The sequence below is a fragment of the Dactylosporangium sp. CA-233914 genome (assembly GCF_050942935.1).
GTDB lineage: Bacteria > Actinomycetota > Actinomycetes > Mycobacteriales > Micromonosporaceae > Dactylosporangium.
This window is the reverse complement of sequence record NZ_CP192030.1, coordinates 287,484-400,279: the sequence shown is the minus strand read 5'-3', so window position 1 is coordinate 400,279 and position 112,796 is coordinate 287,484. Positions and strand designations below refer to the sequence as shown.

The window sequence follows — 112,796 nt, the reverse complement described above, 5'->3', positions numbered from 1 at the left end:
GCGCCACCGACCCGCAGGACGTGGACATACGCCGGTAGCAGCGCACAAGCCGCCCGATCCCGCCCGCGATCGGCTTGACCTTCGAGTCAAAGGCCCAAGCCGAACAGGTCCGCTCGATCGACGTCACGCGCGTCGGCCGGCAACTCGGCACACTTCCACCGGCTTTGACGCGTCAACTGAACGAGGCACTCCGGTTACACCTGGACCTTTAGCGGGCGACCAAGTCTGGCTCGTCGCTTCCGGATGGCCGCGAGGGCGGCGCCACCGCCGACTTCTACGCCGCGCCGGCCGCCGACCCGAAGGCTGCCCATGGACACACCCGTACGTGCCGAACTGGACAAATCCATCTGCGCGCAGGGAGCACCCGGGACCGGCGACCCCAACCCCGCGATCCGACACACATTTGCACGACGCCTCGTCCGAGGTACCTGAGGTACCTTAGGTACCCAAGGAGGTGCACCATGCCCACGTCCAGCACGCCACGGCGGCAGGCCCCGCTCAAGGTCGATCCAGCAGTAGACGAACTGATCTCCAGCGGTGCGAACTTCCTAGGCATTACCAAGAAGGATCTGGTCGCCGAGGCGGTCCAGTTCTATCTGGACGCCCGGAGAGAGGAGATGCGGGAGCGCATGCACAGCCTGATGCGCCAACTCGACGGCACCCGCGCCGCCCGGGTCGCTCTGCTGGCCCACCTGAGCCGCGAAGAACTCAACGAGGTCGGCGGAGTTGACGAGAAGGACTGAACGAAGACTCATGCAACACGCCAGACCGACAATGCGCTGCCTACGCTCAAGATCGCCATTCTCTCGACGGACGTACCCCTGGACGAGATCGATCATCCGCTGCTCGCCGAAACTCACGAACAGTTCACCGACCCACGACCCCGCACGAGCGCATTGCCGCGGTCGACGACGAGGTGCTGTTCAAGGTGAAGGTCCAGCGTTGGCGCGGTGCGGTCTGGACCGACGATTCGAATGCTGACGTGCGCGTCTGGCTGGTCGCCGCCGGACGGCAGCAGGACGGCGCGACCACCGACTTCTACGCCGCGCTGGCAGCCGGCGCGAAAGCCGCCCGATCCCGCCACAACGCTGCCCACGCCCGACCTGTCATCTCAGACACGTACACGGCGCCCTTGCTACCCAACGACGCTGACCGAGCACGGTACCGCGCCGAGTCGGCAGCCCGGTTCGAGCGAACACTCGCCACCGCCGTCAGAGATCTGTCCCCCCGGGAGTGGCGTCCCGACGCTGTTGCAACGCGTCCGTTCGGCTACGTGTGGTGTCGCGGCCGCGCTGTGTCTCACCCAGCAGGTCCAGGTAGCCGTGTACCGCGTCCCACAGGTGGTTCTCCGGGTAGATTCCCAATCCACGGTGGGCCGAGCGCCAATCGCGTTCCCAGAAGCCTCCTTCGACCCGGCGCAGGTGGGCAAGACTCGCAGCCAGTTCGGCCGTCAACTGCTCATACCACTCAGCCTCGGTCGGGGCCGGCATGCGCAGGTCTTCTGCCTCACCACGGTCGAGCGCGTCCAACGCGGCGGTGTCCGGCCCGTCGTCGAGCGACCAGACGCGCAGCGGACGACGAATGACATGGTTGGCGACCGGCCACACCGAAGGGCGCCAATACCACTCCACCGGAGCCTTGTCGATCTCCAGCAGACTCGGCAAGCCGACGCATGACTGCGGCTGCGCACACCACGTCAACTCATCGGCGGGCCTGTCCAGCACGAATGCCATCTGCACTACGGGCACATCGGTGCCCGGCTCGAGGACGGCTCCAAAGGCATACACGCCGACCAGGAGCGGGTTGCCACGCGAGAACTCGCTGAACCGCTGACAGCCTTCCACGACCGTTCGCACCCGGCGTACCGCAGTCTGATAACGCACACGGCCATCCTGCCGGGCGATGGCACACCGGTCCCGCCATCGCCCGTCGAGTACAGCAACTATTCGGTAAAACGGACGCTCGGCAGCGAGCCGAGTCGCGCGGGTGTCACCTTGTCACCCGGTTCGCCGTTACCTGGTACGCCGACGGTAGCAACCGCGGTAGGAAGACGGTAAGATCGTCAGTATGAAGGTCAGCGTGAGCCTCCCCGAGGACGACATCGACTTCGTGGATCACTACGCCCGCGACCGTGGCACGACTCGGTCGGCCGTCATGCACGAAGCCGTCCAGATGCTTCGGCGCCGCGACCTTGCCATGGATTACGCGGCAGCCAACGACGAATGGGTAACCAGCGGCGAGGCCGACGTCTGGGACGCCGTTACGGGTGACGGACTGCGGTGAGGCGGGGGGACGTATTCCTCGCCGACCTCAATCCGGTGATCGGATCAGAGACCGACAAACGCCGGCCCGTGATCGTCGTCAGCAATGACGCGGCCAACCGCAGTGCCGTCTCGCGAGGACGTGGTGTCGTCACGATCGTTCCAGTCACCAGCAACACGGCGCATGTGTACCCCTTCCAGGTACGACTGCCGGCAGATCCCGCGATCGGCTTGACCGTCGAGTCAAAGGCCCAAGCCGAACAGGTCCGCTCGATCGACGTCACGCGCGTCGGCCGGCAACTCGGCACACTTCCACCGGCTTTGACGCGTCAACTCAACGAGGCACTCCGGCTGCACCTGGACCTTTAGCGCAAGAGTCTCCCCGACCCGGGCCCAGGCCAGCGGCGCCGCGGCTTGGTGAACTCACCAGCTATCGAGGAGCAGGGCACCAGTTAGATCCTCCTCGACGAAATCGAACGACCCCGCGTCGGACCCTGGCACGACATCGCCGCCACCATCCAACCCGAACAGGACACACTCGTACGCGCCGAACTGGACGAAGTGCTGAGAGCACCCGGGACCGGCAACCCCGACCCCGGATTGTGACCCACTACCGCCGGCCTCCGGGTCAGGCGACCTTGAGCTGCTCGTCGCCGAAGTCGGCGATCAGTTTGAGCGTGCCTCCGAGCGCCTCGATGTATCGCGCGAGCACCTCCTGCGTGGAGACGCTGCCGGCCTCGATCTGCGACACCCGGGCCACCGAGATTCCCATCCGGGATGCGACCTGCTCCTGCGTCATTTCACGCCGTTTCCGCAACTCGGCCAGCCGCCGACCCCGAGCCTCATCGAGCATCGCGCCGACCGTGGTGTCGAACGCTTCGGGGCCGCCTGCGGTATCGACCGCGCGTGCCAGGTGATCGGTATCCCGCCACCGCTTAACGCCGCTCATCCCCGATCTCCTTCTCTCGTTCCTTCAAGTATGTGGCGTAGAGCTGCTCTGCTTCCGGTATGGCCTCTCGATACCACCGGTTCCACTGACCGGACTTGGCGGCCGCGGTGAGGTAGGCACCGCAGCGGACGTCCCCACGCGCCGGGTGCACAACCCCCGGATACGACACGCCCGAGTGGCTCGTCTGAGACGGGAGTGCCACCGCTCTGCTTGGAGCGGTGGCACCTGTTGGTGTGTGGGGTCCGGGCTCGGTGACCCGGGCCCCGCACCTCGGTGATGGGGTGTTGGAGGAGGGTCAGACCCGGATCCGTGGATAGCGGCGGCGTGATTGACGCATATCACTGATGGGCGATGGGTGATGCGGTGTTTCTGCCGGTGGGTATGGTTGTGGCCCGGTGGCGCCGGGTTCGCTGGTCTCGGTGGGGTGTTCGGGCCGGTCGGGCCTGGTGGTCAGGTCCAGATCGGTAGTCGGCGCAGTCGGGGCAGAACTTCGGCGAGGCGTTGTTGGTCTGGGGGTAGTCGCAGGGTGAGCTGCCCGGCGTGGCGGACCAGCCGGGCCGGGACTGTCAGCAGCCGATGCCGCAGGGTGCCCAGATGGGCCCGGCCGCGTCCGTCACCGCCGTCCAGACCGGCCAGTTCCTGCAGCCAGGCGGACAGGTTCACGGCCAGCAGCGCACCCCACATCCACACCGTGTTCGCTGCCCGGCTGGCTGAGGGCAGGTGCCGCAGCGCGGCGCCGTGCTTGGCGTCGCGGATGCGGTCTTCGATGTCGGTGCGCATCCGGTGCCACGCCTCGACCGCGACCGCCCTGGCTGGGGTGGACACGTCCAGGTTGGTGGCGATGAACGAGTACGCGTACACGTGGCCGACGAGGCCGTCCAGAGCCAGGGCGAGTTGGTCCTTGGGGATGGTGCGCCGGCGACGGGCCCGTGGATCGGTCGAGACGTCGGCGGCGCGGACCTTGACCCGCCGCACCACGCACGTGGTGCCCGGTGGCCACCCGGCCGGCGCGTAGTCGCAGACGGCAACCTGGGCACCCTTCATCCGCTTTGCCGTGTGCCACGCCGTGTCCGGGACCGCGGCGGCGGCCCGCCAGACCGCCGGGTTGCGGGTCACCCCCAGGGAGAAGTCGCAACCAGCCGCCACTGCGGCGGCCGCGATGTCCTTGGCGAAGTAGCCCACATCGCCGCGCACCTTCGGCCGCACGCTGACCCCGGCCACGCGCAGGGTGGCCACGCTGCGTTCGATCAGCGATCCCGCCCCCGGGCGCGGGTCCTCGTCCCCTGCGAGCAGGTCCGCCGCGGTGACCAGGCCGGCCTCCGCCCACGTGGCCACGTGCGGACGCCCGGCCCGGGCACCCTTGTAGCTGTAGGCGATCCCTTCCTTCTTGGCCCCGTAGCACTCCACATCGGTGCCGTCCAGGTCGATGGTGGCCCCACCCGTACGCAGCACCGCGCGCCGTCTGGCCGGCAGCAGTCCCACCACCCGGCCCACGATCTCCCCGATGCCTTCCTCTACCCCGGCCACCTGGGCCGGGCCGAACCGGTCAGCAAGCTGCACCGCGGTGGTCGAGGCCGGTGTGGCCACCGCCGACAGCGCCTCCCCGGCCGGATCGGCACGGCGGCGGTCCAGCCCGGTCCAGAACTGCGCACCGCACATCTGCGCCTGCGCCACCGCGACCAGGAATTGCCCCGCGGACAGGCCCCGGTCCCGCTGCTTGATCGCACCGACTGCGTCGTCCAACGCGGCGGTCACGCCCAACCGGCCGACCAACTCGGCCACCGCGACCACACCCGACACCGGCGTCAACGACGCGTCCGGTGCACCGACACGCACCCGACCTGCCAAACCAGGTATCCTCTGCACCGAACGGGTGTCCTTCTCACAGCGACGGATTGGTCCCTAGACAAGTCCAATCATCCCTGCTGACAAGGCATCCGTTCATCTATGCCACGCCGTGTTGTATCCCTATCCACGGATCCGGGTCAGAGGAGGATGCGGGCCAGGAGCACGGTGTCCTGGCCGTCGCGGGCCGTGGTCAGGCCCATGGACTTGATCGGGGCCATGTCGGCGGAGCCGGGCACGTAGATCGCGGCCGTCGGGTTCTGGAGGGCGCCCTGCATCGTCTGCTTGAAGAGCGGGGTGGAGGAGAGGGAGGTCTGGGCGCCGGCGTACTTGGCGGTGCGCAGGACCAGGTGGTCGCCCTGGACGGTGCAGGTGGCCTTGGCGGTGTTCACCACAGCGTCCAGGTCGTTCTTGAGCTGAGTGGCGGCGGCCGCGGTGGGGAGCTGGAGGTCCAGCTGGACCGGGAGGCCGTGGATGTCGGTGTCGGGGCCGGCGACGGTCAGGGTGAGGGACTTGGTGGTGGGGAGGGCCTTGGCCAGGGACTCGCCGCCCTTGAGTGCGGCGGGGTCGCCCATGGAGCCCGCAAGGAGGTCGGTGAAGAGCTCGGGGTGCTCGTTGAGGTACTTCTCGACGGCCTCGTCGTCGTTCGGGTCGATATTCGGCGGAAGCTTGAACGGGGGCTCGTCGGAGGCGGTCGGCTCGGCGGCGCCCATGAGGGCCTCGGGGAACAGGAACGCGGTGAGGGTCATGCCCTCGACGCCGAACGCGGACAGGTCGCCGGAGAGGCTGTCCACCGCGGCGGCCACCCGCGCGTCGGAAGGGAGCGCGCCGAGGTTGGCGATGAGGTCGGCGCCGTTGCCCGTACCGGTGAAGGGGATGTTCTTGGTGTTGATGAACCGGGCGCGCAGTTCGAGCGCGTCGTCGGTGGCCTGCAGGCCGGCGATCAGGGTGCCGGACATCTCGGGCATGGGTGCGGCGCCTGCGGTGTCCGTGAGCTCGCTCGGCCTGCCGAACGGTGCGCCCGGACCGCCGAGGGACTCGGCGAAGACCAGGTCGGAGACGGTGGACTCCAGGGCGGCGGCGCGGCTCAGGTCGGCCCAGGCGAGGCCGGGCTGGTCGGCGGGGAGCTTGGCGAGGGCGGCTGTGAAGGTCGCGTCGGCCGACAGGTGCGGGGCCCTTGCGGCGGCGTCGGCGGCCTGCTGGGAGTCCTTCTTCGCGAAGGCGAGCAGCGCGTAGCCGTCGAGCATGGCGAAGCCGAAGTGGTCCGATCCTTGCTTCTGCTGTACGGCGGCGAGGCTCTTCTTCGCCTTCTCCGAGTCCTTCGCGGCGACCGCGGCGAGCACCGTGGGCTTGCCGGCAGCGTCCGGCCAGACGGCGATGCCGATCCGGTCGTCGAACCAGGCAGCGACGTCATCGTAGGAGATCGGAGCCTGGAGGTCGCCGAACGCCTGGCGCTTGGTCTCGTCGACCGACTTCGGGCCGCTGCCGCCCGTGCGGCGCAGCAGGGCGTCGAACTTGACCCGCTGCCCGATGCCGGGCGCCAGGTCCAGGCGGGCGAACGCGGCGACCGAGGCCGGCATTACCGCCTCGGGGAGGGTGCCGACCGGGCCGTTCCAGTAGCGGACGACGGCGAACGCGCCGCCGGCCACGAGCACCGCGGTGGCGACGCCGGCGGCGGCCAGGATCGTGCCGAGGCGGCGGCGGGGCTTGAGCGGGGCCGGTGCGACGCCGCCCTGGAGCGGGGTTCCGTCCGCGAGCATCACCTCGGCGGACGCGGGGACGCCGGCGAGCAGGGTCGCATCCACCGGCGCCGGACCGTCGCCAAACGCCGGACCGTCGCCGGCCGCTGGAGCTTCGCCGGCCGCTGGAGCTTCGCCGGCCGCTGGAGCTTCGCTGGACGCGGGAGCTTCGCCGGACGCGGGAGCTTCGCCGGACGCGGGAGCTTCGCCGGACGCGGGAGCTTCGCCGGACACTAGACCGAAGGCGGACGCCGGACCGGACGCAGGAGCTGGGGCACCTCCGGGCGACAGGTCGGCGCCAGGAAGGGCCGGGTAGCCGCCCGGCGTCGGGGCCGCGGCGGCCGACGAGGCAGGAGGACCCTCAGAAAATTCGGAACCGGGCATGGACATGCGGCATTGCCTCCCCCGTGGAATGTGATCGGCATCGTAGCGAGGAACCTCCATGTCCGAGGTCCCCCGAACAGTCACGTGTCAGCCGATGACGAGCCGAGCCGACATCACCGTGTCGGCGCCGTCGGGCGTCGCGCTCAGCCCGAACGCCTTGAGCGGGATCCCGAACGCCTCGCCGCCGACGTGGAAGAGCGCGGCCGTCGCCTGCGGGTCGGCGCCGGTCATGGGCCAGCAGGGACCGGCCGGAAGTCGTCAGAGATCGATCAATCGGGGACGTGAACCTGGCGGAAACGCGCTACTGTGCAGGCCGCGCGCCCCGCGATTGGTGACGTGCTCGGACCGGGAAGGCAAACGTGGACACCCCTACCCTGCAGCAGCAGCAAACCTTGCACCTCAAGCAACGCATCACGCTCATGGTCAACCAGTACGAGGTGTTCACCTCGGACGGCAGCGGCAACCCCGATGCCCTCGTAGCCTTCGCCCAGCAGAAGCGGATGGCCCTCAAGGAGCAGGTCACCCTCTACACGGACAGGACAAAGTCGCAGGTCGTGGCCGGATTCAAGGCCCGCCAGGTGATCGATCTCGGCGCCACCTACGACGTCATCGACTCGTCAGGCTCGGCGATCGGCAACTTCCGTAAGGACTTCGCCAAGTCGCTGCTTCAGTCGACGTGGCACCTTGAGCAGCCCTCGGTTGGTGTCATCACCGGCAAGGAGCGCAGCCTGGCCGTGGCGCTGCTGCGCCGCTTCGCACTGAAGTTCCTGCCCTACCACTTTGACTTCGTCCGCAACGGCGCCGTGGCCTTCTCTGTGAACAAGAAGTTCGCGCTCCGGGACCGCTATGTGGTCACCATCAACGACCCGCAGCTCGACCGTCGCCTCGTCATTGCCATGGCAGTCGCGTTGGACGCGCTGCAGGCTCGCTGATCTGGCACCTACGCGGAACTCGATGCGGATCGCCTCTGGTCGGGCGGCGATCCGCCATGAGTGGGACCTGCGCGCAATGATCATGCTCATGATGGCCTGGCGAACCTCAGGTAATTCGGTGGCGGTACCGTCGAGATGTACTTAGGCTCATTGACCGCTTGACGGCCGCGGTGAGGTAGGCACCGCAGCGGACGTCCCACGCGCCGGGCGCATTCCCCGGATACGCGAGCGAGCCGACCGAAACCTCCGTGAGGAATCACCGTGCCCGCACTCGAAACCGAGCTCGCCACCGAGCGAGCCCACCTCGTCGCGTCGCGGCAGGCGCTCAAACGCATGCGCGAGCGGGCCGAAGATCTCTTCGCCACCGGGGATCAGGTGGCTGGGGATCCGTTCGCGGCCGAGACCCTCGGGCGTGCGCTTGCCCGACGGATCGCCGATCTGGCCGACAATCCCGACACGCCGTTGTTTTTCGGGCGGCTTGACATTGACGAGCACCGGTACCACGTCGGGCGGCGGCATGTCACTGACGCGGCCGGGGAGCCGATGGTGCTGGACTGGCGTGCGCCCTTGTCGCGCCGGTTCTACCAGGCCAGCGCGGCCGACCCGCAGGACGTGGACGTGCGCCGGCGGTTCGGGTTCGTCAAGGGTGAGCTCACCAGCTTCGAGGACGAGCACCTCAGCCGGGGCGAGCAGCAGGGCACCAGCCAGATCCTCCTCGACGAGATCGAGCGGCCCCGCGTCGGGCCCATGCGCGACATCGTCGCCACCATCCAGCCCGAACAGGACGCACTCGTGCGCGCCGAGCTGGACGAGTCCATCTGCGTGCAGGGAGCACCCGGGACCGGGAAGACCGCGGTCGGGCTGCACCGGGCCGCGTACCTGCTATACCTGCACCGCGAGCGCCTGCGCCGCGCCGGTGTGCTCATCGTCGGGCCGAACTCGGCGTTTCTGCAGTACATCGCCAGCGTCCTGCCCACCCTCGGGGAGCTGGAGGTCCGGCAGTCCACGATCGAGGGGCTGCTGGGCACGCCCGTGCGCGGCACCGATCCGCCGGCCGCCGCCGAGGTGAAGAACCAGGACAAGATGGCAGTCGTACTGCGACGACGCCTGCTCGCCAAGATCAAGCGGCCCGACGAGCCGCTCACGGTGTCGGACGGCTCCTACCGGTGGCGCATCTCCGTCGAGGCGCTGCGCCGGATCGTGGACGACGTCCGGCGGGAGGCGCCGCCCTACGCGATCGGGCGCGAGCGGGTGCGGGCGCGGATCGTCTCGCTACTCATGCGGCAGTCGGAGGCGCGGCGGGGCGACTCGCCGAGCGAGGGCTGGCAGCGGCGGATGGGCAAGGCCGCGCCGGTGACGGAGGTCCTGGACGGCGTCTGGCCGGCGGTCGCGCCCGAGCAGCTGGTCTTCGAGGTGCTCACGGACCCGGACGACGAATTGCTGGACGAGGACGAGCGCGCCGCGCTGCGGTGGGCCAAGCCGCCCAAGACGGCGAAGTCGGCGAAGTGGAGCCCGGCCGACGCGGTACTCATCGACGAGGCCGCGGGGCTGATCGACCGGGTGCCGTCGTTCGGGCACGTGGTCGTCGACGAGGCGCAGGACCTCTCGCCGATGCAGGCCCGCGTCATCGCGCGGCGCAGCGAGCACGGGTCGATCACGCTGCTCGGGGACCTGGCCCAGGGCACCGCGCCGTGGGCCGCGCGGGACTGGCGGGTGCTGCTCGGGCACCTCGGCAAGCCCGAGGCGCGCGTGGTGCCGCTGACCACCGGGTTCCGGGTGCCCGCGGCCGTGGTCGCGCTCGCGAACCGGCTGCTGCCCGCGCTCGGGGTGGACGTGCCCGAGGCGCGGTCGCTGCGGACGGACGGTGCGCTTTCAGTGGGTACCGTCGCGGAATCCGCAGTTGACGAGGCCGTCGTGAACGCCACCCGGGCGGCGCTCGGCCACGCCGGCTCGGTCGGGGTCATCGCCGCCGACGCGGCCGTCGACGGGCTCGCGGAGGCCCTGCGGGCGGCCGGCGTGGAGCTCGCGGACCCAACCGACACAGACAGTGAGGCCAGGGTTACGGTACTGCCCGCGAGTCTGGCCAAGGGCCTGGAGTACGACCACGTGATCGTGGTCGAGCCGGCCGACATCGTGACGGCCGAGCCACGCGGGCTCAACCGGCTGTTCGTCGTGCTGACCCGTGCCGTTTCCCGCCTCGACGTCCTGCATTCACGACCGCTGCCGGCCGCGCTGGAGGGGCTGTCCTGAGCCCCGGATCGGATGTCACTATCTGCGCTGAGGAGGTACGTGCACATGCGAGTTCGGGGTTACGCGCCCGGCACGCCGTGCTGGGCCGAGCTGGTCAGCCCGGACCCGGCGGCGGCCAGCGAGTTCTACGCGGGGCTGTTCGGGTGGGCCCGCAACAACGACGGGCACTTCACGCTCGGCGGGCGGGCCGCGGCCGGCCTGCGGCAGGGGCGGCCCGGCGGCACCGCGGCCTGGCTGATCTCGATCTCCACCGACGACCCGGCCGGCACCGCGGCGACGGTCGAGCGGGCCGGCGGGGCGGTGCGCGTGCCGCCCGCGAGCGTGCGCGATCTCGGCACCGCCGCCACCTTCGCGGACTCCGGCGGCGCGCTGTTCGGCACCTGGCTGCGCAGCCGGTTCGTCGGCGCCCAGGTCTCGTTCGAGCCGGGGGCGATCTGCTGGTACGAGCTGGCCGCCCGCGACCTGGAGCGCACCGGCGCCTTCTACAAGGAAGTCTTCGGCTGGCACACCGTCGAGGCGAACAGCGAGGGCCAGCCGTACTACGAGCTGCACCACCACAACGACACCGTCGGCGGCCTGGTCCCGATCGACCACCGCTTCCCGGCGGGCGTCCGCGACCACTGGACGGTCTGCTTCATGGTCGAGGACTGCGTCGCGGCGTGCGAACGGGCCACCGAGCTCGGCGGCTCGGTGGCCCGTGGTCCCCAACCGGCCTCGGCCGGCCTCTACGCGCGCCTGGCCGATCCGACCGGCGCGCACTTCGCCGTCATCGAGCTCACCGAGGACTGGATGCTGTAGCGCAGTACTGCTCCTGCTTGCCGATGGCCCGGAACGCGCAGTCGGCGTACTCGGCCAGCATCAGGCTCGCGTCCTTGTTGCGCGCGGTCTGCGCGGCGATGACGCCGGCCGGCGGGTAGAAGCCGCCCTTGGCGGGCGAGTTCGGGTACATCTCGAAGGTGAAGGCCCACACGCCCTGGGCGGCCCAGAGCCAGTCGATGATCGAGCCGTCGGTGATGTACAGGCTGCTGGACTGCTCCGGGGTGTAGCCGTTGCTCCGGGCGAACAACCCGCCGAGCGCGGCGAACGCCTTCTGCTGGTCCGCCCCGAGCCCCGGCGCCGTGGTCATCGTCGTGTATCCGTACGGCCAGAGCACCAGCTCGGAGTACGTGTGGAAATCGATCGCGGCCTTGATCTGCTGCACGCCGCCGATCCGCCGGCTGAGCACGAAGTCGCGCAGCCGGCGGGTCTCGGGTGCGGAGAACGCCGCCGGCCCGTGGTAGGTCTCCGACGACACGACCGGCGAGGAGCCGTCGCAGCAGGCGAACTTGTAGCCCCAGTTCCGGTTGAGGTCGACGCCCTTGTACCCGGCGTTGGTGGGCTGCCGGTTCTTGCGCCAGTTGTGGTAGTAGCCGCCCGCGATGTCGTACTCGCCGCCGTCGGGGTTCATGTCCGGCACGATCCAGATCTCGCGCGTGTTGACGAGCCTGGTGATGCGCGGGTCCTTGCCGTACCCCTCCGTGAACATCCGCACCAGGTAGAGCGCCATCTCGACGGTGAGGTGCTCGCGCGCGTGCTGGTGCGCGTCGTACAGGATCTCGGGCTCGTCCTCGTCCTTCGCCACGTTGTCCGAGATCTTGATGAGCGGCATGTCCCGGCCCTCGTACGACTTGCCGAGGCTGAGCTTGCGCATGATCTGCGGATACGCCTTGGCCGCCTGGTCGAGCTCGGCCTGCATCTCGGCGTAGTCGTGGTATGCGGAGTCCGCGGCCGGGAAGCTCTCGGTCCGCGTGCGGGTGACCCGGTAGCCGAGCCGCTCGATCCGCGCCGCCTCGTCCGGCGTGGCCGTGACGGCCACCGTGCCGTCGCCGACGCTGTCGATGCTGGCACCGGTACTGCCGATGCGGTCACGGTCCGCGGCACCGTGGACGCCCCCGACAACGTACGATGCCGATTTTTGCTGATATTTCGAACTTGTCGGACTCGCCGCTGCCGGGTTGACCGCGAAGAGCGTCACCACCCCGACCACCGCGAGCGCCACCATCGGCACGACCCTGCGACCCATCAAACCCCCTTGGAGTGCCCAAGCGCCATCCAAGGTGTAAATGGGTTTCAGTCCGATTTGGTGGCGCTTTCACCCCCATCATCATCCCCGTTGAGGGCGGCACGCAGGCGTTCACGCTTTTCCGCCCGCCGCTCCGCCATCCCGACAGCCTGGACGGACGCCTCCTCGCGCAGCCCCTTGAGCAGGAAGAAGGCGAGAGCGGCGGAGACGATCACGGCGATCATGAGCTTGAGCGGCACGCTGACGTCGACGGGCACGACGAGGGCGGCGAGCGCCACGAGCCCGAACAGCCCGAGCCGGGCGAGCGAGTACTTCAAGAACGGTGACATGGTGACCTCAGCGTAGCCCCGCCCGGAACCCATCCCCCGACTGAGGTGACGTTCCGAACGTTCGGTCACCTTTCCAACACCCATGAAGCTCTATGTCATACCTCCGGCGTCCGGAAGCATGTAAGGCTTGCCGACTGCTGGAGGCCGGGCACATGGGCAGCAACGTCCTGCGGAAGTTCCTGATCACCCTGGCCTCGGGCGGCCTCGGCTACCTGCTCACCACGTTCGCCAAACAGCCGGTGATCTGGTCCCTGACGATGTCCATCTTCATCGGCGGCGTCTCGCTGGTCGTGCAGTTCCTCGTGGAGGTCGACACCCGCGTCAGCGAGATGGACCGGCGCTTCTACATGATCAACGAGGCGACCGAGCTCTTCGGCCGGGTGGAGGCCGGCGGCCTGCGCACCGAGACGGCGATCGACCTGGTGAAGACGGCGGCGCAGGTCGCCCGGCTGGGCAGCCCCCTGCTGACCCGCTTCGCGGACGATCTGCTGCTCCGCCAGTCCGACGTCCTGCGCCAGCTCGTCCACCAGGGGATAGCCGACTACCCCGGCGACGACCTGGACTGGATGCTGATGCTGACCGCACGCACCAGCACGAGCATCAAGGCGACCACGATGGTTGGCCGGCTGTCGGTGGACGACAAATTCTGGGACAGCCAGCTCGCCGAGACGTACCTTCAGCTGCAGCGCGCGGCCATCCAGCGGCGCGAGGTGAGCGTCCGGCGGCTGTTCATCGTCGGCCCGCACTGGCGGGACGACGATCGGCTTCGCACGATCGTTGGCCGCAACGCCGCCGCGCGCATCGAGGTCCGCATCCTGGATCGGCGCCCGACCAGCGGACTACTCGAGTTCATCGTGTTCGACGACCACGTCTGCCAGGAGTTTCCGCAGCAGCAGGCCGTCAGCGGCGAACCCACCCTGTCGCCGACCACCCAGCTGCGGCTACGCCCCGAGGCCGTGCGCCGCCGGATCGAAGAGTTCGACGACTGGTGGCAGGATGCCCACGAGGTCGACCAGGAGTGGCTCACGCCGATCATTCGATCAACCGAATGATCGGCACCCTTCACTACAATGGGCGATACCCTCGGCCGACGATCGGGTCGGGCCTCGACGCCGATCTGAAGGAGCACTCAACCCCATGTCGATGTCGCCCCCGACACAGGCCCATGGGAACTCGACGATCGAGCCTCCCTGCCTCGGACAAGCCAACGACGAGTTCGCCTGGGACGATTTCGACCCCATCCAGTACATCGACGACAACTACCTGCATCCCTTCGAGGACGACCTCGTCATCCTGCAGAAGGTCCGGGACTTCTTCGTCGAGGTCGGGCCGGCCGGCGGCCGGGGCATCGACGTCGGGGCGGGCGCCAATCTGTATCCGACGCTGGCGATGCTGCCATTCTGCGACGAGATCGAGCTGCACGAGTGGAGCCGATCCAACCGCCAATGGCTGCGCACACAGGTGGAGCGCTACTCCGAGGTCTGGGATCCGTACTGGCACCTGCTGGCACCGCAAGAACCGATCTACAACGACATCTCGCCCAGGGAAACGGTTGCCCGGATGACACGGGTGCGCGTCGGCAACGTCTTCCAGCTGCCTCGCCGGCAATGGGACATCGGCGTGATGTTCTACGTCGCCGAGTCGATCTCCATGCAGGAGCGTGAGTTCAACGCCGCAATCGAGCGGTTCACCGGAGCGCTCCGTCCGGGTGCGCCGTTCGCCGCCGCCTTCATGAAGGAATCGCGGGGATACATGAATGGCCACAACCGATTTCCCGCCGTGCCCGTGACCGAGGCGGACGTCCGTCACGCGCTGGAACGGCACGTTGATGACGTGCACGTCGAAACGATATTCTCGGGCCAGCTCCTCCGCAGTGACTACAAAGGCATGATCCTCGCGCTCGGGCGAGCGGGCCGAGCCAAGCGCTGAGTAACGGGCGGGAGGCCCATGAGGATCCAGCCGAGGCGCCAGCTCATCGAGGCCTGGCGAGCGGTCGCGGAGCACTCGTTACCGAAACAGACCTGGATCTGGGGCGGGCGCGTCGAACGCAATTCGATCTCGGATGCCGAGCAATTGCTGTGCCTTCTCGGCCCCGCGACCGGCGATGACGCGTTCGGGTTCGACCAGCCCGACCGGACCGCGCCGGATCTGGAAAACGCGCTGCGGCGATTCGGCGACAGCATCGAGATCCCCCGGACACTGCTGCGCACGATGCGGGACTACCTCACGACCTACGCCGACGGGGACGGCCGGCCGACCTTCGCCGGCGGCACGTACTTCGCCGGCGCGGAGGACGGCCGGGAACCGCTCCCCGAGCAGCGCCTGCTCGACGTGGTCGACTCCTATGCGATCTCGATCCGGCTCAGCCTGGCGATCATCGGTTTCGTGCGGGTGTATCGCCGCTCGGTCCAGCGCGAGGACCTGCTTGACGAGATCGGCACGGTCGAGGCGCAGGCCAACCGCCGGCTCACGGCCGCGATGGTCGGCCTGCTGCGCGGCTTCGCGATCAATGTCGTCGACTCCGAGCACGACGACGGCCGGCTGCTCATCTCGACGATCAACCAGGGCGACCAGGCGCCGAGCCGGGTGCGCGAGGCGTTCCGCACGCAGCTCGAGGACATCCGGGCCGGTCTGCGCGACATGAGCATCGGCATCGCGATCTCCGACGAGCTGGCCAACCCCAACAAGCTCTTCGAGTGCGGCTGGTCGTGGGGCGTCACCGAGCACGCCCCGCCGGTCGACACCCCGGAGAAGGACTCGATCCTGCAGCCGGCGGGCGTCGCGCAACGGGCGCCGTATCTGTACTTCACGGTTGTCGCTCTGGAAGCCATCCAGCAGCTGTTCTCGCGTCGCACCCGGATGCTCACGCTCCTCGACGAGGAGCAGAACCGGCTGGCCCGGACCCTGCAGGTGCGCTTCGACCTGACGCTGAGCTACTGGTCCCGGCTGGCCCGCTTCGGCGACGGCCGCTGGCCGCTCGAGGACATTCCCTGGGCAATGCCCGACGGCACCGTGTCGGACTATCACAGCCTGCTCGTCGCCGCGATCGTCGTGCTCGATCTGTCCAGCAACCCGGCGGCCGAGGGCGATACGGCCCGGGTCGGGGCGGTGCTTCGCGAGCTGGCTCAGCGGGCCCGGATCACCCGCCGGCCGACCAGCGATACGGACCCGGCGATCCGGCTGCACAGCCCCGGCTACGGCTTCGAGCTGGAGGGCAGCCAGGAGATCGGCGGCGGACCGCGGCTGCGCTGGCTGCTCATCGACTTCTCCACACAGCTGCTGCGCCAGATCCTGTCGGCTGCCGTGCTGGCCCAGACGGTCGAGACCCGCGCGGCGCTCACCGAGCTGGCCGACGACGTCTGGGAGCAGCACCTGCGGCCCCGGCGTCGAAACGGGCTCTGGGATCGACCGGAGGCGATCTATGCCGGCCTGCCCGCGTCGGACCCTCGCCCGTCGTGGTACTACACCGAGCGCGTCGTCAACTGCGTCGTCGCCGCCATCGAGCTGATCCGCAACGACCCGCTGCCGAGCCCCGAACTCATCAAGCAGGCCAGGCACCTGCTCGCGGAGGCCGACCACATCTACGCCCGCGAGCTGATCCGGGTCGTGGACGCCGGGCCGGCCATGCACCAGGAGCTCCAGGACGTGGAGGCGACGCTCCTGCGCGCGAACGAGATGGTCGGGCGCCGGCCCGGCACCGCGAAGTCGCTGGCCGAGCAGGCTCTGGTGAGCCTCGATCGGATCGCGGCCGCCCGTCGTGACGGCGCCGAGGTGTTCTGAGGTGCTGGTCTTCGCCGTCTCCGACAAGGGTGGCACCGGGCGCTCGGTGACCAGCGGCAACATCGTGTACCGCACCGCGCTCACCGGCCGCGACGTCTGCTATCTCGACTTCGACTTCGGGTCCCCGACCGCCGGCACCGTGTTCCAGATCGAGAAGCTGGTCAGCGGCCTGCCCGGCACCGGCCTGCACTCCTATTTGCAGGGCCGCACGCAGACGCCGAACTGCGTGGACGTCTGGGCCGAGTCCGAGGGCGAGACGCTGCGCCGGCAACCGCCGGGATCCGGGCGGCTGGAGCTGTTCCCCGGCGACCGCGACGGCGGCGAGTTCCCGGCGTCCGAGGAGACCGTCGCGCGCTGCGCCGAGCTGTTCCTGTCGCTCGAGGAGCAGTACGACGTGGCGCTGGTCGACCTCAGCGCCGGCCGGTCCTACGCGGTCGAGACCGCGCTCGCCGCGACCTCGGCCGAACAGCTGCGGCACGTGACCGTCCGCTGGCTGGTCTTCCACCGCTGGACGCACCAGCACATCCGGGCCGCGCACGACCTGGTCCACGGCGCGAACGGCATCATCGCCGCAGGCAAGGCCAACTACCACGACGAGGGTGAGCTGCGCCGGTCGATCCGGTTCGTCCGCACCGCTGTGGTGCAGCCCAACTCGCCCTCGCTCGCCGGGCTGCGCCCCGAGCAGGTGGCCTGGCTGGAGAACTGCAACGGCTCGCTGCAGACGCTGGCCGGCCGGCTCGGCCTCGGGCGCACCTCGCTGCTGGGCACCGTGCCGCTCGAGCCGCTGCTGCAGTTCCGGGAGCAGCTGATCTCCGATCACGACGTACGGCAGCGGCGCACCGCCAACCAGGAGACCGTCGACGCATTCGCCTCGCTCGCCGAGAAGCTGCACGACGAGCGGGCCTGGGAGGCCATGTGACGCGGCCCGGGACGGCTTTTTGGGAGGCGGGCGGCGACCCGCGCCCGGCCTCGGTCGCGCTGTCGCACGTCAGCATCGAGCTCGGGCACCTGTACTTCGAGGACTTCCAGGGTGATCCGGCGCGGCTCCCGCAGTACTTCCGCGAGATCCGGCCGTGGGCGGAGGCGGCCCGGACGGCCCTGCTCAGTGAGCTCGGCGATCGCCGGGCGCGCATCAGCACCTGCTTCCTCATGGACGACTACTTCGGCCCCACGCCATCACCGCGCGACGTCCTGCCGCCGGTGCTGGAGGCGGCCGAGCGGGCCGGGCTGACGATCGACTACCTCGCACGCGAGTCGGGCTGCGCGGAGGCGGACGGCGTCCCGCTCGCCGAGCTGGTCCACGAGCGAATCGTGGCCGACCCGCCGCCGGAGACCAACGGCTCGCGGCCGCCGGCCAAGGAGAGCGGCTGGCTGAGCAACGGGCAGCGTGGCGGGGCGAGCGCGGCCCGGGCGGGGGCGGCGATGGCCTCGCTGCGGCAGTGGGAGCCGCCGGTGGAGAACGGGGCGGCGCGGCACTCCGTGTTCATCGACGTCGAGCTGCGCGGCCGGGGCAAGTGGTCGTGCGCGTACCTGGCCTCCGTCTGGCAGCTGCTGCGCCTCGGGGTGCTGCGGCACAACGGCGCGGCGGTCGCCCAGCCGCGGGAGTGGGACGGGCCGCTCCCCGAGGACTGGGCCCAGCTGCCGCCCGTCATGCGGCTCAGCCCGAGGGCGCAGCCGTTCAGCGCCTACCGCACCGTGTCGGTGCTCGGCGAACGGTTCCTGCCCACCGAGCACGCCGTGCGCACGATTCTCGGCCAGATCCTCGTCGATCCCCAGGTCAACGCCGCTATTCTCGACCGCGCCGACGCCGAGGGCCTGCGACTGCCGATCCAGGTCGTCGACCGGCTGCGCTACCTGTTCGTCTGAGCGTCGAGTTCGCGGGCGCACTCCCAGAGATCGCGGAAACGCGCGATCCGGTCGCGGACGCGGCTCGCGCGCAGTTCCAGGCGGGTGTTGACGATCGCCGGCCGGACCGAGCCGTCGATGTTCGCGGCCGGGGTCGTCTCGTAGCTGACGGTGTCGTCGAAGAGGACGAAGTCGAACAGCGAACTGCGCCGGGTGCCCGGGATCGCCGACGTATCCAGAACGCGCACCTCGATGCCGAGACGCTTCTGCAGCTCGCAGACCTCCAGGAACGTCGGATCGCCGGCCAGGCCGGCGCGGTCCATGATGAAGACCCGCCGGACGCGCACGCCGCGCTGGATGGCGTCGCGCTGCACCTCGAGGTATCGCTGACCGAGGTCGCTGCTCCAGAGCCCTCCGTCGACCAGGCCGTCGAGCGTGGTCAGGCTGGTGGCGTCGATGCTGTTGCGGGCGTTACGGGCCAGGGCGAGCATCCAGTCGCGGTCCTCGCCCTCGTACGTCACGTTGCCGCCCTCGCTGAGCTCCTTGAGGAACTCGGAGGTCCGGCCGATCTCGGCCTGTGCGAAGAGGTGCACGAGCGGCGGCGCGTCGGGCGGGATCCGGGTCGCGTGCCGCACCAACTGGGTCATCGCGTCGGTTCGCAGCGCGGATGCCTCGACCAGCCCGAACAGCTCGGTCGCCTCGTTGATCTTCGTAAAGCCCTGCCTGACCTCGTCGCGGATCCGGCTCAGCCCGTCGTCGACCAGCCGCTCGACCATCTCCGCGTGCTCGGCCCCGGCGCGCCCCACCGAGCCGATGCGGCTGTCCATCTCACGCAGGAGCTGGGCCAGGAACACCACCGCGCCGATGAGCAGCGACAGGGCGATGACCCCGATCTGCCTCTGGTTGATGTGGTCGATCCAGACATTCGTTACGAGGTACACGAAGACGCCGATCCCCACCGATACGGCGAGCTTCCTGAACACCCTCGTCATTCGCTTCCCTCCCCCTGCGGACCTGGCCCGGCCCGCCCGGCGAGGTGCGCCAGCATGCCGAGCGTGAGCTGATCTCTGATGCGGTCGACGCAGGAGCGCCACTGCCGGGTCAGTCCCGGGCGGTCCTCCAGGCCCCGCCAGAGCTGTGCCACCGAGTCGGTCAGCCGGGCCCCGGGCATCCACAGGTGCAGCAGATGCTCGACGGCGGGGCGCAGCCGGGCGATGCGCGCCAGGTCGTCCGGGACGGCGTTGCGCCCGTCCTCGACCAGGTGCAGCAGGGTCGCCAGCAGCCAGTCGTGCAGTGCGACGTCGTCGCAGAAATCTCCGACCACCCCGAGGTCGGCGGGCTCGCAGCGGACGATCAGCGTCCGCAGGCCGCCGCGCTCGATCGCGAACCGCACGTCGGTCTCGTCCGCGTCCGCGACCGGCAGCGCGGCCCAGCGCAGGGTTGTGCGGGCCGCCTTCAGAGGCGCCTTGTGGTCGAGATCGTCCGAGCGCTGGACCGCGTTGAGCAGCCGTGCCGCGATCGAGCCCAGGTCCAGCGTCCGCGGCTCGCGCTCGACCGAGATGAACCCGTCGGCCAGGTCGTGCTCGTCGCCCTTGCCGATCAGCTCGACGTGGCCGGGGCGGGCGAGGTAGTGCGACCAGCCGAGGCGCCGGCCTCCCCCGCCGGTCACGACGCGGACCCGTGCGCTGCTCTGCAGCAGGTGGCCGCCGGTGATCGTCACGCGCCCGGCGACGGTGCCGACGCCGCGGCTCTTGGCGCCCGTCCGGGTCGGCAGCCGGCAGTCGATTCCGGTCAGCACGTCGGGCGAGCCGGTGTGCGCGATCGGGCGTTGACGGACGCGGACCTGTTCCCCGCCCGGCTGACCGACAAGACCTTCGGCGAAGCTCAGCGGCACCGCCTGGGAATTCTGCAGCAGGGCGGTGTGCACCTCACCGAGCGCAACGATCGAAACCTTCAAGATCGGTCACCCCTGACCCGACGGTGGAATTCGATTGCATCGCATGGTGATGAGCGGCGCAAGCGGTCGCGGGTGAGGGTGACAGCGCCGGATACCGTCGAAACATGTCTCCGATTCGATCGGTACTCGTGATAGGCGCCGGCGTGTCCGGAATGACCTCGGCCATTCGTTTGGCGGAGTCTGGATTCGCGGTCGAGGTCATCACCCGGGACGACCCGGAACAGACCACCTCGTGCGCCGCCGGCGCTCTATGGGGCCCATATCTCGCCGAGGACCCGCGCATTGCGCCGTGGAGCGAGCGGACCCTCACCGTGCTCGACGAGCTGGCCCGGGAGCCGTCCCTGACCGGGGTCAGCAGCGTCCTGGGCCTGGAGGCGGCCCGGATTCCCGCGCCCGTGCCGGCCTGGGCCACGGCGCTGCGCGGCTTTCGCATCGCGACGCGAGAGGAGCTCGGGGAGTACAGCAACGGGTGGTGGTACGAGGCGCCGCTGGTGGACATGCCGGCCTATCTGAAATTCCTGCGGGCCCGGCTGGACGATCTTCGGATAACGATCACGACCGGCGTGGTCGTCTCCGCGCTCGATCCGCGATTCGCGGCGGGACGGATCATCGTGAACTGCACGGGGATGGGCGCCGCGAAGCTGACCGGGGATACCGAGCTTCATCCGGTCCGCGGCCAGCTGGTGGTCGTACCGAATCCCGGCATTGATCAATTCTTTGCCGAACACGACGAGTCGCCGGACCCGACCTACCTACTGCCGCACGGCGACCTTCTGGTTCTGGGCGGCAGCATTCAGGACGGAATCGCCGACAAATCGGGGGATCCCGGGATCGCGGCGGCCATCCAGGAGCGATGCGCGCGGATCGACCCCCGGGTTCGTGGGCTCGAGGTGATCGAGCACCGCGTCGGCGTCCGCCCGGCCCGGCCGGGGATCCGGCTCGAGCACGAACGGACCCCGGGCGGCGTGGACGTGGTGCACAACTACGGACACGGCGGCGTCGGGGTCACTGTGTCCTGGGGCTGCGCGTACGACGTGGCGGCGCTCGCCATGGCGATCGCGTGAGGTCAGGCCCAGACCTGCTGAGGTTCGCTGCGGCGCTGCGCGAGCGGGGTCGCCTTGTCGTACTCCCGGACGATCTCGTACTTCGTGTTGCGCTCGACCGGCTGGAAGCCCGCGTCCCAGATGAGGTTGAGCAGGTCCTCGCGGTGCATGGTGTTGGGCGTGCCGTAGCTGTCCGCGTCGTGCGTGATCTTGTACTCGACCACGGAGCCGTCCAGGTCGTCGGCGCCGAAGTTCAGCGACAGCTGCGCCACCGACAGGCCGTGCATGACCCAGAAGCACTTCACGTGCGGAACGTTGTCGAAGAGCAGGCGGGAGACGGCGAAGACCTTGAGGCTCTCCGCCGGTGAGGCCATCTTCGTGCGGGCCTGGAGGCGGTTGCGGATCTTGCCGTCGGCCGAGTCGACGAAGTCGTGCTGGTAGCGCAGCGGGATGAACACCTGGAAGCCGCCGGTCTCGTCCTGCAGCTCGCGCAGGCGCAGGACGTGGTCGACGCGGTGGCGCGGCTCCTCGATGTGCCCGTACAGCATCGTGGAGGGCGTCTTGAGCCCCTTGCCGTGGGCCAGGCGGTGGATGCGCGACCAGTCCTCCCAGTGGGTGGCGTGGTCGACGATGTGCTGGCGGACCTCCCAGTCGAAGATCTCGGCACCGCCGCCGGTGAGCGACTCCAGCCCCGCGTCGATGAGCTCGTCGAGGATCTCGTCGGCGGGCAGGCCGGAGATCTTCTCGAACCACTGGATCTCGGTGGCGGTGAACGCCTTGAGATTCACCCCCGGCAGGGCGCCCTTGAGCTCGCGGAGGACCTTCGGGTAGTACTTCCACGGCAGCGTCGGGTGCAGGCCGTTGACGATGTGCAGCTCGGTGAGCTGCTCGCCCTCCATCTCCTTGGCCTTGGCGACGGCCTCGTGGATGCGCATGGTGTATGCGTCCTTCTCGCCCGGCTTGCGCTGGAACGAGCAATACGCGCAGCTCGCGGAGCACACGTTCGTCAGGTTGAGGTGCCGGTTGACGTTGAACATCACCCGGTCGCCATTGCGCTCGGTGCGCACCTGGTGGGCCAGGCCGCCGAGCCAGACGAGGTCGTCGCACTCATACAGAGCGACGCCGTCCTCCCTGCTCAGCCGTTCGCCGGCGGTGACCTTGGCCTCGAGTTCGCGCTTCAAGCCTGCATCCACGCCGCCAGCGTACGTCGGGCCTGCCGTTCCCCCGGCATTCATCTGCCTACGACGAAGCTGACATTGATCGACCCTCGACGCATGTCACCTCCTTGAGGTAAGAAAAAGTGCAGAAAACGCGGTCGGGCGGCAGACCGGCTGATCGATCGACACGATCGACCATTGGCGTGGCGAACCGACTGGGGACGGTGGCGATGAGCGGGCTGATGCTGAGGGCGGCGTTCCCTGTCGAGGAGAACGTGCCACCAGCTGTACAAACTCCGAAGCGTTCGGCGCCGGCCACGCCGCGCCTGAGGCTTCGTCGCGGGCCTGTCGTCGCCGCCGCGGTGGTCTGCACCATGCTCTGCTCGCTGATCACCCGCCCGGCCTACGCTGACCCGGCCGGGGACATTCCGGACACGGGCTCGCGGCCGATCGCCTCCGGGGCGCTCGTGCTGCCCGGCGGCGGCACGACCACCGCGCCGCCGCCCGCGACGACCACCACGCAGCGCGGCCCGAAGGCCGCCGAGCTGGCGCAGCTCGAGCTGACCGTCGCCCAGCTCGGTGAGAAACGCAACCGCGCCTCACAGGATCTGGAAACCGCGCAAAACGCGCAGGCCGACGCCGAGCTCAAGCTCGCCGACGCGACCAAGCGCGTCGAGGACCTCAAGGCCAAGGCCGACTCGGCCGCCGCCGAGGCCTACAAGCGCGCGTTGGGCATGGGGCCCCTGGACGGATACGCCAGCGACCTGCACAAGTTCGGCGTGCTCGCGCCCGGCTTGGGCAGCCAGCCGGGTGGTCAGGAGGCGGCCCGCGACCTGCTGCGCGCCCAGGAGGCCGAGTCGGCCGCCCGCCAGGAGCTGCAGGTCGCGCGGAACGCGCTGCAGACGGCCCAGGGCGCATACACGCCGATCGACACCGAGTTCCAGACGCAGAACGCGGCATACGTCAAGCTGCGCGCCGACAACGACGCGCTGGTCCTGCAGCTCGAGGCCGAGCAGGACGCCGCCGAGCAGTCGCTGAGCCCCAACCTCGTCGACAGCCCCGAGGTCGACGGCATGGTGGCCAACCCCAAGGCGATCCAGGCGCTCAGCTACGCGCTGAGCAAGGTCAACATCGCCTGGTACGTCTGGGGCGACGAGGGCCCCGACACCTTCGACTGCTCCGGGCTGGCCTACTGGGCCTACGGCAAGGTCGGCGTCCGCGTCCCGCGCGTCGCCGCCGACATGTACCACGGCACGCACGCGATCCGGGCGACCAAGAACAACCCCGGCGACCAGCTGCTCCCCGGCGACCTCGTGTATTTCGCCACCGACATGAGCGACTGGCGCACGATCTACCACATGGGCATCTACGTCGGCGGCGGCAAGATGGTCAACGCGCCGACGAGCGGCCAGAAGGTCAAGATCGCCGAGGTCCGCTGGTCGAAGCTCTTCGGCGCGACCCGCATCTTCGACGCCGTGTCGGCCCCCGGCCACACCCAGACGACGACCGCACCCCCGCCCGGTGGCGGCGGGACCACGGGACCGTCCCCGTCGAGCTCGACCTCGGCGAGCCCATCGGCCTCGGCCAGCCCGTCGACCTCGGCCAGCCCCTCGGCATCGCCCACCCCGTCGACCTCGGCGTCCCCGTCGCCCAGCGAATCCCCGTCCTCCTCGCCGTCGCCCTCGAAGGAGCCGTCGAACGAGCCCTCGGCCGCGGCGTCCTCGTCGCAGCCGGCCGCGGTGAAGTCCTCGGAGGCCGGGGCGAGCACCGCGGCCCAGACCTCGGCAGGCGCCGCAGCGAACTGAGCCCACTCCCTCCCCGAGATCACCCGGCGGCTGATCCAGAATCCGACGGACTCAACCCGGCACTGCGTGACTCGATGTGGCACCGTGGACCCGTTGGCTGAGGCTCCGTCGGGCACTCATTGATGCCTGTCAGGGCAACCGGTTCATGGAGGCAACGATGGACGAGCGGGAGACACGGGACGGCACACGCGGCGAGACGGTGCCGGCGGCCCCGTCGGTCGGCGGCCCGGCCCTGGCCAACCCACGGACCGAGCAGCCACAGGACGGCGCTGACCTGCCCCCGCTGCCGCCCCCGCCCCCGGTCGGCGCCGAACTGCTGCCGGAGCCGGTCGACGAGAACCTGCCCGACCAGGCGTTCGAGCCGCCGCCGACCCCGGTGGACGGCGCGCTGTGGCCGGGCGCCAACCCGTTCGAGTCCGCCGCCGCCCAGGAGGAGGACGACCCGGAGCTGGCCGCGATGATGGCCGCCTTCGCCGACACGGCCGACGCACCGTCCCCGGCCGCCGCCCCACCCGCCGCACCGCCTGCCGCGTCGCCGGTCTCGGCGGCCCCGGCCCCGTCGCCGTTCACGGTTCCCACCTCGGAGCCCTTCGCCGGCATGCAGCAGGGTGCTCCGGAGCCGGCGTCCGCTCCCCCGTCCTACTCGCCTCCCCCGTCCTACTCGCCGCCGGCCGCCGTCTCGGCTCCGCCGGTCTCCTCCTCGTCGGATGAGCCCCCGGCCTTCCAGCTCCCGAGCCTGGAGCCGGCCGCCGGTGTGTACGGTCCGCCGCCGACCGACCCGACCCCGATCCCGATCCCGGCCGTCCCCGACCTCCCGAGGGACGAGGACTCGGGCGGCCTGGCCGCGCCGTTCGGCCCGGCCCCGCTGGAGGGCTTCGCCCCGGCCGCAGAGGAACCGGACTCGTCGGATATGTCCGCACCGGTCGCGATCGTCGGTCGCGCCACGGTGTCGTCGATCGCGGCGCCGGAGGGCAGCATCGCGGAGGTACGCCACGAGGCCGGCACCTACCGCGCCGTCGTCCACTCCACCGCGGACGAGGAGGAGTCCTCCTCCACCCCCCTGTCACCCACGGCCTTCCAGCCCCCGCCCCTCGGCGAGCCGTCCGCGGCATTGACGGCGGAGGAGCCCCCACCCGCGCCGTTCCAGCCCGCCGCCGAGGAAGAGCCTCCGCCGCTGCCGAGCCGCGTACGCGCCCCACGCGCCCCGATGGAGTCGTCCTGGGACGCGTTCGCCAAGCCTTGGACCGCCCCGGCGGCCGCCGCGCCCCCGGAGCCACCGGCCCCGGCCGCGCCGGAGGTCCCGCCCCCGGCCGCCTACCCACTGCCGACCACCGACGCCCCGGCGCAGCCCTACGCCTCCCCCGCCTCGTCGTACGGCCCCCCGAGCGCCCCACACACGCCCTACGGCCGTTCCGCAGACTCGACCCCGCCCTACAGCCAGCCCGCGGACCTGGTCTCGCCCTACAGCCAGCCCGCGGACTCGGCCCCGCCCTACGGTCGCCCCGCAGATTCGGCTCCGTCCTACGGCCAGCCCACGGACCCAGCCCCGCCCTACGTTCGTTCCGCAGACTCGGCCCCGTCCTACGACCAGCCCGCGCACTCGGCCCCGCCCTACGGCCAGCCCACGGACCCAGCCCCGCCCTACGGTCGCCCCGCAGATTCGGCTCCGTCCTACGGCCAGCCCACGGACTCGGCTCCGTCCTACAACCCGCCCAGTGAGCCCGCGCCCGCATACGAGCCGCCGGCCTACAGCCCGCCCGGTGAGGCCGCGCCCGCATACGGGCAGTCCGGTGAGCCTGCGCCCGCATACGAGCCGCCGGCCTACTCCCCGTCCGGTGAGCGTGCGCCGGCGTACGGTCCGGCGAGCGAGCCACCGGCGGTCGTACACCCGTTCGCGGTGCAGCGTCCGCCGCAGGCTCCGGTGGCTCCCGCGTTCCCGGCCCCGGCCGAGCCCGCCGCGGTGCCCGAACCGGCGGCCGCGAGCGCCGCCCCGGTCAGCGGCGCCCCCAGCTCGCCCTTCCCGGGCTTCGGCAGCGCGAGCTCCCCGTCCGGCGGCGGTGCGGACGTGCCGTTCCCTGGCGCCGGTAGCGCGAGCGTTCCGTTCCCCGGTGTGGTGGAAGCCGGTGGCGCCGACGCGCCGATCTCAAGTGCGGGCGCGCGGGCCAAGGCCTCCGTCCGGGGCTTGCACACGGTCAGCGCCGAGGAGGCCGCCCAGGCCGCGCGCGGTTCGGCCGCAACGCCCACCGTGTACCGCGGCGGCGCCGTCAATACCGATCAGTCCCTGACCGGCAAACCGTCCGAGCCCTCTGAGCCCTCTGAGCCCTCCGAGCCCATCCCCGGCCCGGAGCCGTCGCCGTTCCCGAGCCCGGAGCCGATCCCACAGCCCGAGCCCAGCCCGTTCCCGCCGGCCCCGACCCCGGAGCCGATCCCGCACCCGTACCCGCCGGCCCCCGAGCCGGAGCCCATCCCCGAGCCGGAGCCGGTTCCGCGGCCCGGCCCCCCGCCGGGCCCCTTCCCCCAGCCCGGCCCGAACCCGTTCCCCGGCCCGGGCCAGCCCGGCCCGTTCCAGGCCCCGCCCCCGTCCTTCGGCCCGCCCCCGCTCCCGGAGACCCCGGCCGCGCCCTCGTTCGGCCCGCCACCCCTCCCGGAGACCCCGTCGTACGGTCCGCCCCCGCTGCCGCAGACCCCGGCCACGCCCTCCTTCGGCCCGCCACCACTCCCCGAGACCCCATCGGCCCCGTCGTACGGCCCGCCGCCACTGCCGCAGACCCCATCGGCCCCGTCGTACGGCCCGCCACCGCTCCCGGAGACCCCGGCCGCGCCCTCGTTCGGCCCGCCGCCACTCCCCGAGCCCTCGTTCGGCCCGCCGCCATTGCCGCAAACCTCGTCGCCCCCGCCGTTCGGCCCGCCACCACTCCCGGAGACCCCGTCGTACGGCCCGCCGCCACTGCCGCAAACCTCGTCGGCCCCGTCGTTCGGCCCGCCACCGCTCCCGGAAACCTCGGCCGCACCGTCCTCCGGCGCGCTCGCGGCCCCGGCGTACGGGGTCCCCGACGCGAACCCGGCCCCGTCCTTCGGCGGCAGCAGCCCGTCGTACGGCATCCCGGACTCGAACCCCGCCCCGTCGTTCGGCCGCGGTGGCGCGGCGGCACCCGCGTCCGGCGCGCCCGCCTACGGCATCCCCGACGCCACCCCGGCCCCGCCGTTCGGTGGCGCCGACTCGACTCCTCCGCCCGTGGAAAGCTCGCCCTTCCTCGTGGCCGAGGAGCCCCCGCCGCTGCCCGAGCCCGACCGGCCCAAGGCCGACCAGGTCAAGGCCGACCAGCCCGAGGAGCAGACGCCGGCGCCCCCGGCGTACACCACGCCGTCGGCCGAGCACCCCTGGGGCCACAACGAGGCGTCGGCCGAGCAGGCGCCGCCGCCGCCCGCCCAGCAGCAGGGCTGGAACCCCCCGCCCGCGCGGCCGGCCGGTTGGGGTGCGCCCCCGCAGGGTCAGCCGGGCTGGGCTCCCCCGCCCAACGCGGGCCAGCAGCCGTGGCAGCAGCCCGGCCAGCCGGGCCAGTACGGGCAGCCGGGGCACCCGGGTCAGCCCGTCCGGGGCCAGCAGCCCCCGCCGCAGGGCTGGAACCCGCCGCCGGCGCAGCAGCCGAACTGGCAGCCGCCGCAGCCGGGCCAGTACGGCCAGCCGCAGCCGGGCTGGGGTCAGCCCCCGGCCTCGGTCCCGCCGGCCCAGAACCAGCCGAACCCGAACTGGAACCAGGGCCAGGGCTGGAACCCGCCCGCCTCGGTGCCCCCGGCGCCGCAGCCGGGCTGGCAGCCGCCGCCCGCCCAGCCGCAGCAGGGCTGGGCCCCACCCGCCTCGGTGCCGCCGGCCCAGCCGGGCTGGCAGCCGCCGCCGGCTCAGCCCGGACAGCCGGGCTATTACCGACAACCACCCCAGTACGGACAACCCGCCCAATACGGACAGCCCGCACAGCCGCCCCAGTACGGGCAGCCCCAGCCGGGCTGGGGACAGCCGCCGACCTCCACGCCCCCGGCTCAGCAGCCGCCCGCCTGGGCGCCGCCGCCGATGCCGGGGCCGGGTGCCGCGCGAACGGAGAACGACGAACATGACGTACAGCAGCAGCATCAGAACTGGCCCGGCAGCGGGGGCTATCCGCCGCCGGCCAACCGGGCCCCGGGCAATGTCTACCCGCCAAACGGAGCGCCCGCGCAGTCCCCGCCGGAGCACCAGCAGCCCCCAGCCATCCCGCCGCCCGACGAGGAGGGCGAACTAGTGGGGGAAGAAGAGTCACCAGCCCCGGTCCGGGTCACTCAACGGGCCTCCGTCGGCACCGTGTACGGCGGGAAGGGCGGCGCATCGCCGACGCCCTTGCCCACCGCCACCGACGAGAGCAGTCCGCTGGAGAACTCGGGGTCGCTCACGGGGCACATCCTGAGCCAGGGAACCGCGGAATCGGACGACGACGAGGCGCCCGCCGCGTCGGGCAACCGCCGAGTGATCATCATCATCGCGATTATGGTGGTTGTACTGCTGGTGGGCGGCTATTTCGCCGTGACGTTCGCGCGCGGCTTCATGGACAACATGGTCGGCGTGGCACCACAGAAGTGAGCCGCAGCACGGCGGCTGGGACCCTTCGGCGGAGATCGGATAGGCTGAGCCGTTCTCCAATCGGAAGGTCCCAGCTCCTTGCTGCTCGCTGACCCCAGCTCGTATCCGTCCCTCTTCGACAAATCCACCGAACCCGATCCCGGTTTCGCGGGCCTCGGGCTCCCCGGCCGCCTGGTGCGGGCGCTGGCCGCAGAGGGCATCACCGAACCCTTCCCGATCCAGTCGGCGACCGTCCCCGACGTGCTCGCCGGCCGTGACGTGCTCGGGCGGGGCCGCACCGGCTCCGGCAAGACACTCGCGTTCGGGCTGCCGCTGCTCGCCCGGCTCGCCGTGTCGGGGCGGTCCCGGCCGCATGCGCCGAAGGCGCTGGTCCTGGTGCCGACCCGCGAGCTCGCGATGCAGGTCAACGACGCGCTGACCCCGCTGGCCAAGGCGCTCGGGCTGTTCTGCAAGACCGCGGTCGGCGGGGTGCCGTACGAGCGGCAGATCTGGTCCCTGGAGCGGGGCGTCGACGTGCTCGTGGCGACGCCGGGCCGGCTCGGTGACCTGATCAAGCGCGGCGCGTGCCGGCTCGACGCGGTGGAGACCACCGTGCTCGACGAGGCCGACCAGATGGCCGACATGGGCTTTCTGCCCGAGGTCACCGAACTGCTGGAGCAGACGCCGGCGTCGGGGCAGCGGCTGCTGTTCTCCGCCACGCTGGACAAGGACGTCGACGCGCTGGTGGCGAAGTTCCTGGTCGACCCGGTGACGCACTCGATCGAGCCGCCGGTGGCCTCGGTCGGGTCGATGGATCACCACGTGCTGCTCGTGCCACCGCACGACAAGGTGGCGATCGCCGCCTCGATCGCGGCGCGCCAGGGCCGCACGATCCTGTTCGTGAAGACCCAGCTGGCCGTGGACGAGCTGGTCGAGCAGTTCGCGCGGGTCGGCGTGCGGGCCGGGGCGCTGCACGGCGGCAAGTCCCAGCGGGTGCGGACCCGCACGCTGGCGGAGTTCCGCGAGGGGACCGTCGACGTCCTGGTCGCGACGGACGTCGCCGCGCGCGGGATTCACATCGACGACGTTTCATTGGTCGTACACGTCGACCTCCCCCGTGACCAGAAGGACTACCTGCACCGGGCGGGCCGCACCGCGCGGGCCGGGGCCGCGGGGACGGTCGTGACGCTGGTGCTGCCGCGGCAGCGGCGGCGGGCGGCCGCGCTGCTGGCCAAGGCCGGCGTCACCCCCAACGAGCTGCGGGTTCGGGCCGGCGACCCGGCGCTGGCCGAAGTCACCGGGGCGCGGCAGCCAAGCGGCGTGCCGGTGCGGATCGCCCAGAGCCCGCCACCCGGGCGGCGGCGGACGAACGATCGGCGGCCGCCCCGGAACCGGTGACGGAGCGTAACGCCCCTCACGCAAAACGACATTGTCCGATACCGTCCGGGGATGACCGTGCTACCCCGGGCGTTCGCCTGGCAGCGGACCGACACCACCGGCGGCGAGTTCGTCACCCTGGACGACCGGCGGGGGCTGCGCGCCAAGGGCGTCGCGTTCGCCGCCGACAACGCGTTATACGTGTGCCGCTATGAGCTGCACACGGACGAGATGTGGGTCAGCACCCGGCTGGAGCTCACCGTCGAGGGCGGCGGCTGGCGGCGCGCCCTGCGGATGGAGCGGGCGGCCGGGCGCTGGCGGGTGACCACCAGCGAGCAGGGCGACCTGGAGCGGGCGCTGCCCACCGCGCCGATGCCGGGCATCGAGGAGCCGGACCGGCTGCACTCGGTGCTCGACGTGGACCTGTACAACTCGCCGCTGACCAACACGCTGCCGGTGCGCCGGCTCGGGCTGCACCGGGCGCCGGCGGGCACGAAGGTCGAGATCGAGGCCGCCTGGGTGCTGCTGCCGAGCCTGGCCGTGCTGCCCTGCACGCAGGCGTACGAGGTGCTGGGGCCGGGGCGGGTGCGCTACCGCTCGGAGAACTTCACCGCCGACATCCAACTCACCGACGACGGCTACGTCGCCGATTATCCGGACCTGGCGACGCTCGCGTGAACCGTTCATCCGGCTGGCCGGATGCGCCCTTCCCATTTGGTGGAAAGCGCAATGGAGGTGCGCGTGCGGGCCACTCCCTGCACCCGGTTCAGATCGACGATGAGCCGTTCCAGATCACCGATGGTTTTCACCCTCGCCTTGCACAGAAACGATTCCTCACCCGCCATGAAGTAGCAAGACTCGATCTCCTGGCGGTCGCGCAGGGCCTCGAGCACCGCGTCGGTGTCGCCGCTGCTGTCCTGGACGATTCCGATGACCGCGGTGAGCGGCAGGCCCAGGGTCTCGGGCTCGACCTCGGCGCGGTATCCCCGAATGACCCCGGAGGATTCGAGCTTGCCGACGCGTTCGTGCACGGCGGGGGCGGAGAGGCCGACCTTCCGGGCCAGCTCGGCATATGGAAGGCGGGCGTTGTCCCGCAACAGGTCGATAAGCTGTCGGTCGATCGTGTCCATCGCGACAAGCCTAACGGTCCGGCTTTTAACACAGCTAATTACCCAGAAGTGCGTTTTCCTCGTTTCCCGGACACGGCACGTGAGCGGTGCTGTAATGGGCGTACATCCCAGGATGACTCGCGCTTTCAGCAGCTTCGCAGCATGGGGGTGCGCGGGCCCGGCGAGCCACCCAGGGTAAAGGAGGGGCCGTGGAGACGGGAGATCGTCTGCTGACGCCCGGTGAGGTCGCAGCCTTGTTTCGCGTCGATCCGAAGACGGTGACGCGTTGGGCCGCGGCCGGCCGCATCAGCAGCATCCGAACCCCGGGTGGACACCGGCGGTTCCGGGAATCCGAGGTGAGGGCGTTGCTCGAAGGGGATGACGCTCTTGATGACACCTCTAACGGGAATGGCCGAGCTCACCCGACCAACGAGTGAACAGGCTGTGCGACACGGCGGCGGCGTCGAGAATTTTGCCGGCGACGAAGTCGACCAGCTCAGCGGCCGTGGCCGCGGCACCGGCGGCATAGAAGCCGGGGCTCGCGGGCAGGATCACCGCACCCGCGTCGTGTAGTGCGATGAGGTGCTCCAGGTGACTGCGCGTCACCGGGGTCTCGCGTGGCACGATCACGAGCGGGCGGCGCTCCTTGAGGTTCACCTCGGCGGCGCGCTGAAGGAGGTCCTTGGACAGTCCGATGGCGATGCCGGCGCACGCCGCCGTGCTCGCCGGCACCACCAGCATGCCCTGGACGGGATACGACCCGCTGCTCGGGCCGGCGGCCAGGTCGCCGGCCGGCCAGTAGGCCAGGTCGGCGCCGTCCAGCGGGCGGCCGAGCCACGCGGCGAGGTCGTCCTTCCAGTGCGCGTCCCGGAAGGGCCCACCGGTCTCGTCGAGGATGGTGAGCCGGGCGGCCCGCGACACGACGAGGTCGACGGCCTCGCCGGCGTCGAACAGTGCCCGGAGCACGGCCGCCGCGTATGGCGTGCCCGACGCCCCGGAGACTCCTACCACCCAAGGCCTGCGCGAATTCACACGACAACTCTGCCACGGTCACACCGGGCGAGGGCGCTGCGGGAAATGTCATACCCGGTTGGCAGGATGCAGGCATGGCTCGCGGATTTCCATATGCAGACCTCAACGAGTTCCTGGCCGCCCTGGACAAGGCCGGGGAGCTGCACCGGGTCGCCGCGCCGGTCGACCCACACCTGGAGATCAGCGAGATCGTCACCCGCACCGTGCGGGCCGGCGGCCCCGCCCTGCTCTTCGACAAGCCGACCCGCGGCGACATGCCGGTCGCCATCAACCTGTTCGGCACCGAGAAACGCACGGCGATGGCGCTGGGCGTCGAGCGCCTCGACGAGGTCGGCGCCCGCATCGGCGAGCTGGTCAAGCCCGAGCTGCCGGTCGGCTGGGCCGGCATCCGCGACGGCATCGGCAAGCTCATGCAGCTCAAGTCGGTCCCGCCCAAGCACGTCAAGACCGCACCCTGCCAGGAGGTCGTCTACAAGGACGACCAGGTCGACCTCAACCGGCTGCCGGGGCTGCAGGTGTGGCCCGACGACGGCGGGATCTACCACAACTTCGGCCTGACCCACACCCGGCACCCGGAGACCGGCAAGCGCAACCTGGGGCTTTACCGGCTGCAGCAGCACAGTCACAACACGATCGGCATGCACTGGCAGATCCACAAGGACTCCACGGCGCACCACGCGGTCGCGGAGCGGCTCGGGCAGCGCCTGCCGGTGGCGGTGGCGATCGGCGCCGACCCGGTGGTCTGCTACACGGCCAGCGCCCCACTGCCGTCCGACATCGACGAATACCTGTTCGCCGGCTTCCTGCGCGGCGAGCGGGTCGAGATGGTCGACTGCCTGACCGTGCCGCTGCAGGTCCCGGCCAACGCCCAGATCGTGCTGGAGGGCTATCTGGAGCCGGGCGAGCGCCTGCCCGAGGGGCCGTTCGGCGACCACACGGGGTTCTACACGCCCGTCGAGCCGTTTCCCGTCCTGCACGTGCAGTGCGTGACCACCCGCCGCCAGCCGATCTACCACTCGATCATCACCTCGAAGCCGCCGCAGGAGGACCACGGCCTCGGCAAGGCGACCGAGCGCATCTTCCTGCCGCTGCTCAAGCTGCTCATCCCGGACATCGTGGACTACGACCTGCCGGCGGCCGGCGTGTTCCACAACTGCGTGATCGTCTCGATCCGCAAGCGCTACCCGAAGCACGCGCAGAAGGTGATGAGCGCGATCTGGGGCGCCCACCTGCTGTCGCTGTCCAAGCTGATCGTGGTCGTCGACGAGGACTGCGACGTCCACGACTACGCCGAGGTGGCGTTCCGCGCCTTCGGCAACGTGGACTACGCCCACGACCTGCTGCTCTCCCAGGGCCCGGTGGACCACCTCGACCACGCGTCCTACCAGCAGTTCTGGGGCGGCAAGGCGGGGCTGGACGCCACGCGGAAGACTCCGGCGGAGGGCTACCATCGCGGCTGGCCGGAAGAGATGGTCATGTCGCCCGACGTCGTGGCGCGGGTCGACAAGCGCTGGAGAGAGTATGGGTTCAAGTGACGATCGCTGAGGCACCCCCGAGCCGGGTCAAGGCGTTCCTGCGGCTGGTCGCGATCGAGCACTCGGTGTTCGCGCTGCCGTTCGCATATCTGGCCGCGCTGACCGTGATGACCATCCAGGACCCCGGTGCGCAGCAGCCCCGGGTCGGCTGGCTCGACCTGCTGCTGGTGACGATCGCCATGGTCGGCGCCCGCACGTTCGCGATGGCGGCCAACCGGATCATCGACCGGCGCATCGACGCGCGAAACCCGCGCACTTCCCGCCGCGAGCTGGTGACCGGCGCGGTGAGCGTGCCCACCGCGTGGACCGGCGCGGCCGTCGCCCTGGTGGTGTTCCTCGGCGCCGCCGCCCTGCTCAACCCGCTCTGCCTGGCGCTGGCGCCGCTCGCGGTGGTGCCGCTGATCGTCTATCCGTATGGCAAGCGCTTCACCAACTGGCCCCACGCGATCCTCGGGCTGGCGCAGCTCGTCGGCCCGGTCGGCGCGTGGCTCGCGGTCACCGGCGACCTGCGCGGCTCGGGCCCGGTCTGGGTGCTCGGCGTCGCGGTCGGGCTGTGGATCGGCGGCTTCGACCTGATCTACGCCTGCCAGGACACCGAGATCGACCGCAAGATCGGCGTGCACTCGGTCCCGGCCCGCTTCGGGGTGCCGTTCGCGCTGCGGCTGTCGAGCATCGCGCACGTCGTCACGTTCGCCCTGTTCGTCTGGTTCGGCGAGCTGGCCGGGCTCGGCTGGCTGTGGTGGATCGGCCTGGCCGTGACCGCGGCCGCCTTCATCTACGAGCACGCGATCGTGCGCCCGGGCGACCTGTCCCGGGTCAACCGGGCGTTCTTCACGGCCAACGGGTTCGTCGGCATCGCGCTGTTCGTCTTCGCACTGCTCGACCTGGTCGTCCGCGGCGGGCTGCGCCCCTGACATGAGCGCCTCTACGATGCCGCAGATGGAGGACCCAGGGGAGCACCCCGCACCGGCCGGTGGCCAGACCGCGACCGAGCCCAGGGCGACCGGCCCGGCCGTGGGCGCCTTGACAGTGAGCGACTCGCCCGTGAGCGCCTCGCCCGTGGACGCATCGGCAACGGCCGACTCGACGGCGGCCGACTCGGCGGCGGGCGGCGGCGGGCGGGGCACCGTGACCGCCGACCGTCCGTGGCGGCGGGCGCTGCTCGGCGGGCTCGGGATCTTCGTCGCGAGCAAGGTCGGTCTGGCCGCGGTCACGGCGTTCTCGTGGATCGGCGAGAAGCGGCCCAACGTCACCGCCTCCTACCTCGCCGCCCAGTGGGCGTCGCAGTGGGACTCGAAGTGGTTCATCGACATCGCGCAGCGCGGCTACTACCCGGAGCCGGAGAAGGCCCCGGCGGCGTTCTTCCCGATGTATCCGATGCTGATCCGCGCGCTCACCCCGATCTGCCTGGGCAAGCCGTGGGTCGCCGCGCTGCTGGTCGCCAACGTGGCGACGTTCGCCGCGCTGGTGGTGCTCTACCGCCTCGCCGAGCACGAGTTCGATCGCGTGGTCGCCGGCCGCACGGTGTTCTACCTGGTGGCGTTCCCGACCGCGCTGTTTCTGACCGCGGCCTACAACGAGGGCCTGTTCATCGGGCTGATGCTCGCCGCGGTCTACTGCCTGCGCCGGCAGCACTGGTGGTGGGCGGGCGCGTTCAGCGGGCTGGCGGTGTTCACGCGCTCCGCCGGGGTGCTGCTGGCCGGGGCGTTCGTGTGGGAATACGTGCGGGTCAACCGGCTGAGGATTCGCCCCAGCGCGCTGGCGGTGCTCTTCGTCCCGCTCGGCGTGGCCGGCGTTGCGGCGTTCTCACTCAACGCCTACGGCGAGCCGTTCGCGTTCCTCAAGGCGCAGCGCTACTGGGGCCGGCACCTTGACTGGCCCTGGATGCCGGTCTGGCGGGGCTTCCAGTCCCTGCACAGCGGGCTCGGCCTGCGCTACGGCTTCAGCGACGTGTGGGTGCACAACCTGCTGGAGCTGGCGACGGCGCTGCTGTGCATCGGGCTGTTGGTGCTCAACTTCGTCGGCCCGTGGAAGATCCGCCGCGACCAGTGGGTCATGCCGCTGATCGGCATCGGGCTGACCCTGCTCATGATCAGCTTCCCGTCGTCGCATCAGCCGTATCCGCTGTACTCGGCCTCCCGCTTCGGCCTCGAGGTCTTCCCGGCGTTCATGATCCTGGCACGCATCGGGGCGCGCCCGGTGGTCGATCGGATCGTGGTCGCCCTCTTCTTCATGCTGCAGGCGATATTGGCCGCTTTCTTCGTGCGGGGCGGCTGGGTCGCGTAATCGTAGGGGTGTGCAGATGCGCAGCGGTGCCTTCTCCGACCGGCCGGGCGCCTCGCCCCCGCCGACGACCCGGCAGTGGCGGGTCTCGCCGGGGTTCACGGCGCTCAAGTGCGGCGTCACGGTGGTCCTGGCCCTCGCCGCCGCGTTCTTCGCCGAGGACCGCCCGGCCCTGAGCGCGGCGGTCGTCGCCGCGCTCGTCGCGGGCGCCTACGCGCTGCGCGACCTGCTGGCCCCGGCCCGTCTGGCCGCCGACGCGGACGGCATCACGGTCGTCACCGGTTACGCCGGCCGCCGCCACGTCCCGTGGCGCGAGGTCGAGCGCATCCGCGTCGAGTCGCGCAGCCGGGCGGGCCTGCGCAGCGACCTGCTGGAGATCGACACCGGCGACACGCTGCACCTGCTCAGCACATATGACCTCAACGCCCGCCCCGCCGACGTGGCCGAGGAGCTCGAGGCCATCCGGGCCGCCCATGGAACCACCGCCTGACCGATCCGCGCGGGCGGTCCTGACGCCCGCGCCGCCGATTTATACGGATGAAGTACGAAATATCCGCTCCGATCGCCGGCCATGGCGGCGGGCCGTCGTCGACGGGGTCGTGGTGTTCGCCGCGAGCCGGGCCGGGCTCGCCGTCGTGTCGATGTTCGCGTGGGTCGGCGATCCGGCGCCACGGCGATCGGTCACGCAGGTCGCACGGCTGTGGGCCGCCCAGTACGACTCGCCGTGGTTCATCGCGATCGCCCAGCACGGATATCAGAAGACTCCGGACGCCTCACCGGCCGCATTCTTTCCGCTCTATCCACTGCTCATCCGGATCGCGACGCCCCTGACGCTCGGACGGCCGTGGGTGGCGGCGCTGCTCGTCGCCAACGCCGCGCTGCTCGGGGCGCTGATCGTGCTCTTCCGGCTCGCCGAGCACGAGCTCGGCCCGGCCGCCGCCGGGCGCACGATCTTCTACCTGGTGGCGTTCCCGACGGGGTTCTTCCTGAGCGCCGCGTACAACGAGGGGCTGTTCATCGCCCTGCTGGCGGCGACCGTGTACTGCCTGCGCAGGCAGCTGTGGTGGCGGGCCGGCCTGCTGGGCGCCCTGGCCGCGGCGACCCGCTCGGCCGGCATTCTCCTGCTGCTGGCGTTCGCGATCGAGCTGCTCCGCGCGCGCCCCGGCTGGCGCGATGCGCTCGCCGCCGGGCTCGTGCCGCTCGGTCTGGGGGCGGTGATGGCGGTGGACCGGCTGGCGTACGGCGATCCGCTGGCCTTCTCGCACACCCAGGCCGCGCACTGGGGCCGCCACCTCGCCCCGCCGTGGCAGGCGCCGATCGACGCCGTCCGGCGGGCCGGGCCGCCGTTCACCGAGATCTGGGTCCACAACGTGCTGGAGCTCGCGAGCGTCCTGGCCCTGGCCGCGCTCCTCGTCCCGTGGCTGCGCAGGACACGGCGGGACCAGGTGGTCTACCCGCTGCTCGGTGCCGCGCTGCTGATCTTCATGATCAGCTTTCCCAGCCGGTACACCGCGGACATCCCGTATCCGCTCTACTCCACGTCACGCATCGGGCTGGAGGTGTTCCCGGCGTTCATGGCGCTCGGGGTCCTCGGACGCCGGCCGTGGCTCGACCGTGCGGTGCTCACCACCTTCCTCTCCGCGCAGGGCCTCCTGGCGGCGCATTTCCTGCACTCGGGCTGGGTGGCGTAGGGGCTCAGGCGTCGTTGCGGACCGCGAAGATGGCGATGTCGTCGCGCGGCGCCTCCAGCGAGAAGCTCAGCGTCCGGGCGCGCAGGCGGGCGGCGACCACGTCGGCCGGGAAGCCGGCCAGGTTGGCGGCCTCGTCGCGCAGGCGGTCGACGCCGAACAGGTCGATGCCGCGGCGGCGCTCGGTGACGCCGTCGGTGAAGAAGATCAGCGTGTCGCCGGGGTCGAGGGAGATCTGGGCGCGCGGGGTGTTGATGGCGTCGAGGAGGCCCAGCGCGGTGCCGCAGGCGCCGACGAGCTCGGTCGTGCCGTCCGCGCGCAGCAGGACGGGCTGGTCGTGCCCGGCGAGGTGGAGCGTCACGTCCAGGCGGCCGTCCTGCCGGCGCAGGATCTGGGCCAGGCAGAGCGTGCAGAAGCGGCCGGCGCCGCGCTCCAGGAGGGTCTCGTTGAGCCGCAGGAGTACCTCGGGCAGCGGCCGCCCGTCGCGCACCAGCACCCGGGTCACGTCGCGAACCAGGCCGGTGACCGTCGCCGCCTGCACGCCCTTGCCGGAGACGTCGCCGACGACGACGAGCCAGCGGCGCCCGGAGAGCGGCACCACGTCGTAGAAGTCGCCGCCGACCTCGACGCCCTCGCCGGTCGGGACGTACTCGGCGCCGAACTCGACCCCGTCGGCCTTCGGCAGCTGGGGTGGCAGCAGCGAGCGCTGGAGGGTCTGGGCGACCCGGCGGCGCTCGGCGTGGATGTTGGCATTGTCGATGGCGAGGGCGGCGCGGCGGGCCACGTCCTCGACGACCGCGACCTCCTCGGCGCGCTGCCAGGTGTCGCGGTTGCCGCCGACGCTCAGGGTGCCGAGGTGCTGGCCGCGGGCGATCAGCGCGACGATGTATCCCTCCAGGGGCGGCCCCAGGGGTACGACGGCATCGGTCCCCATCGCCTCCTTCAGCTGCGGCGTGGCCTGGGCCAGCGCGTCGAGGAGGTCGCCGACGCGGGACTCGTCGGCGTGGGTGGCGGCGGCCAGCCGGAGCTCGCCCCCGGCGTCGGCGGAGTGGATCGCGCACCACTGCCCGAGCCGCGGCACGACCAGCCGCGGGATGAGCGCGAGCGTGAGCTCCACGTCGAGGGACTGGGCGAGCAGTTCGCTCGCCTCGGCGAGGAACGTGAGCCAGGTGCGCCGCTCGGCGTCGGCGCGGCTCAGCCGGTGGTTCTCGACCAGCAGCGTGAGGCGGTCGGCGGCGAGCGCGGTGAGCGGGCGCGCATAGGGGCTGGCGTCGCCGCCGACCACGAGCAGCTCGCCGCGCCACGGGCGGGCGACACGCAGCGGCACGCGGTGGCCGGGGTCGGCGGTGCCGCCGGGGCGCCCGAAGGCCGCGGCGGTGTGCGGGCCGTCGCCCTCGTCGACGGTGAGCGAGGCGCCGTGGGCCCCGGTCGCCCGGCACAGCCGCTCCAGCAGCTCCTCGGCGATCTCCTCCAGCGAGGCGCCGCGGCCGGACCAGGTCAGCGAGTCGATCGCATTCGGCAGATCGAACGTCGGCGGGTCGAACGCGTGCGCCCCCGGCCCGGCCGCCTCGGGCGCGCGGTCGAGGCGGAACCAGACGCCCTTGCCGCCGGCGAAGTGCAGGGTGCCCCAGGCCGTGGCCAGCTGCTCCACGAGGAGCAGGCCGCGGCCGCGCTCGGGCACCTCGCCGGTGGTCTCGGCGAGGCTGCGCCTGATCGGCCCCGGGCTGAAGTCGAGCACCACCACCGTGAGCGATGCGTCACCGGCCGTGATTTCCAGGTCGACCTCGGTGCCGGCGTGGATGACACTGTTGGTGGTGAGTTCGGTGACCAACAGCAGTGCCTCGTCGAGGACCCCGGCGAGGCCCCATTCGTGCGCGATCGTCCGGATCGCCTCGCGGGCCAGACCGGGAGAGCTATGGTCGGCCGGGAGCCTGATCCTCCGGACGGTCTGGGTTGTCACTATCGCAGTCTCCACTGAACGGTGGTAACAATCCAACCTGAAGGACGACGATAGGTGGACACCGCCTGCCCCCGAGACCGGTGGAGACGTCATGACCACAGTCGAAGAAGTCACCCAGAAGAGTCCGGAAACTCTGCTCCTGGAGGAGCTGTCGGTCGCCCTGGACCGGCTCGCGGCCGGTGACCTGAAGATCAGGTTGAGCCGGCGCGACGGGCTGCCGGGCGAGGTGGTCGAGCGCTTCAACCGGCTCACTGAGATGAAGCAGCACCACACCCGCGAGCTGCTGCGGATCAGCCGGGTCGTCGGCCGCGAGGGTCGCATGACCGAGCGGATGGACGAGGAGGGCTTCGAGGGCGCCTGGCTCGACCGCATCCACGCGGTCAACTCGCTCATCGACGACCTGGGGCGCCCGACCACGGAGATCGCCCGCGTGATCGTGGCGGTGGCCGAGGGTGACCTGTCGCAGCAGTTGGCGCTGGAGATCGACGGGCGGCCACTGCGCGGTGAGTTTCTCACCATCGGCCGCACGGTCAACACGATGGTCGACCAGCTCTCCTCGTTCGCCGACGAGGTCACGAGAGTGGCCCGCGAGGTCGGCACGGAGGGCAAGCTGGGCGGTCAGGCCCAGGTCACCGGCGTGGCCGGCACTTGGCGCGACCTCACCGACTCGGTGAACTCGATGGCGGCCAACCTGACGGGGCAGGTGCGGTCGATCTCGACGGCGGCGACGGCGGTGGCCCGCGGTGACCTGTCGCAGAAGATCACGGTGAGCGCGAAGGGCGAGATCGCCGAGCTGTCGGAGACGATCAACTCGCTGGTCGACACACTGCGGATCTTCGCCGAGCAGGTGACCCGGGTGGCCCGCGAGGTCGGCACGGAGGGCAAGCTGGGCGGTCAGGCCCAGGTCACCGGCGTGGCCGGCACCTGGAAGGACCTGACCGACAACGTCAACTCGATGGCGTCCAACCTGACCAGCCAGGTCCGCAACATCGCCCAGGTCTCGACGGCCGTGGCACGGGGCGACCTGTCGCAGAAGATCACGGTGGCGGCGCAGGGCGAGATCCTGGAGCTCAAGGACACCGTCAACACGATGGTGGACCAGCTCTCCTCGTTCGCCGACGAGGTCACGAGAGTGGCCCGCGAGGTCGGCACGGAGGGCAAGCTGGGCGGTCAGGCCCAGGTCACCGGCGTGGCCGGCACCTGGCGCGACCTCACCGACAACGTCAACTTCATGGCGTCCAACCTCACCAGCCAGGTCCGCAACATCGCCCAGGTCTCGACGGCCGTGGCGCGAGGCGACCTGTCGCAGAAGATCACGGTCGACGCGCGCGGCGAGATCCTGGAGCTCAAGAACACCGTCAACACCATGGTCGACCAGCTCTCCTCCTTCGCCGACGAGGTCACCCGCGTGGCCCGCGAAGTCGGCACCGAAGGCAAGCTCGGCGGCCAGGCCCAGGTCCGCGGCGTCGCCGGCACCTGGCGCGACCTCACCGACAACGTCAACTTCATGGCGTCCAACCTCACCAGCCAGGTCCGCAACATCGCCCAGGTGGCCACCGCGGTCGCTCGGGGCGACCTGTCGCAGAAGATCACGGTCGACGCGCGCGGCGAGATCCTGGAGCTCAAGTCGACCGTCAACATCATGGTCGACCAGCTCTCCTCCTTCGCCGACGAGGTCACCCGCGTGGCCCGCGAAGTCGGCACCGAAGGCAAGCTCGGCGGCCAGGCCCAGGTCCGCGGCGTCGCCGGCACCTGGCGCGACCTCACCGACAACGTCAACTTCATGGCGTCCAACCTCACCGCCCAGGTCCGCAACATCTCCCAGGTCGCGACGGCCGTGGCGCGGGGCGACCTGTCCCAGAAGACCACCGTCGACGCCCAGGGCGAGATCCTGGAACTGAAGTCGACCGTCAACACCATGGTCGACCAGCTCTCCTCCTTCGCCGACGAGGTCACCCGCGTGGCCCGCGAAGTCGGCACCGAAGGCAAGCTCGGCGGTCAGGCCCAGGTGAAGGGCGTCTCGGGCACCTGGCGCGACCTCACCGACAACGTCAACTCGATGGCGTCCAACCTCACCAGCCAGGTCCGCAACATCGCCCAGGTGACCACCGCCGTGGCCCGCGGCGACCTGTCCCAGAAGATCACCGTCGACGCGCACGGCGAGATCCTGGAGCTCAAGAACACCGTCAACACCATGGTCGACCAGCTCTCTTCCTTCGCCGACGAGGTCACCCGCGTGGCCCGCGAGGTCGGCTCGGAGGGCAAGCTCGGTGGCCAGGCCCAGGTGCGCGGCGTCTCCGGCACCTGGCGCGACCTGACCGAGAACGTCAACCAGCTCGCCTCGACGCTGACCACCCAGCTGCGCGCCATCTCGCAGGTGTCCACGGCGGTGACCCGCGGCGACCTGACCCAGCGGATCGCGGTCGAGGCGCTCGGCGAGGTCGCCGAGCTCAAGGACAACATCAACCAGATGATCGTCACCCTGCGCGAGACGACGAAGAAGAACGCCGAGCAGGGCTGGCTCGACTCCAACCTGGCCCGCGTCGGCGGCCTTCTGCAGGGCCAGCGCGATCTCGGCGAGGTCTGCCGCATGATCATGGCCGAGGTGACGCCCCTCGTCGACGCGCAGATCGGCGCGTTCTTCCTCTCCGGGACGGACACCGAGAGCGGGCTGCGCCTGCGGCTCGAGGCGTCGTACGGCTACGTCGCCCCCGGCACCGACATCAGCTTCGCCCCCGGCGAGGGCCTCATCGGCCAGGCGTCGCTGTCCCGCCGGGCGATCCGGGTCCAGGCCGCGCCGGAGAGCCGGCTGACGGTCCGCTCCGGGCTGGCCGAGACCCCGCCGGCCGACCTGGTCGTCCTGCCGGTGCTCTTCGAGGGCGAGCCGCTCGGCGTGATCGAGTTCGGCAGCGTCTCACCGTTCAGCGAGCTGCACCTGGCGTTCCTGGACCGGCTCGTGGTCACCATCGGCGTGGCGCTCAAGACGATCCTCGCCAACCGGCGCACCGAGGAGCTGCTGTCGCAGTCGCAGCGGCTGGCCCTGGAGCTGCAGGACCAGTCGGCGGAGCTGCAGCGGACCAATGCCGAGCTGGAGGAGAAGGCGACCCTGCTGTCGGAGCAGAAGGGCAACATCGAGAAGCAGAACCGCGAGATCGAGATGGCCCGGCTCGGCCTGGAGGAGAAGGCGCAGCAGCTCGCGCAGGCGTCGCAGTACAAATCGGAGTTCCTGGCCAACATGAGCCACGAGCTGCGCACACCGCTCAACTCGATGCTGCTGCTGTCCCGCCTGCTCGCGGACAACCCCGACGACAACCTCACCGCGCGGCAGATCGAGTTCGCCGCGACGATCCACAACGCCGGCTCCGACCTGCTGGCGCTCATCGACGACATCCTCGACCTGTCGAAGATCGAGGCCGGCCGGATGGACGTCGAGCCCGGTGAGGTCTCGTTCGAGGAGATCCGGGCGTACGTCGAGCAGGCCTTCGCCCCCCAGGCCGAGGACAAGGGGCTGGACTTCACCGTCGCGCCGGACCCGTCGCTGCCGCCGGCGATCGTCACCGACCCGCAGCGGCTCCAGCAGATCCTGCGCAACCTGGTCTCCAACGCCGTGAAGTTCACCGACCACGGCTCGGTGACGCTGTCCATCGGCATCGCCCCGGCCGAGCTGGACTTCCCGGCGCCGACGCTGGCCGGCGCCCGGCGCGTGATCCAGTTCGCCGTCTCGGACACGGGCATCGGCATCTCCGACGACAAGGTGGCGATCATCTTCGAGGCGTTCCAGCAGGCGGACGGGACCACCAGCCGGAAATACGGCGGCACCGGCCTCGGCCTGTCGATCAGCCGGGAGCTGGCCCGCCTGCTCGGCGGCACGATCGGCGTCACCTCGCAGGTCGGGCATGGTGCGACGTTCACGCTCTACCTGCCCGACGTCATCGCCACCGAGGTCAACCCGGCGATCCACCAGATGGTGCCGGTCCAGCCCATGTCGCTGCCGATGTCCCGCCCGCTGCCCTCGGCCCCGCCGATGCTGCGCTCGCTGCCGTCCGCGGACCGCCGCTCGACCGCCGCGGCCCACCAGCTCGACGGCGCGACGGTCCTCATCGTCGACGACGACGTGCGCAACGTCTTCGCCCTGACCAGCGCCCTGGAGCTGCACGGCATGACGGTGCTTTACGCCGACAACGGCGCCGACGGCGTCCGTATCCTCTCCGAGCACCCGGACGTCGACATCGTGCTGATGGACGCGATGATGCCCGACCTGGACGGCAACGAGACGACCCGGGCGATTCGGCGCAACCGCCGCTTCGCCGAGCTGCCGGTGGTGTTCCTGACCGCCAAGGCGATGCCCGGCGACCGCGAGTCGTCCCTGGCCGCGGGCGCGAGCGACTACATCACCAAGCCGGTCGATCTTGACGAGCTGCTTGAGGTCATGGCCGCCTGGGTAAACGGCGAGGGTCGCGCAGTGTAGGTTCGAGGTGGACAGCGTGAGAGGAGCAGCATCCTTGACTGGACCGGACCGGCCCGCGAAGGTGCTGCTCGTGGACGACCGGCGGGACAACCTGCTCGCCCTGGAGGCGATCCTGCAGGGCCTGCCGGTGCAGACGGTCGGCGCCGACAGCGGCGAGGACGCGCTCAAGCGCCTGCTGATCGACGACTTCGCCCTGATCCTGCTCGACGCCCAGATGCCGACGATGGACGGCTTCGAGACAGCCCGGCACATCAAGCGCCGCGAGCGGACCCGCCACGTGCCGATCATCTTCCTGACCGCCGCCGACCGGGACTCGCACCTGGCCCTGCGCGGCTACGCGGCCGGCGCCGTGGACTATCTCACGAAACCCTTCGATCCGTGGGTGCTCCGCGCGAAGGTATCGGTCTTCGTCGAGCTCTGGACGATGACGCAACAGCTGGCCGCCCAGTCCGAGTTCGTCCGCGCGCGCGACTCCGAGCTACGCGCGGCGGGCGTGGCGGTGGACGAGGCGACGGCGCTGCTGAAGGCGGCGCTGGCGGCGGACGGCGAGCTGGGGCGCGAGCAGGTCGAGAGGGCGATGACCGCCCTGGCCAGGGCCCGCGCCAAGATCTGAGCGGCGCCAAGATTCGGGGGGCTCACGCCTCCTGGATCATCAGGGCGTTGCGCAGGCCGGTGATGTCCAGGACGCGCATCAGGAACGCGCCCACGTTGACCAGGACCAGGTAGCTCTGCGCGAGCGTCGCCTTCCGGCTCAGCACGACCAGGGTCCCGAGCCCCTGCGAGTCGCAGAACGTGACCCCGGCCATGTCCAGCACGACCCGGGCCGGCGGCTCGTTCAGCACGTCGTCGACGGCGGCGGCCAGCCGGGGGACGGTCGACATGTCGATCTCACCGGTCAGCAACACGACGGTTTCGGCCGGCGTGCGGCGCACGGAGACGGAGAGATCGGGGCGATCCACCGGCCCAGCGTATATCTGATCACCCGATGCAGTGGCGTCGGGCACACCGCCGGAAGACCCGCGCGGAGCGACCGCCGAGCGGCTGTCAGAATGGGCAGGCTGTGACCGATTTTGACGCCGCCGGTCTCGGCCCGTACGCGGGTGACGCGCCGGCCTCTCAGGCCCTGTTCGACCGTGCCCAGGCCATCGTGCCGGGTGGGGTGAATTCACCTGTCCGGGCATTCCGGGCAGTCGGGGGCACCCCGCGCTTCATGGTCGGCGGCTCCGGCTGCTGGCTCACCGACGCCGACGGCCGGCGCTACCTGGACCTCGTCTGCTCGTGGGGGCCGCTGATCCACGGCCACGCGCACCCCGAGGTCATCGCCGCCATCACCGCGGCCGCCGCGCGCGGCACCAGCTTCGGCACCCCGACGCCGGGCGAGGTCGACCTGGCCGAGGAGATCGTCGCGCGGACCGCCGCCGACCAGGTGCGCCTGGTCAACTCGGGCACCGAGGCCACGATGAGCGCGCTGCGCCTGGCCCGGGGCTTCACCGGGCGCTCCAAGGTCGTCAAGTTCTCCGGGTGCTACCACGGGCACGTCGACGCGCTGCTGGTCGCGGCCGGGTCCGGGGTCGCCACGCTGGCGCTGCCGGACTCGCCGGGCGTGACCGGGGCGGCGGCGGGGGACACGATCGTCCTGCCGTACAACGACGTCCCCGCGCTCGAGGCGGCCTTCGCCGCGCACGGGGACCAGATCGCGGCGATCATCACCGAGGCGGCGGCCGGCAACATGGGAGTGGTCGCGCCGCGGGACGGGTTCAACACCAAGCTCGCCGAGCTCGCGCACCGCCACGGCGCGCTACTGATCCTCGACGAGGTCATGACCGGGTTCCGGGTGAGCCGGGGCGGCTGGGCCGGGCTGGAGCCGGTCGACGCCGACCTGTACACCTTCGGCAAGGTCATGGGCGGCGGCATGCCGGCCGCGGCGTTCGGCGGCAAGGCCGAGATCATGGCGCGGCTGGCCCCGGCCGGGCCGGTGTACCAGGCCGGCACCCTCTCCGGAAACCCGCTGGCCTGCGCCGCGGGGCTGGCCAGCCTGCGCCTGGCGACCCCGGAGGTCTACGCCCGCCTCGACGCCACGGCGGCGACCGTGTCCAAGCTGGCCTCCGACGCGCTTTCCGCGGCAGGTGTACCCCACGTGCTGTCCACGGCCGGCAACATGTTCTCGATCTTCTTCACGGACCGCCCCGTGCACTGCTTCGCCGAGGCCCAGACGCAGAACGTGAACGCCTTCCGGGCCTTCTTCCACGAGCTGCTCTCCAGGGGCGTCTACCTGCCCCCGAGCGCGTACGAGGCCTGGTTCGTCTCCACCGCGATCGACGACGAGGCCCTCAGTGTCCTCGAGAAGGCGCTGCCCCACGCGGCGGGCAAGGCGGCCCAGGAGTGGGAGTGAAGACGATCGTCCACGTGCTGCGCCACGGCGAGGTGTACAACCCCGAGAAGGTCCTCTACGGCCGCCTCCCCGGCTACCGCCTGTCGGAGCTCGGCGTGCAGATGGCCAAGGCCGCGGCCGAGTCGATGGCCGGCCGCGACATCACGCACCTGGTCGCGAGCCCGCTCGAGCGTGCTCAGCAGACCGCCGCCCCGTTCGCCGAGCTGACAGGGCTGCCGATCGGCGTCGACGACCGGCTGATCGAGAGCGCGAACTTCTTCGAGGGCAAGCGGGTCAGCGTGGGCGACGGCGCGCTGCGCGACCCGCGCAACTGGTGGGTGCTGCGCGACCCGGTGACCCCGTCCTGGGGCGAGGCGTACAACGTGATCGCCGCTCGGATGTACGCGGCGCTGATGGCGGCCCGCGAGGCGGCCGAGGGGCACGAGGCCGTGTGCGTCTCGCACCAGCTGCCGATCTGGACGCTACGGCGGCACGTGGAGAAGAAGCGGCTGTGGCACGACCCGCGCCGCCGCGAGTGCGCGCTGGCCAGCTTCACGAGCTTCCACTTCGAGGACGCGAAGATCGTCGGGATCGCGTATTCGGAGCCCGCCGCCCACCTCATCGCGCTGTCGGCCTCGGCCCGCCAAGCGAAGGGTGCCTGAGATGCGCCGCGTGCTCGCTCTGGTGCTGGCCACCGCCCTGCTCGCCCTCGCGGCGTGCACCAGCAGCGCGCCGAAGAGCGCGCTCGGCAGCCGCAAGATCGCGACCGACCAGCGCGTCGCGGCCCCCGCGGTGAAGGGCGAGCTGATGGGTGGCGGCTCGTTCGACCTGGCCGAGCACAAGGGCCAGGTGGTGGTCGTGAACTTCTGGGCGTCGTACTGCCCGCCCTGCCGCACCGAGGCCCCCGAGTTGGAGAAGGTCCTCGCCGCGACCAAGGCGCAGGGCGTCACCTTCATCGGCGTCAACGTGCACGACCAGCGGGACCCGGCCAACGCCTACCTGGCCGACATCAAGCCGACGTACGGCAGCATCTTCGACCCCTCCGCCTCGCTCGCGCTGGACTTCGACGTGCCGCCCAATGCGATCCCGGCAACGCTCGTGATCGACAAGGCCGGCCGGATCGCCGCGGTCATGCGCTCCGAGGTCGACCAGAAACTGCTCGAACCGGTCGTCCGCGACCTGCTCGCCGAACAGGCCTGACCCGTGAACCTCGCCGACGCCGCAACGGTCGCCGAGAGCGGCCCGCTGCTCGCGGCCGTCGCCGTGGCCGTCCTGGCCGGGCTGGTCAGCTTCCTCTCGCCGTGCATCCTGCCGCTGGTGCCCGGCTACCTCTCCTACGTCACCGGCCTGGCCGGCGCCGACCTCGACTCGGGGCAGCGCCGCGGCCGGATCCTCGCCGGCGTCGGGCTGTTCGTGGCCGGCTTCACCGCGGTGTTCGTCGCGCTGATCGTGCTGGCCACCCGGGCCGCGATGACGATGATGGTGCACCGCCGGACGATCGAGATCGTCATCGGCGCGGCCGTGATCGTGCTCGGCCTGGCCTTCATGGGCCTGGTGCCGGGCCTGGAGCGGCAGTGGCGCATCCAGCGGCTCCCGGCCGCCGGGCTGGTCGGCGCGCCCGTGCTCGGCGTGGTCTTCGCGCTGTCCTGGGCGCCGTGCACCGGTCCGACCCTCGCCGCGATGATCGCGCTCGGCTCGACCAGCGGCTCGCAGGCCCGCGCGGTCACGCTCGCGATCGCGTACTCGCTCGGCATCGGCATCCCGTTCCTCGCCATGGGGCTGGGCTTCCAGCGGCTCATCGGGGTCGTCAAGTTCATCCGCCGCAACAGCCGGTGGGTGACCCGCCTCGGCGGCGCCCTGCTCGTGCTGGTCGGCCTCGCCCTCGTCACCGGCGTCTGGAGCTCTCTCATGATCGCCCTGCAGGCGAACATCGGCCCGGCCGGAACGGCCCCGATCTGATGCGCCGGCTCTACTACATCGCCGCCGCCGTGCCCCGCCGCGCCTGGCGGCAGCTCACCAGCATGCGCACCGCGCTCGTGCTGCTGTTCCTGCTGGCCGTGGCGGCGATCCCGGGCTCGGTGCTGCCGCAGCGCAACGTCTCGCCGGAGAAGGTCCGCACCTACCTCGACACCCACCGGCAGTGGGGCCCGACGCTCGACCGGTTCTCGTTCTTCGACGTCTACGGCTCGCCGTGGTTCTCGGCGATCTACCTGCTGCTGTTCGTCTCGCTGGTCGGCTGCCTCGTGCCCCGCTTCCGCGGGCACATCGCGGCGCTGGTGAAAGTACCGCCAAAGGCTCCGAAGCGTCTCGACCGCCTGCCCGCGCACGCCGTCGTGGCCGAGTCCCCCGGCACCGAGCAGGACGCGCAGCGCATCCGGCAGGTGCTGCGCAAGCGCCGGTTCCGCACCGCCGTGCGGCGCGACGGCGACGTCTACGAGGTGTCGGCCGAGAAGGGCTACCTCAAGGAGACCGGCAACCTGGTCTTCCACTTCGCGCTGCTGTCGCTGCTCATCGGCGTCGCGTACGGCTCCTGGTTCGGCTGGCACGGCAACCGCCTGCTGGTGGAGGGCGACGACTTCGCCTTCTGCAACACGCTGCTCAACTACGACGAGCACGCGCTGGGCGCCCAGGTCGGCGAGAACGACCTGCCCCGGTTCTGCATGCGGCTGGACAAGTTCGCCGCGACCTACCTCGAAAACGGCCAGCCGGTGACGTACAAGGCCGACGTCAACGTGCAGCAGAACGGCCGCTCCACCGAGCACCTGCTGCAGGTCAACGACCCGGTGCGGCTGGACGGGGCGAACGTGTCGCTGCTCGGCCACGGCTACGCGCCGATACTCGAGTACACCGACAAGTATGGCAAGACCTCGCAGAGCACGTGGCCCTTCCTGCCCTCCGACGGCCGGCTCACCAGCGGGGGCGTGGCGACCTTCCCAGACGTCAACATCAACCCGCAGACCGGCACCCGCGACGAGAAGTCCCAGGTCGGCTTCTCCGGCATCTACCTGCCCACGGTCCCGTCCGACCCGTCGGTCAACTCCTCGGCGTTCCCGGCGGAGAACGACCCGAGGCTGATGCTGCAGCCGTACCACGGGGTGCTGGGCTTCGACGCGGGCGCGCCCCTGTCCGTGTACACGCTCGACACCCGCCAGATCGAGGCCGGCCGGCTGACCAAGTTCGGCGACCCGCTCATGCTCAAGCCCGGCCAGACGGGCACCCTGCCGGACGGCTCGACCGTCAAGTTCGTCGGCACCGCCCAGTGGATCAGCATCTCGATCCGCCACGACCCGGGCCAGCCGATCGTCCTCGGCGGCGCCATCGCGCTGCTGGCCGGCCTGCTCGGCTCGCTCACCGGCAAGCGCCGCCGGGTCTTCTTCCGCATCTCGCCCACCGGCATCTCGGCCGGCGGCCTGCCGCGCAGCGACTACCCCGGCTTCGCCGAGGAGTTCGCCGAGATCGTGCGCGCGGCGGCCCCCGGCGCGAGCGTGCCGGAGCAGGTGGCGCAGACTGACAACGTCGAGGAGGTTGTGTGATGGGCGGGTTGTCGAACCAGTTGTTGGCCGTCACGATCTTTTGCTACGTGCTGGCGATGATGGCGTACGCGATCGAGTACGCGTTCGGCGGCCGCAGCGTGATCGCCCGCGCGGCGACCCGTGAACTGGTCGGTGCCGGGGCCGGCGGCGGAACCATTGTTTCGTACGCGCCGGAGACTTCCGAATCGCCGGCCGGGCCGGCTGAGAGCACCGGCGCTCGCCGGGCCGGGATCACCGCCGTCGTGCTCACGGTCCTCGGCTACGCCGCCCACGTCGTCGCCCTGGTCACGCGCGGCATCGCCGCCGACCGCGCCCCGTGGGGCAACATGTACGAGTTCGTCATGATGGCCACCGCGGTCGGCATGACGGCCTGGCTGGTCACCCTCGTCAAGTGGCAGAACCTGCGCCACCTGGGCCTGTTCGTCACCCTGGTCGCCGCGATCCTGCTCGCAGTCGCCGGCATGACCCTCTACGTCCCGGTCGGCCCGCTGGTCCCGGCCCTGCACTCGTACTGGCTGGTCATCCACGTCGGCGCCGCCGCCACCGCCTCCGGCACGTTCCTGGTCGGCTTCGTCGCCGCCGCGATGCACCTGATCCGCTCGGGTTACGACGCCGGCAAGACCCGCTTCCCGTACTCCCTCGGCCGGCGCCTGCCCGAGGCCGCCACCCTGGAGCGGGTCGCGTTCCGCGTCCACGCCTTCGGCTTCCCGATCTGGACCTTCGGCGTCATCGCCGGCGCCATCTGGGCCGAGGCCGCCTGGGGCCGATACTGGAACTGGGACCCCAAGGAGGTCTGGTCCTTCATCGCCTGGGTTGTCTACGCCGGCTACCTGCACGCCCGCTCCACCCCGAGCGTGAGCCGCCGCGTGACGTCCTGGATCGCGGTGATCGGCTGGGCGACGATGCTCGTCAACCTCTTCGGCGTCAACCTGGTCGCCAACGGCCTGCACTCCTACGCCGGCGTCTGATCGGACCGGCGGCCGCCGGAAGCCCTCGCGGCCGCTGCGCCTGGAGTTCGGCCCGCTTCGACGTCGTGGCCCTGGCTCGCTCCTGACGCCCGCCGCGTCCGGGGCGTCGTGGGTTCGGCGCGCGGCGGCAGCCGGCGCACCACGCGGCGCCGGACCCGCAGCAGCGCGCCGGCCGCGAGGCGAACGGCCGCCGGTGGAGCGGGCAGGCCGACGGCGGTCCGGACGCCGGGGTCCAGCAGGGCGCCGATGACCGGGCGGACCAGGGGGCGCAGCCACGGGCGGACGCGGCCGCGGGCCATGGCCAGGGTGCGCTCGCTGCACACGCGGCCCGCGTCCGTGAAGGCGAACGCCGACTCGCAGCGCTCCAGGTAGGCGGTCAGCTCGGCCGGATCCGTGGGCAGGCCGGGCGCGGCCATGCGGCGGCCCAGCTCGGCGTAATAGGTGGCCACGGCGGTGCGCTCGGCCGGGGCGAGGGGGCGCCAGCCGAAGCGGTCCAGCCAGCGGATCAGGGTCACCGCCAGGGCGGCCAGGGCGAAGCGGTTGTGCTCGGCGGTGACCGGGGTGCCGCGGTGGCTGCGGTTGACGAAGCGCAGGATCTCACGGCCGCGCGGCGAGTCCAAGCCGTGCTCCACCAGGTCGCCGAAGGTCAGCGAGGTGATCTCGGCCCGGGCGAGCAGGGCGCCGGTCGAGCCCACCGCGGCGGCGACGGGCGGGTTGGCGTACAGATGCCAGATCATGAGGCGCCCGGCCATCCGCACGTCCCACGGGAACTCGTGGAACATGAGCAGCCGGACGATCTCCTCGTGATCGCGGGACGGGTCCAGGGTCGCGATCCGGTCCCTGATCTTGAAGCGGCGCACGCCGCCGAGGATAGGAGCAGGGCGCTACTTGCTCTTCGTGATCGAGGTCGCGGTCACCGAGCCGTCCGCGGTCTGGCCCTGTACGGTCACGGTGGAGCCGGCGGTCAGGTCCTTGAGGGCGCCCGGGGTCGAGACGGTGGTCTTGTCGCTGGTCTTGACGATGACCGTGTTGCCGTCGGCCGTCTCGATGTACACCGTCGTGCCGTCCACCAGCTTGACCGTGCCCGTCACGCCGCCGCGTCCGCCGGTGGTGCCCTGGCCGCCGTTGCCGGCGTTGGCCCCGTTGCCGCCCGCGCCGGGGAAGCCCTGGCCGCCGTTGCGGCCGGCGAACGCGCTGGCGAGGGCGGCCGGGTTGACGCCGCCGCCGGGGCCGGCCGAGGCTGGGGCGGTGCCGTAGCTCTTCTGCACCTGGGCGCCGCCGACGAAGCCGACCACCAGCAGGGCCAGGCCGGCCAGGACGTAGGTGGCCCGGTTGGCCAGCCGCCGCGGGGCGGACTTGGCGATCCGCTCGTTGAGGTCGTCGTCGAGCGGCGGCTCCGCGAGGAGATCCGGCTCCTCGTCCGGGTCCTCCACCGCCTCCCGCACCAGCGGCAGCACGTCGGTGTCGTCGGTGGAGAGGACTGGGCGCTCGTAGGGGGACGCCTCCGGACGGCGGAATGGCGAAGCGGCGTGGCTCACGGACATACTCCTCGTCGACTATCTGCCGCGCGGGTGGGACCAGGTTGCGATGCCCGCGGGGGGTTCGGCAGCGCAACCGGGACCCGCCCGCGCGGAAGGAGAACAATCACTCGTACCGAAGGGCCTCGATGGGCCGCAGGCCCGCCGCGCGGCTGGCCGGATAGCTGCCGAAGAACAGGCCGATCGCCACCGAGAAGCCCAGCGCCAGCGCGACCGAACTGGGCACGATGACGGGCTTGATGCTGACGATGGTGAACTGGCTGCCGATGACCGCCGCGGCCACGCCGAGCAGCCCGCCGATGAGCGACAGCACCGTCGCCTCGACCAGGAACTGGGTGAGGATGGTGCGCTTCGGCGCGCCGAGGGCCTTGCGGATGCCGATCTCCCGGGTCCGCTCGGTGACGGTCACCATCATGATGTTGGTGATGCCGATCCCGCCGACCAGGAGGCTGATCCCGGCCACGGCGCCGAGCAGCAGCGTGAACGTCTGCGCGGTGTTGGCCCGGGTCTCCAGCAGCTGGGACTGGTTCAGGATGCGATACGCCGAGGTCGACGACGACCCGGTGATGTTGAGCTTCGCGTTGAGGATCGCGGTGATCTCCGACTGCGCCTCGCTGACCGCGTCCGGCGAGGTCGCCTGGACGAGGAGCTGGCTGAGCGAGCCGTATCCGGTCAGCGACTCCTGCACCGCGCTGACCGGCGCCATGGCGACGTCGTTGGGGTCGTTGAAGCCGCTGCCGCCCTTCTCCGCGAGCACCCCGATGACCGTGAACAGCTTGCCCGAGACGGTGATCTGCTTGGACAGCGGGTCGACGTTGCCGAAGAGCTCCTCGGCGACGGTCGAGCCGATCACCACGACCTTGCGCGAGTCCTTGACGTCCTCGTCGCTGAAGAGTGCGCCCTTGGCGATCTTGAAGTTGGACGCGCCGACATATCCCGGATACGTACCGACGAACTGCGCGATGGTGTGGTCGGTCCCCTCGTAGGTGGCCGACTGCGAGCCCGTCACCACCGGCGAGACGCTCTTGACGTGCGGGGCGTCGTCCTTGTTCTCCAGAGCCGGCACGAGGGTCATGTTCAGCGCCGTGTTCTGGGTCGACGCGGCGCCGCGCGCCCCGCCGCCGGCGCCGGCCGTCACGGTCAGCGTGTTGGTGCCCAGCGACTCGATCTGCTTCTGGACCGCCTGGGCGGAGCCGTTGCCGACCGCCACCAGCAGGATGACAGCCGCGACGCCGATCAGGATGCCCAGCACGGTGAGGCTGGAGCGCAGCTTGTTCGCCGTGATCGCGCGCAGCGCGAAGCGGATGGTCTCGAAGATGTTCACTTGAGCCGCTCATCCTGGACGATGCGTCCGTCGACGAGCCGGATCAGCCGCTTCGCGCGCTCGGCGACGTCCGGCTCGTGAGTGATCAGCACGATGGTCCGGCCCGAGTGGCTGAGCCGGTCGAACACGGCGAGCACGTCGTTGGTGGACTGGGTGTCGAGGTTGCCCGTCGGCTCGTCGGCGAGCACCAGGGCCGGCGCGGTGACGAGCGCCCGGGCGACCGCGACGCGCTGCTGCTGGCCGCCGGAGAGCTGGTTGGGCTCGTGGTCCTCGCGCTCGGCCAGGCCCACCATCTTCAGGGCCGCCCGGGCCCGCCGGCGCCGCTCGGCCGCCTTGACCCCGGCGTAGGCGAGCGGCAGCTCGACGTTGGCCAGCGCCGTCGTCCGCGCGATGAGGTTGAACGCCTGGAACACGAAGCCGATCCGCCGGTTGCGCACCAGGGCGAGCTGGCGGTCGTTGAGGCGGCTGACGTCGACGCCGTCGAGGAGGTAGCTTCCGGTCGTCGGGATGTCGAGGCAGCCCAGGATGTTCATGAGCGTCGACTTGCCCGAGCCCGACGAGCCCATGATCGCGACGTAGTCGCCGCGCTCGACGGTGAGCGTCACGCCCCGCAGGGCGTGTACCTCGGTCTCGCCCTGCCCGTAGATCTTCTTGACGTTCTGGATGTCCAGCACCGGCTTGACGGCCGGATCGAGCCCCAGGCCGGGCTCGGTCGTGCTCAGCACGCTCATGTCAGTTGCCCCCGCGGAAGCCACCGGCGCCGCCCTGGAACCCGCCGCCCCCGCCCGGGAAGTTGCCCCCGCCGGGGAACTGCTGGTTGGTGTTCGTGCCGGTGGTCGAGTTGGTGGTCGTCGTGGTGATGACGACCTGCTCGCCGGCCTCGAGGCCGGACTTGACCTCGACGAAGCCGCCGCCGGTGATGCCGACCTCGACCTGGCGCTGCTCGGTCTGGCCGTTGACCGACACCTGGACCGTGCGCTGGCCGCCCGCGGTGCGCAGGGCGGTGCTGGGTATCCGCAGCACGTTCTGCGCCTCGGCGATCGTGACCACCGCGGTCGTGCTCTGCCCGAGCCGTACGCCCTCGGGGAGGGTGTCCAGGGAGATCGTGACGGCGTAGGAGTTCACGTTGTTGCTGGTCGTGGCGGTCGGCGAGATCGTGGCGACCTTGCCGGTGGCCCGGGTGCCGGACAGGGCGCTCCAGGTGATGTTGGCGGTCTGGTCCGCCTTGAGCTTGGTCGCGTCGGCCTCGGCGAAGCTCGCGTTGATCTGCAGCTTCGTCAGGTCCGCGAGCTGGATGAAGCCGCTGCCGGAGCTGGAGGAGGAGCTGCCGGTCGAGCCGGTCGAGCCGGCCGCGTTGTTGCCGCCCCCGCTGCTGGACGAGGAGCCCGAGGCCGAGGAGCCGACGGCGCCGTTGACGGCGGTGACGGTGCCGGCGATCGGGGCCGTCAGCACCGTGCCGTTGACGGTCGCCTGTGCCGAGGTCACGTTCGCCTTGGCGGTCGCGACCTGGGCCTCGGCCGAGGCGATGGTGGCGTCGTCGGCGTTGTTGTTCTGGTCGCGGGTCAGCGCGGCGCTGGCGGCGTTGAGGTTCGCCTTCGCCGTGTCCAGCGCGGCCTGCGCGGCGCTCGGGTCAACCTTCGCCAGCGTCTGGCCCTTGGTGACCACGTCGCCGACCTTCACGTCGACCTCGGTCACCGTGCCGGAGGTGGAGAAGTTGGCGTTCGCGGTCGCCGCGCTCGCCACCGACCCCGTCGCCGACACCGTCTGGGAGACCGTGCCCTGGGTGACCGCCACCATGCGGGTGCGGGTGGTGGTCGACCCGGTGCCGGCGCTCGCGGCCGGGCCGCTGACGATCTGGTACGCCCAGAAGGCCCCGCCGGCCGCGGCGAGCACGAGCACGGTGTTCACGAGGGTCACGGAGTTGAGCCGTGGCCGGCCGGGAGACGGCAGCGACAAACGCATGAGGGGAATCGTGGTGCTCGTCGCTCGGAGCGACCCTCAGCGAACCTCGGAGTTGCCTCGGAATCCGGTTGCCCGCATTTCCACCGATTCATCCGGGCCGTCGGCGTCCAGATCGGCCTCGTCGAGCTCGTTGCCGGCGAGGTCGTCCTCGGGAATCTCCAGGGCTGGCAGCAGTACCCGGAAGGTGGCGCCCTGACCCGGCGCCGTCCACAGCTCGACGCGGCCGCCGTGCGCCTGGACGATCGAGGCGACGATCGACAGGCCCAGCCCGGCGCCGCCGTAGCGGCGGGAGCGGGAGCCCTCCGCGCGGTACAACCGCTCGAAGACGCGCACCGCGTCCTCGGGCTTCATGCCCGGCCCCGTGTCGCTGACCTCGATGCAGCCCAGCGGCACGCCCTCGGGCAGCGTGGCGCCGACGGTCGCGATCGGCAGCATCGTCGGCGGCCTGGCGCGCCCGACCTTGACCACGATCCGGGTGTCCTCCGGGGTGTGCGTCAGCGCGTTGCTGACCAGGTTGGCCACGACCTGGCGGAGCCGGGCCTCGTCGCCCTGGACCGTCACCGGCTCGAAGGTCACCGAGCGCTCGTCGAGCGCGGCGAGCTGCACGAACCGGGTCGGCACCCGCACGTGCGCGTCGCGAACGGTGTCGGCGGCGACGGCGAGCAGGTCCACCGGGTGCTCCTGCAGCGGCCGCTCCTCGTCGAGGCGGGCCAGGGTCAGCAGGTCGTTGACGAGCAGCCGCATCCGGCTGACCTCGGCGTCGATGCACTCCATCGCCTCGTCGAGGGCCGGCCCGGGCGGGGCGCCGCCGCGCCGGTACAGCTCGGCGAAGCCCTGCACGCTGGTCAGCGGCGTGCGCAGCTCGTGCGCGGCGTCGGCGAGGAACTGCCGCAGCCGCCGCTCGGACGCGGCGCTCTCGTCCACCGCGCCCTCGATGCGGGTCATCATCGTGTTGAGTGCGATACCCAGCCGCCCCGACTCCGTGTGCGGGTCGGCGTCGTCGACGCGCCGGGACAGGTTGCCGGCGGCGATGTCGGCCGCCGCCTCCTCCATGCGCGTCAGCGGCGCGAGCCCGACCCGCACCAGCGCGGCCGTGGCGAAGCCGACCAGGATCAGCAGCGCGACGCTGACGCCGGAGCTGTACTGGATCATCTGGTCGCGGGTCGCCTCGACGTCGGCGAGCGAGACCGCGCGCACGATGTAGCCGGTCTCGATCCTGTCGCGCGACGGCGCGGCGTAGACCCGCACCCGCCAGGCAACGCCCTTGGGGCCGGTGACGGTGAACGGCCGGCCGTCGGCCGCGTGCTGGGCGAGGTCGCCGAGGCGGCTGGGCGGCAGCAGGGGCGTCACGTCGACCTTGCCGGACCGGCTGACGAAGTAGACCTCGTACTGCGGCCCCGGGTTGAAGTCCTCGCGGGAGCGCTGCGGGGTGAACGACGAGCTGGGCTGGGGCACCGGAAACGACGCGTTGGGCTGCAGGGGGCGGGGGCCGCCGCCGGCGCGCAACTGCTGGTCGATCTTCTCGCTGAGGTACGAGTTCAGCAGCACCACGCCGATGACGTTGGCGGCGATCAGGGCGACGGCGGCGATCGACACAACGGAGACGACGATCCGGGTCTGGACCGTCCAGTGTCTCCAGGGCCGCAGGTTCACCCCTCGGTTCTCGGCAGTCTCAGCGCGTAGCCGACGCCGCGGACGGTGTGGATGAGCGGCGGGTCCCACTTGTCGATCTTGCGGCGCAGGTAGTAGACGTAGCTCTCCACGATCCGGCCGTCACCGCCGAAGTCGTAGTTCCAGACCCGGTCGAGGATCTGGGCCTTGCTCACCACGCGGCCGGCGTTGGTCAGGAGGTATCGAAGAAGGTTGAACTCCGTCGGGGACAGGTCGACTCGATTGCCGCCGCGGCGCACCTCGTGGGCGTCCTCGTCCATCTCCAGGTCGGCGTAGCGCAGGACCCCGCCGTCGACGAGTTGCTGCTGCTCGCCCAGGCTGCGGCGCAGGATCGCGCGGATCCGCAGCACGACCTCCTCGAGGCTGAACGGCTTGGAGACGTAGTCGTCGGCGCCGACGGTCAGCCCCGAGATGCGATCCTCGACCGAGTCCCGCGCGGTCAGGAACAGCACCGGAACCGGCCGGCCGCTGGTGCGCAGCCGCTGGGCGACCTCGAAGCCGTCCAGGTCGGGCATCATCACGTCGAGGACGACCAGGTCCGGCCCGTACTCCGCCGCGGCGGTCAGCGCCTCGTGCCCGCCGGTCGCCACCCGCACCTCGAAGCCGGTCAGCCGTAGCGTGGCCGACAGCAGGGCGCGGATGCTCGCCTCATCGTCGACGACGAGGACCTTCGGCTGGCGTTCGGTCGCCTGGGACACGGAAACGGGCATCGGCTCCATCGTCACTGACCCACCTCAGGATCTCATCGCCCTGGGCAAGTCCGCTCTTGATCTCGGTGTTGACGTCGCCGCGCAGCCCGGTCTCGACAGCCCGCCGCTCGTCCTTGCCGTTGACCCGGACCGTCACGAACCCGTCGTGCACGGCGGTCGAGGGCACCGACAGGGCATCGTCCACGGACGCGGTGACTACGACGACAGTAGCGCTCTGACCGTAGAGCAGCGTGCCGGGCACCTTGTCGAAGGAGATCAGGGCGGCGTATCGCACCAGGCGGTTCGACACCGTGCCGGCCGGATCGATCTGCATGACCTTGCCGTCGTACTTCGTGCCGACGCTGTCCGGCAGCGTGATCGTGGCGGTCTGGCCGACCTTGAGCGCGGCCACCTCGGCCTCGGTGAACTGGGCCTTCACCACGACGTCGCCGGTGCCGGCCAGCGTGATCACATTGGACCCGGCCTGGCTGCCGACCGTTGCGTTGACCGCGAGGATCTTGCCCCCGACCGGGGCGGTGATGACCGTGCCGGCGAGCTTGGCGTTGGCCTGGGTGAGGCTCAGCTTCGCGTTGTTCAGCCGCTGCTGGGCGTTCATGAGGTTGTCGCTGGTCTGCTGGACCTGGTTGGCGCGGTTCTGGGCGACGTTCTGGGTGTTGCCCTGCGTACCGGTCTGACCGCCTTGTCCCCCGCTTCCACTTTGTCCACCCGTCCCGCTTTGCCCACCACTGCCACTTTGTCCGTTACTGACGCCGGTTTGTTCGGTACTGCCGCTTTGTCCATCCGTGCCGCCTTGTCCGCCCGTGCCGCCGCTTTGTCCGGTTGATCCGGCCGCGTGGGAGGTGGACGGGGCTGCCGTTGTCGGGTTCGCCGTCGGCAGGGCCAGCGCGGTGTCGTGCGCGGTCTCGGCCTTGTCCAGCGCGTCCTGGGCGCTGGAGACGCTCTCCGAGGCCTGGTCGACCGCGTCCTGGGCCGCCGAGTTGTCGATCTTCGCCAGCTCCGCGCCCGCGTTGACGACGTCGCCGGCCTTGACGTTGAGCTCGGCGAGCGTCCCGCTCGTGGTGAAGCCGAGGCTGCGGCTCGCCTGAGCCTGCACCGCGCCCGACGCCGACACCGTGGTGCTGACCGCGCCGCGGGTCACCTTCGTGGTGCTGACGTGCACGGGAGCCGGCTTGTCATCGCCGGTGAGCACGACCGCCGTCACGGCCGCGGCCGCGAGCACGGCGGCGCCTCCGGCCAGCCACCAGACCTTCATGGGTCAGTAGTTCAGCGGGTTCTCCTCCCGGCGACCTAGGCCGGACCTCAAAGTTTCCTGAGAGCCGATTCGCCGTATTTGGGCGCGTTGGGTTGTGAGCAAATTTTGAGGTACGGCCGACTTCCCATCGAGCTTCGCGCCGTTGCATCACACAGGTGAAGAACAAGCGGATCGGCGGCGCCGCCCTGGCGCTCGCCGCGGTGGCGCTCTTCGCCGCCGCCTGCGGCTCCTCCGACGACACCGCCCCGGCCGCCGCGGGCGCGTCGGGCGGCACGGACTACGCGTCCTGCCTGCGCAACAACGGCGTCGACCTCCCGCAGTTCAATGCGTCGAACCGCCCCACCGCCCGCCCGTCGGGCTTCCCAGACTCGCGCCCCTCCGGCGAGGGGCGCCCGTCCGGCCGGCCACGCCCGTCCGGCAGCGGCGGCTTCCGCGGCGGCGGCGGCTTCTTCGGCACCGCGGCTCCGTCCGGCGTAGACCAGCAGACCTGGGAGAAGGCGCAGAAGGCGTGCGAGTCCCTGCGCCCGAGCGCCTTCCCAGGCGGCGGCAACGGCTTCCCGGGCGGCGGCGGCAATGGCCGTGACGCGGCGTACCGCAACTGCCTAACCGAGCACGGCGTTACCGTCACCGGCTCGACAGACCAGCTGGACAATTCGGACGCGAAGGTGGCCGCCGCCGTCCAGGCATGCGCGCCACTGAAGCCCAGCCCCCGCCCGTCGGCCTCCTGATTTCTCCAAGCCCCCCGCCCGATCGGCCACCTGACTTCTCGAAGCCCCGCCCCATCGGCCGCCGGTTTTCTCCAAGCCCCCGCTCCATCGGCCGCCCGACCGCTCCAAGCCCCCGCCCGATCGGCCGCCGGATTTCTCCCTGAGGAATCACTGCGCCCGGCGACCGATCGGGCGGGTATGTCGATCGAGTGCACCCCTGATTGCCCGGAGGGTCACCGGGTAGTTCGATGCCCGGGGCGGGCCGTCGCTCCACCGGCGACCCGCCCCGGCTCATACCACACATTCGCAGACCTCGCTCCAGGGTGCGTCGGTGTCGCACCCGCTGTGCGCCGGTCTTGCGGCCACATATCGGCAAAACCGGACATCGTGGGAGTGTACGGACGCCGCGGTCGCGAGATCGGCGCACGAAACGCGTGTCGGTCCGCAGGGCGGGTCGTTGCCCACGATATGGAAGCGCTGGACACCTTCTCACGGACGTTCCTGCCGGCCACGGCGCTGGCCAAACTGCCCGGCCGCACGGTCGCCCGCCACGTCCAGGTCCTGCGCCACTGCGCCGGCGACCGGGACGCGGTCGCCGTGGTCGCGCGCTGCCAGACCCACACGAGCCGCCGCAACATCCTGATGCTGACGCGCAACCGCCTGGTCGTGACGAGCGAGTCCCGATTCCTGCACCGTGTGCACCTACACCTGAACGCGGACCTGCACCAGCTGGCCGACGTAACCTGGACCCCGGAGCCGGACCGCAAGGGCCTGCAACTGGGCGTGACCGCCATCGACGGCATACGCGAAAACCTCTGGATCCACCTCACCAGCGCCACCGAGACGTGGCGCCTGGACGAGGCACTGAAGCAGGCCTTCCGCACGCCGTGGGGCATCATCGAGCCGGCCCGCCCAGCAACCCACCGCCCCGTAACGGCGGCGACCAAGCCCCGCACCGAACTCCGCCTGGCCTGATCCCTTACCTGCGACCCCGGGCAGGTCGGCGAGCCTGAGCCGCTCGACGACCGCCGGGCCGGGGTCGAGCCCCCGCCACCGGCCGCACCACCTCGAGCCAAGGAGCCGGCGATCTGCCAGCCAGCCCCCGATCGGGCTCATGGCCCCGCGAGGCGAAAATCCGACCAGAGCGTCCGCCAATGGACACAGGATCCATCGAACATGCGAGTTCTCTACGCTCAGTGACCAACAGGAAGTCCGGTGCCCGTGCGTCCATCATCGCTGCTGGAACCAGGGCAACAGCGGAGCCTCGACTCCGCCCGGTGACGACACCACGGTCACGTCGGCGGCGACCGTGCTCCCGCTCCTGCTCGACCCCTACCACCCGGGGCGCCGAACGCAAGGAGTGACCGGCCCGGCGTAGCTGGCCGTGGTGATGTTGTCGGGCCGCACGCCCGGCGACCGGCTCCAGGCCGTCTGATAGTCCAAGGCGGCCGCCGGCGAGATCGGGTGCGCGGCTGACAAGGTCGGTGCGGTCCGGGAGAAGCGCATGGCGGTCTGCCTGTGGCGGGGTTCGGCGGTGGCGAGAGATGTGTCGGTGGTGCGGCGGGCGGACGGGGGGTGGGTGCTGGGGCTGGTGCGGTGGGTGGTGGCGCGGCGTTGCTGGACCGGCTCGGCCGTTGCTGCGTTGGTGATGCGGTGTCGCTGCTGTGATGGTGAGGCTGGTGCGTCGGTGGTGGTGACGCTATGGATCGACGGCACGCCGACTGGCCGGGCCGGGGACGCGGCGGCTGAACCGGTCGGGAGCGCGGTGACTCGACCGGCCGGGAGCACGGTGCGTCGACCGGCCGGGGGTGCGGTGGCGTCGGTGCGGGCTGGGAGCGCGGCGAGGGTGAAGGACTTGGCGAACGCTCCGGCGAAGGCTCTGGCGATGGCGCACGGGACGTCGGCGGCGATGGTGGCCTCGGCGGCTGCGTACGAGGCGGCGGAGGGGGCGCCGGTGGGGCGGCAAGGTCGCGCGGGCGAGACGGCCCGGGCAAGGCCAGCAGGGCGGGCGCGGCCGGATGGGAGCGGGAGTCGAGCTGAGTCGCCGGATGGCTGGTATTGGGTCGGGCGGCCGGACTTCGGGATTCGGGCCGGGCTGGCGGACAGCCCGGGTTGGGCTGAGCGACCGGACGGCGGGGATTGGCCTGGGCGGCCAGGCGGCGGGAGTCGGGGTGAGTCACCGGGCGGCGGGAGTCGGGCTGCGGCCCCGGACCGCCGGAATCGGGCTGGGGCGCCAGAGAGCGACGGCGGGCCGCTCGGGCATCCTGTTCAGCCCAATGAGCGGTGATCTCGGCGGTGCGGGCCTCGGCGTCCAGACGGGCCAGACGCTCGGCATGACGCGCCTCCAAACCACGACGGCGAGCCTCAGCGAACTCGGCACGCACCGCACGACGACGAGCCACCCGACGACGGCTCTCGGCCAGCATCGCATCCAACCGGCTACGCCACTCCGACTCGGCGATCCCGGTCAGCACCTCACCCATGAGGACAACCTAGAACACGGGTACGACAAAAACCGCTGACCAGGGGAAACAGCGGCCCACCTCGCGGCGGGCGGCGATGCCCGAACATCCTCCGAACATGCCCGGAGCCGCTGAGTCGTCAGAATAAGACGGTGGTGGACCAGGGCAAGGGGCTGGTGCTCGTCGTCGAGGATGAGAAGCCGATCGCCGACCTGCTGCGGATGTACCTCGCGCGCGACGGGTTCGGGGTGCACGTTGAGCATGACGGGGGCGGCGGGCTCGCGGCGGCGCGGAAGTTGCGGCCCGTGGCCTGTGTTCTGGACATCGCGCTGCCCGGCTTGGACGGCACCGAGATCTGCCGGCGGCTGCGGGAGGCCGGGGACTGGACGCCGGTGCTCTTCCTCACCGCGCGGGACGACGAGGTCGATCGCGTTCTCGGGCTCGAGCTCGGCGGCGACGACTACATCACCAAGCCGTTCAGCCCGCGCGAGCTCGTGTCGCGCGTCAAGGCGGTGCTGCGCCGCACGCAGGGGCCGCCGGACGTGGAACAGGTACGGATCGTCGGGCCGATCACCATCGACCCCGCGCGGCGCGAGTGCCGGGTCGACGGGGCGCCGGTGAGCCTGACCTCCACCGAGTTTTCCCTGCTCGCGCACCTCATGAGGCGGCCCGGGCGGGTGTTCACGCGCGAGGAGCTGCTCGGGTCGGTGTGGGGATACGCGGCACACAGCGGCACCCGGACCGTCGACGTGCACGTGGCCCAGGTACGCGGGAAGCTCGGCAACGCCGCGTCTGTGATCCGAACCGTGCGCGGGGTCGGGTACACCGCTGATGCTTAGGTCCCTCGCCGCCCGCACCGCGCTGGTCACCTGCGTCGTCGCGGTGATGTCGGTGCTCGTCACGGCGGCGGTCGGCATCCCGCTGACGGCGACCCAGGCCAACAAGGCCGCCCGGCAGCGGCTCGCGGACGACACCGCGCTCACCGCCGAGCTTATGCGGCCCCGGTTCAACAACACGCCGCGCAACACCAACGACGAGGAGGCCGTCGTCAAGCGCCTCGGGAGCCGGGGCATCGAGGTGTACCTCATCCGCGCCGGCCAGCCGAGCCGCGCCGGACTGCCGGCGGGCGTGGTGAAGCTGATCGCCGCGGGCCGCAACGTCGAGGTGCACCTGGCCCGGGTCGACGGCCGGGTGCAGCTGGTCTCCGGGCAGGCGATCGGCAAGGGCGGCAACGGGGTCGTACTCGCCGAGCCGCCGCCGGGCGGTGCGCTGGCCCGGTTCGCCGGCCAGCTGTGGATCGCGCTGCTGGCCGGGCTCGCCGCCGGGCTGATCGCGGGACCGCTGCTGGCGCGCCGGATCGCGCGGCCGATCCGCAACGTGGCGGCGGCGGCGAAGCGGCTCGGTGCCGGGGACCGGACGGTGACGCTCTCCCCGGACGGGCCCACCGAGGTCGCCGAGCTCGCGCACGCGGTCAACGGGCTCACCGCGGCCCTGGCCACGAGCGAGGGGCGGGAGCGGGAGTTCCTGCTGTCGGTCTCGCACGAGCTGCGCACGCCGTTGACGACGATCCGCGGATACGCCGAGGCGCTGGCCGACGGGGTGGTCGGCGAGGAGGGTGCGCAGCGGGCCGGGCAGACGGTGCTGGACGAGGCCGAGCGGCTCGACCGGCTGATCGCCGATCTGCTGGTGCTCGCCCGGCTGGAGGCGGCCGACCTACCGATCGAGATGGTGGAGGTCGACCTCACCGCGCTGCTCGCCACGGCGGCCGAGGCGTGGGGCGGGCGCATCGCGGCGGCCGGGCTCGTGCTGCGCACCGAACTTCCGCCGTACGCCGTTCCGGTGCTGACCGACCCGGGGCGCATCCGGCAGATCATCGACGGGCTGCTGGAGAACGCGCTGCGTGTCGTACCGGCGCAGGCTCCTGTTGTTCTGGCTCTTCACACCGGCCCGTCGACGGCCCGGCTCGAGGTGCGCGACGGCGGGCCGGGCTTCACCGACGAGGACCTCGCGGTGGCGTTCGAGCGGGGCGCACTGTCGCGGCGGTACCAGGGCGTGCGCAAGGTCGGCAGCGGCCTCGGCCTGGCGCTGGCGGCGCGCCTGTCCGGGCGGCTCGGCGCGCAGATCGCGGCCGGGCACGCGCCCGAAGGAGGGGCCAAATTCACGGTGACGTTCCGGTTGCGCACCATGCCATGATGCTTGTCTATGCATACCTGGTGGGTGGTCCTCGGGCTCGGCGGCGCCGGCGCGGCGCTGGGGATCCTGCTGGTCCAGGTGCTCTTCTGGCAGCGCCTGCGCCGGCTCGGGCAGGACCCCGTCGGCATCTTCACGCAGGGCGTCGCGCTGCGCTGGGTCGGCCTCCCGCTGGCCGCGCTGCACGTGGTCCTGTTCCTGCTGCTGACGCGGCTGGACCAGCCCGGCTGGTGGCTCGGCGGCGTGGCCACGGTCCTGTCCGTGCCGGTGCGCCGCCTGCTCAGCCTCAAGGCCATCTCGGTGATCATCCACGGCCTCGGCTACGAGCGCGGCCCGGTCCTCGACCGTGACGGAGCCCAGGTCGACCAGCAGTCGTTCGGGCGCCTCGCACGCACGTGGTACCGCCACGAGTACACCGGCCGCGGCGTCGGTGACGTGGTCGCCATCAAGATCCTGGGCCTGCTCGTTCACCTGCTCTTCTGGCCCCTGGCGGCGCTCGGCGCCCAGGCCTCGCACGTGCTCATGTGCCAGGACCCGGCCGACGCACTCGGCCACTCCACCGACGGCCACGAGCGCCCCGGCGACGGGTTCCGCGCCCTGGGCACCCCATATGTCAGGTTTGCCGCACGGGATCCGAGGTAGAGGGCTCCTTCGCCCGATCCGAGGAGGTACCCCGATGAGACGTTCGCGGACCGGCCTGCTCTGTGGCGCGGTGGTCCTGACGCTGGTCGGCGGTTTGCCACCGGCGGCCGCGATGGCACAACCAGCTCCCAGCCCCCAGCCGAACGGCCACCACGACATGCTCTCCGGCGTGCTGCACGGCGAAGGTCTCGTGCAGACGACGAACGGCCCGGTCAAGGTCGCCATGCAGAAGGGCGACGCGACGAGGGTGACGCCGACGACGGTGACGGTCCGCTCGACGGACGGCTTCACGCGGACCTGGCAGGTGCCGACCAACCTGAAGGTGTACGACAAGCGCCACACCGTGCAGTCCGGCGGCCTCCACGCCGGCACCCCCGTGACGATCGCCGGCACCGCGGCGGCGGACTCCGCCCAGTTCACGGCGAAGTGGGTCGTCGTCCGCTCCGCCCAGCCGGGGCCGACCAGCTCGCCCTGATGCCACAGGGCCCGGTGTAGCCATCGCCACGCGGCGGAGCGGCGAACTCGGCCACACCGCCGCCCATCAGCACCAAATCGGATTTATAACCCGGCAGGCGAAAAGTCCGACAAGTCGCGGCGCGGAGCGCCCGACTTGTCGTCACACCCTCAGCTCGGCGACGCAGCACTTCACGCTGCCGCCGCCCTTCTTGAGCTCGCTCAGCTCGACCGGCACCGGCGTGTAGCCGGCCGCCCGCAGCCGCGCCGCCAGCCCCGTCGCCTCGCTGCTCAGGACCACGTTCCGGCCGTCGGAGACGAGGTTCAGGCCGAACGCGAGCGCGTCCTGCTCGCTCGCCACGATCGCGGACGGGAAGAGCTGGGCCAGGACGCGCTGTGCGGACTCGGAGAACGCGCCCGGGTAGTACACGATGTTCGAATCGTCCAGCGGCGCCAGCGCCACGTCCAGATGGTAGATGCGCGGGTCGACCAGGCGCAGCGAGACCACCGGCCGGCCGAGCACCTCCTGCGCCTCCGCGTGCGCCGGGACCTCGGTGCGGAACCCGTAGCCGGCCAGCACCAGGCCGCCGAACGCGTCGGGCAGGTACGTGAAGTCGCCCTCGCCCTCGTTGGTCTGCGACGGCTGCACGAACCTCCAGCCGAGCGAGTCGTAGAAGCGCCGGTGCGCGGCGGCCTCGGCCGTGCGCTGCGGATACTTGAACTTCGCGCCGTAGACGACGCCGTCGACCGAGAAGGCCCCGTTGGCCGCGTAGACCATGTCCGGCAGCCCGATCTCCGGCGCCAGCACGTGGACCTCGTGACCGAGTCGGACCAGCGTCTCGCGCAGGCCCTCCCACTGCTTCACGGCCAGCTCGGTGTCGACCGGGGTGGTGGTGTCCATCCAGGGATTGATCGCGTACTCCACCACGAAGTGCTCGGGTGGCGACATCAGATACGACCGCGTCACGAGATCAAACGGTAGATAGCCTATGGTACACAAAACAGCGAGAAAAGTTGCTTTCAAGGAGGGATTCGTTGCGCTTGGACCCGATCGATCAGCGAATCATTGCGCTGCTGCAGGAAGACGCCCGCTCGTCGTACGCGGAGATCGGCGCGAGGGTCGCGCTGTCGGCCCCGGCGGTGAAGCGCCGCGTCGACCGGCTCCGATCCAGCGGCGTGATCCGGGGCTACACCGCGCTCATCGACCCCGGCGCGGTCGGCTGGACGACCGAGGCGTTCGTCGAGCTGTTCTGCACCGGGCGCACCTCGCCGCAGCAGCTGCGCGCGGCGGCCAAGCGGCATCCGGCGGTCGTCGGGGCGTACACGATATCCGGCGAGGCCGACGCGCTGGTCCACCTCCGCGCGGTCGACATGGCCGGGCTCGAGGAGGCCCTGGAGAAGCTGCGCGCCGAGCCGTTCGTCACCTCGACCCGCAGCATGATCGTCCTGTCGCGGCTGGCGGAGACGCTCGCGCCGCGAATCGTCGAAGCCTCGGGAACCGCGACGCCCCCGCCGCCGTCCTAGAGCCATGAACCGCGCCGCCGTGACGCTGAGCGCCATCTGCCTTGCCCTTTCCGGGTGTACCGCGAAAGCCACCCCCTCGGCGAATCCCGAGGAGCCGGGGCCGGCCCCCGCGCTGCGCCTCGTCGCCTATGACTCCTGCGAGGAGCTGGCCGCGAGCCTGCGCGCCGCGACCCAGCAGGCCGTCGGCCCGTGGGGGCTGAACAACGCGCCCGGCGGCATTCTCACGACGTTCAACAAGGGCGGCGCCGTGCCCGAGGCCTCGGTCGCGGACAGCCAGGCGAGGGCGGCCGGCTCGCAGGAGCACTCCACGACGAACACTCACGAGGCCGGCGTCGACGAGCCCGACGCGGTCAAGACCGACGGCCGCCGGATCGTCACGCTGTCCCGGGGCCACCTGATCGTCGTCGACGCCGCCTCGCGCAAGGTCACCGGCGACCTGGCCCTGGAGGGCGCGAGCGACGCCAAGCGGGGCGCGGCCGGCGCGGACCGGCTGCTGCTGTCGGGCGACCGGGCGCTGCTGCTGGGGTACGACTTCTCCGACCCGGTCAACGGCGGCGTCCGGCTGACCCTGGTCGATCTCACCGGGGCGCCCAAGGTGGCCGGGGCGTACCACATCGACGGGGCCCTGGTCGACGCGCGCCAGATCGGCACGGTCGCCCGGGTCGTGATCCGCTCGGCACCCCGCATCGCGTTCCCCGACGTGACGCGGTTCGACACCGACGAGGCGCGCATCGCCGCGAACCGGTCGGCGATCGCCGCGGCCCCGGTCGAGGCCTGGCTGCCGCGGTGGACCACGGTGGACGGCGGCGGAAAGAAGGCCGACGGGCAGGTCGGCTGCGGCGACGTACGGCTGCCGGAGACGTATTCGGGCACGTCTCTGCTCACGGTGACGACGTTCGACCTGGCCGCGCCCGCGCTCGGCACCGGGCTGCCCGTGACCGTCGCGGCCGACGGGGGCACCGTCTACGCCAACGGCCCCAGCCTGTACGTCGCCAACGACCAGCGCTGGCGCAACCCCGCCCTGATGGTCAAGCGCGGCGGGCCGGCCCCGGACCCGAAGACCCAGCTGTTCAAGTTCACGCTGGCCGGCGCGGCGAAGCCGAAGTACGTGGCCGCGGGCGAGGTGCCGGGCTGGCTGCTCAACCAGTACTCGCTGTCGGAGTGGGACGGCCGCCTGCGCGTGGCCACGACCGCCGAGGACGCCTCGACCGTATACGTGCTGGAGCAGCGCGGCGGCGCGCTCGCGGAGGCCGGGAAGGTGGGCGGCCTCGGCAAGGGCGAGCGAATCTACTCGGTGCGCTTCATCGGCACCACGGGATACGTGGTCACGTTCCGCCAGACCGATCCGCTGTACACGCTCGACCTGAGCAACCCCGCCGCGCCCCGCACCCTGGGCGAACTCAAGATCACGGGGTACTCGGCCTATCTGCACCCGGCCGGCGAGGGCCGCCTCATCGGCGTCGGGCAGGAGGCCAACGGCCAGGGCCGCGTGCAGGGCCTACAGGTCTCGCTGTTCGACGTGCACGACCTGACCCGGCCGGCGCGCCTGGCCCAGTTCCAGGTCCCCGACACGTGGTCGGCCGCCGAGTTCGACCCGCACGCGTTCCTGTTCTGGCCGCAGACGGGTTCTCTCGTACTGCCGGTGACCGGCAACCAGCCCAGCGCCCTCGTCCTGACGGTCCACGACGACAAGGTCACGCAGGCCGGCGTGATCAAGCACCCGGGGCGATACGCGGGAATGCAGCGCTCGCTGGTGATCGGCGGCACGCTGTGGACCCTGTCCGACCAGGGCCTGCAGGCGAACGACCTGTCGACGCTCGCCCAGCAGGCCTGGCTACCGCTCACGTAGCTTGATCAGAGATACATCCCGGTGCGCTCGCCCTCACCGGCGATGGCCTGCTTGGGCTTGTCGCCCTCGCCGAAGAAACGCTTCCCGCCGAACTCGCCGTGCAGCCGGTCGTCGAGCTCGTCCGCGAGCCCGGTCATCACCTGCACGGCGAGCATGAGGTGCGTGGCCTGGAAGTCGCGCCCGAACACCGGGACGCTGGCCCAGACGGTATCGTTGGTGCAGTAGAGCCGGCCGATCGGCATCCGGTTGGTCAGCTCGGAAAGCTTGACGTAGAGCCGCTCGGTCGGCTCGACCTCGGTCAGGATCGGCGAGAACACGTCCACCAGCGGCGGGTTGTCGCGCACCCGCACGAACACCATCGCCGACCCGGACCGGATGCCGATGTCCCCGTCGGGGTCGATCGGCAGCTCCTCCGGCGTGGTCTTCATGAGCCGCGCGACGACGGTCGTCACCTTGTCGTACAGCGGAAGGTCATCGGTCTGCTCGTTGAGCTCCGCGAGCGATCCGGCCCCGGACCGCACCACGTCGACGACCCCGTCGCCGTCCGCGTCCACGATCGAAGCGAGCGAGCGCGCCACCCCGAGCGCCGGCACGGGCGCGACCCGCCCCTCGGCGTCGTGGGCCAGATACGTCAGGAACGCCGGGTGCGGCGCCCCATAGATGTCCCGCAGCGTCCGCATGATCAGCCGGCTGAGGTTCGCCGCCTCGCCCTTGGCCACCCGCAGCCCGAACGACTCGCCCGAGCCGGGCACGACCCCCGGCGGCGACCAGCCGAGCGCCACGATCTCCGCGATGACGCTGCGGTCGAGCCGATACGCGGGAGGCAGGTCCGCATTGCTGACCGCGGTGGCCGCGAGCTGGTCCCCGTCCTCGCCGGTGACCTGGATCGAATACACCGCGTCCCCGGTCCCGGAGGCCGTCGGGTCGAGCGTCAGGTCGAGCGTGGTCCCGGCGGCCAGGTCCCGCAGCGCGTCCACCAGGTGCCGCGCGAAGTCCCGCCAGGCCTCGGCCACCTTCTCCTTGAGACTGCCCCCCACGGGTTCGTCGTCGTCGAACAGCGCAGACTCGAACGACGCGGCGTCGTCCCGGTCACCAGCCATGATCGCCTCCCTATCCCCCCGCCCTCACCCTATCCAGACTGGATCGCTCACTCGGCGCGGGTGGCCAGCCGGCTCAACTCCTCCCGCGTACGCTGCAGATCCGCCCCCCGCCCGACGGCCACCCCCAGCAGGAACGCGGTCAACGGCGCCCCCGGCCGCGCAACGTTGTGCGCCACGTCCTTGGCAAGATCGAGCACGGCCCCCCGAGCCGCCTCATCGGGCACCTCAACCCCCACTGCGGCCGCCGCCTCGTTCAACCACCGCACCAGCACGTCATCACTCACGCTCGGCCCACCCTCCGCAGATCGTCCTCGGTATCGCAGTCAAAGTACGGCGGCCGCTCACCCGCCCACGCAACCTCAGCAACATCAAGCCCCCCGACCAGCCGCCGCAGCGAAGCCCCTTCCAGCCGCTCCATCTGCCCCACCGCCTCGACCAGCGCAGCCACCCGCCAAACCCCACACAACAACTGCCGCCGCCCATCACCGTCAACGAACAGCGCCCCGTCCCGCTCGCCAACCGCGTCAACCAACACCCGAACCGCCCGACCGGACAGAAACGGCAAATCGGCAGCAACCACAGCCACGAGCCCAAGTCCCCCGACACCAGGAGGACCACCGCGCCCCCCAGCGGCAACCTCACCAATCCCGGCGCCGACCGCGGCCGCCGGCCCTCCGCCGGCCGGCTCCTCCCGCACGACCCGCACTCCGGCGGGCATCCCTTCCCTGACCGGCCCGACCACGACAATGGGCGCAGCCCCGCCCTCCATCAGCGCCGAGACCACCCGGGCGAGCATCGGCACCCCACCAACGGCCACCATCGGCTTGTCGACCCCACCCAGCCGCCGCCCCCGCCCCCCGGCCAGCACAATCGCCGCCAACGCAGGAGCCGAACCCAGATCCAGGTGGCCGTCACGCACACCCAGAACCTACCGTCGAACCGAGCATGACCACCGAAACGCACCGTCAGAAGGGCGCCTCCATGGGCCGCGTCACGCAACGCCGCACCATCGTCCGCGTCGCCGTCCCCCCACCACCCCCGCCGCAGCCCCCCGAACCGCCCCACCCCGCACCAACCACCCCCGAGCCGCCCACCCCAGAGTCGTCCAACCCGGAGCCGTCCAACCCGGAGCCGTCCAACCCGGAGCCGTCCAACCCCGAGCCGTCCGCCCCGGAGCCATCCAACCCCGAGCCGTCCAACCCCGAGCCGTCCAGCCCCGAGCCGTCCAGCCCCGAGCCGTCCAGCCCCGAGCCGTCCGGCCCCGAGTTGGCCGCTCTCGAGGTGACTCAGCCCAAGCCGCCCGCTCTCGAGCCAACCCACCCCGCATCGACCGGGATCAAACCGGCCGCGCTTGAGCCGATCCTGCCCAAGCCGCCCCACCCCGCATCGGCCAGCCCCAAACCGGCCGAGCTCCAGTCGGCCCCGCTCAAACCGGCTGCCCTTGAGCCGACTCGCCCCGAGCCGCCGCACCCCAAGCCGGCTACCCCCGAGCCACCGCACCTCCAGCAAACCAGCTCTCAAAAAAGCTCACAGCCAACCAGCACTGCGTCGCCCCAGCCAGAGCCGTCCCATTCTGAGCCGACCCACTCTGCAGCCCAGGCCGGCACAGCGCCAGGGCCGGTCAACGAGGCCACCCCGTTGCCAACGCGGGCCGATACCCAGCGCGAAGCGAACGCGCAGGCCGCAGCCCACGCCGCAGGGCCAGCCGGGACCGACGCCGCAAACCGAGCCAAGACCCACGCCGCAGAGCCAGCCGTGCCCCGCGCCGCAGGCCACGCCGCAGAGCCAGCCACGGCCCACACCGCGAAGCCAACCACCGCCCACACCGCCGACCAGGCCAACGCCGACCCCGCGGGGCCGGGCAGCACCCACACCGCCGACCAGGCCAACACCCACACCGCGAAGCCGGCCACGGCCCACACCGCCGACCAGGCCAGCACCCATACCGCGAAGCCAGCCACAGCCCACACCGCCGACCAGGCCAACACCCACACCGCGAAGCCGGCCACGGCCCACACCGCCGACCAGGCCAACACCCACACCGCGGGGCCGGGCAGCGCCCACACCGCGGAGCTGGTCGGCGGGCGGGCTGTGGAAGTGCGGGTCGGGCCGGACACGCTTGTGGCTGAGGAGCCGCTTGAGATTCGGGTTGGCGGGGCGGCGCTGGCTGTGACTATGCGTACGCCCGGGGACGACCTTGACCTGGCGATCGGGTTCCTGCTGACCGAGGGGATCATCCGGCGGGCCGCGGACGTGGTCACCGCGAAGCTGTGTGCCGGGGACGAGGAGCCCAACACGTACAACGTCGTGGACGTCCGGCTGAGCGGCGACGTGCCCCCGCCGGTCGCTCAGCAGGCGGCCCGCAACTTCTACACCACCTCCTCCTGTGGGGTCTGCGGCAAGGCGAGCATCGACGCGGTGCGCACCCGCTCGGCGTTCGACATCAGTGGCGACCCCCTCACCGTCGCGCCGGCCGTCCTGACCTCCCTCCCCGACGTCCTGCGCCGGCGGCAGCGGGCGTTCGACACCACCGGTGGGCTGCATGCCGCGGGCCTGTTCACCCCCGACGGAGAGCTGGTCTGCCTGCGCGAGGACGTGGGCCGGCACAACGCGGTCGACAAGGTCGTCGGGTGGGCCGTGCGCCAGGAGCGCCTCCCGCTCGCCGGCCACATCCTCATGGTCAGCGGCCGGGCGAGCTTCGAGCTGTGCCAGAAGGCGTGGATGGCCGGCGTCCCGATGCTCGCCGCGGTCTCGGCGCCGAGCACCCTCGCCGTCGACCTCGCGGCTGAGGCCGGCCTCACGCTCGTCGGTTTCCTTCGCGGCCTGACCTTCAACGTCTACGCTTCCGCCCACCGCGTCCAGGGCGCCCCGCCCCTCCCGGCCACCCGTCCCCGGACTCCCCAGCCGCCCCCGGGCGTCCGAATCCACTGAACCATTCGCCCGAGATATCCGAATCACCGGGACCGTCGGGCACGCCGGCGGAGCTGGAGCCGCCATCCGCCACGGAGCGCTGACCCGGGCCTGAGCAGGCTCCCGAACCGGAACGCAGCCCACGCCGGGCGCCGAGAACCGGACCACCGCCCGTCTCCGAGCCGGCACCACGTCCGGACCCTGCCGGGTGATCCGGTCCGGTCACGTGGCCGGGGCGAATGCCGAGACGGCGCGGGCGGCCCGATGAGCGGCGCCGGCGGCGGGAACGGGAGATCGGCGGCACCTGGCTCGGCGACAGGCCGCGGCCCAGGATCTCCGCCATGAGGCCGGCGGCCGAATAGCCGGGATCGGCGTCCAGCGCGCGGTCCAGCGCGATCGAGGCGTGCAGGCCGTTGCCGGTGCGCCAGGACAGATACGACAACAGGGTGGCGGCCGGGGCGACCGAGCACGGCTCGCCGCGGCAGACCAGGTCGGTCCACAGCCGGCGATGGGCCTCGGCCACGGTCCCGTCGGGGTGGCGCGCGTCCCGGTCGAGGCGCTCCCAGGCGCGGTCGCGGACGCCGATCACGTGGAGCAGGACCTGGAGCCACGCGAGATCGTCGTCCGGGAGGCGGTCGCCCGCGGCGTAGCAGGCCAGCGCCGCGTCCACGGCCGCCCGGCCGGCGGACAGCAGAGCGGCGCGGACGGCCGCCGGGTCGCGGTCCGCGGTCAGGCGCAGGACCCGCAGGTTGGCACGGTTGGCGGCCTCCTGCATGGCCTCCAGGGCCGGGCCGGTCGGGCCCGCGAAGCCTTCGGCGACCGTGTCGCGGTCGGGGTATGCGACCAGGCCGGCGAACGTGGCCTCGGCGGCGGCGACCGAGCTCTCCGGCTCGAACGAGCGGCCCTCCGGCGGGCAGCAGTTGGGCACCTCGCACAGCAGCGACCAGTAGCGGCGCTCGTGCGTGCGCAGCATGTCGAGCAGCGTGATCCCGCGGGCGGTCAGGGCGTCGCCGACCGTGCGCAGGAACGGCTCGGCCCGGGCCGGTGGGCCGTAACCGACCAGAATGGCGCCGTCGATGCCGTTGCGGCCGAAGAGGCTGGCGTAGTGCTCCGCCAGCACCGCGGCGGCGTCGTGGTCGTCGGGCAGGTCACCGCGCAGCTGCAGGTGCAGGCCTGAGCCGCGCAGGCCGAGGGCGACGAGGCTGTCGGTGGGGTGGAAGCCCATGAGATAGGGCATGGCCGAGAGGAGCTCGGCAGGGCCGCGCAGGCGCAGTCGGGAAGCCATGCCAACGAGCCTGAACCCGCGCCCACCGCCCCCGGAACGACGAATTTTTCCTGTGGATAACCGGCCGATCCCGTCCACACCCCCTGGCGCGAACGCCCGAGGTCGGCTAAGCACGCCAGCAGAAACGGACAAAGACCACAGTAATACGAAATAACCGATTAGTCGCGGCGCGGAGCGCCCGACTAATCGGGAAAACTCAGTACCGAAACCGAAGCGAATGCAGATCGATCCCGTCCTCGAACACGGATTCCCGCCGGTTCAACTCCATGGACAAGGTGACCCGGGCCAGAGCGTCGTAACCGGCCGCGTGCAGACACCGCAGCGCATCGACGTTGCGGGCCGAAGGCGAAATGCTCAACTGCCCCAACCCCCGCCGCCGCGCCTGGTCGGCCACGTGCGACAGCAGCGCCCGCCCGACCCCCTCGCCCCGGCGGGCCGACGACACGACGAGCGGCTCAACCTGCCCGCCCCGCCCGTCGAGCAGCAGCCCGACCATGCCGACCACCCCGCCCCCGACGTCGGTGGCCACCCACATGCCGGAAAGATCGAGCCGCGTGAGGTACTCCTCGAACTCGGCCCCCGAGTCATCCGAGGACGAGGAGCCGTAGAGCCCCGCATCCGCCGCGGTCATCTCGGCCCACAGCTGCCGGCACTCCCGATGATCCGTCGGGCGGTAGGCCCGAATCGTCAGCGCGGACACCTGCGCCGCCGGCGACACCTGAGTGGTCATAACTCATAGTTACTCCGTCGGCCCCACCGCGACACCCACATCGCAGGATTGCTACCGGGCCCGATTCGCAACTTTTGCAGCATCACGCGCACTGAGGGGCACGAAGTACCCGGACCGCTACCGGCGCGTTAGCATCGCAAATGGCTCGCAGCTACGACGAAGGGACGACCCGGTCGGGGGTCGTCCCTTCGCTGTGCCGTTCACTTCCGGACCGCTCCGACTCGGGAGCGGGAGTTCACGTTAGGGAAGGCGGAATTCGCCATCCTCGTCGACCGCGGCGATGAAGGTCTCCCATTCCGCGCGGGTGAAGCGAACCGAGCCCGCCTCGGGGGAGTTGGAGTTGCGGACCTCGACGGCGCCGTCCACGAACCGTGCCTCGACGCACTGTCCGTTGTTACCGCTCCGCGTGGGCTTGTGCCACTGCTCGTTCAGCGCAGCCATCTGCGCACTCCTTCTTGTCAGGGCCGGACTCAGTTCGCCGAGTCCTCGATCATCTTGATCGACTCCAACGGGCTGAGCGCGGCAGCTCGCAGGTTCTCGAACACGTCGCGATAGCGCTGAACATCGTCGGCGTCCGGGTAGATGTCGCCGGTCATGGCCTCCGCGTACACGACGCTTGGTGCATCTTGGAACTTGAGAATCGCGAACGATCCAGCCATGCCGGCGTATGCCCCTCCGGAGAAAGGCAGGATCTGGATCGTCACGTTTCTCACCCGGCCCATGTCGGCCAGGTGCTTGAGCTGCGACCGCATGACGTCGGGCCCGCCGATGGAGCGCCGGATCACGCTCTCGTCGAGGACCGTTATGAGCTGCAATGGCTGTTCGGCGCGGCTGAGCAGGTTCTGCCGATCGCGGCGCGCCGTGACGTGGGCCTCGACGGCGTCGTCGGAGTCCGCGGGTGAGGAGGCCGCGAGCAGGGCCCGCGTGTACTCCTCCGTCTGCAGCATCCCGGGCACCACGAGCGCCTCGTAGTCGCGCATCTCGATCGCGCTGGACTCCAGCCCGATGTAACGGGAGTAGCTCGCCGGCAGATCGCCGTAGCGGGCGAACCAGCCGCGCGTCTTGCCCTGCCGGGCCAGCACGACCAATGTGTCGATCTGCGCCTGATCGTGAACGTCGTAAATCTCGAGCAGCCGCTCCAGCGTGCTGCGGCGGATTCCGACCTTCCCGCCCTCCATCCGGCTGACGGTGCTCGGAGAGCAGTCCAGCTGCAGGCCGACGTCCTCCGTCGTCAGCCGGGCGCGCTCGCGCAACTCGCGCAGTTGCTTGCCCAACTGGAATCGGGGAAACGTGGGGCTGTGGGTGCTGGACACCGCTCACCTCCATTACTCAAGACGAGTGTGTCCGTTACCGAGGTAGTGCGCAAGCGCGCTGCAGCCTGAGCGATTGGCTTGCTCTACTCAACTTCACCGAAGCGTATTGCCGCACGAAACCTGCACGTGCATTCTGGATGCGTCAGATCGCACCTCGGCCGGAGGGGAGATCAGTGGTGTTCGAAGACGACACGCTCCTGCTCGAAGGGGCACCACGACTCTTCGGCATTGTCGCTGATCCACTCGACGACGACCACCCCCAGATCGTCGCCTGGGGGCACGAGCTACCCGACCAGGCGGTGCTCAGCTGGCGCCTCGGCAACGGCGAGACCGAGGTCGCCGTGTTCCGTTCCGCCGAGGCCGCGCTGGCCACGGCGCAGCAGCTCTACAACGCGTGGCTGCTGTGGACCACGCCCGCGGCCCAGCGCGTCTGAGGAGCCTTGATGACCATCATCTACGACCACGCGGTGACCGACGCGCGGCGCCGGGTCGAGCGTCACCAGCCCGTGCCCGGCCGGCCCGCGGTGGGCTGCACGGCGGGGTGCCCGCAGTGGCCCTGCAAGCCGTTCGCCACGGCATGGGCGGTCATCACGCGCAACTCCAACACCAGGGCCGGACGGTAGACACCCGAAAGCCGAATCGGCCGACCGGAATCGACCGGTCGACCGCCCCTGACGGATACCCGACTCCTTCAGATGGCTGTCCCACCCGGGCCAGGCCCGGTCTTGAATCGGCGTCCCGTCGCTCGAGGGTGGCGGCGGCGGTGAGACCTCCACCGAGGGGCGCAAGGGGACCCTACTCGCCGTACCGCCGCCAAAACCGCCCCTGGAGGACGACCGCGGCCGGACCGGCGGCTGGGGAGCGGTCGGGACGGGGCCGAGCGAGTGGCGGTCCACGGGTCCCGAGGGGTGCAGGCCCGACGAGCCGACCACCACGGGGCCGGGCTGAGGGTCGGCGACGACCGGGGTCCGGGTCGCCGGCGCGCTGTCCAGCGTCGCGCTCCCCGCGGCCACGACGATCATCGTCGGGACCGAGGTCAGCAGCACGAGCAGCGCGGAGATCAGCAGCGGCCGCCGGTTGGGCGAGAACGGCCGATGGTGGCGCACGTCCGAGGACACCAGAGCTCCCAACGTCGAATACAACCGGCTTAACGCAGGGAAACGACCAGAGATCTGCCCGGACTAGGGGGATTTTTCGGTATTAGCCCGACGGTGCGGGCCGACTCCATGGTGTCGAACCACATGCCTTCTGCGATGCTGGACACACACCGGCAACGGGGCCGTAGCCTCCGCATACCCTGCGAGGCAGAGCCCCGGGGCCGGCTCCCGGGCATGACGGCGGAATGACCAACGTCATGCCCACACTGCGGCGCGCCGACCCCACCGGGTCGCCGCGTGGCAGACACCCCCGCCGCGCGGCAGGGTCAACCCCCGCTGCCGACGCGAGAGACGACAGGGAGAAACGGATGGCGAAGGGCGACGTCAAGGCCCGGACGCACACGAAACGGGCCGCGCCTGAACCCGCGTTCGTGCAGCTGCTAACCCCCGAGGGCGACCGGGTCGAACACCCTGACTACACGGTCGACTTCACCGACGAGGAGTACCGCTCGCTCTACCACGACCTGGTCGTGGTCCGGAAGCTCGACGCGGAGGCGACCGCCCTGCAGCGCCAGGGCGAGCTCGGCATCTGGGCGAGCCTGCTGGGCCAGGAGGCGGCCCAGGTCGGCTCGGGCCGGGCGCTGCGGGCGCAGGACATGGCCTTCCCGACGTATCGCGAACACGGCGTGCTCTACACCCGCGGCATCGACCCGATCATGCCGCTGAGCCTGTTCCGCGGGGTCGACCAGGGCGCCTGGGATCCGAACGAGTTCAAGTTCAACATGTACACGATCGTCATCGGCGCGCAAACCCTGCACGCGACCGGTTACGCCATGGGCGTGGTCAAGGACGGCAAGGTCGGCTCGGACGACGGCGAGGCGGTCATCGCGTACTTCGGCGACGGCGCCACCAGCCAGGGCGACGTGAACGAGGCCTTCATCTGGGCGTCGGTCTTCAACGCGCCGCTGGTGTTCTTCTGCCAGAACAACCAGTACGCGATCTCCGAGCCGCTGGAGCGCCAGACCCGCGTCCCGCTGTACCACCGCGCCAGCGGCTTCGGCTTCCCCGGACTGCGGGTCGACGGCAACGACGTGCTCGCCTGCTACGCGGTGACCCGCAAGGCGCTCGACGACGCCCGGCACGGCCAGGGCCCGTCGCTGATCGAGGCGTACACGTACCGCATGGGCGCCCACACCACCTCCGACGACCCGACGCGCTACCGGATCGCCAGCGAGGTCGAGGCCTGGCAGGCCAAGGACCCGATCAAGCGCCTGCGCGCGTTCCTGACCAAGCAGGGCATGGCGAAGGACGACTTCTTCGACGGCATCGACGAGGAGGCCCGGGTCGCCGCGGTCGACCTGCGCGAACGGGTGCTCAGCATGCCCGACCCCAACCCCTTGACACTGTTCGACCACGTATACCCGCACGGCTCCCCCGAGCTCGCACAGCAGAAGGAACAGTTCGCCAAGTACCTCGCGTCCTTCGAGGGGAGTGGGCACTGATGGCCGCCGCGGAGAACCTCTCGATCGGCAAGGCGCTCAACACCGGCCTGCGCCGCGCCATGGAGCGCGACGACAAGGTCCTGATCATGGGCGAGGACGTCGGCAAGCTCGGCGGCGTCTTCCGCATCACCGACGGGCTGCAGAAGGACTTCGGCGACGACCGGGTCATCGACACCCCGCTGGCCGAGTCCGGCATCATCGGCACCGCGGTCGGCCTGGCCATCCGCGGCTACCGCCCGGTCTGCGAGATCCAGTTCGACGGGTTCGTCTACCCGGCGTACGACCAGATCGTCTCCCAGGTCGCCAAGCTGCACTACCGCTCCAGCGGCAAGATCAGCCTGCCGATCGTCATCCGGATCCCGTTCGGCGGCGGCATCGGCGCGGTCGAGCACCACTCGGAGTCGCCGGAGGCGTACTTCGCGCACACCGCCGGCCTCAAGGTCGTCTCGCCCGCGACCCCCGACGACGCATACTGGATGATCCAGCAGTCGATCGAGTCCGACGATCCGATCATCTTCATGGAGCCCAAGCGCCGCTACTGGGAGAAGGGGCAGGTCAACGTCGACTCGGCGAGCCTGCCGCTGCACGCATCCCGCATCGCCCGGCCCGGCACCGACGCCACCGTGATCGCCTACGGCCCCATGGTCCGCACCGCCCTCGACGCCGCCACCGCGGCGCAGGAGGACGGCCGCTCGCTGGAGGTCATCGACCTGCGCACGCTCTCGCCGCTGGACATGGGGCCGGTGTACGACTCCGTGCGCCGCACCGGCCGCGCGGTCGTCGTGCACGAGGCGCCCGGCAACCTGGGCCTCGGCTCCGAGATCGCGGCCCGGGTCACCGAGGAGTGCTTCTACTCCCTGGAGGCCCCGGTCCTGCGGGTGACCGGCTTCGACACGCCGTACCCGGCCGCGCGCCTGGAGGAGGAGTACCTGCCGGACCTGGACCGGGTGCTCGACGCCGTCGACCGCTCGTTCGGGTTCTAGGGGGCCGCCGATGACCAGGGTCAAGGAATTCAACCTGCCCGACCTCGGCGAGGGCCTCACCGAGGGCGAGATCCTCAAGTGGCTCGTCGGCGTGGGCGACACAATCACGCTCAACCAGCCGATCGTCGAGGTCGAGACCGCGAAGGCGGCGGTCGAGATCCCGGCGAAGTGGGCCGGCAAGGTCACCAGGATCTTCCACGCCGAGGGCACGATGGTCGAGGTCGGCCAGCCGATCATCGCGATCGACACCGACCCCGGCGCGGGCGAGCTGCCCGCCGACGACCTGCCGCAGCCCTCGGCTGAGTCCCTGGCCGCCGTCGAGGTGGCCGGCGACGCTCCCGTGGAGCCGGGCCTGATCGGCGGCCCCGCCCCCGGCGGCCGCACCGCCGTGCTGGTGGGCTACGGACCCAGGACCGCGGTGGCCAAGCGCCGCGCGCGGACCGCGGCGCCCGCGCCGGTTTCAACCCCGGCAGCCGTACCCCGTGTGCCTGCGGCGCCGCCCCAGCCGGAACCCGCCCGCGCCCAGGCGGCCCCGACCGCGCCCCAGCCGACCGCTCCGGCGCCGCGCAACGGGCCGGTCCTGGCCAAGCCCCCGGTCCGCAAGCTGGCCCGGGACCTCGGCATCGACCTCGGCACCCTCGTCGGCAACGGCCCGCAGGGCTCGATCACCCGCGACGACGTGCTCGCCGCCCAAGCGGCCCCCGCGGCCGTCGCCACCCGGGCCCCGGGCGAGCGCGAGGAGCGCATCCCGGTCAAGGGCGTGCGGAAGCTGACCGCCGAGAACATGGTGGCCAGCGCGTTCACCGCACCCCACGTGACCGAGTTCCTCACGGTCGACGTGACCCGGTCGATGAAGGCCCTCGAACGGCTCAAGGCCCACCGCGACTGGCGGGACGTGCGGGTCTCGCCGCTGCTCATGGTGGCCAAGGCCGCCCTGGTGGCGCTGCGCCGCCACCCGATGGTCAACTCGACCTGGGCCGGCGACGAGATCGTCGTCAAGCACTACGTCAACCTGGGGATCGCGGCCGCCACCCAGCGCGGCCTGATCGTGCCGAACATCAAGGACGCCCAGGACCTGACCACGCGAGAGCTCGCGGACGCGCTGACCGCCCTGGTCGGCACGGCCCGCGAGGGCCGGACTCCCCCGGCCGACATGACCGGCGGCACCTTCACGATCACCAGCGTCGGCGTCTTCGGCATCGACACCGGCACCCCGATCCTGCCCCCGGGCGAGTCCGGGATCCTGTGCTTCGGCGCCGTACGCGAACAGCCCTGGGTCCACAAGGGCAAGATCAAGATCCGCCAGGTCACAACCCTCGGCCTGTCCTTCGACCACCGCATCATCGACGGCGAACTCGGCTCCAAGTTCCTCCGCGACATAGGCGCGTTCCTGGAGGACCCGGAGGGCTCCCTGCTGGCCTGGAGCTGACCAGGCAAATCCCGTCCTCGGCCCGGGCCGGCGATTCGCCGGCCCGGGCCGAGCAGTTTCCGCATACCGCCGGCCTTCCCACGAGCCTTCGTTCGCCAAGCCGGACGCCGTTCCGGCCACGACTCACAACGCCCGACATCAGGCACCCACCCACGGCACCCCCAACGAAACACGATCTTGACCGGCCGCCCGCCAACAGGCCCCAGCCCCACCTACCCACCCACCGGCGCGGCAGGTCCAGTGTCACGGCACCACCCCGGCAAGACGCGACCTTGACCAACCACCGACCTCTCTTGGACCACTCCCCGATAGGCCCCGGCCCCACCTACCCACCGGAGTGTCCGCGGGGGCGACAGGTCCCAGCGCCGGGGCTCCGGCCCGACAAGGCGCGACCTTTGACCCACTGGCGGATTCTCGGTATCGGCTTTTTCACCCGATAGGGCATAAATCCGATTCAGCAGCGCGACGGGCATCCAGTGCGCACCGTCGTACCGACCCGGCGAACCGAGCGAACGAACCGCGGGCCGTCCCGCAACCCCTCGCGGCCGCCGACCAGGCCAATTCGCCCCGGGTGGCCTCAGCGGACGGCCGCGGACACTGTCACATGACCGACGAACATGGCGTTTACGCAGGCCATCCGCCGACGAATCGTTGGCGGGTGGGGCTCGTCACCTCATATTCGCTGGCTGTGGATCTCGCGTTGGGCGTGTAATGAATGTGCAGCCGGAACGTCCCTTACACATCCCACCCGAGGAGCCCGTCATGAGCACCTTCTTCGAGCGCTTCAAGGCCCGCCGCGCCGCCGCCCGCCGCATGGACGCCATCGAGCGTGCCATCGCCAAGAACCCCTCCAGGGCCCTCCGCGACGAACTCCACGCCATGATCAACCGTAGTTAGTCTTCTCGATCCCCACTGTGAACCGCCCCGGCCGCGCCCGCCAGCGACCGGGGCGGTTCGGCATCTGTCGCCCGATACTGGTTTGCTTTACCGAACCGACGAACGTCGGTACCGGCACTGGGCTGTCACACCCCGTTCGACTACGGTCGCAAGGGTCTGACCAACAGGAGGCACGCATGACGTCCGACCAGCAGCACCCGTCCGAAACCCCGGACGAGAGTGCGGCGGGCATGCCGCCGGCGGGCCGCCCCCCGGCCGTCCGCGCCAAGGCGTCGGTCCCCGTCCCGTCCTCTCCACCGGCCCAGCCCCAGGACGAGCCGAGCGTGTCGGACGAGCCCGCCCGCCCGGGCCCCTTCCCGCCGTCAGGCCCCCAGGCACCCCACCCGGCGCAATACCCGCCGCCCCAATACCCGGGCACCCCGGTCAGCCCGGCCGAAGCCCCCGGGGCAACCGGATCCGCCAGTGTCCCCGGAGTGTCCGGCTCGGCCCGGGTCCCCGGCGCCTCCGGTTCGGCCAGCGTCCCGGGCAGCCCCGCCGTCATCCCGCCGGCCCCGAACTCCGGTGCGGGCACCCCCACCACGTACGGCGGCACAACCTACGGCCAAGCCGCCACGCCGACCCCGATTCCCGAGGGCGCCCCCGGCACGGCGCCGGTCCCCGGCCAGGCCGCGCCTCCGCCTCCCGGCCCCATCGGCAGCTTCCCCGGCTTCACTCCGGCAACCCCGCCCCCGCCGCCCTCGGAGGACCCCAACCCCTGGGCACCGACCACGCCCCCGGTCCCGTCCTCCGGCGCCCCGGCCCCGGGCGCATCGGGCACCGCCCGGGTCCCGACCGGCAGCGCCCGCGTACCCACCGGCAGCGCCCACGTCCCCCCGCCCCCGCCGGCCGGCTCCGCGCAGGTCCCCGCCCCGCCAAACCTGGGCCAGATCCCGCCGTCGGAGCCGGCCCCACGCACGTACGGCGCCCGGGCGCAGGTCTCCCCGCCCACCTCGGCCCCGCCGGCCCCCGTCCACCAGCCCGCCGACCCGACAGCCGCCGCGCCCGCCAGCGCGCCCCCGTTCGGCACTCAACCGGCCGGCCCCTCGCCGTTCGAAACCCACCCATCCAGCGCGCCCGCGTTCGGCGCCCAGCCCGCCAGCGCCCCGCCGTTCCCAGGCCAGCCGTCCAGCGCACCGCCGTACCAAGGCCAGCCCGCCAGCGCCCCGCCGCCGTTCCAGGGCCAGCCCAGCGCACCACTGTTCCAGAGCCAGTCCGACAGCGCACCGCCGCTGTTCCAGGGCCAGCCGTCCAGCACACCACTGTTCCAGGGCCAGCCCGCCAGCGCCCCACCGTTCGACGGCCCGCCGTCCAGCGCACCGCCGTTCGGTGCGCAGCCGGTCAGCGGGGCCGGGGCGACCGGGTTCTACCAGGCCTCGGCGCCCCCCGGGGTGGAGCCGACGGCGGGCACGTACCAGACATCGGCCCCGCCCGCGACAGGGCAGTTCCCGGCGTCGGGCGGCCCGCGGTACAGCGACCTCGTCACCATGCCCGGCGAGAACCCGCCGCAGATTCCCCCCGTCGACGGCGAGCCGATCCCGACCCCCGAGCCGCCGGCCAAGAGCAAGCGCGGCCTGTTCATCGGGCTGCTCATCGTGGCCGCGGTCTTCCTGGTCGCGGTCGCGGGCACGGCGATCGTGGTGAAGATCAGCAACACCGGCGGCACGAGCTTCGCGGTCAACTCCTGCGTCAAGAAGGACGGGGACTCCGCGAGCGGCGTGGACTGCTCCGACAAGGACGCGTTCCGGATCGTCTCCAAGGTGGACAAGCCGGAGAGCTGCTCGGACGCCAGCCAGCCGTACATCGTTCTGCAGCACAAGGGTGAGAAGGACCAGGTCCTGTGCCTGCGCCCGGCAAGCCAGAAGTGACCGAGGAGCCGCTGCTCAAGGCCCGCGTCCGCGCACCGCAGTTGCGCGGGCGCGGCTAGCTGAACACCGACGGCGAAGACCTCAGCCTGGCCGACCTGCGTGGCAAGATCGTTTTGCTCGACTTCTGGACCTTCTGCTGCATCAACTGCCTCCACGTGCTCGACGAGCTGCGGCCGTTGGAGGAGCGCTACGGCGACGTCCTGGTCACCGTCGGCGTGCACAGCCCCAAGTTCGAGCACGAGAAGGACGCGGACGCGCTGGCCGCGGCGGTCGAGCGCTACGGTGTGGACCATCCGGTGCTGGACGACCCCGAGCTGGGGATGTGGCAGCAATACGCCGCGAAGGCCTGGCCCACCCTCACAGTCATCGACCCCGAGGGCTACGTCGTGGCCAACATGGCCGGCGAGGGACACGCCGAGGGGCTTTCCCGGCTCATCGACGAGCTGATCAGGGTCCACGAGGCCAGAGGGACACTGCACCGAAAAGGCCAGCCACCTGCCGTACAAAATCCGGATCTATCGCTTTTGAGGTTTCCCGGCAAGGCGCTCGCGCTGCCGGAAGGGCACTTCCTGGTGTCGGACTCGACGCACCATTCGCTCGCCGAACTCGACGCCGACAACGAGACGCTCGTGCGGCGCATCGGGACCGGCCGGCGCGGTCGCAAGGACGGCACCGAGCCGGAGTTCTCGGAGCCGGGCGGGCTGTGCCTGCTGCCGCCGGACGTGGCGGAGATCGCCGGATACGACGTCGTCGTCGCCGACACCGTCAACCACCTGCTGCGGGGGCTGAAGCTCGCGACCGGCGAGGTGAGCACGGTCGCCGGCAGCGGGCGGCAGTGGCGTGGGAGCGTGGACTTCGACGCGCACGACTCGCTGGTGGTGGACCTGTCCTCGCCGTGGGACGTGGCGTGGTACGACGACCGGGTCGTGATCGCGATGGCCGGCATCCACCAGCTGTGGTGGTTCGACCCGGTGAAGCGCACGGCCGGCACGTACGCCGGGACGACCGTCGAGGCGCTGAAGGACGGCCCGCTGCGGGAGGTCTGGATGGCCCAGCCGTCCGGCCTGTCGGCCTCGCCCGACGGCCGGCGGCTGTGGATCGCCGACAGCGAGTCCTCGGCGGTACGCTGGATCTCCGACGGCGAGATGCACACCGCCGCCGGCCAGGGGCTGTTCGACTTCGGGCACGTGGACGGGCCGGCCGGTCAGGCGCTGCTGCAGCACCCGCTGGGCGTGCTGGCGCTCGCCGACGGCAGCGTGCTGGTCGCGGACACGTACAACGGCGCCGTCCGCCGGATCGCCGAGGGTCAGGTCACGACGGTGCTCGACGGGCTGGCCGAGCCGAGCGACCTGGTGCTGACCGCGCAGGGCGACATCGTCGTGGTCGAGTCCGGGGCGCACCGCCTGGTCCGGCTGGGCGCGGGCACCCTGGCCGCGGCCGGTGTCGACGTCGCCGGCGTGCGGCACCGCACCGAACGCCCGCCGACCGTGCTGGCCCCCGGCGACGTGGAGCTCGACCTGATCTTCACCCCGGCGCCGGGCCAGAAGCTCGACGAGTCGTTCGGCCCGTCGACGCGCCTGGAGGTGTCGGCCTCGCCCCCGGAGCTGCTCGTCGAGGGGGCGGGCGTGACGAGGGACCTCCGGCGCCGGCTGGTCCTCAATCCGGATGTGGCCTCGGGTGTACTGCAAGTGGTCGCCCAGTCCGCCACCTGCGACATCGACGCCGAGTTCCCCGCCTGCCACCTGACCCGGCAGGATTGGGGCGTGCCGATCCGGGTCGTGCGGGACGGTGCGACGCGGCTACCGCTGATCCTGCGCGGGATGGACGCCTGAGCGCCGTACGGACAGAAGGTCCCCGGGCTGGCAGTCCAGCGCCTCGCACAGCGCGGTGAGGGTGCTGAACCGGATGGCCCGGGCCCGCCCGTTCTTGAGCACCGACAGGTTCACCACGGTCACGCCGACCGTGTCGGCCAGCTCGGTGAGGGTCATCCCGCGCTCGGCCAGCAGCCGGTCGAGCGCGATCTCGACCCGGTGCTCCTCCTCGGGCGGCATCAGATGACCGTGTCGAGTTCGGCACGCATGACCATGCCCCGGCGCAGGATCTCGGCGAGGGCGAAGCACCCGATCCCGACCAGGACCCAGCCGAGCAGCCCCGGTATCAGCGGCAGCCCGAAGCCGAACCCGTCCGTAACGGTCATGCTCAGCGCGGCCTCGGCGAACGCCTCGACGAAGCCCGCGACCAGGCCGCCGACGCCGGCGATCCAGCCGAGAATCCGCACGCCGCGGACGATCCGCTCGTCGAACGGCCCGCCGCGGCGGATCCGGCGCACGATCCGCCAGAGGACCGTGAGCAGCGTGAACACCACGGCAAGGGTCGGCAGGAACGTGAGCACACCCAGGGTCAGCTGCCCGATACCCGGGTGCTCGACCAGGATGTCGACCATCCCGTCAGGATCGATGGCGGCGCTCCCGGCGCTCGCGTCGACGAGGTCGGCCGGCACCCGGACCGGCAGCGGTGACTCCGTCCCGAACGCGAGCGCGACCACCGGCCCCGCCGCCCCGACCAGCACCATCCCCGCCACCAGGGCGGTTTCCAGCTCCTGAAACCAGTCCGGCTTTCGCATGACGCGCGACCTCCATATCGATTATCGATATGCTAGCCCGCGAATGCCACCACGGGAACACCCGCGCCGATGAGCGCCGATCGCACCGCCCGGGCCATGCCGACCGCGCCCGGGGTGTCGCCGTGCACGCAGATCGACTCGACCGGCATCGGGATCACCGAGCCGTCGACCGCCTCGACCACGCCCTCGGCCGCCATCCGCACCGAGCGGGCGGTCACCGCCGCCACGTCCGTGACGAGCGCGCCGGGCTGAGAACGCGGGACGAGGCGGCCGTCGGGAAGGTACCCGCGATCGGCGAAGCCCTCGGCCACGACCCGCAGCCCGCGCGCGGTGGCGAGCCCGGCGAGGACCGACCCCGGCTGACACAGCACCGGCAGCCCGCCGGCGACCGCGGCCGCCTCCACGACGGCGGAGGCGTGCCCCTCGTCGACGGCGGCGGTGTTGTAGAGGGCGCCGTGCGGCTTGACGTAGGCGACCGGCCCGAACGCGGCGAGCGCGCCGATCTGGTATCGCAGTTCGTCCGCGAGCTCCTCCGGCGGCACGTCGATGCGGCGCCGCCCGAAGCCGGCCAGGTCGCGGTAGCTCACCTGGGCGCCCACCCGCACCCCTTGCCCGGCGGCCAGCTCGCTGATCCGGCGCATGGTCGACGGATCCCCGGCGTGGAAGCCGCAGGCGACGTTTGCGCTGGTCACGATGGCCAGGAGGGCGTCGTCGTCGCCGAGGCGCCAGATGCCGAACCCCTCGCCGAGGTCACTGTTGAGGTCCACGAAACCGAACGCTATCGCCCGGCCGCGCCTGCGCGAGCAGGGGCAGATCGGCGGCGTGGACGACCGCGACGACCGGGTAGCCGCCCGTCGTCGGGTGGTCCGCGAGAAAGACGAGCGGGTGGCCGTCGGCGGGGACCTGCACCGCGCCCAGCACGATGCCCTCGCTGGGCAGCTCCCCGGCGTCCGCGCGGGTCAGGGCCGGACCGGACAGCCGGGCCCCGACCCGGTTGCTCTCGCTGCTGATTCGGTACTCCGCAGTGCTCAGCCGCCGCGCATCCGTGAACAGATCGGCGCGCGGCCCCCACGCGATCCGCAGCACCAGCGGCCCGCCGATCGCCGGGCGCGGCACCAGGTCCACGGCCGCCGGCTCGCCGGCCGCGGCCCCGAGCGGGAGCCGGTCGCCGGCGCGCACCACGGGCGGGCCGAGCAGCGACAGTGTGTCGGTCGAGCGGCTGTCCAGCACCGGGTCGGGCGCGATGCCACCGGCGGCGGTGAGGTACGCGCGCAGCCCGAGCACGGCCCGCCCGACCTCGATCCGGTCCCCGGCCCGCACCGCCACGGGCGCGTTGAGCGGCGCCGGCCGGCCCCCGACCCGCAGTGGCGCGGCGGCCCCGGTGAGCGCGATGGTGCCGGCCCGCCCCGCGACCGCGACGAACGGCCCGAACGTGATCTCCAGCCCTGCCGCCCCGCACGGGTTGCCGACGAGACGGTTGCCGAGTTCGAGCGCGGGCCGGTCGAGGGCGCCGGAGCGCGGGACGCCGAGGTGCGCGTAGCCGGGCCGGCCGAGGTCCTGCACGGTGGTGAGCGGCCCCGCGACCTCGATCTTGAGTTCTGCCGTCATACTGCCTTGAATCGCACGGTGCGGCCCGGCGTCATGAGCGCGGGCGGGTTGCGGTCGACGTCGAAGAGCTTAGCGTCGCTGTGCCCGACGATCCGCCAGCCACCGGGCGAGGCGGTGGGGTAGATTCCGGCGAACTCGGCCGCGAGCGCCACCGCCCCGGCCGGAACCCTGGTGCGCGGGGTGCCCAGGCGCGGGACGTTCCAGGGCAGGCCGCTCAGATACGCGAAACCGGGCGCGAACCCGCAGAACGCGACCTTGAGCTCGGTCGCGGTGAGCACGTCCACGACGCGTTCCGGCGTCAGCCCCGCGAATTCGGCGACGAACGGCAGGTCCACCCCGTCGAAGCGGACGTCGACGGACAGCGGCGGCTGGTCCCGCCTCGACACCGGGCTGAGCGCCCAGTCCCTGAGCCGCTCGGCCAGCCCTGCCGGGTCCGCCACGCCGTCGAGCAGGACTGTTCGCGCCCCCGGCACGATGTCCACGACGCCGAGCCGCCCCGCGGTCCGCTCGGCGTCCAGCGCGGCGAACCAGTCCAGGGGCGTATCAACCTCAAGGAGGAGCGCGTCGGCGCCGACAGGGCGAAATCGCACGCCCGTCACGATAGACGCCTCGCCGATACTTGCGGGTAACTTACGGTACCGTAACCTGGGAAGCGTGACGGTGAGGACCGAACCCCGACTGCGCCCGGTCGACCTCGGTAAGCCGAGAATGCGGGGCTGGCTGCACGCCTACGCGGCGGGTGTGGCCGTGATCTGCGGAATTGTGCTGTGCTCGCTGGCCGCCGCCCGTCCGGGCTGGGGCCCGTTCGTCAGCTGCGCGGTGTACAGCCTGACGGTGGTCGCGCTGTTCGGCACGAGTGCCTTGTACCACCGCCGGGTGTGGTCCGAGAAGTGGTACAAAATCATGCGCCGCCTCGATCACTCCATGATCTTCGTCTTCATCGCCGGCACGTACACCCCGTTCTCGGTGCTCCTCCTGGAGGGCAACACCCGGGTGGCGATCCTGGCGACGGTCTGGGGCGGCGCGGTCCTGGGCGTCGGGATGAAAATGGCCACGGCCATGAGCAAGCGCCGCTGGCTGTACGCCCCGCTGTACGTGGCCCTGGGCTGGGTGGCGGTCGCCGTGCTGCCGGACATCCTGCACTCGGGCGGCGTGACAGCATTGGTCCTGACCCTGGTGGGCGGCGCCTTCTACACGGTGGGCGCGGTCTTCTACGCACTGCGCCGCCCCAACCCCTGGCCAACGGTCTTCGGCCACCACGAGTTCTTCCACGCCTGCACCCTGGTGGCGGCAATCTGCCACCACATCGCGATCTATTTCGCCCTCTACGCCCACTGACCCTGCCCAGCGCCGGACGCGCCGAGCCTCGCGTAGCTGCCGGTTTCCACGACTTGGCGGACCGCGTGGTTGACCTCGGCCGATCCTCGGGCGCCGCCCCGAGCGGCGCCGACTGACCGCCGAACATGCCGCAGGCCGGTCTCGCCCGGTCTGGCCTTGAGTAATGATTCGGGGGCTTACGCCGCTGTCGTCTCGATCACCCGCTGGCGAGGGATCAGGCGGCGCATCGGGGCGCGGTGGCGACCCGTGTAGAAGCGCGGGTACTTCGGGGCGAAGAGCGAGCCCATGAGACGGACGATCATCGCGCGGCCCTCCTTCTGGCTGGGAGTAACCGGTCAACGACCGCGTCACCCAGCGGTGACGGCGTGTCCGCTACTCAACCGCACCGAAGTGGTACTCAGGAGGAGGACCTGTGGTCCGGTTCACTCGCAAGTGCGGGTTGTCCGACGTTACCGGCGAGTAATAAGATATTCGTTACCGGCTGGTAACCCTGCTCGGGCATGCTCGTCGGCACGACACAGAACCTAGAGACGGGGCCACTCCGCGATGACGCATTACAAGAGCAACCTGCGGGATCTCGAGTTCAACCTGTTCGAGGTCTTCGGCGTCGACAAGGTTCTCGGGCAGGGACCCTACGGCGATGTCGACGTGGACACGGCCCGCAGCATTCTCGGTGAGGTGGACCGGCTGGCCCGCGAGGATCTCGCCGCCAGCTACACCGACGGGGACCGCAACCCGCCGGTGTACGACCCCGCGACGTTCTCCGTGCGGATGCCGGAGAAGTTCCGCCAGTCCTACGAGGCGTTCATGGCCGCCGAGTTCTGGCGGCTCGACCTTCCCGCCGAGCTCGACGGCACCGCGGCGCCCCGGGCGCTGTGGTGGTCGCTCGCCGAACTCGTGCTCGGGTCCAACGCGCCGATCTGGATGTACGCCTCCGGCCCCTCCTTCGCCAACACGCTGCGCATCGAGGGCACCGAGGAGCAGAAGAAGTGGGCGAAGCTCTTCGTCGACAAGCGGTGGGGCTCGACGATGGTGCTGACCGAGCCGGACGCCGGCTCGGACGTCGGAGCGGGGCGCACCAAGGCGATCCCGCAGCCCGACGGCTCCTGGCACATCGAGGGCGTCAAGCGGTTCATCACCAGCGCTGAGCACGACCTGTCCGAGAACATCGTGCACTACGTGCTGGCCCGGCCGGTGGACACGCCCGGCGCGGGCGGGCCCGGCACCAAGGGGCTCTCGCTGTTCGTCGTGCCGAAGTTCCACTTCGACGCCGACACCGGCGAGCTCAAGGACCGCAACGGCGCCTTCGTGACCAACGTCGAACACAAGATGGGGCTCAAGGTCTCCACCACGTGCGAGATCACCTTCGGCGGGCACGGCGTGCCGGCCAAGGGCTGGCTGCTCGGCGACGTGCACGAGGGCATCCGGCAGATGTTCCTCATCATCGAGTACGCCCGGATGATGGTCGGCACCAAGGCGATCGCCGCGCTGTCGACCGGCTACCTCAACGCGCTCGAATACGCCAAGAACCGCGTCCAGGGCGCCGATCTGGTCAGCACCGACAAGGCCGCGCCGCGGGTCACGATCATCAACCACCCGGACGTGCGCCGCTCGCTGCTGATGCAGAAGTCCTACGCCGAGGGCCTGCGCGCCCTGGTCTGCTACACCGCGACCTGGCAGGACAGGGTCGCCCTGGCCGAGGCGTCCGGCGACGAGAAGGCCGCGAAGATCGCCAAGCGGGTCAACGACCTGCTGCTGCCGATCGTGAAGGGCGTCGGCTCCGAGCGCGCGTACGAGCTGCTCGGCCACGAGTCCCTGCAGACCTTCGGCGGCTCGGGCTTCCTGCAGGACTACCCGCTCGAACAGTACGTGCGCGACTCGAAGATCGACACGCTGTACGAGGGTACGACCGCGATCCAGAGCCTCGACCTCGTCTTCCGCAAGATCGTGAAGGACCAGGGCAAGGCGCTGCTCACCGTGGCCGGCGAGATCCAGCAGTTCCTCGAGGCCGAGGGCGGCAACGGCCAGCTCAAGGTCGAGCGGGTGACGCTGGGCAAGGCGCTGGCCGAGGTGCAGCAGATCCTGGGCATCTTCACTGGCTGGCTGGGCGAGGCCCAGGCGGGCGAGCCGCAGGCGCTGTACAAGGTGGCCCTGAACACCCGCCGGTTCCTGCTCGGCCTCGGCGACATCGTGGTCGGCTGGCTGCTGCAGCGGCAGGCCGAGGTGGCGCTGAAGGCCCTGGCCGGCGACGTCACCACCGCGGACAAGGCCTTCTACGAGGGCAAGGTCGCCGCGGCGAGGTTCTTCGCCCACGAGGTCCTGCCCCGGGTCGGCGCCGACCGCCGGATCATCGAGTCCACGACGCTCGACGCCATGCATCTCGCCGAGGAAGCCTTCTAAGGTAGTTCTTCACCGGCCAAAGGGGGGAGGGCAACGACGCCCTCCCCCCTTTTCGCTTACCCGCGGGCGGTGTGCTGATCGACGAGGGGCGCCGCGGCGAGACCCGACCAGGAGCCGTCGAAGCGGTGCACCGCGATGCCGCTGGTGGCCAGCCCGTGGTCGGTGAGGGCACGCGGGGCCAGCTCGTCGGACAAATCGGAGATCGTGGGGTTGTGCCCGACCAGCAGCAGCGTCTCGACCGTCGCTTCGACCTGCTGAACGAGCTCCAGGGTGTCGAACGCCGGCCCAGTGTAGATCCGCTGCTCATAGACAACAGGAACATCGGGAACGTCCAGCTCCGCCAGCGTTTCCCGGGTCCGTACGGCGGTCGAGCACAGCACGGCGTCCGGCTTCAGCCCGGCGGATCGCAGCCAGTCCCCGGCCGCCGCGGCGTCGCGGTGCCCGCGCGCGGTGAGGGGTCGCTCGATGTCGGTGGCGTAGTCGTCCGGGTCGGCGGCCTTGGCGTGCCGCAGGAGGATGAGCGTGCGCACGGTCATGGCACAAGCGTGCCCGATTGAAGAACGTCGCACGTGGGTAACCCGGACGCAGACAGACAGCTACCCAAGACAGCCTCGGGAGGCCTTCGATGGGTATCGGCGGAAGCATCCTTCTGATCGTTGTCGGCGCGATCCTCACGTTCGGGCTCGACGACACGGACGTCGGGCCGTTCAACCTCGACACGATCGGCTGGATCCTCCAGCTCGCCGGGCTCGTCGGCCTGGTCCTGACCCTGTACTTCTGGAACTCGCGCCGCCGCACGGTGGTCACCGCCGCTCCGCCGCCCCCGCCGGCGGCGGGCACCGCCATCCCGCCGTCGGCCGACGAGGTCATCGAGCGGCGTACCCGGCGGTACTGAGCTCCGCGTCTGTAAGGGTGCGGAAGCCGGCCTGGCCTATCGGGACACAAGCTGACAAAACCGTCGGCTGATGCGATGTTGCACGTGAAACCTCACGTCAAGCAGCACGGCGCCCAGGGCGTAGCAGCCGGTGATCCCCGGCAGGTCGGATGGGTAGAGGCTCCAGGTTGGGCTCGAACCGGGCCAGCCCACGTACCCCCGACGCCTCGCCGTGCGGACGTGTTCAGCACATGGGCATCGCCGTCGCGGCCGTTGACCAACAGAAACCAGCCGTCGGCCAGCGGCTGCACGAACGAGGGGCACAGATCGGTCGCGGGCCTGCGGGTCGTCGTGCCCGGACCGTGGAAGCCGCTCGCGTCGCATTCGAGGCCCACGATCAAGCCGGTGCCCTGGAGCAGGGTCGCGTGGTCTCGTTCCACAACGCCGGCACGGAAAAGGGCGGCCGGAATGGTTCCGGCCGCCCTTTTATGAAGCGCGTTCAGTTGGCGCGAAGCATCGTGCCCGAGGCGAACTGCGCGTCCATGCGCTCGCGCAGCGCGTCGAGCTCCGAGAACTCGGCCTGGTGCATCGACTCCGAGCCCTCGGCGGCGAAGACGTGGTCGTCGACCTCCGCGTTGTGGCTGTAGTTGGTGTAGTCGTCGGACTCGAAGTGCACGGCGCCCGGGGCGTCGTACTCGACGTGGTGGCCCTGCGAGAAGTCGGTGGACTCGGCCGCGGAGTGGTCCTGCTCGTACACTCCGAACTGGCTGTTGTAGTCCGCCTCCGAACCCTCGGCCTGGTGCAGCTGGTCGAGGCTCTCGCTCTCCTGGCCGGCCTCGTACTGCCCGTAGTCGACGTCGCTCATTTTATGTCTCCTCAGTTATGTTGCTCGCTGTTGAGAAAGACATTAGGCAACCGAAGATCGAGTCGAATCCCGGAAAAGTGCCAGTGCGATTCACCAATGACGGCCTGACGTTCGCGGCCGACGACAGCGGGGCCGGCGGGGACGCGATCGTGCTGCTGCACGGCTTCCCGCAGGACCGGGCGGCCTGGGCCGGGGTCGCGCCGCTGCTGGCCGCGCAAGGGTTGCGGGTGCTCGTCCCCGAGCTGCGCGGCTACACCCCCGACAGCCCGGGGAAGCGGGAGGCGTACACCTTGGACGCCCTGACCACCGACGTGCTCGCGCTGGCCGACCAGGCCGGCCTCGACCGCTTCCACCTGGCCGGCCACGACTGGGGCGCCGCCCTCGCCTTCCACGTCGCCGGCCGCCACCCGAACAGGGTCCGCACGCTGACGGCGTTCTCGGTCCCGCACCGCGGCGCCTGGGCCCGCCCCGGGCTCCGGCAACTGCGCAGATCGGCCTACGTGGGCCTCTTCCAGCTACCGGTCCTGCCGGAGCTGGTTCTGACCCCGCGGCTCCTGCGGCGCCGTCTGCGAAGAAGCGGCCTGGACGAGTCGCACGCGCACCGCTACGCCGAGGCGAGGAGCAGACGAGCCCTCAACTGGTACCGCGCGATGCGCCTCGACTCCGAGTTCCCTCGCGTGGCCGTGCCGACGCTGTTCGCGTGGGGCGACGGCGACGAGTACGTCACCGAGCGGCTGGCGCGGCGCTGCGGCGAGTGGGTCGACGGGGAGTACACCTTCGAGATCCTGCGCGGCGTGCGCCACTGGATCCCCGAGATGCACCCCCGCCGGGCCGCGGAGCTGGTGCTCAGCCGGTGCCACTGATCGAACGCACGTCCCAGAGCCAGACCCCGTCGACGAGCCGGCCGGGCTCGGCGTCGCCGGCCACGAGCTTGTCGATCGTGTCGCGGATGACCGTCACGTTCGGGTATCCGGCCGGCAGAACGAGGTTGGTCGCCTTCCAGAACCGGATGTCGGCGCGCATCGCGTCGCGCTCCTTCTGGCTCGGGTCCGGTGCGGTCTTCTGGCCGCGGGCCCAGTTGAGGTACATGATCGAGTCGCGGTAGCCGGGGCCGAAGTGCCCGAACTTGTCGTCCGGGACGGTGTCGTTCGGGCCGAGGAAGTACCCGGCGGTCATCTTGACCTCGAGGTTCGTCGCCGTCGACCAGCGCATCATCCTGAGGTTGTCGTCCCAGCCGCCCGGCATCGGGGCGACGACCGGGTTCCGGGGCAGCTTGGTGCGCCAGTTGCCGTCGGTGAACAGCTCCGGGATCGGCGGGCGGCCGTCGACCGGCTGCGGGGTCGGGAAGAGCGGGATGAGCGCGGCCAGGATCGCCACACCCCAGACCAGCGCGAGCCGGGGGCTGCGGCGCGGGGCCGGGTCGGCGGAGCCGCCGCTGCCCGAGGCCGGGCGCGGCGCGGGCGGCGGCACGTCGGTGGCGGCCGGGCCGGACGAGCCGACCAGCACCGGCTCGGGCTCGAGGGCGGGCTCCGCCACGGTGACGGTGGCCGGGCGGCGGAAGCGGTCGACGACCAGCTTGTCGACCAGCAGGGCCAGGCCGACGCCGACGCAGACCGTGACGACCAGGCCCAGCCGGGTCGGCACCACCGAGTCGAAGATCGGCAGCTTGCTGATCCACTTCCACGGGCCGTGGACGCGGGTGTGGTCGACGCCGTTGAAGCGGATGATGTCGCCCAGCGACATGATCATGAAGACGAAGCCGGTGATGAGCAGCGCGCGGGCCAGCCGGTTGCGCCACAGCGCGATCGCCCCGGCGACCAGGACCACCACGAGCGGCCAGCCGAAGAAGCTGTTCTCCTCGCTGGCGTTGCCGCGGTTGAGCCGGGCGGCCTCGACGGTGTCACCGGCGATCGAGAAGCGGCCGAACTTGACGTACGAGTACGCGTCGAGGTTGATCGCCCGGACGGCGGCGTCGAGGCCGTGGTAGGCCTGGGGACCGAAGAACTGGAAGTAGAGCGGGTAGGCGAGCACGGCCCCGGCCACCACCAGCGTCACGGCGGACTTGGGCAGCACGATCTTCGCCAGGCCCGGCAGCTGCTTCCAGGGCACATACGCGAGGATGAAGATCGCCAGCGTGAGCGCGGTGAAGAACAGTATCTCCTCGTTGATGCCGGCCTGGGCGATCACGAGCGCGGCCAGCACCAGCCCGTGCTTCCACACCTTGCCCGGGTGCCGCATGCGCAGCACGGTGGCGATGATCAGCGGGATGAGGTACTGCCCGGCGATGTTCGGGTGCCCGGCGATCTGCGACATCATGGCGGGCGCGAAGCCGAGGAAGGCACCACCGACAGCCGCGGCGAGGCGGGAGCGGCCGAGTTCGCGGCTGAACAGCCAGTACCACGAGCTGGCGGTCCCGGCCAGGGCCAGCGTCGAGATGATCGCGAACGAGACGCCGGCGCCGAGCCACAGTGTGATCGGGGTCAGCGGCAGGGAAAGGGCCAGGACGGACGTATTGCCCATCAGGTTGACGCCCTGCGGCGAGTTGATCTCGTCGGAGAAGAAGGGCGACTCGCCCTTGGTGAACACCTCGGTGGCGTGGGTCAGAAACCACTCGAACTGGAAGTAGTCCTGGAAGTTCAGCTGCAGGTAGCGCCCGTTGGGGTCGACCCACAGGCGGCCCAGCACATATACGGCGCCGAGGACGAAGCCCAGCACCACAAGCGCGTCGACGGCCTTGGCCGGCACTCGCCCCCGAATCGTCACCCGACGGAGTGTAGGCGAGGCTTATAACGGGTCAAGACCTAGCTGCACGCCGTAGTGCTCGCAGCCAGGGCCGCGTTCGAGGCGGCACGCGCGGCCCCGTCCACCGCTCGGATGTCACAAACGGGGCGCGGGGTTCAGCATGCGGCGCGAAACGCGTCCAGGCTGAGTTTCTTGCGGACGTTGCCGAACCGCAGCGACGCCGGGGTGGGGCACTGCGCGGCACTGTACTCCACGTGGAAGACCGGCTTGCCGTTCGCGGTGAACGGGGCGAGCAGACCGCACTCCTTGTACTTCACGCACGACTCGTTGACCGCGAAGTCGAACGCCGGCTGCAGTGCCCGGACCTGGTCGAGGTCGTTCTTGAGCCCGACGGCGAGGCCGAGGGAGTGCGCGAGGTCGGCGACGCGGCGGTTGAACGTCAGCTGGTCGGCGGCGGTGAGCGGGAAGCCGGTGTCGTTGCTGTATCCGTCCATGTTGTCGGGGTCGACGGCGTCGAAGCCCTTGGCCTGGCAGTCGGCGAAGCGCGCGGCCAGGATCGGGCGCAGCGTGTCCCAGGCGCGCACGTCCAGCCACTGCTCGCCGGCCCAGCCGTCCAGGGCCTTGCCGCGCACCGCGGCCGGGAACTTCGCGGCGTCGGCGCGCCAGTTCTCGTACGAGCCGGCGTCGACGTAGCACACGACCTTCCGGCCGGCCTGGTGCAGCGCCGCTACCTGGGCCTTCGTGGAGTCGGCGCCGTCGATGTCGTACACCTGCGCGTTCACGCTCGTGTCGAGCTTCCCGGTGAACTGCATCTGCCAGCTCAGGCCGACGGCGGGCCGCCAGCGGGTGGTCGCGGCGGAAGCGGGCCCGGCCGTGGCGAACGCGGCGGCGGTGACGGCCAGAACGGTGGCGAGGAGGCGGCGCATGGACCCGACATCGGCGGCCGCGATCCCCGGGCCGGGTGAAAGCCGGGTGCGGGTTCAGTGCGCGACGAGTCCCGTGAGCCGGCCCGTGGCGACGGTGTGCGCGTCGAGGGCGGCCTGGCGGCCGGCGCCGTCGTGGTGCGTGCCCGACGGTGGGCAGGGCGGGGTCCAGCCCCTGCGGCCGGCGGAGTCCTGGGTGAGCCGGTCGTCGTCCTTGCCCGGTGGCGCCGGCGGGCACGTCGAGCACGATCCAGTGCACGTTGGTGCCGCTGGGGGCGTCCTGGTCGTCGACGACCAGGGCCTTCGCGCCCCGGGTGTCGCCCGACCAGGCGAGGCTGGGGGCTCGGCCGGCACCGGCGCAGGTGAAGCCGGGGCTGGTCACGGGTCAGCATCGCCGGCACATTGTCCGTTTTTTTCGGAAATATCATCATCTGAGCAGGCGGCCAGGCCGGGACGCATACCGGCCGTACTGCCGGGGCGCCCCGAAACCCGCGAGACCGCGAAATGGCCGGTTCGGTATCGTCCAACGTGACGGAAACGGCCATGAGAAGGTGGACACAGATGGTCCTGAAGATGTCCTCGCTGTTCCTGCGGACGCTGCGCGAGGATCCCGCCGACGCCGAGGTGACCAGCCACAAGCTGCTGGTCCGCGCGGGCTACGTGCGCCGCGTCGCGCCGGGCATCTTCACCATGCTGCCGATGGGCCTGCGGGTGCTGCGCAACGTCGAACGGATCATCCGCGAGGAGATGGACGCGGCGGGCGGCCAGGAGCTGACGTTCCCGGCGCTGCTGCCGCGCGAGCCCTACGAGGCGACGGGGCGCTGGACGGAGTATGGCGACACGCTCTTCCGCCTCAAGGACCGCCGCCAGGCCGACTACCTGCTCGGCCCCACGCACGAGGAGATGTTCACCCTCACGGTGAAGGACCTGTGCTCCTCGTACAAGGACCTGCCGCTCACGCTGTACCAGATCCAGTCGAAGTACCGCGACGAGGCGCGCCCCCGGGCCGGCATCCTGCGCGGCCGCGAGTTCGTCATGAAGGACTCCTACTCCTTCGACGTCGACGACGACGGCCTGCGCGCCGCCTACGGCCGCCACCGCGAGGCCTACATCAAGATCTTCGAGCGGTTCGGCCTCGACTACGTCATCGTCTCCGCGATGAGCGGCGCGATGGGCGGCAGCGCCTCCGAGGAGTTCCTGGCGCTCGCCGAGATCGGCGAGGACACGTTCGTACGCTGCGCCAACGGCGACTACGCGGCCAACGTCGAGGCGGTCGTGACCCCGCCACCGGCCGCGTTGCCGATCGAGGGGCAGCCCGCGGCGAAGGTCGTCGACACGCCCAACACCCCGACGATCGAGACGCTGGTCGACCTGTTCAACGGCCGCGCCGACCTCAAGCGCGACGACCGGGCCTGGACCGCGGCCGACACGCTCAAGAACGTCATGCTCACGCTGACCCTGCCCGACGGCAAGCGGGAGCCGCTCGCCGTCGGCGTACCCGGCAACCGCGAGGTCGACCTGCGCCGGGTCGAGGCGGTCGTGTCACCGGCCGAGGTGGCGCCGATGACCGAGGCCGAGTTCGCGGCGCATCCGGCGCTCGTCAAGGGATACATCGGCCCCGGCGTGCTGGGCGAGAAGAACTCCTCGGGCATCCGATACCTCGTCGACCCCCGCGTCGTGGACGGCACGAGCTGGATCACCGGCGCGGACGAGCCCGGCCGGCACGTGACGCACCTCGTCGCCGGCCGCGACTTCACCCCCGACGGCACGATCGAGGCGGCCCGCATCCAGGACGGCGACATCTGCCCGGTCGACGGCGGCGCGCTGGAGCAGGCCCGCGGCATCGAGATCGGCCACATCTTCCAGCTCGGCCGCAAATATGCGCAGGCCCTCGGCCTGACGGTGCTCGACCAGAACGGCAAGGCCCAGGTCGTGACCATGGGCTCCTACGGCATCGGCGTCACCCGGGCCGTCGCCGTGATCGCCGAGCAGACCGCCGACGAGCGCGGGCTATGCTGGCCGCGGGAGCTCTCCCCCGCCGACGTGCACGTGGTCGCGGCCGGCAAGACCGACGAGATTCGCGACGGGGCGGCGGCGCTGGCCGCAGACCTGGAGGCGGCCGGCCTGACCGTGCTGCTCGACGACCGCAAGGACGTCTCGCCGGGCGTAAAGTTCAACGACTCGGAGCTCATCGGCGTGCCGACGATCGTCGTGGTCGGCAAGCGGCTGGCCGACGGCATGGTGGAGATCCGCGACCGCCAGACCGGCGACAAGTCGGAGGTCGAGACCCCGACGGCGGTCCAGGCCGTGCTCTCAGCGGTCCGCCCCTAATTCCGTACGCCAAGTGCCCGGCCCGGTCCACCAAGCACACCGGGCCGAGGCGCAGCCGCAGGACCCGACCGAAACCGTGACCCAGCCCCACCGCAGTGCCTGAGCAAAACGTGACCCGGCGCCGCCACGCTATCCGAGCGAACCGTGACCCAGCCGCGCCGCGGCACCTGGCCAAAACGTGACCCGGCGCCGCTGCGGAATCCGAGCGAAACCGTGACCCAGCGCCGCTGCGCTATCCGAGCGAACCGTGACCCGACCCTGCGCCGGGTCCCGGGCCGCGTGTGCCGCTCCTCCCCGGCGGCCGTCGCGGTCGGGGCACCTGGGCGGCGGGGTCGAACCGGGCGGCGTCGCGGTCACCGGCCCAGTTGATCGCCGAACCCCCTGCCTGGTCCACCGCACTGACACCGCCCCTGCCTGGCGTCCCGACCGCCAACCCGGCCTGGCCCAGTTCGGCTCTGCGCGAACGGAACGGGCAACGACCCCGTGGTCCGGGTTGAGTCTTGCCTCGATCGAACCGCAGCGCGAAGCCGCCCGCAGGAACCCGGCCCCGTCGGTCCACACGAACGTGTAGTGGGGCCGCATCCAGAGGCCGGTTGCGGAACGCCTCGACCTGCGCGTCGAGGTGCGCGGCCATCGCCGGCACCTGGGTGCGCGACAGCGACGCGATGCCGAGCAGCTCGAGAGCTTCTCCACCCGCCGAGTCGACACCCCCACGGTAGTGACAGCTTCGGGATCGCCAGCTCCACGGTGCCCGCGCGGGTGGTCCCAGTCCCGGTGCCGGTAGCCGTTGCGCTGGTTGGTGCGTTCGTCGCTGCGCTCCCCGTAGCCGGCACCGCACAGGGCGTCGGCCTCAGCGGACATGAGCGCCTCGGCGAACGTTTTCACCCTCGTGCGCAGCAGATCGGGTGACGCGGACTCGATGTGCTCGCGCAGGAACGCGGCACCATCCACGCTCACAGATGCCATCGCTTGGTCTCTCCTTCGCAGCTTCGATCACTTCGAAGGATCAAGCGGTGGCTGTTCCTATTCCGGTCATCTCGCCCAGACCGGGCGAATCGCACACCACCTCACAGGGCGCAGCCCCATCGCGGCTCGGCCGCGGCGGCCGTGTCCGTGTCGCATCCGCCCGCCGCGTCCGCGCGGCTCTCGTCCCCCACGTCCGCCGCGTCCGTGGTGACCGCTCAACCCCCATTGTGGCCAGGTCACGCGCCACTGACCGCGCAACCCATCACGGCCAGGTTGCGCGCCGTAGACCGGTCGACCCCATCACGGCTGGATTGCGCGCCGTTGACGGGTCGACCCCATCGCGGGCCCGCGTCCGTTTCGTTGGCACCGGCAGACGACCCATGTCCTCCGGTCCGCGCCGGGCCGGCTTCCGCCTGATTTGTCCGCTGCAGTCCGTAATCGGAACGGCTGCGGCCCGGCGCGCTGCACCCTCTGGAGTTCGGCCGAACGGGTTCTTGCTGCATCGGCCGAACGGTCGGAACTATGCGGGCAAATCACCACATCAACCGCCCTTCGGTTTGACTGGCGGCCGGGAGGGGCCGATACGTTCGGTCACGGACTTGCTGTCGACGAAGGGTGCAGACGTTGTCCGGCCGACATTCCGTTGTGGGTCGCCGTCACCTCATCCCATTGATCGCTGGGGTCGGTGCCGTGATCGTTCTGATCGGCGGTGCCATCGCGACCGTCAACCTTGGCTCCGACGATCCCAAGACCGTCGCCGCCGACGCGCCCCGCAGCCCGCAGGAGCGTGCGGACCGCGGCGAGCGTCCCTCTCCCACCGCGTCGCCCTCCGCCGAGCCGTCCGCCGCCCAGGCGCTCGAGTCTGTGCAGGTCACGGCCTCGCCGACGCCGTCGAAGACGCCCACCAAGAGCAAGTCGCCGACGAAGGCGCCGACCACCACGGGGGCGGCCGAGGTGGCGAGCAGCGGCACCTGCGAGGTGTCGTACTACGCTGATGGGCAGAAGACCGCCAACGGCGAGAACTTCGATCCCAACGGGCTGACCGCGGCTCACAAGACGCTGAAGTTCGGCACGATCGTCCGGGTCACGAACCTGGCCAATGGCAAGTCCGTCGACGTACGGATCAACGATCGCGGACCCTTCGTGGCGGGGCGCTGCCTCGACCTTTCCAAGGGCGCCTTCGTGACGATCGCATCGGTGAGCGCCGGTGTCATCAACGCGAAGTATGAGGTACTCAAGTAAGGCAGACCCGGCCGTTTGATGGAGCGGTCCGGCGGTCGGTTGGTGGCATGCTGTTGGCCGGACCTATGAAACGTCAGCTGCTTCCCGAGGCCCGCGCCGGTGTCGGCGCGGCCTTCGTGCTGCTCGCGCTCGTGCTCGCCGCCGAGGTCGCCGACGGCTACCAGGCCGACTACGTCGGGCTGCTCGCGGCCGCGCCGTTCCTGGCCGCCGCGTTCGCGTCCTGGCCCGAGGTGCTCGCCGTCGGCAGCGCCTCGACGCTGCTCGCCTTCATCTTCTGCTCGATCGAGCTGATGCACAGCCGCGACCGCGCGCTCGTGCTGATGCTCAACCTCGGCTTCGTGATCGTGGCCAGCGGCATCGGCTCCGCCGTCGGGGCGATCCGGCAGCGGCAGATCGCGCGCTACGCGGAGCTGTCCCACCTCGCCAGCGTCGCCCAGGGCGCCGTCCTGCGCCCGCTGGGCCCGCAGGTGGGGCCGCTGACGGTCGCCGCGCGGTACATCTCGGCCAGCGCCGCCGCCGACATCGGGGGCGACCTCTACGAGGCGCTCGACACGCCGTACGGCGTCCGGATGATCATCGGCGACGTGCGCGGCAAGGGCCTTGAGGCCGTCCGGCTCGCCAGCATCGTCCTGGGCTCGTATCGCCATGTGGCGTTCGAGCGCGCCGACCTGCGCGCGATCGTGGCCGACCTGGATCGGGCGGTCGCCCGGTCGCTCGGCGACGAGGACTTCGTGACCGCGGCGCTGATCGAGGAGCGGGGCGGGACGCTGACGATCGTCAACTGCGGGCACCCGGCGCCGCTGCTGCTGCGCCGGGGCCGGGTGATTTCGCTCGACCCGCCGTCCAACGCGCCGCCGCTGGGGTTCATGCCGGTCGTCAAGCCGCGGGTGGAGCGGCTGGAGCCCGGGGACCGGCTGCTGTTCTTCACCGACGGGCTGGCCGAGGCGCGCCGGGACGGGCAGTTCTTCCCCACCGCGGAGCGGGCGCAGCGGCTGCTCGGGCACGGCACGGTCGCCGACGGGCTGAAGTCGCTGGAGAGCGCGCTGGTCGAGTGGGTGCGGGGGCGGCTGGACGACGACATCGCGCTGGTCCTGGTCGAGTACCAGGGCGTGAAGCAGCAGGCCCAGGTGCCCAGCTGGGAGATCGGCGGGGCCGGGGTCGCCTCGTCGTAGGCCCTTCGGGCGCCTGCGCTTCCGGTCCGGGTCTTGGCCACGCGGACCTGGCAGGGAGGCCCCCCAGGGCCGACCGGTCTCTGGCGGGAGCAGCGGTCCGCAGGTGATGCGGACCCGAGCCATCATGCTCTTGGGCGACAGCCCTGTCGATTTCCTGCGCGGCCGGGCGGTTTCGGGGCAGCATGTCCGGTTATGCGCCATCGACGGCGGTTGTTGCTGTGTGCCGGACTGGCCGGCCTTGTCGTAGCTGCCGGGTTCGTCGTTCGGTGGGCGAGCGCCCCGCCCGCCCGGGAGCTGGCCGAGCCCGTCACCGGGTCGACGCCGTCGCTCGCGATCGGCCACGCCCCGGGCGCGCCGGCGTCGCCCAGCGGGTCGCCCGCGGCTTCGGTTGAGCCACATGGGGACATCACCGTTCGGTACACGTTCGACAACGGGCTGTCGGAGCCGATCGGGGACGCCGGCGGGCGGCTCGGGCTGCGGTCGCGGCGGGCCGAGGGCGGGGAGCTCTCCGCGGTGCCGCACGACGGCGGACTCGCGGTGCGGTTTCCGCCGCGATGTGAGCATTACGGTGCACAGAGTTGCGCACGGGCCATCCTGCAGAGCGGGCGGGCCGGCTTTCTCAATCCCGGACGTGGATCCATAACGTACGGCGCCAGCGTCCTGGTTCAACCGAACGAGACTTCCAAAGGCGCCAATGTTGTGCAGAAAGGGTTCTCGGTCGGTGACAGTCAGTTCAAGCTGCAGGTCGACGGGGTGGCCGGACAGCCCAGCTGTGTGATTGTCGGCACTTCTTCCGCCACCATTTTCGTGGCCATGGCGTCCCGTAGCGTCGCCGACGGGCGGTGGCACCGGCTCGCGTGTTCGCGCGGTAACGCACTGCTCACGGTGGCCGTGGACGGGGTCGAGGCGGGACGGACGGCGATTCCGTCGTCACTGTCGATAGCGAACGACGATCCGATCTGCATTGGCGGTAAGGGAACGAGTGCGAACAACGACCAGTTCGTGGGCATAATCGACGACGTGTTCGTCACTCGATTCGCGCGACCTTAGCGACAAATCGGACAAGAATCGCGCACTGACTTGAACCTGGGAACCTGGCCCCCTTAACGTGAATTCCCGTCGGCTGGATGTCCGCGACCACGACGGTCGCGCCGGGCGGCACCGCCGAGTCGAATTTCCGAGCCGGGGACCCAAGTGTTTCACCGGGGTGAATCCGCAGTAACACGCGGTAGGGCGACCTTCCCGCCCGAACCCGTCAGCTAACCCGGTAGGCGGCCTGGAAGAAGGAGTAACTCCTCGGTGGAGACCCATCTGAGGTGGACGAGGCGGCCCAACCGTCTGGTACGGCTCCTCGTCGCCACCCTCGGCGGTCTGTCCCTCGCCGTCGGCATCACCGGGCTTGCGCACGCCGAGCCCACGCCCGGCGAGATCGAGAAGCAGATCGACGAGAAGTGGAACCAGATCGAGCCCGTCGTCGAGCAGCACAATCAGCTCAAGCTCGAGCTCGCCGCCAACAAGACCAAGCAGAAGCAGCTCGAGGACCAGATCGCCCCGCTGCGCACCCGGGTCGACGCCGCCTTCGACAAGGTGACCGCGTTCGCGGTGATGCAGTACAAGACCGGCCGCGTCTCGAAGCTCGACGCGATGCTCACCACCGGCTCGCCTGACACGTTCATCGACCAGATGACGCTGCTCAACATGGTGGCCAAGGACGAGCAGACGCGGATCAAGGACGTGCTGGTCGCCAAGCAGCAGTACGACGCCCAGAAGGGCCCGCTCGACGAGCTGGTCGCCAAGCAGGCCGAGCAGGAGGCCGCGCTGGCGAAGCAGGAGCAGCAGATCAACGCCGACATCAAGAGCCTGCAGGCGATGCGGCTGGACGCGTACGGTAACGGTAACGGCACCGGCAGCCTCAAACCGGTGGCCTGTCCGTACGAGTACACCGGCGGCCCGGGTGCCAAGGCCGCGCAGATCGCCTGCCAGCAGATCGGCAAGAAGTACGTGTGGGCCACCGAGGGCCCGAACACGTTCGACTGCTCCGGCCTGACGCTGTACGCCTGGAAGCAAGTCGGCTACACGCTGCGCCACTACACCAATTGGCAGTACCAGGACACCAAGCGCGTCACGCGTGCCGACCTCAAGGCCGGCGACCTGGTCTTCTTCTTCAGCGACCTGCACCACGTGGGGCTGTACGTCGGCGGCGGCTGGATGGTGCACGCACCGAATCCCAGCGCACCCGTCCAGATGAAGAAGATCGACCAAGAACCGATATCCGGATACGGCCGGGTGGCATGAACTTTGGGGCGGGCCTTCGGGCCCGCCCCAAACTTTTACTGCGTAGGCCAGGTGCGCCAGTTCTGCCAGGAACGGCTCGGGGTCGGGCCGCGCTGCCCCTGGTACCGCGAGCCGTAGACCGCCGAGCCGTACGGATGCTCGGACGGCGACGAGAGCCGGAAGATGCACAGCTGCCCGATCTTCATGCCCGGCCACAGGCGGATCGGCAGGTTGGCGACGTTGGACAGCTCCAGCGTGACGTGCCCGGAGAACCCGGGGTCGATGAAGCCGGCGGTCGAGTGCGTCAGCAGCCCGAGCCGCCCAAGGCTGGACTTGCCCTCCAGCCGCCCCGCCAGCTGGTCGCCGAGCGTGATCACCTCAAGCGTGGAGGCGAGCACGAACTCGCCCGGGTGCAGCACGAACGGCTCCCCGTCGCCGACCTCGACCATCGAGGTGAGATCGTCCTGCTGAATGGCGGGGTCGATGTGTGTGTAAAGGTGGTTGTTGAACACCCGGAACCACCGGTCGAGCCGCACGTCGATGCTGGACGGCTGCACCAGCGCTTGATCGAACGGTTCGAGGCGCAGTTGGCCGCCTTCGAGCTCTTTACTGAGGTCACGGTCGGAGAGCAGCACCCTCTGAGGTTACGGGTCGCCGTGCCGGCCCGGACCCGCGGTGCCCTCTCCACACCCCCAACCACCCGCGCGACGCCAACGTCCCCCGCCGCTGTCACGGTTCCCGGCGCTCGGCCGAATCTGCTGTCGCCCGCTCCCCGCGACACCCGCGTCCCACCACTGGCGTCGACGCGCCACCACGGGACGGCTGTCAGGTCCGCCTAACCCCTTCCACGGTTCCCGCGCCTCGACCACCCCCGCGACGTCCACACCCTCCAGCCGCTCCTGTAGTTCCCCGCGCCCCAGCTATCCCGCGATGCCCCCTCAGCCGGCCCGGCCCGCCCCGCACCGTCCACCTTCTCCGTTCACGGCCCCATCGGCCGCGCCCCGCTCACCCGCGAGACGCCGCCTCGTCCCTCACCCCGGTAACGCCCACTCCCGCCTCAGCCCCTGTCCTCGTAGTGTTCGTTTCGTCCGCCGCCGCCACCAGGCGCCCTTTTCATGACATTCGCCGCTATGTCCAACTAATCCGCGCTGAAGTGCGAAAGAGCCCCCCGCAGGTGTACGCCCAGTGGCGCGAAGATCTCCAGCGCCGGCAGCTGGGATATGGCCGCCGCTTCAGTGTGCTCATTCGTTGCCTCGTTCGGGGAATCCCACCACGATAGTACACGTGTTCGAGTACTTTGGAGACATGGCAACGTGGGCTGACTTCGCCACGGCCGAGCCCTCCCTGGCGTCGGCCATTCGCACGCTCGTCTGCCAGTACGGCCCAGGCCTGGGCTACCTGGCGACCGTCCGCCCCGACGGCGGCCCCCGCATCCACCCGGTGTCCCCGGTCATCACGGACGAGGGCCTGTTCTGCTTCGTCCTGGCCTCCCCAAAGCGCTACGACCTGGACCGCGACGGCCGATACTCCCTGCACAGCTTCCCCGCGACAGACTCCGACGACGAGGCATACCTCTCGGGCCGCGCCACCCCGGTGACCGACGAGACCCGGATCACTCACCTGGCGACGTTGACCCGCGCCGCCGACGGCATCGACTGGAAGCTCTACGAGTTGACCGTTGACGTGGCAATGCTGGTCCACCACGAGACCCCAACGACGTCAACCCGCACCGTATGGAAGGCCCGCAAGAGCCAAATCCCAAGAGCAAGACAGAATGGTCCGTGCGCGACGGCCGCGGATTCGGTACAGTAGGCGTCGCTCGCGGGTGTAGTTCAATGGCAGAACATCAGCTTCCCAAGCTGACAGTGAGGGTTCGATTCCCTTCACCCGCTCGGTCCTAGGGTCTCTCCGTCCGCGAAAGCGCGGACCGGGGGACCTCGCCATTTCTCCTGGGGCCCGAGCCCCAGACCCCACGGTGGGTGGTCGCCCTCCAGCCGCGTCCCTCGGTCCGTAGGGCGGCTTTGGCCTGCCCTTACGGGCTGGTGGAGGTGCACCCGTCGAGCTTGCGTCGAGTGCTACCGCAAGTCTGGCCGGGAGAGGCGCGGTGAGCGTGGCACCGCCGGATTCCAGGCGGGATGGTTGGGGCTCGTCGTGCTGGCGCGCTCGGCAAGTTTGCTCCGGATGGGCCCGAGTTAGGTGCGACGGTCGTACACCCACTTGGCCGAGCAGGAGCAACGCCCACGCCTGCACGCCCACGGGTCGCAATGCGACAGCAGTCGCATAGCCGTGGCAAGACAACCATGTATACGCAGCCGTAGACGGCACTGTCATCAGGTCGGTATCGTTGAGGCATGGGTAGCGTAATGATCCGGGTGGACGAGACCACCCGCGACGACCTGACCCGCGTCGCCAGCGAGGACCTCGGTGGCGCGTCGGCGGACGAGGCGATTCGTCGGCTGTTGGCCGAACACTGGCAGATGAAGGCCATCGCCGCCTTGGACGCATACCGGGCGAACGATCCGGAGGGCTGGGCCGAGTACGTAGCCGAGGCCGACCAGGAAGACCGGGCCTCCGCGCCGGCGGCCGACGCGTGGGACGAGGCTGCGTGACGGTCATCCAGCCGTGGCAGGTCTGGTGGGCCGACCTCGACCCTACCGAAGGCCGTGAGCAGGCAGGCCGCCGTCCGGTACTCGTGGTCTCCAGCGCGTTCCACCTGCGGCTGACCGGGGAGACACTGGTCACCGTGCTCCCAGTGACGACGCGGGAGCGCTCCGGCTGGCTACACCGCGTTCCGGTGCGCCCCACGAGCCGTCCAGTCGGGTTCGTCATCACTGAACAGGTACGGACTATCGCCCGGGCGCGTCTGCAGGGACATCGGCCAGCGTGGGTGCTCACCGACGAAGAGATATCGGCCGTGAAGACGGTGCTAAAACAGATGATCGATGTGTAGTCGGTCGACAGAGCCATCGAGATCGCTTGCCGGCCGTTAGCTCGTCTCGGCGGTGGCGATTGTCGGGTTCTGAGGCGTATCCAGGCCATTAGCGGGCCATTAACCCAGGTGTTAGCTGGCCGCTCCAGGCCGCTTGCCACAGGCGCGATCTGGAGGTTCATGCGCCTGGGGAGGGCCACCTGTACGGTTCCCAAGCTGACAGTGAGGGTTCGATTCCCTTCACCCGCTCGATCCTAGGGTCCCTCTGTCCGCAGAAAGCGCGGACCGGGGGACCTCGCCATTTCTCCTGGGGCCCGAGCGCCAGACCCCACGGTGGGTGGTCGCCCTCCAGCCGCGTCCCTCGGTCCGTAGGCGGCTTTGGCCTGCTCTTACGGGGCAGGTGGAGGTGCACCTGTCGAGCTGGGGTCAAGTGCTAGCGCAAGTCTGGCCAGCAACGGCACGGTGGGCGTGGCGCCGCCCGATTCGAGGCGGGACAGTTGGGGCTGGGTCATGTCGGCGCGCTCGGCGAGTTCGCGCTGCGTGAGTCCGAGTTCGGTGCGACGGTCGTAGACCATCTGGCCGAGCAGGAGCGCTGCCCGTGCCTCCTCGTAGGCGGAGTTGTGCTGCTCGGCGCCGGTGCGCTCCCAGCGAAAGTGACGTGCCGTCATAGTCCTTCCGCCCTTCCGTTGACAGCCTTCTTGGCGGTGCCTTGACCAGTTGACGTCGCTGTGATGGCCTCAGCCATAGCCTTCGGCTGTTGGAGGTGCGGCTGCTGCGTCGATGGGGTTAGTCATCTAGAGAGAATACGGCCAGCGCGGGCCGAGTCCGTGAACTCGCGACGCCCAGTGGTGGATCCTGAGTCGACTCCCTCTCCCCGCGCCCCCTTCACGGCGGCGGACCGCGGTTCTACTTTTGATTGATATCGCGGTTCTGCTCGCTGAGTCTGGCTTCGACGAGTGCTCGCATCGCGATGCGTGTAGCGATCGGGTCGGGATCACGGACGTGTCGTGTCGCCTGCGCGGCTGGAACGATCCGCCGGTGCGCGATTTCGTACCGCGGCTCCCACTGCCCGATTACCACGTGTGCAAGCCAGTAGGAACGGACGAGTACGAGGCCTTGTTCGTGGCCCTGTGTACATTCACTACGGGCAAAGCCGAGCAGCCGGGCATCCAAGACATCGACACAAGCCTCCTCGTACATCTCTCGGGCCAGGGTTGCCTGCAGCGATTCGCCGCCCTCCGGTCGCCCTGCGGGGAATCCCCAATGGATCTGGTCGTGGCTGATGAGTACCAGGTCGCGGCCGTCGTGACCGATACAGATACCGGCAGCGCCATGGTTACGGCCCGAGGGCGCCGGGCCGGCCGGGTGCCAGGACACCAACCAGCGCTGGTCTCCGGACACCGTGGACATCGTTTCGTTGTCGCGCGCCGCTGCCGGCACAGTCATCGTCGTTACCCCTGTTCGTTCGGCCTGACGGGCTGAGCACTGGATTTACGCTGGCGCACCGATGGGATGATCGGCGAGTGTTCACTTCAGTGACGATCATCCGCGACGGACGCATCCGAGCCGCCGGTCATCGCGACGGCAACGCGATCGTCTACGACTGGGGTTTCACATGGGAAGGCATAGACCGCGAACAACGCAGCTTTGTCCTGCTCGAGACGGGATTCCAGATCAACCAGCCGGTCATCTTTCCGGAGCAGCAGCGCGGCTGGTGGTACTGCGACTTGGTCCGCGTGGTTGACGAGGGCGACGTCGTGCGAGTCTTCGACCATTTGATCGACGTCATTGTTGGTCCGCCGGACCACCCGTACCGGGTCCTTGATCTCGACGAGTACGCCGACGCGATGGCCGAGGGCGTAATCGACGTCGCCGCCGGGATCGACGGGCTCAGCCGCACACAGAAGTTTCTCGATCGGCACCTCAACCGCCGCCACGACACCCGGCGTGACGCGTGGCCCGATTTTCCCCCTCGCGCCATCGCCGCTCTTGCCGAGCTGCCGTTCAGCCCACGCTGGGAAGCAGTGAGGTAGTGATGACGTCAACCGCGGTCCAGGATCGCAAAGCGTGCCCATAGCCAAGTACCGCTTCGGCTTCGGCGACTCCACCAACCTGGTAACGCAGACGTCGCCGGTCGCCACCCACCACTACTCGACGCCGGGGACCTACTCCATCTCGGTCACGGCCGTCGACGTCAACGGCTTCAGCGCGACCCAGGAACAGTCCAAGTCGCTGTGGCCGGCTGCCCGGACGTTCGCCCTGCTGGCGCGCGACAACAACCGCTACGTCAGCGCCACCGAGGGTGGCAACATGCAGATGCGCGCGTACCAGCCCACGATCGGCGTCGCGGAGCTGTTCGAGCTCGTGAAGGTCGGTGGCGACCTGGTCGCGTTGCGGTCCCGCGTCAACGGCCAGTACTTCGCGGTGCTCGTCGGCCCGGACGTTCCCGCCGGGTCGAACATCGTGTGGGCCTGGAGCGGGTCCACGAGCAGCAACGACACGCTGTTCACGATCACGAACAACGCCGACGGCACGATCAGCCTTCGCTCGGTGGTCAATGGAAAGTACCTGAGCAGCAACAACGGCGCCAGCATGATGACCGCCGACCGCGCCACGATCGGCCCGTGGGAGAAGTTCAACCCGGTCGACGCGGCCAACGCCACCGTCACGCTGCAGGCCCGGGCCAACAACCGGTACGTCAGCGCCGAAGACAGCGGCAACAAGGCCCTCATCGCCAACCGCACCGCGGTCGGCTCGTGGGAGCAGTTCGACCTGGTCGACGTGGGCGGCGGCTGGATGGCGCTGTACTCGCGGGCCAACGGCCTCTTCGTCACCGCGGAGGCGGGCGGCAACCAGCCGCTCATCGCCAACCGGGCGAGCATCGGGTCGTGGGAGAAGTTCAAGGTGATCGCCAACGCCGACGGCAGCATCAGCCTGCAGGCCGGGGCCAACAACCGGTACGTCACGGCGGAGAACGGTGGCAACTCGCCGCTGATCGCGAACCGCACGTCGATCGGTCCGTGGGAGAAGTTCGACCGCTGATCTGGTCAAAACGCAAAGCGAAACGGCAGGGTCCGCGTCGCTGCGGGGCCCTGCCGTTGCCGTTCGAGCGCCACCGCTGTGAGTGGTCACCGCTGAAGAACCCCCACGCACTGTCCCTCCGCAGCGCGGCCCGTCGTTGGAGCACCCACACCGAACGCCTTCCTGGGGGCCAGTGCCACTCGGTAAGGAGCGACGCTCGCCGATCAGGTTGATGGGAGCGGTCGGCGAGCAAGCTCCGTCGCGGCGAGGATCGCGTTGGCGACCTGCTGTGCGGTGTCCGCCCAGGTGATTAGTTGGCCGAAATTGATGTTCACGGTCGGCGGTTCAAGGAATCCTTCAGTGCTGTCTTCGACGGCTTCTACCTTGATCTCGATATTGATGGTGCCACCATCGACATCAGGCACGTTTTTTGCAAAGACGACACCGCAATAAAAGCGACTCGTAGTGATGGTGCCGTTACCAAAGTCGAAGGCGTCTCCGCCGTGGCATTCGTCCTGGCTGCACCAATCGGGCAGTGCCACCATGCGAACACGGGCGCCTCGGCGATCACGACGGGTCGCCGCGTCGCAATGTCGATTACGTTGAGGTTCATGCCACAAGAAGTTCCCACACTGTGAAGGTGCGGTCCGTCGAATCCGCGCAATCAGGGCTGGACGCCGTTACCGCTCCGGACGGTCATCCGCAGCTTGGCGCAAGGTTGTGACTGCAGTCTCGGCACGAGCGATCGCGGGGTCAGGGTTGGTCTACCGTAGACGCGTGAGCACGGATGAGGCGCGGGCA

The 112,796-nt window shown here is 70.8% G+C and carries 108 protein-coding genes, 1 tRNA gene, 4 pseudogenes and 1 riboswitch (1 of these 114 only partly in view); of the genes and pseudogenes, 66 read left to right on the top strand and 47 right to left on the bottom strand.

Annotation, left to right across the window (positions count from 1 at the left end; translation table 11 throughout):
• Window positions 1–74: 74 nt before the first annotated feature.
• Window positions 75–212 (top strand): type II toxin-antitoxin system PemK/MazF family toxin, encoded by a 138-nt coding sequence (locus ACQPY0_RS01850; protein ID WP_432983621.1) that lies wholly within the window; start codon window positions 75–77, stop codon window positions 210–212.
• A gap of 249 nt (window positions 213–461) precedes the next feature.
• Window positions 462–743: a hypothetical protein gene (locus ACQPY0_RS01845; protein ID WP_432983618.1), complete on the top strand. Its 282-nt coding sequence runs from the start codon at window positions 462–464 to the stop codon at window positions 741–743.
• A 113-nt stretch (window positions 744–856) separates the two neighbouring features.
• On the opposite strand, the gene ACQPY0_RS01840 is transcribed toward ACQPY0_RS01845, so the two are convergent.
• Both ACQPY0_RS01840 and ACQPY0_RS01835 read right to left on the bottom strand, forming a co-directional pair.
• Window positions 857–1,096 carry a hypothetical protein gene (locus ACQPY0_RS01840; RefSeq protein ID WP_432983615.1) on the bottom strand — a complete coding sequence of 80 codons (240 nt, stop codon included), beginning with the start codon at window positions 1,094–1,096 and terminating at the stop codon, window positions 857–859.
• Window positions 1,097–1,211: 115 nt separating this feature from the next.
• Window positions 1,212–1,856, bottom strand: a complete 645-nt coding sequence (locus tag ACQPY0_RS01835; RefSeq protein WP_432983612.1) for a DUF7711 family protein — start codon at window positions 1,854–1,856, stop codon at window positions 1,212–1,214.
• Between the two features lie 211 nt (window positions 1,857–2,067).
• On the opposite strand from ACQPY0_RS01835, the gene ACQPY0_RS01830 reads away from it, so the two are divergent.
• Entirely contained in the window at window positions 2,068–2,283 is a 216-nt protein-coding gene (locus ACQPY0_RS01830) for a ribbon-helix-helix domain-containing protein (RefSeq protein WP_432983609.1), read from the top strand.
• Complete coding sequence (locus ACQPY0_RS01825) at window positions 2,280–2,630, top strand: type II toxin-antitoxin system PemK/MazF family toxin (RefSeq protein WP_432983606.1); 351 nt, start codon at window positions 2,280–2,282, stop codon at window positions 2,628–2,630. The genes ACQPY0_RS01830 and ACQPY0_RS01825 overlap by 4 nt, the downstream gene beginning before the upstream one ends.
• Window positions 2,631–2,889: 259 nt before the next feature.
• Here the strand turns inward: ACQPY0_RS01825 and ACQPY0_RS01820 are convergent, their stop codons facing one another.
• The 4 genes from ACQPY0_RS01820 to ACQPY0_RS01805 form a co-directional block, all read right to left on the bottom strand.
• Window positions 2,890–3,210: a helix-turn-helix domain-containing protein gene (locus tag ACQPY0_RS01820; protein WP_432983603.1), complete on the bottom strand. Its 321-nt coding sequence runs from the start codon at window positions 3,208–3,210 to the stop codon at window positions 2,890–2,892.
• 450 nt (window positions 3,211–3,660) lie between these two features.
• Complete coding sequence (locus ACQPY0_RS01815) at window positions 3,661–5,046, bottom strand: IS1380 family transposase (protein WP_432970674.1); 1,386 nt, start codon at window positions 5,044–5,046, stop codon at window positions 3,661–3,663.
• A gap of 149 nt (window positions 5,047–5,195) precedes the next feature.
• Entirely contained in the window at window positions 5,196–6,860 is a 1,665-nt protein-coding gene (locus ACQPY0_RS01810; protein ID WP_432983600.1) for a hypothetical protein, read from the bottom strand.
• Between the two features lie 405 nt (window positions 6,861–7,265).
• On the bottom strand, window positions 7,266–7,409 hold the full coding sequence (locus tag ACQPY0_RS01805) for a hypothetical protein (RefSeq protein ID WP_432983597.1): 144 nt from the start codon (window positions 7,407–7,409) through the stop codon (window positions 7,266–7,268).
• 188 nt (window positions 7,410–7,597) lie between these two features.
• On the opposite strand from ACQPY0_RS01805, the gene ACQPY0_RS01800 reads away from it, so the two are divergent.
• The 3 genes from ACQPY0_RS01800 (at window position 7,598) to ACQPY0_RS01790 (ending at window position 11,158) form a co-directional block, all read left to right on the top strand.
• Window positions 7,598–8,110 (top strand): hypothetical protein, encoded by a 513-nt coding sequence (locus tag ACQPY0_RS01800; protein ID WP_432994918.1) that lies wholly within the window; start codon window positions 7,598–7,600, stop codon window positions 8,108–8,110.
• Between the two features lie 255 nt (window positions 8,111–8,365).
• Entirely contained in the window at window positions 8,366–10,360 is a 1,995-nt protein-coding gene (locus tag ACQPY0_RS01795; RefSeq protein ID WP_432994916.1) for a HelD family protein, read from the top strand.
• 45 nt (window positions 10,361–10,405) lie between these two features.
• Window positions 10,406–11,158, top strand: coding sequence for a VOC family protein (locus tag ACQPY0_RS01790; protein WP_432983594.1), 753 nt, complete (start codon window positions 10,406–10,408; stop codon window positions 11,156–11,158).
• Here ACQPY0_RS01790 and ACQPY0_RS01785 read toward each other — a convergent pair.
• Both ACQPY0_RS01785 and ACQPY0_RS01780 read right to left on the bottom strand, forming a co-directional pair.
• A complete protein-coding gene (locus tag ACQPY0_RS01785) occupies window positions 11,136–12,422 on the bottom strand; it encodes a M14 family metallopeptidase (RefSeq protein ID WP_432983591.1) in 1,287 nt (428 codons plus the stop codon). The two genes, ACQPY0_RS01790 and ACQPY0_RS01785, sit on opposite strands and share 23 nt — an antisense overlap.
• 47 nt (window positions 12,423–12,469) lie before the next feature.
• The gene (locus ACQPY0_RS01780; RefSeq protein WP_432983588.1) at window positions 12,470–12,751 is read right to left on the bottom strand and encodes a DUF4229 domain-containing protein; all 282 of its coding nucleotides are present in this window, start codon (window positions 12,749–12,751) and stop codon (window positions 12,470–12,472) included.
• A 152-nt stretch (window positions 12,752–12,903) separates the two neighbouring features.
• Between ACQPY0_RS01780 and ACQPY0_RS01775 the strand changes: the two genes are divergently transcribed.
• From ACQPY0_RS01775 to ACQPY0_RS01755, 5 genes are all read left to right on the top strand, one after another.
• Window positions 12,904–13,803 (top strand): hypothetical protein, encoded by a 900-nt coding sequence (locus ACQPY0_RS01775; protein WP_432983585.1) that lies wholly within the window; start codon window positions 12,904–12,906, stop codon window positions 13,801–13,803.
• 85 nt (window positions 13,804–13,888) lie between these two features.
• Window positions 13,889–14,680 (top strand): SCO2525 family SAM-dependent methyltransferase, encoded by a 792-nt coding sequence (locus ACQPY0_RS01770; RefSeq protein ID WP_432983582.1) that lies wholly within the window; start codon window positions 13,889–13,891, stop codon window positions 14,678–14,680.
• Between the two features lie 18 nt (window positions 14,681–14,698).
• Window positions 14,699–16,531 (top strand): SCO2524 family protein, encoded by a 1,833-nt coding sequence (locus ACQPY0_RS01765; RefSeq protein WP_432983579.1) that lies wholly within the window; start codon window positions 14,699–14,701, stop codon window positions 16,529–16,531.
• 1 nt (window position 16,532) lies between these two features.
• Window positions 16,533–17,450, top strand: coding sequence for an SCO2523 family variant P-loop protein (locus ACQPY0_RS01760; protein ID WP_432983576.1), 918 nt, complete (start codon window positions 16,533–16,535; stop codon window positions 17,448–17,450).
• A complete protein-coding gene (locus ACQPY0_RS01755; RefSeq protein WP_432983573.1) occupies window positions 17,447–18,397 on the top strand; it encodes an SCO2522 family protein in 951 nt (316 codons plus the stop codon). Before ACQPY0_RS01760 ends, ACQPY0_RS01755 begins: the two co-directional genes overlap by 4 nt.
• Here ACQPY0_RS01755 and ACQPY0_RS01750 read toward each other — a convergent pair.
• Both ACQPY0_RS01750 and ACQPY0_RS01745 read right to left on the bottom strand, forming a co-directional pair.
• Window positions 18,382–19,368, bottom strand: coding sequence for a DUF6879 family protein (locus ACQPY0_RS01750; protein ID WP_432983570.1), 987 nt, complete (start codon window positions 19,366–19,368; stop codon window positions 18,382–18,384). The two genes, ACQPY0_RS01755 and ACQPY0_RS01750, sit on opposite strands and share 16 nt — an antisense overlap.
• Window positions 19,365–20,333 carry an SCO2521 family protein gene (locus ACQPY0_RS01745; protein WP_432983567.1) on the bottom strand — a complete coding sequence of 323 codons (969 nt, stop codon included), beginning with the start codon at window positions 20,331–20,333 and terminating at the stop codon, window positions 19,365–19,367. The genes ACQPY0_RS01750 and ACQPY0_RS01745 overlap by 4 nt, the downstream gene beginning before the upstream one ends.
• Before the next feature lie 104 nt (window positions 20,334–20,437).
• Between ACQPY0_RS01745 and ACQPY0_RS01740 the strand changes: the two genes are divergently transcribed.
• On the top strand, window positions 20,438–21,397 hold the full coding sequence (locus ACQPY0_RS01740; RefSeq protein WP_432983564.1) for an FAD-dependent oxidoreductase: 960 nt from the start codon (window positions 20,438–20,440) through the stop codon (window positions 21,395–21,397).
• Window positions 21,398–21,399: 2 nt separating this feature from the next.
• Here ACQPY0_RS01740 and mqnE read toward each other — a convergent pair whose 3' ends face one another.
• The gene (gene mqnE, locus ACQPY0_RS01735; protein ID WP_432983561.1) at window positions 21,400–22,569 is read right to left on the bottom strand and encodes an aminofutalosine synthase MqnE; all 1,170 of its coding nucleotides are present in this window, start codon (window positions 22,567–22,569) and stop codon (window positions 21,400–21,402) included.
• Window positions 22,570–22,907: 338 nt separating this feature from the next.
• On the opposite strand from mqnE, the gene ACQPY0_RS01730 reads away from it, so the two are divergent.
• The 4 genes from ACQPY0_RS01730 (at window position 22,908) to ACQPY0_RS01715 (ending at window position 30,984) form a co-directional block, all read left to right on the top strand.
• On the top strand, window positions 22,908–24,338 hold the full coding sequence (locus ACQPY0_RS01730) for an NlpC/P60 family protein (protein ID WP_432983558.1): 1,431 nt from the start codon (window positions 22,908–22,910) through the stop codon (window positions 24,336–24,338).
• Between the two features lie 157 nt (window positions 24,339–24,495).
• Window positions 24,496–28,950: a hypothetical protein gene (locus ACQPY0_RS01725; RefSeq protein WP_432983555.1), complete on the top strand. Its 4,455-nt coding sequence runs from the start codon at window positions 24,496–24,498 to the stop codon at window positions 28,948–28,950.
• A gap of 78 nt (window positions 28,951–29,028) precedes the next feature.
• Complete coding sequence (locus tag ACQPY0_RS01720) at window positions 29,029–30,327, top strand: DEAD/DEAH box helicase (protein ID WP_432983552.1); 1,299 nt, start codon at window positions 29,029–29,031, stop codon at window positions 30,325–30,327.
• A 51-nt stretch (window positions 30,328–30,378) separates the two neighbouring features.
• Window positions 30,379–30,984, top strand: a complete 606-nt coding sequence (locus ACQPY0_RS01715; RefSeq protein ID WP_432983549.1) for a putative glycolipid-binding domain-containing protein — start codon at window positions 30,379–30,381, stop codon at window positions 30,982–30,984.
• Window positions 30,985–30,989: 5 nt separating this feature from the next.
• On the opposite strand, the gene ACQPY0_RS01710 is transcribed toward ACQPY0_RS01715, so the two are convergent.
• On the bottom strand, window positions 30,990–31,436 hold the full coding sequence (locus ACQPY0_RS01710) for an Lrp/AsnC family transcriptional regulator (protein ID WP_432983546.1): 447 nt from the start codon (window positions 31,434–31,436) through the stop codon (window positions 30,990–30,992).
• A gap of 188 nt (window positions 31,437–31,624) precedes the next feature.
• Between ACQPY0_RS01710 and ACQPY0_RS01705 the strand changes: the two genes are divergently transcribed.
• On the top strand, window positions 31,625–31,852 hold the full coding sequence (locus ACQPY0_RS01705; RefSeq protein WP_350610253.1) for a BldC family transcriptional regulator: 228 nt from the start codon (window positions 31,625–31,627) through the stop codon (window positions 31,850–31,852).
• On the opposite strand, the gene ACQPY0_RS01700 is transcribed toward ACQPY0_RS01705, so the two are convergent.
• The gene (locus ACQPY0_RS01700) at window positions 31,815–32,447 is read right to left on the bottom strand and encodes a UbiX family flavin prenyltransferase (RefSeq protein ID WP_432983542.1); all 633 of its coding nucleotides are present in this window, start codon (window positions 32,445–32,447) and stop codon (window positions 31,815–31,817) included. The genes ACQPY0_RS01705 and ACQPY0_RS01700 overlap by 38 nt on opposite strands.
• A gap of 74 nt (window positions 32,448–32,521) precedes the next feature.
• Here ACQPY0_RS01700 and ACQPY0_RS01695 point away from each other — a divergent pair, with 74 nt between their 5' ends.
• From ACQPY0_RS01695 to ACQPY0_RS01675, 5 genes are all read left to right on the top strand, one after another.
• Window positions 32,522–33,982: a menaquinone biosynthesis decarboxylase gene (locus ACQPY0_RS01695; RefSeq protein WP_432983539.1), complete on the top strand. Its 1,461-nt coding sequence runs from the start codon at window positions 32,522–32,524 to the stop codon at window positions 33,980–33,982.
• Window positions 33,979–34,896 (top strand): menaquinone biosynthesis prenyltransferase MqnP, encoded by a 918-nt coding sequence (gene mqnP / locus ACQPY0_RS01690; protein ID WP_432983536.1) that lies wholly within the window; start codon window positions 33,979–33,981, stop codon window positions 34,894–34,896. Before ACQPY0_RS01695 ends, mqnP begins: the two co-directional genes overlap by 4 nt.
• Window positions 34,897–34,921: 25 nt before the next feature.
• Window positions 34,922–36,268 (top strand): mannosyltransferase family protein, encoded by a 1,347-nt coding sequence (locus tag ACQPY0_RS01685; protein WP_432983533.1) that lies wholly within the window; start codon window positions 34,922–34,924, stop codon window positions 36,266–36,268.
• 16 nt (window positions 36,269–36,284) lie between these two features.
• Entirely contained in the window at window positions 36,285–36,755 is a 471-nt protein-coding gene (locus ACQPY0_RS01680; RefSeq protein ID WP_432983530.1) for a PH domain-containing protein, read from the top strand.
• A 109-nt stretch (window positions 36,756–36,864) separates the two neighbouring features.
• Window positions 36,865–37,956, top strand: a complete 1,092-nt coding sequence (locus tag ACQPY0_RS01675; RefSeq protein ID WP_432983527.1) for a mannosyltransferase family protein — start codon at window positions 36,865–36,867, stop codon at window positions 37,954–37,956.
• 4 nt (window positions 37,957–37,960) lie between these two features.
• On the opposite strand, the gene ACQPY0_RS01670 is transcribed toward ACQPY0_RS01675, so the two are convergent.
• Window positions 37,961–39,913 (bottom strand): SpoIIE family protein phosphatase, encoded by a 1,953-nt coding sequence (locus ACQPY0_RS01670; RefSeq protein WP_432983524.1) that lies wholly within the window; start codon window positions 39,911–39,913, stop codon window positions 37,961–37,963.
• Between the two features lie 91 nt (window positions 39,914–40,004).
• On the opposite strand from ACQPY0_RS01670, the gene ACQPY0_RS01665 reads away from it, so the two are divergent.
• Window positions 40,005–44,381 (top strand): HAMP domain-containing protein, encoded by a 4,377-nt coding sequence (locus tag ACQPY0_RS01665; protein ID WP_432983521.1) that lies wholly within the window; start codon window positions 40,005–40,007, stop codon window positions 44,379–44,381.
• Between the two features lie 34 nt (window positions 44,382–44,415).
• Entirely contained in the window at window positions 44,416–44,994 is a 579-nt protein-coding gene (locus ACQPY0_RS01660; RefSeq protein WP_432983518.1) for a response regulator, read from the top strand.
• Between the two features lie 22 nt (window positions 44,995–45,016).
• Here the strand turns inward: ACQPY0_RS01660 and ACQPY0_RS01655 are convergent, their stop codons facing one another.
• Window positions 45,017–45,340 carry an STAS domain-containing protein gene (locus tag ACQPY0_RS01655; RefSeq protein WP_432983515.1) on the bottom strand — a complete coding sequence of 108 codons (324 nt, stop codon included), beginning with the start codon at window positions 45,338–45,340 and terminating at the stop codon, window positions 45,017–45,019.
• 101 nt (window positions 45,341–45,441) lie between these two features.
• On the opposite strand from ACQPY0_RS01655, the gene hemL reads away from it, so the two are divergent.
• The 6 genes from hemL to ccsB are packed head-to-tail and all read left to right on the top strand — an operon-like array spanning window position 45,442 to window position 51,253.
• A complete protein-coding gene (hemL, locus tag ACQPY0_RS01650) occupies window positions 45,442–46,773 on the top strand; it encodes a glutamate-1-semialdehyde 2,1-aminomutase (RefSeq protein WP_432983512.1) in 1,332 nt (443 codons plus the stop codon).
• Between the two features lie 5 nt (window positions 46,774–46,778).
• On the top strand, window positions 46,779–47,414 hold the full coding sequence (locus ACQPY0_RS01645) for a histidine phosphatase family protein (RefSeq protein WP_432994914.1): 636 nt from the start codon (window positions 46,779–46,781) through the stop codon (window positions 47,412–47,414).
• 1 nt (window position 47,415) lies between these two features.
• Entirely contained in the window at window positions 47,416–47,952 is a 537-nt protein-coding gene (locus tag ACQPY0_RS01640; protein WP_432983509.1) for a TlpA family protein disulfide reductase, read from the top strand.
• Between the two features lie 3 nt (window positions 47,953–47,955).
• Window positions 47,956–48,711: a cytochrome c biogenesis CcdA family protein gene (locus ACQPY0_RS01635; protein WP_432983506.1), complete on the top strand. Its 756-nt coding sequence runs from the start codon at window positions 47,956–47,958 to the stop codon at window positions 48,709–48,711.
• Window positions 48,648–50,285: a cytochrome c biogenesis protein ResB gene (gene resB / locus ACQPY0_RS01630; protein ID WP_432994912.1), complete on the top strand. Its 1,638-nt coding sequence runs from the start codon at window positions 48,648–48,650 to the stop codon at window positions 50,283–50,285. Before ACQPY0_RS01635 ends, resB begins: the two co-directional genes overlap by 64 nt.
• Window positions 50,285–51,253, top strand: coding sequence for a c-type cytochrome biogenesis protein CcsB (gene ccsB / locus ACQPY0_RS01625; protein ID WP_432983503.1), 969 nt, complete (start codon window positions 50,285–50,287; stop codon window positions 51,251–51,253). Before resB ends, ccsB begins: the two co-directional genes overlap by 1 nt.
• Here ccsB and ACQPY0_RS01620 read toward each other — a convergent pair.
• The 8 genes from ACQPY0_RS01620 to ACQPY0_RS01585 form a co-directional block, all read right to left on the bottom strand.
• Window positions 51,238–52,113, bottom strand: coding sequence for an oxygenase MpaB family protein (locus ACQPY0_RS01620; protein ID WP_432983500.1), 876 nt, complete (start codon window positions 52,111–52,113; stop codon window positions 51,238–51,240). The genes ccsB and ACQPY0_RS01620 overlap by 16 nt on opposite strands.
• Window positions 52,114–52,137: 24 nt before the next feature.
• Window positions 52,138–52,791, bottom strand: a complete 654-nt coding sequence (locus ACQPY0_RS01615) for a hypothetical protein (protein WP_432983497.1) — start codon at window positions 52,789–52,791, stop codon at window positions 52,138–52,140.
• Window positions 52,792–52,897: 106 nt separating this feature from the next.
• A complete protein-coding gene (locus ACQPY0_RS01610; protein ID WP_432983494.1) occupies window positions 52,898–54,115 on the bottom strand; it encodes an ABC transporter permease in 1,218 nt (405 codons plus the stop codon).
• Complete coding sequence (locus ACQPY0_RS01605) at window positions 54,112–54,846, bottom strand: ABC transporter ATP-binding protein (RefSeq protein WP_432983491.1); 735 nt, start codon at window positions 54,844–54,846, stop codon at window positions 54,112–54,114. Before ACQPY0_RS01605 ends, ACQPY0_RS01610 begins: the two co-directional genes overlap by 4 nt.
• 1 nt (window position 54,847) lies before the next feature.
• A complete protein-coding gene (locus ACQPY0_RS01600; protein WP_432983488.1) occupies window positions 54,848–56,077 on the bottom strand; it encodes an efflux RND transporter periplasmic adaptor subunit in 1,230 nt (409 codons plus the stop codon).
• A gap of 36 nt (window positions 56,078–56,113) precedes the next feature.
• Entirely contained in the window at window positions 56,114–57,730 is a 1,617-nt protein-coding gene (locus ACQPY0_RS01595) for a sensor histidine kinase (RefSeq protein WP_432983485.1), read from the bottom strand.
• Window positions 57,727–58,458: a response regulator transcription factor gene (locus ACQPY0_RS01590; protein ID WP_432983482.1), complete on the bottom strand. Its 732-nt coding sequence runs from the start codon at window positions 58,456–58,458 to the stop codon at window positions 57,727–57,729. The genes ACQPY0_RS01595 and ACQPY0_RS01590 overlap by 4 nt, the downstream gene beginning before the upstream one ends.
• Entirely contained in the window at window positions 58,397–59,710 is a 1,314-nt protein-coding gene (locus ACQPY0_RS01585; protein WP_432983479.1) for an efflux RND transporter periplasmic adaptor subunit, read from the bottom strand. Before ACQPY0_RS01585 ends, ACQPY0_RS01590 begins: the two co-directional genes overlap by 62 nt.
• 155 nt (window positions 59,711–59,865) lie before the next feature.
• On the opposite strand from ACQPY0_RS01585, the gene ACQPY0_RS01580 reads away from it, so the two are divergent.
• The 7 genes from ACQPY0_RS01580 to ACQPY0_RS01550 all read left to right on the top strand — a co-directional run bounded on the left by ACQPY0_RS01580 (window position 59,866) and on the right by ACQPY0_RS01550 (window position 66,186).
• A complete protein-coding gene (locus tag ACQPY0_RS01580; protein ID WP_432983476.1) occupies window positions 59,866–60,438 on the top strand; it encodes a hypothetical protein in 573 nt (190 codons plus the stop codon).
• A 447-nt stretch (window positions 60,439–60,885) separates the two neighbouring features.
• Window positions 60,886–61,392 carry a hypothetical protein gene (locus ACQPY0_RS01575; protein WP_432983473.1) on the top strand — a complete coding sequence of 169 codons (507 nt, stop codon included), beginning with the start codon at window positions 60,886–60,888 and terminating at the stop codon, window positions 61,390–61,392.
• A gap of 1,301 nt (window positions 61,393–62,693) precedes the next feature.
• Window positions 62,694–62,939: a hypothetical protein gene (locus tag ACQPY0_RS01570; protein WP_432983470.1), complete on the top strand. Its 246-nt coding sequence runs from the start codon at window positions 62,694–62,696 to the stop codon at window positions 62,937–62,939.
• Window positions 62,940–63,031: 92 nt separating this feature from the next.
• On the top strand, window positions 63,032–63,718 hold the full coding sequence (locus tag ACQPY0_RS01565) for a response regulator transcription factor (RefSeq protein WP_432983467.1): 687 nt from the start codon (window positions 63,032–63,034) through the stop codon (window positions 63,716–63,718).
• A complete protein-coding gene (locus ACQPY0_RS01560; protein ID WP_432983464.1) occupies window positions 63,711–65,072 on the top strand; it encodes a histidine kinase dimerization/phospho-acceptor domain-containing protein in 1,362 nt (453 codons plus the stop codon). Before ACQPY0_RS01565 ends, ACQPY0_RS01560 begins: the two co-directional genes overlap by 8 nt.
• A 9-nt stretch (window positions 65,073–65,081) precedes the next feature.
• On the top strand, window positions 65,082–65,711 hold the full coding sequence (locus tag ACQPY0_RS01555) for a hypothetical protein (protein WP_432983461.1): 630 nt from the start codon (window positions 65,082–65,084) through the stop codon (window positions 65,709–65,711).
• Between the two features lie 34 nt (window positions 65,712–65,745).
• Entirely contained in the window at window positions 65,746–66,186 is a 441-nt protein-coding gene (locus tag ACQPY0_RS01550; RefSeq protein WP_432983458.1) for a hypothetical protein, read from the top strand.
• Between the two features lie 141 nt (window positions 66,187–66,327).
• Here ACQPY0_RS01550 and ddaH read toward each other — a convergent pair whose 3' ends face one another.
• On the bottom strand, window positions 66,328–67,113 hold the full coding sequence (gene ddaH, locus ACQPY0_RS01545; RefSeq protein ID WP_432994910.1) for a dimethylargininase: 786 nt from the start codon (window positions 67,111–67,113) through the stop codon (window positions 66,328–66,330).
• Window positions 67,114–67,205: 92 nt separating this feature from the next.
• On the opposite strand from ddaH, the gene ACQPY0_RS01540 reads away from it, so the two are divergent.
• Entirely contained in the window at window positions 67,206–67,688 is a 483-nt protein-coding gene (locus tag ACQPY0_RS01540) for an Lrp/AsnC family transcriptional regulator (protein ID WP_432983455.1), read from the top strand.
• Window positions 67,689–67,692: 4 nt separating this feature from the next.
• The gene (locus tag ACQPY0_RS01535) at window positions 67,693–69,537 is read left to right on the top strand and encodes a beta-propeller domain-containing protein (RefSeq protein ID WP_432983452.1); all 1,845 of its coding nucleotides are present in this window, start codon (window positions 67,693–67,695) and stop codon (window positions 69,535–69,537) included.
• Between the two features lie 5 nt (window positions 69,538–69,542).
• On the opposite strand, the gene ACQPY0_RS01530 is transcribed toward ACQPY0_RS01535, so the two are convergent.
• The 3 genes from ACQPY0_RS01530 to mobA are packed head-to-tail and all read right to left on the bottom strand — an operon-like array spanning window position 69,543 to window position 71,556.
• The gene (locus ACQPY0_RS01530) at window positions 69,543–70,637 is read right to left on the bottom strand and encodes a T3SS (YopN, CesT) and YbjN peptide-binding chaperone 1 (protein ID WP_432983449.1); all 1,095 of its coding nucleotides are present in this window, start codon (window positions 70,635–70,637) and stop codon (window positions 69,543–69,545) included.
• A gap of 47 nt (window positions 70,638–70,684) precedes the next feature.
• Window positions 70,685–70,921 (bottom strand): DUF6457 domain-containing protein, encoded by a 237-nt coding sequence (locus ACQPY0_RS01525; RefSeq protein ID WP_432983446.1) that lies wholly within the window; start codon window positions 70,919–70,921, stop codon window positions 70,685–70,687.
• Window positions 70,918–71,556 (bottom strand): molybdenum cofactor guanylyltransferase, encoded by a 639-nt coding sequence (gene mobA / locus ACQPY0_RS01520; RefSeq protein WP_432983443.1) that lies wholly within the window; start codon window positions 71,554–71,556, stop codon window positions 70,918–70,920. Before mobA ends, ACQPY0_RS01525 begins: the two co-directional genes overlap by 4 nt.
• 1,154 nt (window positions 71,557–72,710) lie before the next feature.
• On the opposite strand from mobA, the gene fdhD reads away from it, so the two are divergent.
• The gene (gene fdhD / locus ACQPY0_RS01515) at window positions 72,711–73,568 is read left to right on the top strand and encodes a formate dehydrogenase accessory sulfurtransferase FdhD (RefSeq protein ID WP_432994908.1); all 858 of its coding nucleotides are present in this window, start codon (window positions 72,711–72,713) and stop codon (window positions 73,566–73,568) included.
• On the opposite strand, the gene ACQPY0_RS01510 is transcribed toward fdhD, so the two are convergent.
• From ACQPY0_RS01510 to ACQPY0_RS01495, 4 genes are all read right to left on the bottom strand, one after another.
• Window positions 73,468–74,832, bottom strand: coding sequence for a DUF4192 domain-containing protein (locus ACQPY0_RS01510; protein ID WP_432983440.1), 1,365 nt, complete (start codon window positions 74,830–74,832; stop codon window positions 73,468–73,470). The genes fdhD and ACQPY0_RS01510 overlap by 101 nt on opposite strands.
• Window positions 74,833–75,028: 196 nt before the next feature.
• Window positions 75,029–75,562 (bottom strand): N-acetyltransferase family protein, encoded by a 534-nt coding sequence (locus tag ACQPY0_RS01505; protein WP_432983437.1) that lies wholly within the window; start codon window positions 75,560–75,562, stop codon window positions 75,029–75,031.
• Window positions 75,563–75,802: 240 nt separating this feature from the next.
• Window positions 75,803–76,003 (bottom strand): DUF397 domain-containing protein, encoded by a 201-nt coding sequence (locus ACQPY0_RS01500; RefSeq protein WP_432983434.1) that lies wholly within the window; start codon window positions 76,001–76,003, stop codon window positions 75,803–75,805.
• 29 nt (window positions 76,004–76,032) lie between these two features.
• Window positions 76,033–76,875, bottom strand: a complete 843-nt coding sequence (locus ACQPY0_RS01495) for a helix-turn-helix domain-containing protein (RefSeq protein WP_432983431.1) — start codon at window positions 76,873–76,875, stop codon at window positions 76,033–76,035.
• A gap of 176 nt (window positions 76,876–77,051) precedes the next feature.
• Between ACQPY0_RS01495 and ACQPY0_RS01490 the strand changes: the two genes are divergently transcribed.
• The 8 genes from ACQPY0_RS01490 (at window position 77,052) to ACQPY0_RS01455 (ending at window position 86,519) form a co-directional block, all read left to right on the top strand.
• The gene (locus tag ACQPY0_RS01490; RefSeq protein WP_432983428.1) at window positions 77,052–77,309 is read left to right on the top strand and encodes a hypothetical protein; all 258 of its coding nucleotides are present in this window, start codon (window positions 77,052–77,054) and stop codon (window positions 77,307–77,309) included.
• Window positions 77,310–77,318: 9 nt separating this feature from the next.
• Window positions 77,319–77,498, top strand: coding sequence for a hypothetical protein (locus ACQPY0_RS01485; protein WP_432983425.1), 180 nt, complete (start codon window positions 77,319–77,321; stop codon window positions 77,496–77,498).
• A gap of 842 nt (window positions 77,499–78,340) precedes the next feature.
• Window positions 78,341–79,474, top strand: coding sequence for a pyruvate dehydrogenase (acetyl-transferring) E1 component subunit alpha (gene pdhA, locus ACQPY0_RS01480; protein WP_432983422.1), 1,134 nt, complete (start codon window positions 78,341–78,343; stop codon window positions 79,472–79,474).
• The gene (locus ACQPY0_RS01475) at window positions 79,474–80,457 is read left to right on the top strand and encodes an alpha-ketoacid dehydrogenase subunit beta (protein WP_432983419.1); all 984 of its coding nucleotides are present in this window, start codon (window positions 79,474–79,476) and stop codon (window positions 80,455–80,457) included. Before pdhA ends, ACQPY0_RS01475 begins: the two co-directional genes overlap by 1 nt.
• Window positions 80,458–80,467: 10 nt before the next feature.
• Window positions 80,468–81,886 carry a dihydrolipoamide acetyltransferase family protein gene (locus tag ACQPY0_RS01470; RefSeq protein WP_432983416.1) on the top strand — a complete coding sequence of 473 codons (1,419 nt, stop codon included), beginning with the start codon at window positions 80,468–80,470 and terminating at the stop codon, window positions 81,884–81,886.
• Between the two features lie 762 nt (window positions 81,887–82,648).
• Window positions 82,649–82,783 (top strand): hypothetical protein, encoded by a 135-nt coding sequence (locus tag ACQPY0_RS01465; RefSeq protein WP_432983413.1) that lies wholly within the window; start codon window positions 82,649–82,651, stop codon window positions 82,781–82,783.
• Window positions 82,784–82,959: 176 nt separating this feature from the next.
• Complete coding sequence (locus tag ACQPY0_RS01460) at window positions 82,960–84,687, top strand: LppU/SCO3897 family protein (protein WP_432983410.1); 1,728 nt, start codon at window positions 82,960–82,962, stop codon at window positions 84,685–84,687.
• Window positions 84,688–84,746: 59 nt separating this feature from the next.
• Window positions 84,747–86,519, top strand: coding sequence for an NHL domain-containing thioredoxin family protein (locus ACQPY0_RS01455; protein ID WP_432994906.1), 1,773 nt, complete (start codon window positions 84,747–84,749; stop codon window positions 86,517–86,519).
• On the opposite strand, the gene ACQPY0_RS01450 is transcribed toward ACQPY0_RS01455, so the two are convergent.
• Genes ACQPY0_RS01450 through ACQPY0_RS01430 form a run of 5 tightly spaced genes read right to left on the bottom strand, consistent with a single transcriptional unit; the run spans window position 86,487 to window position 89,508 of the window.
• Window positions 86,487–86,738, bottom strand: coding sequence for a helix-turn-helix domain-containing protein (locus ACQPY0_RS01450; RefSeq protein ID WP_432983407.1), 252 nt, complete (start codon window positions 86,736–86,738; stop codon window positions 86,487–86,489). The two genes, ACQPY0_RS01455 and ACQPY0_RS01450, sit on opposite strands and share 33 nt — an antisense overlap.
• On the bottom strand, window positions 86,738–87,310 hold the full coding sequence (locus ACQPY0_RS01445) for a DUF2975 domain-containing protein (protein ID WP_432983404.1): 573 nt from the start codon (window positions 87,308–87,310) through the stop codon (window positions 86,738–86,740). The genes ACQPY0_RS01450 and ACQPY0_RS01445 overlap by 1 nt, the downstream gene beginning before the upstream one ends.
• A gap of 32 nt (window positions 87,311–87,342) precedes the next feature.
• Window positions 87,343–88,077: a LamB/YcsF family protein gene (locus ACQPY0_RS01440; RefSeq protein ID WP_432983401.1), complete on the bottom strand. Its 735-nt coding sequence runs from the start codon at window positions 88,075–88,077 to the stop codon at window positions 87,343–87,345.
• A complete protein-coding gene (locus ACQPY0_RS01435) occupies window positions 88,061–88,918 on the bottom strand; it encodes a biotin-dependent carboxyltransferase family protein (protein ID WP_432983398.1) in 858 nt (285 codons plus the stop codon). Before ACQPY0_RS01435 ends, ACQPY0_RS01440 begins: the two co-directional genes overlap by 17 nt.
• The gene (locus ACQPY0_RS01430) at window positions 88,915–89,508 is read right to left on the bottom strand and encodes a 5-oxoprolinase subunit B family protein (protein ID WP_432983395.1); all 594 of its coding nucleotides are present in this window, start codon (window positions 89,506–89,508) and stop codon (window positions 88,915–88,917) included. The genes ACQPY0_RS01435 and ACQPY0_RS01430 overlap by 4 nt, the downstream gene beginning before the upstream one ends.
• A gap of 118 nt (window positions 89,509–89,626) precedes the next feature.
• Here ACQPY0_RS01430 and trhA point away from each other — a divergent pair, with 118 nt between their 5' ends.
• On the top strand, window positions 89,627–90,256 hold the full coding sequence (gene trhA / locus ACQPY0_RS01425) for a PAQR family membrane homeostasis protein TrhA (RefSeq protein ID WP_432994904.1): 630 nt from the start codon (window positions 89,627–89,629) through the stop codon (window positions 90,254–90,256).
• A gap of 176 nt (window positions 90,257–90,432) precedes the next feature.
• On the opposite strand, the gene ACQPY0_RS01420 is transcribed toward trhA, so the two are convergent.
• A complete protein-coding gene (locus ACQPY0_RS01420; RefSeq protein WP_432983392.1) occupies window positions 90,433–90,558 on the bottom strand; it encodes a hypothetical protein in 126 nt (41 codons plus the stop codon).
• A 244-nt stretch (window positions 90,559–90,802) separates the two neighbouring features.
• On the opposite strand from ACQPY0_RS01420, the gene ACQPY0_RS01415 reads away from it, so the two are divergent.
• Window positions 90,803–92,656, top strand: coding sequence for an acyl-CoA dehydrogenase (locus ACQPY0_RS01415; RefSeq protein ID WP_432983389.1), 1,854 nt, complete (start codon window positions 90,803–90,805; stop codon window positions 92,654–92,656).
• A 56-nt stretch (window positions 92,657–92,712) separates the two neighbouring features.
• Here the strand turns inward: ACQPY0_RS01415 and ACQPY0_RS01410 are convergent, their stop codons facing one another.
• Window positions 92,713–93,192 carry a SixA phosphatase family protein gene (locus tag ACQPY0_RS01410; protein WP_432983386.1) on the bottom strand — a complete coding sequence of 160 codons (480 nt, stop codon included), beginning with the start codon at window positions 93,190–93,192 and terminating at the stop codon, window positions 92,713–92,715.
• Between the two features lie 89 nt (window positions 93,193–93,281).
• On the opposite strand from ACQPY0_RS01410, the gene ACQPY0_RS01405 reads away from it, so the two are divergent.
• A complete protein-coding gene (locus ACQPY0_RS01405; RefSeq protein ID WP_432983383.1) occupies window positions 93,282–93,551 on the top strand; it encodes a DUF6458 family protein in 270 nt (89 codons plus the stop codon).
• Window positions 93,552–94,029: 478 nt separating this feature from the next.
• Here ACQPY0_RS01405 and ACQPY0_RS01400 read toward each other — a convergent pair whose 3' ends face one another.
• Complete coding sequence (locus ACQPY0_RS01400) at window positions 94,030–94,395, bottom strand: hypothetical protein (RefSeq protein WP_432983380.1); 366 nt, start codon at window positions 94,393–94,395, stop codon at window positions 94,030–94,032.
• An 83-nt stretch (window positions 94,396–94,478) separates the two neighbouring features.
• Here ACQPY0_RS01400 and ACQPY0_RS01395 point away from each other — a divergent pair, with 83 nt between their 5' ends.
• Window positions 94,479–95,258: an alpha/beta fold hydrolase gene (locus ACQPY0_RS01395; protein ID WP_432983377.1), complete on the top strand. Its 780-nt coding sequence runs from the start codon at window positions 94,479–94,481 to the stop codon at window positions 95,256–95,258.
• On the opposite strand, the gene ACQPY0_RS01390 is transcribed toward ACQPY0_RS01395, so the two are convergent.
• The 3 genes and pseudogenes from ACQPY0_RS01390 to ACQPY0_RS01380 form a co-directional block, all read right to left on the bottom strand.
• Window positions 95,242–97,158, bottom strand: a complete 1,917-nt coding sequence (locus tag ACQPY0_RS01390) for a DUF6541 family protein (RefSeq protein WP_432983374.1) — start codon at window positions 97,156–97,158, stop codon at window positions 95,242–95,244. The genes ACQPY0_RS01395 and ACQPY0_RS01390 overlap by 17 nt on opposite strands.
• A gap of 134 nt (window positions 97,159–97,292) precedes the next feature.
• Complete coding sequence (locus ACQPY0_RS01385) at window positions 97,293–98,063, bottom strand: endo alpha-1,4 polygalactosaminidase (RefSeq protein ID WP_432983371.1); 771 nt, start codon at window positions 98,061–98,063, stop codon at window positions 97,293–97,295.
• A gap of 277 nt (window positions 98,064–98,340) precedes the next feature.
• A pseudogene (locus ACQPY0_RS01380) lies at window positions 98,341–98,442 on the bottom strand (hypothetical protein); the annotation flags it as partial.
• A 179-nt stretch (window positions 98,443–98,621) separates the two neighbouring features.
• Here ACQPY0_RS01380 and ACQPY0_RS01375 point away from each other — a divergent pair.
• Entirely contained in the window at window positions 98,622–100,391 is a 1,770-nt protein-coding gene (locus ACQPY0_RS01375) for a proline--tRNA ligase (protein WP_432994902.1), read from the top strand.
• A gap of 580 nt (window positions 100,392–100,971) precedes the next feature.
• Here the strand turns inward: ACQPY0_RS01375 and ACQPY0_RS01370 are convergent.
• Window positions 100,972–101,357, bottom strand: a pseudogene (locus ACQPY0_RS01370) (transposase); the annotation flags it as partial.
• Between the two features lie 690 nt (window positions 101,358–102,047).
• On the opposite strand from ACQPY0_RS01370, the gene ACQPY0_RS01365 reads away from it, so the two are divergent.
• The 5 genes and pseudogenes from ACQPY0_RS01365 to ACQPY0_RS01345 all read left to right on the top strand — a co-directional run bounded on the left by ACQPY0_RS01365 (window position 102,048) and on the right by ACQPY0_RS01345 (window position 106,066).
• The gene (locus ACQPY0_RS01365; RefSeq protein WP_432983368.1) at window positions 102,048–102,599 is read left to right on the top strand and encodes a septal ring lytic transglycosylase RlpA family protein; all 552 of its coding nucleotides are present in this window, start codon (window positions 102,048–102,050) and stop codon (window positions 102,597–102,599) included.
• 47 nt (window positions 102,600–102,646) lie between these two features.
• Window positions 102,647–102,845 (top strand): annotated as a pseudogene (locus tag ACQPY0_RS01360) (serine/threonine-protein phosphatase); the annotation flags it as partial.
• 125 nt (window positions 102,846–102,970) lie between these two features.
• A pseudogene (locus ACQPY0_RS01355) lies at window positions 102,971–103,771 on the top strand (PP2C family protein-serine/threonine phosphatase); the annotation flags it as partial.
• A 192-nt stretch (window positions 103,772–103,963) separates the two neighbouring features.
• Window positions 103,964–104,821 carry a LamG-like jellyroll fold domain-containing protein gene (locus ACQPY0_RS01350; RefSeq protein ID WP_432983366.1) on the top strand — a complete coding sequence of 286 codons (858 nt, stop codon included), beginning with the start codon at window positions 103,964–103,966 and terminating at the stop codon, window positions 104,819–104,821.
• A gap of 102 nt (window positions 104,822–104,923) precedes the next feature.
• Window positions 104,924–105,059, top strand: a riboswitch (cyclic di-AMP (ydaO/yuaA leader).
• Window positions 105,060–105,070: 11 nt separating this feature from the next.
• Window positions 105,071–106,066: an NlpC/P60 family protein gene (locus tag ACQPY0_RS01345; RefSeq protein WP_432983363.1), complete on the top strand. Its 996-nt coding sequence runs from the start codon at window positions 105,071–105,073 to the stop codon at window positions 106,064–106,066.
• A 35-nt stretch (window positions 106,067–106,101) separates the two neighbouring features.
• On the opposite strand, the gene dcd is transcribed toward ACQPY0_RS01345, so the two are convergent.
• Window positions 106,102–106,680, bottom strand: a complete 579-nt coding sequence (dcd, locus tag ACQPY0_RS01340) for a dCTP deaminase (RefSeq protein WP_432983360.1) — start codon at window positions 106,678–106,680, stop codon at window positions 106,102–106,104.
• A gap of 670 nt (window positions 106,681–107,350) precedes the next feature.
• Here dcd and ACQPY0_RS01335 point away from each other — a divergent pair.
• From ACQPY0_RS01335 to ACQPY0_RS01320, 4 genes are all read left to right on the top strand, one after another.
• On the top strand, window positions 107,351–107,857 hold the full coding sequence (locus tag ACQPY0_RS01335) for a pyridoxamine 5'-phosphate oxidase family protein (protein WP_432983357.1): 507 nt from the start codon (window positions 107,351–107,353) through the stop codon (window positions 107,855–107,857).
• A 9-nt stretch (window positions 107,858–107,866) separates the two neighbouring features.
• Window positions 107,867–107,937 (top strand) — tRNA-Gly (locus ACQPY0_RS01330).
• Window positions 107,938–108,417: 480 nt separating this feature from the next.
• Window positions 108,418–108,654, top strand: a complete 237-nt coding sequence (locus ACQPY0_RS01325) for a hypothetical protein (RefSeq protein ID WP_432983354.1) — start codon at window positions 108,418–108,420, stop codon at window positions 108,652–108,654.
• Window positions 108,651–108,995 carry a type II toxin-antitoxin system PemK/MazF family toxin gene (locus ACQPY0_RS01320; RefSeq protein WP_432983351.1) on the top strand — a complete coding sequence of 115 codons (345 nt, stop codon included), beginning with the start codon at window positions 108,651–108,653 and terminating at the stop codon, window positions 108,993–108,995. The genes ACQPY0_RS01325 and ACQPY0_RS01320 overlap by 4 nt, the downstream gene beginning before the upstream one ends.
• Window positions 108,996–109,363: 368 nt before the next feature.
• Here ACQPY0_RS01320 and ACQPY0_RS01315 read toward each other — a convergent pair whose 3' ends face one another.
• Entirely contained in the window at window positions 109,364–109,642 is a 279-nt protein-coding gene (locus tag ACQPY0_RS01315; protein ID WP_432983348.1) for a helix-turn-helix domain-containing protein, read from the bottom strand.
• Between the two features lie 238 nt (window positions 109,643–109,880).
• A complete protein-coding gene (locus tag ACQPY0_RS01310) occupies window positions 109,881–110,420 on the bottom strand; it encodes an NUDIX hydrolase (protein ID WP_432983345.1) in 540 nt (179 codons plus the stop codon).
• A gap of 77 nt (window positions 110,421–110,497) precedes the next feature.
• Here ACQPY0_RS01310 and ACQPY0_RS01305 point away from each other — a divergent pair, with 77 nt between their 5' ends.
• Complete coding sequence (locus ACQPY0_RS01305) at window positions 110,498–111,007, top strand: DUF402 domain-containing protein (protein ID WP_432983342.1); 510 nt, start codon at window positions 110,498–110,500, stop codon at window positions 111,005–111,007.
• A 34-nt stretch (window positions 111,008–111,041) separates the two neighbouring features.
• Window positions 111,042–112,016 (top strand): PKD domain-containing protein, encoded by a 975-nt coding sequence (locus tag ACQPY0_RS01300; protein WP_432983339.1) that lies wholly within the window; start codon window positions 111,042–111,044, stop codon window positions 112,014–112,016.
• 203 nt (window positions 112,017–112,219) lie between these two features.
• On the opposite strand, the gene ACQPY0_RS01295 is transcribed toward ACQPY0_RS01300, so the two are convergent.
• Complete coding sequence (locus ACQPY0_RS01295; protein WP_432983336.1) at window positions 112,220–112,540, bottom strand: hypothetical protein; 321 nt, start codon at window positions 112,538–112,540, stop codon at window positions 112,220–112,222.
• A gap of 232 nt (window positions 112,541–112,772) precedes the next feature.
• Here ACQPY0_RS01295 and ACQPY0_RS01290 point away from each other — a divergent pair, with 232 nt between their 5' ends.
• Window positions 112,773–112,796 carry the 5' end (the start) of a hypothetical protein gene (locus tag ACQPY0_RS01290; protein WP_432983333.1) on the top strand. The gene runs 330 nt beyond the window's last position, so only the first 24 of its 354 coding nucleotides appear in the window; it begins with the start codon at window positions 112,773–112,775; its stop codon lies beyond the right edge, outside the window.

Coding starts and splice junctions, on each gene's coding strand:
- ACQPY0_RS01845 (WP_432983618.1), top strand. CDS start 462: ATGCCCACGTCCAGCACGCCACGGCGGCAGGCCCCGCTCAAGGTCGAT.
- ACQPY0_RS01830 (WP_432983609.1), top strand. CDS start 2,068: ATGAAGGTCAGCGTGAGCCTCCCCGAGGACGACATCGACTTCGTGGAT.
- ACQPY0_RS01820 (WP_432983603.1), bottom strand. CDS start 3,210: ATGAGCGGCGTTAAGCGGTGGCGGGATACCGATCACCTGGCACGCGCG.
- ACQPY0_RS01805 (WP_432983597.1), bottom strand. CDS start 7,409: ATGACCGGCGCCGACCCGCAGGCGACGGCCGCGCTCTTCCACGTCGGC.
- ACQPY0_RS01800 (WP_432994918.1), top strand. CDS start 7,598: ATGGTCAACCAGTACGAGGTGTTCACCTCGGACGGCAGCGGCAACCCC.
- ACQPY0_RS01790 (WP_432983594.1), top strand. CDS start 10,406: ATGCGAGTTCGGGGTTACGCGCCCGGCACGCCGTGCTGGGCCGAGCTG.
- ACQPY0_RS01785 (WP_432983591.1), bottom strand. CDS start 12,422: ATGGGTCGCAGGGTCGTGCCGATGGTGGCGCTCGCGGTGGTCGGGGTG.
- ACQPY0_RS01780 (WP_432983588.1), bottom strand. CDS start 12,751: ATGTCACCGTTCTTGAAGTACTCGCTCGCCCGGCTCGGGCTGTTCGGG.
- ACQPY0_RS01775 (WP_432983585.1), top strand. CDS start 12,904: ATGGGCAGCAACGTCCTGCGGAAGTTCCTGATCACCCTGGCCTCGGGC.
- ACQPY0_RS01770 (WP_432983582.1), top strand. CDS start 13,889: ATGTCGATGTCGCCCCCGACACAGGCCCATGGGAACTCGACGATCGAG.
- ACQPY0_RS01765 (WP_432983579.1), top strand. CDS start 14,699: ATGAGGATCCAGCCGAGGCGCCAGCTCATCGAGGCCTGGCGAGCGGTC.
- ACQPY0_RS01750 (WP_432983570.1), bottom strand. CDS start 19,368: ATGACGAGGGTGTTCAGGAAGCTCGCCGTATCGGTGGGGATCGGCGTC.
- ACQPY0_RS01740 (WP_432983564.1), top strand. CDS start 20,438: ATGTCTCCGATTCGATCGGTACTCGTGATAGGCGCCGGCGTGTCCGGA.
- ACQPY0_RS01730 (WP_432983558.1), top strand. CDS start 22,908: ATGCTCTGCTCGCTGATCACCCGCCCGGCCTACGCTGACCCGGCCGGG.
- ACQPY0_RS01725 (WP_432983555.1), top strand. CDS start 24,496: ATGGACGAGCGGGAGACACGGGACGGCACACGCGGCGAGACGGTGCCG.
- ACQPY0_RS01715 (WP_432983549.1), top strand. CDS start 30,379: ATGACCGTGCTACCCCGGGCGTTCGCCTGGCAGCGGACCGACACCACC.
- ACQPY0_RS01710 (WP_432983546.1), bottom strand. CDS start 31,436: ATGGACACGATCGACCGACAGCTTATCGACCTGTTGCGGGACAACGCC.
- ACQPY0_RS01695 (WP_432983539.1), top strand. CDS start 32,522: ATGGCTCGCGGATTTCCATATGCAGACCTCAACGAGTTCCTGGCCGCC.
- ACQPY0_RS01685 (WP_432983533.1), top strand. CDS start 34,922: ATGGAGGACCCAGGGGAGCACCCCGCACCGGCCGGTGGCCAGACCGCG.
- ACQPY0_RS01680 (WP_432983530.1), top strand. CDS start 36,285: ATGCGCAGCGGTGCCTTCTCCGACCGGCCGGGCGCCTCGCCCCCGCCG.
- ACQPY0_RS01665 (WP_432983521.1), top strand. CDS start 40,005: ATGACCACAGTCGAAGAAGTCACCCAGAAGAGTCCGGAAACTCTGCTC.
- ACQPY0_RS01640 (WP_432983509.1), top strand. CDS start 47,416: ATGCGCCGCGTGCTCGCTCTGGTGCTGGCCACCGCCCTGCTCGCCCTC.
- ccsB (WP_432983503.1), top strand. CDS start 50,285: ATGGGCGGGTTGTCGAACCAGTTGTTGGCCGTCACGATCTTTTGCTAC.
- ACQPY0_RS01605 (WP_432983491.1), bottom strand. CDS start 54,846: ATGAGCGTGCTGAGCACGACCGAGCCCGGCCTGGGGCTCGATCCGGCC.
- ACQPY0_RS01600 (WP_432983488.1), bottom strand. CDS start 56,077: ATGCGTTTGTCGCTGCCGTCTCCCGGCCGGCCACGGCTCAACTCCGTG.
- ACQPY0_RS01590 (WP_432983482.1), bottom strand. CDS start 58,458: ATGCCCGTTTCCGTGTCCCAGGCGACCGAACGCCAGCCGAAGGTCCTC.
- ACQPY0_RS01585 (WP_432983479.1), bottom strand. CDS start 59,710: ATGAAGGTCTGGTGGCTGGCCGGAGGCGCCGCCGTGCTCGCGGCCGCG.
- ACQPY0_RS01575 (WP_432983473.1), top strand. CDS start 60,886: ATGGAAGCGCTGGACACCTTCTCACGGACGTTCCTGCCGGCCACGGCG.
- ACQPY0_RS01570 (WP_432983470.1), top strand. CDS start 62,694: ATGAGCGGTGATCTCGGCGGTGCGGGCCTCGGCGTCCAGACGGGCCAG.
- ACQPY0_RS01560 (WP_432983464.1), top strand. CDS start 63,711: ATGCTTAGGTCCCTCGCCGCCCGCACCGCGCTGGTCACCTGCGTCGTC.
- ACQPY0_RS01555 (WP_432983461.1), top strand. CDS start 65,082: ATGCATACCTGGTGGGTGGTCCTCGGGCTCGGCGGCGCCGGCGCGGCG.
- ACQPY0_RS01550 (WP_432983458.1), top strand. CDS start 65,746: ATGAGACGTTCGCGGACCGGCCTGCTCTGTGGCGCGGTGGTCCTGACG.
- ddaH (WP_432994910.1), bottom strand. CDS start 67,113: ATGTCGCCACCCGAGCACTTCGTGGTGGAGTACGCGATCAATCCCTGG.
- ACQPY0_RS01535 (WP_432983452.1), top strand. CDS start 67,693: ATGAACCGCGCCGCCGTGACGCTGAGCGCCATCTGCCTTGCCCTTTCC.
- ACQPY0_RS01530 (WP_432983449.1), bottom strand. CDS start 70,637: ATGGCTGGTGACCGGGACGACGCCGCGTCGTTCGAGTCTGCGCTGTTC.
- ACQPY0_RS01510 (WP_432983440.1), bottom strand. CDS start 74,832: ATGGCTTCCCGACTGCGCCTGCGCGGCCCTGCCGAGCTCCTCTCGGCC.
- ACQPY0_RS01505 (WP_432983437.1), bottom strand. CDS start 75,562: ATGACCACTCAGGTGTCGCCGGCGGCGCAGGTGTCCGCGCTGACGATT.
- ACQPY0_RS01500 (WP_432983434.1), bottom strand. CDS start 76,003: ATGGCTGCGCTGAACGAGCAGTGGCACAAGCCCACGCGGAGCGGTAAC.
- ACQPY0_RS01485 (WP_432983425.1), top strand. CDS start 77,319: ATGACCATCATCTACGACCACGCGGTGACCGACGCGCGGCGCCGGGTC.
- pdhA (WP_432983422.1), top strand. CDS start 78,341: ATGGCGAAGGGCGACGTCAAGGCCCGGACGCACACGAAACGGGCCGCG.
- ACQPY0_RS01475 (WP_432983419.1), top strand. CDS start 79,474: ATGGCCGCCGCGGAGAACCTCTCGATCGGCAAGGCGCTCAACACCGGC.
- ACQPY0_RS01470 (WP_432983416.1), top strand. CDS start 80,468: ATGACCAGGGTCAAGGAATTCAACCTGCCCGACCTCGGCGAGGGCCTC.
- ACQPY0_RS01465 (WP_432983413.1), top strand. CDS start 82,649: ATGAGCACCTTCTTCGAGCGCTTCAAGGCCCGCCGCGCCGCCGCCCGC.
- ACQPY0_RS01460 (WP_432983410.1), top strand. CDS start 82,960: ATGACGTCCGACCAGCAGCACCCGTCCGAAACCCCGGACGAGAGTGCG.
- ACQPY0_RS01450 (WP_432983407.1), bottom strand. CDS start 86,738: ATGCCGCCCGAGGAGGAGCACCGGGTCGAGATCGCGCTCGACCGGCTG.
- ACQPY0_RS01445 (WP_432983404.1), bottom strand. CDS start 87,310: ATGCGAAAGCCGGACTGGTTTCAGGAGCTGGAAACCGCCCTGGTGGCG.
- ACQPY0_RS01435 (WP_432983398.1), bottom strand. CDS start 88,918: ATGACGGCAGAACTCAAGATCGAGGTCGCGGGGCCGCTCACCACCGTG.
- trhA (WP_432994904.1), top strand. CDS start 89,627: ATGCGGGGCTGGCTGCACGCCTACGCGGCGGGTGTGGCCGTGATCTGC.
- ACQPY0_RS01420 (WP_432983392.1), bottom strand. CDS start 90,558: ATGATCGTCCGTCTCATGGGCTCGCTCTTCGCCCCGAAGTACCCGCGC.
- ACQPY0_RS01415 (WP_432983389.1), top strand. CDS start 90,803: ATGACGCATTACAAGAGCAACCTGCGGGATCTCGAGTTCAACCTGTTC.
- ACQPY0_RS01410 (WP_432983386.1), bottom strand. CDS start 93,192: ATGACCGTGCGCACGCTCATCCTCCTGCGGCACGCCAAGGCCGCCGAC.
- ACQPY0_RS01405 (WP_432983383.1), top strand. CDS start 93,282: ATGGGTATCGGCGGAAGCATCCTTCTGATCGTTGTCGGCGCGATCCTC.
- ACQPY0_RS01400 (WP_432983380.1), bottom strand. CDS start 94,395: ATGAGCGACGTCGACTACGGGCAGTACGAGGCCGGCCAGGAGAGCGAG.
- ACQPY0_RS01385 (WP_432983371.1), bottom strand. CDS start 98,063: ATGCGCCGCCTCCTCGCCACCGTTCTGGCCGTCACCGCCGCCGCGTTC.
- ACQPY0_RS01375 (WP_432994902.1), top strand. CDS start 98,622: ATGGTCCTGAAGATGTCCTCGCTGTTCCTGCGGACGCTGCGCGAGGAT.
- ACQPY0_RS01350 (WP_432983366.1), top strand. CDS start 103,964: ATGCGCCATCGACGGCGGTTGTTGCTGTGTGCCGGACTGGCCGGCCTT.
- ACQPY0_RS01335 (WP_432983357.1), top strand. CDS start 107,351: ATGGCAACGTGGGCTGACTTCGCCACGGCCGAGCCCTCCCTGGCGTCG.
- ACQPY0_RS01315 (WP_432983348.1), bottom strand. CDS start 109,642: ATGACGGCACGTCACTTTCGCTGGGAGCGCACCGGCGCCGAGCAGCAC.
- ACQPY0_RS01310 (WP_432983345.1), bottom strand. CDS start 110,420: ATGACTGTGCCGGCAGCGGCGCGCGACAACGAAACGATGTCCACGGTG.
- ACQPY0_RS01295 (WP_432983336.1), bottom strand. CDS start 112,540: ATGGTGGCACTGCCCGATTGGTGCAGCCAGGACGAATGCCACGGCGGA.